Consider the following 115,343-nt stretch of genomic DNA (forward strand, 5'->3'; position numbering starts at 1 on the left):
CTCGTCATGACGAGCCGACTCGGCGGCATTTCTGGTCACGATGGGCCGACTCGGCTGGTTGGATAGGGGACGTGACGGCTGCATCGACTGCCTCGAGCCCCGCTTCGGCGGTGGAGCACGCGATGCGTACCTATCTCGACCACCTCACGGTCGAACGCGGGCTCGCGGCCAACACGCTCTCCTCCTACCGGCGCGACCTGAGGAGGTACGCCGAGTTCCTGGCGCAGCACGACGTGGAGACACTCTCCGGCGTCTCGGAGGCGACGGTGTCGGGGTTCCTGGCACACCTGCGCGAAGGCAGCGAGGAGCATCCGGCGCTCAGCGCGACCTCGGCGGCGCGGACAGTCGTGGCGGTCCGCGGGTTCCACAAGTTCGCGGTCGCCGACGGCCTGGTCGAGGCCAACCCGGCCGGCCACGTGAAGCCTCCACGCGCGGAGAAGCGGCTCCCGAAGGCGCTCCCGCTGGCCGACGTGGAGGCGATCCTGGAGGCGGCCGGCGCGCCCGGCACCCCGCTCGCGTTGCGCGACCGGGCTCTCCTGGAGGTGCTCTACGGCACCGGCGCCCGCATCTCCGAGGCCGTCGGCCTCGACGTCGACGACCTCGACCGGGTCGACCATGTGGTCCTGCTGCGGGGCAAGGGCGGCAAAGAACGGATCGTGCCGGTCGGCTCCTACGCGATCGAGGCCGTCGAGGCCTACCTCACCCGCGCCCGTCCCGACCTGGCCTCGGCCCGATCGGGAGGCGCGCTCTTCCTCAACGCCCGCGGCGGCCGGCTCTCGCGCCAGTCGGCCTGGACGGTCCTGACCCGCGCCGCCGAGCGAGCCGGGATCGACAAGGACGTCTCGCCGCACACCCTGCGCCACTCCTTCGCCACCCACCTGCTGGACGGGGGTGCCGACGTACGTGTCGTGCAGGAGCTGCTGGGCCATGCGTCGGTGACCACGACGCAGATCTACACTCTTGTCACCGTGGACAATCTCCGAGAGGTCTTCGCGACCGCACACCCGAGGGCCCTGTGACCGACACCAGCTGGATCCCCAAGGTCGGAGCGAGCCCCGACGACGTCTACGAGGCGGTCGTGGCGTGGGCCGAGGGGAGTGGCCGCAGCCTCTACCCCCACCAGGACGAGGCGATCCTGTCCCTCCTGGCCGGAGACAACGTCATCCTGGCGACGCCGACGGGCTCGGGTAAGTCGCTGGTCGCCGCGGGCGCCCACGCAGCCGCCCTGGCCGAGGACAAGGTCTCCTTCTACACCGCGCCGATCAAGGCCCTGGTGAGCGAGAAGTTCTTCGACCTGGTCGAGACCTTCGGCGCCGAGAACGTCGGCATGCTCACCGGCGACGCGTCGGTCAACGCCGACGCCCCGATCATCTGCTGCACCGCCGAGGTGCTCGCCAACCTGGCACTGCGAGAAGGCAAGCATGCCGACGTCGGGCTCGTCATCATGGACGAGTTCCACTACTACGGCGAGCCCGACCGCGGCTGGGCCTGGCAGGTGCCGCTGCTCGAGCTCCCGCAGGCCCAGTTCCTGCTGCTGAGCGCGACCCTCGGCGACACCAGCGCCCTGGCCAAGGACCTGACCAGGCGAAACGGCCGCGACACCGTGCTCGTCGACCAGGCGGAACGACCCGTTCCGCTCACCTTCGACTGGCGCCTGACCCCGCTCCCGGAGACCCTCGAGGAGCTCGTCACCACCGGACAGGCGCCCGTCTACGTCGTCCACTTCACGCAGAAGGACGCCGTCACCCACGGCACCTCGCTGCTCAACGCCGGCTGGCTGAAGCTCGCAGGCGAGGAGAAGGAGCAGATCGCGAAGCGGCTCGAGCCGGTCCGGTTCGCCGCCGGCTTCGGCAAGACCCTGGCCAAGCTCCTCAGGAAGGGCATCGGCGTCCACCACGCCGGCATGCTGCCCCGATACCGACGGCTGGTGGAGCAGCTGGCACAGGCCGGACTGCTCAAGGTCATCGCCGGCACCGACACCCTCGGGGTCGGCATCAACGTCCCGATCCGTACGGTGCTCTTCACCGGTCTGGCCAAGTTCGACGGCCGCCGCCAGCGCATCCTGCGGACCCGGGAGTTCCTCCAGATCGCAGGAAGGGCCGGCCGGGCCGGCTTCGACACCCAGGGCTACGTCGTCGTCCAAGCCCCCGAGCACATCATCGAGAACGAGAAGGCCAAGGCGAAGTCCGAGGAGCGCCGCAAGGCCGGCAAGAAGAACTCCAAGGCCCAGCTCAAGAAGCCGCCCGAGGGCACCGTCGTGTGGACCGAGGCCACCTTCACCAAGCTCGTCGACGGCGCCCCCGAGCCGCTGCAGAGCCGGATGAAGGTCGACAACTCGATGATCCTCAACGTCGTCGCCCGCGACGAGGACGCCTTCGCGGTGATGCGCCGGATCACCATGGACAACCACGAGGACCGCCCCACCCAGCTCAAGCTCGCCCGCCGGGCCCTACGGCTGACCCGCTCGCTGGTGCACAGCGGCGTCCTCACCTGCCTGGAGACACCCGATGCGTACGGGCGCCGCTACGTCCTCACCGAGGCGCTCCCGGCCGACTTCGCGCTCAACCAGCCGCTGGCCCACTTCGCCCTCGCCGCGCTGGACACGCTCGACCCGGAGTCCCCGGAGCACACCCTGGAGATCGTCTCGGTGATCGAGTCCGTCCTCGAGCCACCGCGACAGATCCTCTTCGCCCAGCAGCACGAGGCCCGCGGCAAGGCGATCGAGAACATGAAGGCCGACGGCGTCGAGTACGACGAGCGGATGGCGCTCATCGAGGAGATCACCTGGCCCAAGCCGATGGCCGAGCGGCTCGAGGCGCTCTTCGAGGTCTACCGCGGCACCCACCCGTGGCTGCCCGAGGACGCCTTGGACCCGAAGTCGATCCTGCGCGAGATGTACGAGCAGGGGATGACCTTCACCGATGTCGTACGCCGCTACCAGCTCGCCCGCTCCGAGGGCCTGGTGCTGCGCTACCTGACCGACGCCTACCGCACCTTCCGGCACACGGTCCCCGAGACCTACAAGAGCCCCGAGGTGGAGGACCTGGTCGAGTGGCTGGGGGAGACGATCCGGCAGACCGACTCCAGTCTCCTCGACGAGTGGGAGGCGCTCTCCGACCCCGAGCACATCCCGTCGGCGGTGGCCCACCACGAGGCCCCGCCGCCCCCGCGGTCGCTGTCGCAGCAGCTTCGGGCCTTCGAGATCATGGTGCGCAACGCGATGTGGGCGCGGGTCGACGCGGTCTCGCGCGACGACCTCGACGGCCTGATGCGGCTCGAGCGCGCGGCCGCCGACCGCTTCGAGCCCGCGCGCGAGGTGGTGATGACGAGGCCGCGCTGGGACGACGCCCTGGAGGCCTACTTCGCCGAGCACGACGACGTCGGCATCTCCGCCGACTCGCGTTCTCCCAAGCTGCTGACCTGGACGGTCGAGACCGGCGCGCCGGCGGGGGTGGACGAGGACGACGCGACGTACGACGACACGCGGGTCTGGCGGATCACCCAGACCATCGACGACCCGGCCGGCGACCACGACTGGGTCATCGAGGCGGTGGCCGACCTGGACGCGAGCGACGAGGCTGGCGAGCTGGTCCTGGCGACGGTGGCGATGCGCCGACTGTGACGGGTTGCCGGCGTCCGCTAGCGTTGCGGTGTGCGCAAGCTTCTGAAGAACCCCGTCGTCGCCGCGGCCATCGCCAAGATCGCCAACGAGGCTCGCAAGCCCGAGAACCAGAAGAAGATCAAGGACGCTGCGACCAAGGCCTACGATCAGTTCCAGAAGCGCCGTAAGTCGCACTGATCACGGCCGATCGGGCGGAGATCCATCCACAGGTTTCTCCACATCGAAGGCCCTCCCTGTGGGGCTGGCGGGGCGCCAAGTGCACAGGTCATCAACAGATTCGGATCGCGTAGCAGAATCACCTGGATTTGCCTTGTGACACGCCCGGCGCGGCTCCTAGAGTCGCGCAGATCTGGGTCTTAGAGTCGCCGTGTCGACATATAGACCCGCACGCCGTGATCGTCCCAGGGCCGCGGCAATTGAACCGGGGGTGGAGGAATGGAAGACAGCTATTTCGGGGCAGGTGGCGCGACCGCGCCGCAGCTGCCTCCGCAGACCCCGGACGCGCCGGCCTATCCGCCCTCGGCCAGACTGCGCGCCAACGCCCCTGAGCCTGACGCGGGTTCCTTCGACTCCCCGGGCAAGAACAAGATGGGCCCGACCGGCCGCCCCTGGCCCAACCTCCCCGAGCCCGGCCCCGCCACCGGCGGCCCCGCGCGCACCGTGGCGATGGTCAACCAGAAGGGTGGCGTCGGCAAGACCACGACCACGATCAACCTGGGTGCGGCTCTGGCCGAGCACGGCCGCAAGGTCCTCCTCGTCGACTTCGACCCGCAGGGGTCGCTCTCGGTCGGTCTCGGGCTCCAGCCCAACGAGATCGAGCTGACCGTCTACAACCTGCTGATGGAGCGCGACATCACGCTCCAGGACGTGGTCGTGCCCTCCGGCATCGACGGCGTCGACCTGCTCCCGGCCAACATCGACCTCTCCGCCGCCGAGGTGCAGCTCGTCCAGGAGGTCGCCCGCGAGCAGACCCTGGCCCGCGCCCTGGCCCCGGCGGTCGCCGACTACGACGTGATCCTGATCGACTGCCAGCCGAGCCTCGGCCTGCTGACCGTCAACGCGCTGACCGCCTCCGACTCGGTGGTCGTCCCGCTGGAGTGCGAATACTTCGCGCTGCGCGGTGTCGCCCTGCTCAAGGACACCATCGACAAGGTTCAGGAGCGGCTCAACCCGCGTCTGAAGATCGACGGAATACTGGGCACGATGTACGACAGCCGCACCATGCACAGCCGCGAGGTCATGGAGACCCTGGTCAACGGCTGGGGCGACCGCGTCTTCCACAGCGTCATCCGGCGCACGGTGAAGTTCGCCGACTCCACGGTGGTCGGCGAGCCCATCACCGAGTACGCCTCCAGCTCCACCGGTGCTGACTCCTACCGGATGCTCGCCAAGGAGGTGCTGGCCCGATGGCAACGAGGCGAGTGAGGGTTCCCGCCGCTGACGACCTCTTCCGGCGTACGTCCGACGGTGCCGCCCCGGCGGCCACAGCCGAGGCGAAGGCCCGTCCCGTGCACGCCGTGCCCGAGCCCGACGCCGAGGCGCCGGCGGCGAAGAAGCGGTCCAGCGGCCGCGTACGGCACGACGAGAAGATGACCGTCTACATCACCTCCGAGGAGCTGCTCGAGCTGGAGCACGCCCGGCTCAGCCTGCGGGCCAAGCACAGCATCGCGGTCGACCGCGGCCGGCTGGTGCGCGAGGCGCTCGCGATCGTGCTGGCCGACCTGGAGGAGTACGGGGCAGACAGCGCCCTCGTGCACCGGCTCGCCGAGTGACGGCGACGGTCACCCAGATGCCAGACGCCCCAGTCGGGGCCGAGGAGCAGGAGTCGAGCGGCGCCGGGGGTTTCGAGGTGCGCCTCGAGAACTTCGAGGGTCCCTTCGACCTGCTGCTCAGCCTGATCGCCAAGCACAAGCTCGACATCACCGAGGTCTCGCTGGCCACGGTGACCGACGAGTTCATCGCCTACGTCAAGAAGGGCGCCGCCGAGAGCGGGAAGGGCGCCTGGGACCTCGACCAGACCTCCAACTTCCTGCTGGTGGCGAGCACTCTGCTCGACCTGAAGGCGGCCCGGCTGCTGCCCCAGGGTGACGTCGAGGACGAGGAGGACCTCGCGCTGCTCGAGGCGCGCGACCTGCTCTTCGCCCGGCTGCTGCAGTACAAGGCGTTCAAGCAGGTGGCGGCCGTCTTCGGCGAGCGGCTGGCGAAGGAGTCCAAGCGCCACCCGCGCTCGGTGCAGCTCGAGCCACGCTACGCGGGCCTGCTGCCCGAGGTGCTCATCGGCATCGGGCTGGAGCAGTTCGCCCAGCTCGCCGCGGCCGCGATGGCGCCCAAGCCCGGGCCGCCCGAGATCGGGCTGGCCCACATCCACGGCTCGAAGGTGTCGGTCAAGGAGCAGGCGGCACTGGTCATCGAGCGGCTGCGCGCCTCGGGCCAGATCACCTTCCGCGGCCTGTGCTCCGACTCGCCCGACACGCTGACCACGGTGGCCCGGTTCCTCTCGCTGCTGGAGCTGTTTCGCGAGGGCGCGGTCGCCTTCGACCAGGTCACCGCGCTGGGCGAGCTGACCGTACGCTGGACCGGCGACGGGGCGCTGGACGTCGACGAGCTGATCCAGGACGAGTTCGAAGGGCAGCCGCCTGCCGAGGGCGGGGCCGACGATGGGGAGAAGGACGATGACTGAGGCCTCGAAAGGCTCGACCGACGGGGACGAGACGCTCGCGATCGATTTCGCCGATCTACGCCCGGCGCTCGAGGCCGTGCTGATGGTCGCCGACGAGCCGCTCGAGGCGGCCGCGCTGGCCTCGGCCGTCGCTCATCCGACGGCCACGGTGGTCGAGGCCCTGGAGGGTCTCGCTGCCGAATACACCGAGCAGGGCCGCGGCTTCGACCTGCGCAACGTCGCCGGTGGCTGGCGGTTCTACACTCGCGAGGCGTATGCCGAGATCGTCGGAGGCTTCGTGCTCGAGGGTCAGCAGGCCCGGCTGACCCAGGCAGCGCTGGAGACGCTCGCCGTGGTGGCCTACAAGCAGCCCGTCTCGCGCGCCCGGGTCTCCGCGATCCGCGGCGTCAACGTCGACGGCGTGATGCGCACACTGCTCACCCGCGGTCTCGTCGAGGAGGCCGGCCAGGACCACGAGACCGGCGCCAACCTCTACCGCACCACCGGCTACTTCCTCGAGCGGATCGGTATCACCGACCTCGGCGAGCTGCCCGAGCTGGCTCCCTACCTGCCCGACCTCGCCGACATGGAGGAGGAGCTGACCGAGCAGGTCAGCCAGGAGGCGCTGGCCGCGCAGCCCGAGGAGACTGCGGCGAATGGGTCCGACTCCGAGGATGCGGGAGAATCGAAACCGTGAGTGAGCTTCCTGAGCGTGATGATCTGCCGCTGGACGACGAGGGCCTGATCCGGCTCCAGAAGCTGCTGGCCCTGGCCGGCATCGCGTCGCGCCGAGGCAGCGAGATCCTGATGCTCAACGGGGAGGTCGAGGTCAACGGCGAGGTCGTCACCCGCCTCGGCACCAAGGTCGACCCCGGCAAGGACGTCGTACGCGTCGGCGGCAAGCGGCTCCCGCCGATCTCCGGCAAGGTCTACCTGGTCCTCAACAAGCCGCGTGGCGTGGTCTCGACGATGAGCGACCCCGAGGGCCGCCGCAACCTGTCGGACCTGGTCGCCGATCGCCCGGAGCGGCTCTTCCACGTCGGCCGTCTCGACACCGACACCGAGGGCCTGATCATCCTCACCAACGACGGCGACTTCGCCCACCGGCTGGCGCACCCCAGCTACGAGGTCGACAAGACCTATGTCGCCGAGGTCAAGGGCGAGGTCTTCCCCAACGTACGCAAGCAGCTTCTCGCCGGTGTCACCCTCGAGGACGGCCCGGTCACCGTGACCAAGGCCCGGATCATGGAGACCCGCAAGGACAAGTCGATCGTCGAGCTGGTCATCCACGAGGGACGCAACCGCATCGTGCGCCGCCTCCTCGACCACCTCGGCCACCCGGTCACCCGCCTGACCCGCACCCGGATCGGCCCGGTCCGGCTGGGCACGATGAAACCTGGCGACATGCGCGACCTCTCCCGCGAGGAGCTCGGCGAGCTCCTGGACACGACCGAGCTCTGAGGGCCCGAAATCCTGGGTGCGTACGCGATGGCGAGCCGTTAAGGTGAATGCCATGCAGCAGCGCGCGATGAGCACGACGACGCCGGACCCACTCCGGCGCTGACCTGCTGTCCACACCTTTCGCAGACCGCCCCGGAGCAGTGCTCCGGGGCGGTTCTTCGTCTCTGTCGGCGGTGCTCCGGGCCTCACCCCAGGAGTTCGACCATGAACCTCGACCATCGAGACCTCAACCGCGACCTCGACATCTTCGCCACCGACCCGCTGGCCGGGTCCGGCCTGCCGTTGTGGCTGCCCGACGGAGCCGTCGTCTTCGCCGAGCTGGAGCGGCTGGCCGCCGACCTGGCAAGAGCCGACGGCTGCGTACCGGTCAAGACCCCGGTCCTCGGCAAGCGGGCGCTCTTCGAGCGCTCGGGCCACTGGGCGAAGTTCGCCGACGACATGTTCCCGCCGATGCGCCTGGGATCGGGACCCGACGGGGAGAGCGACGACGAGCTCGTGCTCCGACCCGCCAACTGCCCACATCACGCGCTGGTCTACAGAGCCCGACAGCACTCCTATCGCGAGCTCCCGATCCGGCTGCACGAGCTCGCCCCGATGTTCCGGGCCGAGCGCTCCGGGGTGCTGTCCGGGCTGAGCCGGGTCCGCGCGATCAACCTCGACGACACCCACGTCTTCTGCCGCCCCGACCAGGTCGCCGAAGAAGCGGGCAAGGCACTGCTCTCGGCGCTGAAGGCGCAGCAGATCCTCGGCCTCCGGGTCGACTACGTACGCCTGTCCCTCCGCGACGAATCACCGTCCTACCTCGGCTCCGCCGAGCAGTGGCACGGTGCCGAGGGTGCGTTGAGGAAGGCGGCCTCGGAGGCCGGTGTCGAGGTCGTCGAGGCGCCGGGCGAGGCCGCCTTCTACGGGCCCAAGCTCGACCTCCAGGTCATCCCGCGCGGGCAGAGCACGTCGTCTCGGGCTCCGCTTCGACAGGAAGAGACCATCGCGACCGTCCAGGTCGACTTCAACCAGCCCGAGCGCTTCGACCTGACCTACGACGCCGCCGACGGCTCCCGGCAGCGGGTCGTGATGGTTCATCGCGGCACCGTCGGCTCCATGGAACGCGTCACCGCCGCGGTGCTCGAGCGCTACCAGGGCCGCCTCCCGCTGTGGCTCGCGCCCGTCCAGCTCGCCGTGCTGCCCGTCTCCTCGGCCCAGGACGAGCCTGCCCGGGCGCTCATCGACGCTCTCATCGCCGAAGGCCTCCGCCCGCGTCTGGCCCCCGGCGGCTCGCTCGGCGCGCGGATCCGGGACTCCCGGCGCCGACGCGAACCGCTCATCGCGGTCATCGGGGCGGGCGAGGCCGAGGTCGGGGAGGTGCAGGTACGCGACGTCGCGGCGGGGCTCGAGCGCCGGCTCTCGGTCTCCGGGCTGGTGGCTGCGATGAAGGAGGCCTATGCCTCGCGGGCGGGAGAGGTCTCCTGGTGAGATCTGCCGGCGAGGCCGAGATCGCCGAGGCGTCACGCACGTCGGCCGAGGCGGCACTCGAGTGCCCACTCGGCCGACGCGGGTGACGTCCCGGCATGACTACTGCGCAGCTCTATCGCACACTTGGCTCGTCGTCGGCGATAGTGCATGGGCAACCCGCGCCGACCGTGTCACCATCGAGACATGGCCGTACCGGACGTGCTGCGTCCCTACGTCACGTCGCTGATCGCCTACGACGTGGACTTCGGGGCGCCGGGGCTGCATCGCGGGATGCCGTCGACCGAGATCACGTTCGTGCTGCCGGTCGAGGAACCGCTCGTCACCTCCTGGGGGAGCGGGAGCGCGCCGGTGACGGCGTGGTCGCTGGTCTCCGGGCTGCACACCCGGCCGGCGACGATCCATCACCATGGCCATCAGCGAGGTGTGCAGCTGGGGCTGACGACCGCCGGGGTGCGGGCGCTGTTCGGGATGCCGGCCGCGGCCTGGCGCGGCGAGCTCCTGGCCCTCGACGAGGTCGCGGCACCCGGCGGCGTACGTCATCTGCCGGAGCAGCTGGCCGAGGCCGATCCGCGGCAGTGGGAGCGGTTGGTCGTCGCCGGCCTGGTCGGGGCGCTGGCACGCCGCGGCGAACCGGGGCCACGGGCGGAGGTCGGACGGGCGCTGGCGCTGCTGACCGGGGGAGCGGGGGTGCAGGAGGTGGCCGACGACGTGGGCTACAGCCGCCGGCGGATCAGCGACCTGGTGCGCGCCGAGACCGGGGTCGCCCCGAAGCAGTTCCAGCGGCTGGCGCGCTTCGACCGCTCCCGTGGTCTCGTCGGCCGGCTACCCCTGGCGCAGGCGGCGAGCGTCTGCGGCTACGCCGACCAGGCGCACCTGACGCGGGAGTGGCAGGAGTTCGCGGGGTGTTCGCCGACGACGTGGCTGCGCGAGGAGTTCCCATTCGTTCAAGACCTCGCCGACCGCCAGCCGGTTGACTCGAGGCATGAGCACTGAACCCACCAGAGACGTAGCGAAGATCAAGTACTGGCAGTCGATGGCGTTCCAGGACGCCGAGGCGATGATGACGTGGCTGAGCGCGATCGGCTTCGTCGAGCACTCCACCTACCGCGAGGGCGGCATCGTGCACCACGCGGAATGGCTCTGGCCCGGCGGAGGAGGGCTGATGTTCGGACAGGTACGCGAGGACGGCGGCATCAAGAAGACCGGTGTGTCTTCCGCCTACCTGATCACCGACGACCCCGACGCCGTCTTCGACAAGGCGGTCGCCGCCGGCGCCACCGTGGACCGGCCGATGGTCGACCAGGACTACGGCGGCCGCGGCGGCACGGTCACCGATCCGGAGGGCAACTCCTGGTCGTTCGGCAGCTACCAGCCATCGTGATCGCGAGGCGATATCGCACACCCTGGTCGCCGGCCGCGATAGCGCACCAGCAGGCCTGAGACGAAGAGGGTCGAGCGGCACCCACCCCTTAGCCTTGGACTCATGACACGGACCGGGGAAGCAGGGGGACGGTTGTCGAGTCTGACCGGCCCGGTCGAGATCGTCGGCGTCGGCCTGCTGGGCACCTCTGTGGCGCTGGCGTGCGCCGCGGCCGGTCTCGACGTGCTCCTCAGCGACTCGGTCGCCAGTCACGTACGCACCGCGACCGGCCTCGGCGCCGGCCGCCGCCGCAAGCCCGGAGACACGCCGCAGCTGGTCGTCGTCGCGGTCCCTCCGGCGCACCTCGGTGAGGTGATCACCCGAGCCCTCGCAGACAGCCCCGATGCGGTCGTCACCGACGTCGGCAGCGTGAAGGCGTCACCGCTGGCCTACGTGCGTGAGCACAGTCCCGCCGACGTACGCCGCTATGTCGGTGGTCACCCGATGGCCGGAAGCGAGCGCTCCGGACCGCTGGCCGCGACCGCGACGCTGTTCGAGGGACGGCCGTGGGCGGTCACGCCGCACCCGGAGGCCGACCCGGTCGCGACCGAGCTCGTCGGCGAGCTCGCCCAGCTGTGCGGCGGCGTCCCGCTGACTCTGACCCCCGAGGACCACGACCAGGCGGTGGCCCGCACCTCCCACGTGCCGCACCTGATGGCGGCGCTGGTGGCGGGTCGGCTCGCGGTGGCGCCCGAAGGGCACCTCGGCCTCAGCGGCCAGGGCGTACGCGACGTGACCCGCGTGGCCGCCGGCGACCCCGGCCTCTACGGCCAGATCGTGGCCGGCAACGCCCGCGCGGTGACCGACCTGCTGACCGAGGTGCGCGCCCAGCTCGACGAGATGATCGCGGCCGTCGGTAACGGCGACGCCGCCGCCCTGGACGTACTCCTCAAGGAGGGGCAGGCCGGCACCCGGGCCATCCCCGGCAAGCACGGCGGGCCGCAGACCGCCCAGGCGATCGTCTACGTCACGGTGCCCGACGAGCCCGGCAACCTGGCCAGGCTCTTCGCGGACGCGGGCGAGAGCGGGGTCAACATCGAGGACGTACGCATCGACCACGACCCGGGTCGCCCGGTGGGTGTCATGGAGCTGATCGTGGCCGAGGACGCGGCCGACCGGATGCAGGCGGTTCTGGAGTCCCGGGGTTGGGTCGCTCACCGGTAGGCTCCCGCCCGTGAGCAGCAGCAATCCCACCACTGACCCCGCCCGCATCGTCATCGCCGTCGACGGCACCTCCGGCTCCGGGAAGTCGAGCACCTCGCGTGGGGTCGCCGACCGCCTCGGGATGCGCTACCTCGACACCGGCGCGATGTATCGGGCGATGACCTGGTGGATGCTCAGCAATGACATCGACGTGCACGACGCCGACGCCGTTGCGGCGGCAGCCGGCAAGCCCGTGATCACCTCCGGCACCGACCCGCTCGGCCCCACGATCGCCCTCGACGGCTCCGACGTCTCGGTCGAGATCCGCAGCGACCGGGTCAACGCCGCCGTCTCCCCGGTCGCCACGGTCCGCGAGGTCCGCGCCCGCCTGATCGCCCTCCAGCAGCAGGAGATCGAGCAGGCGCTGGCCGCCGGCTCCGGCATCGTGGTGGAGGGCCGCGACATCGGCACCGCGGTCTGGCCCGCCGCCGAGCTGAAGCTGTACGTCACCGCAGACCCGGCCGCCCGCGCGGCCCGCCGCGCCGCCGAGGAGGGTGGCAGCGACGCCGAGGCCGTCCGCGCCTCGCTGGAGAACCGCGACAAGATCGACTCCACCAAGGGCGGTGCGGCCGTTCCGGAGGGTGCCACCCACCTCGACACGACGCCCTACACGCTGGAGGAGGTCATCCAGCTGGTGGTCGAGCTCGTCGAGACCACCGTGCGTGACCCAGCCGGCAAGGCGGGGGAGTGAGCGCGAGTCCGCACGCGGGCACGCCCCGCGCCGACCTCCCTCGTACGGACGGGGTTCCGCATCCGAGCCGGTGGGCGCTCTACCACGTCAACGTCTATGCCCGGTGGCTGATCCGGCGCCGGTTCGACGTCCGGTTGCACGAGACCACCAACATCCCGGGGACCGGGCCGGTCGTCTTCGCCTCCAACCACATCGGGATCATCGACGGCCCGCTGCTGGCGATCTTCACTCCGCGTCCGGTGCACGCACTGACCAAGCTGGAGATGTTCGAGCACTGGTTCCTCGGTCCGTTCCTCCGTTGGGCCGGCCAGATCCCGCTCTACCGGTTCGGCAGCGACCCGGCCGCGGTGAAGATGGCGCTGAAGGTGCTGCGCGAGGGCAACGCGATGGGCATCTATCCCGAGGGCACCCGCGGTGCCGGTGACCTGGTCCGGTTCAAGCGCGGCGCCGCCTATCTCGCGCTCGCCTCGGGCGCTCCGGTGGTGCCGGTGACCATGCTCGGCAGCCGCGACCCGGGCGGCGGGGTCTCCTCGCTGCCGCACAAAGGTGCCCGCATCGACATCGTCTATGGCGAGCCTTTCCACGTCGAGCGCGTAGGCTGGCCGCGTACCAGGGAACAAGTCGGGCATGTCTCGGGTTTGCTCCAGAAGCACATGCAGGTCCAACAGGACCATGCCCTGGCGTTGACCGGTCGCGAACTGCCCGGTCCGCTACCTAGCGAGGAGAACAATGACTGACCCCGACGTTTCGTACGAAGACGTACGAGACCTGCACGAGACTGACGAGACCCCGGCCGGGCCACAGCCCGTCGTGGCCGTCGTCGGCCGCCCCAACGTCGGGAAGTCGACTCTGGTCAACCGGATCATCGGCCGCCGCGAGGCGGTCGTCCAGGACGTACCCGGCGTGACCCGCGACCGCGTCTCCTACGACGCCGACTGGAACGGCAAGGCCTTCACGCTGGTCGACACCGGCGGCTGGGACCCCGACGCCCAGGGTCTGGCCGAGCGGATCGCCGCCCAGGCCGAGATCGCGGTCTCCCTGGCCGACGCCGTCCTCTTCGTGGTCGACGCGACCGTCGGCATCACCGACGCCGACGAGGCGGTCGTACGCATCCTGCGCAAGTCCGGCAAGCCGGTCGTCCTGGTCGCCAACAAGGTCGACGACCTGCGCACCGAGGCGGAGGCGTCGGCACTGTGGAACCTCGGGCTGGGTGAGCCCTGGCCGGTCTCTGCGCTCCACGGCCGTGGCTCGGGCGACATGCTCGACGCGATTCTCGCGGTGCTCCCCGACCCGCCGCCGCTCCCCGAGGGCACCGAGATCGGTGGCCCGCGGCGGATCGCGCTGGTCGGCAAGCCCAACGTCGGCAAGTCCTCGCTGCTCAACAAGCTGGCCAAGGAGGAGCGGGCCGTCGTCGACAACGTCGCCGGCACCACCGTGGACCCGGTCGACGAGCTGATCGAGCTCGGCGGCCGCGAGTGGCGCTTCATCGACACCGCGGGCATCCGCAAGCGCGTCAAGGAGTCCAGCGGACACGAGTACTACGCGTCCCTGCGCACCACCACCGCGATCGACCGCGCCGAGGTGGCCGTGCTGGTCATCGACGGCGGCGAGAAGATCTCCGAGCAGGACATCCGGATCCTGCAGACGGTCCGCGAGGCCGGCCGCGCGCTCGTGATCGCCTTCAACAAGTGGGACCTCGTCGACGAGGACCGCCGTTGGCAGCTCGACCGCGAGATCGAGCGGGAGCTCGTCCAGGTGCAGTGGGCGCCGCGGATCAACATCACCGCGCGCACCGGCTGGCACGTCGACCGCCTGGTCCCGGCCCTCGACAAGGCCCTCGAGGGCTGGGAGACGCGCATCGGCACCGGTGCGCTCAACTCGTTCCTCGGCCGCCTCGTCGCCGAGCACCCGCACCCGGTCCGCTCGGGCAAGCAGCCGAAGATCCTGTTCGGCACCCAGCCCTCGACCGCGCCGCCGACCTTCATCCTGTTCACCAGCGGCAAGCTCGACGCCTCCTACGAGCGCTTCATCGAGCGCCGGCTGCGCGAGGAGTTCGGCTTCGTCGGCACCCCGATCGTGCTCCAGCAGCGGGTCCGCGAGAAGCGCAAGCGCTAGCAGCGCAACGGAACAGGCCCGCAGGTCACCGGTGGTGACCTGCGGGCCTGACGTACTTCGTGGGCTGCCGGGCTAGGCGGCGGAGCCATCCGCGGTGACCGAGGGAACCTTGACCTCGAGGCGCTCCAGCACGCCCTGGTAGAGCTTGGTCAGGGCGGCGACCTCCTCGGCGGTGAAGGCGTCGAACATGACCTGCCGGATCAGCCTCACGTGCTCCGGGGCGGCGGCCTCGATCGCCTCGAGCCCGGCCGGGGTGAGATCGACGTAGGCTCCGCGCCGGTCGTCGAGGCACTCGCGGCGCTCGACGAGCCCACGGGCGGCCATCCGCATCACCTGGCGCGAGAGCCGGCTCTTCTCCCACTGCAGCTTGTCGCCCAGCTCGTACATCCGAAGCGACCGGTCGGGGACGTCGGTCAGGTTGACCAGGACGTCGTAGTCGGCGAGGGAGAGGCCGTTCTTGGCCTGGAGGTCGCGGTTCATCCGCGCGGTGAGCTGTGCGTTGACGGCGAGCCAGGAACGCCACGCGACCTGTTCGTCGTTACTGAGCCACTTGACCTCGTCCATGAGGTACACCTTACCGATTCGAAACTGCTGGTTTCAGCAGCACCGCGCATCGGCCCGTGAGCGTTGGCTGCTTAGGCTAACGGTTGATGCAGAAACTAGACTGGTCTCCATGAGGAGAGCACGATGAGTATCGACATGGACTTCATCACGAAGGACCGTGAGCGGATCAAGAAGGAGTACCTCCGTGAGGAGGGCGCCCGCCCGGCCAGCACGGCCCGGGGGATCCACCACACCGCGCTGCTCTCCTCCGACGTACGCAGGTCGATCGACTTCTACCAGGGACTCCTGGAGTTCCCGCTGACCGAGATCTTCGAGAACCGCGACTACGCCGGCTCCGACCACTTCTTCTTCGACGTCGGAGCGGGCAACCTGCTGGCCTTCTTCACGCTTCCCGGACTCGACCTGGGCCCGTACGCCGAGGTTCTCGGCGGGCTGCACCACATCGCGATCTCGGTGACCCACGAGAAGTGGGACTACCTGCGCGCCAAGCTCGACGACGCCGGGATCGACTACATGGTCGAGTCCAAGTCGTCGATCTACTTCAAGGGACCCGACGGCGAGCGGCTCGAGCTCCTCGCCGACCCGCTGGGGGAGATGTACGGCACCAAGGTGCTCTGAGCCCGGACGCATCCGGGACGGGCCGACCGTCCCGGATGCGCTCAGGGACGGTCGAAGGGATCCTCGGGCACCTCGAGCTCGAGCTGCTCCTCGTAGACCTGCTCCTCGGCCCGCCGGTCGGCCAACCATGCCGTCAGCGCCACCACGACCAGCTGCGAGCGGGACTCGGCGGCCATCTCGTGGACCATGGCGTCGAGCACGTCGACGTTCGTCGCGAGCAGACGCAGGGGCATCGTGACGTACGGGTCCTCGAGGCGCTTCGGCTGCGGGACGGTACGCAGGAAGGTGCCGTCGGAGACGGGCCTGGTCTTCTCGCGCAGCGCCGCCTGGTGGGCCCGCAGGAGGACGGGAAGCCGGGGGCGGGTGGCCGCGACGGCATCGAGCATCACGTCGACGAGCGAGCGCGGTACCGACTGGCTGTAGGTCTTCCACTGCGCCGCCAGGGATGCCGGCACGGAGAGGCTGATCGCCTGCACCGGCATCCCCTGACGCCGCCCGGCGCCCTCTCGCTTCGACCTCGTGCGGTGGGCGGGAGTGCCCTTGCGGGAGATCGGGTCGAGCTTGCCGGAGGGCGCCGGGCTGCTGGTCTCTTCGGTGCTTGTCGGGGCTGTGTTGGATGGGGAAGGTGTATCCGACACGGTGAGCTCCTGTGGTGGGTGTGATCCATGTGTCAGGAGTGATTGTGTCGGACAGCACCGACAGTTTCGCCAGTGCCTGGGTCAGATCACCAGGCTCAGCGCCAGCACGAACACGAGACCGGACACGGAGAGCACCGTCTCCATCAGCGACCAGGACTTGATCGTCTGCACCACGTCGAGGCCGAAGTACTCCTTGACCAGCCAGAACCCGGCGTCGTTGACGTGCGAGAAGAACACCGAGCCGGCACCGACCGCCAGGACGACGAGGGAGACCTCGGCTGCGGGCATGTTGGCGACCAGGTCGACGACGAGCGACGACGCGGTGATGGTGGCCACGGTCGCGGAGCCGGTGGCGAGGCGGATGAGGACCGCGAGCACCCAGGCGAGGACGATGGCGGAGACACCCGAGCCCTGCGCCCACTCGGCGAGCTGGGTGCCGATGCCGGTGTCGATCAGCGACTGCTTGAAGCCACCGCCGGCGGCGACGATGAGCACGATCCCCGCGATCGGCGGGAGCGACTGCTCGACGGTCCTGGCGATCCGGCGCCGGTCCATCCCGGCGCCACGGCCGAGGGTGAACATGGCGACGACGACCGCGATGGTCAGCGCGACGAGCGGGTAGCCGATCACGTCGAAGACCTGCTGGACCTGGTTCTCCGGGTCGTTGATGACGATGTCGACGATCGCCTTGGCGAGCATCAGGACCAGCGGCAGCAGGACGCTGAACAGGGTGACGCCGAAGGTCGGGCGGCGGATGTCGGTCGCGGTGGCCGCTCCCGGGCCGCCCACCGGAGTGGCGTCGAAGGTGTGCGGCGCCTCGACCACGACCCAGCGGCCGGCGAGCCGGCCGAACAGCGGTCCGCTGACGATGATGACCGGGATGGAGACGAGTACGCCGAGCGCGAGCGTCGTGCCGAGGTCGGCCTGAAGCGCCCCGATCGCGGCCAGCGGACCGGGGTGGGGCGGCACCAGGCCGTGCATCGCCGAGAGACCGGCGAGGGTCGGGATGCCCACCGTGATGAGCGAGACCTGCGCCCTGCGGGCGACCAGGTAGATGACCGGCATCAGCAGGACCAGGCCGATCTCGAAGAACATCGGCAGGCCGATGATCGCGCCCACGAGCGCCATCGCCCAGGGCAGCGTACGCACCGAGGACCTGCCGACGATCGTGTCGACGATCTGGTCGGCGCCGCCGGAGTCGGAGAGGAGCTTGGCGAACATCGCGCCCAGCGCGATCAGTAGACCGACGCTCGTGGCGGTCGCGCCGAAGCCCTCGCCGAACGAGGTGATCACGTCCATCACGTTGCGGCCCGACAGGACGCCGACGGCGACCCCGCCGAGGAGCAGGGCGAGGAACGGATGCAGCTTGACGTAGGTGATCAGGACGACGATCAGCGCGATCGCGGCGAGCGCGGCGGCGAGGAGTACGCCTCCTGAGGCGACCGGTGCGACCGGTTCGGTCGCGGCGGCGAGGATGTTCATGCGGACTCCTTGGTGAGATTCGAGGTGGGGGTCACCGTGGTGAGATAGCGGTCGACGATCGCATCGATGTCCTGGTCGATGTCGATGGTCGTGCCCTGCTCGTCGGGAGCGAGGGGCTCGAGGGTCGCGAACTGCGAGCGCAGCAGCGACGGCGGCATGAAGTGCCCCGCGCGGGCGGCGAGGCGTGCCTCGACCACCTCCGGGGTGCCGCTGAGGTGGAGGAGCCGGAGGCCGCGGGCGCGACTGTGGAGCAGGTCGCGGTAGCTGCGCTTCAGCGCCGAGCAGCTCAGCACCGCGCCGGTCTGCTCGTGCTCGGCGAGCCAGCTGCCGAGCGTCTCCAGCCAGGGCTGCCGGTCACGATCGTCGAGCGGACGGCCTGAGGCCATCTTCGCGATGTTCTCCGGCGGGTGGAAGTCGTCGGCGTCGGCGAAGGGGACCCGAAGGCGCTGGGCGATGGCCGCACCGACGGTCGACTTGCCGGAGCCGGAGACTCCCATGACGACGAGGAGGGGGTTCTGTGTCACGCGTCACAGCGTGCATCAAAAGGCATCCGTTTGGCAAGGCGGGGCGATGTTAAGGATTCCGATTGCGCGCGGCCGGGGATGTGCGACGATGCCGCAGTGACGACTTCGAGCGGTGAGTCCGCGCACCGACTGCACCAGAGCGTCCGGGACGCCCTCGGCCGCCAGATCGTCTCCGGTGAGCTGCCGACGGGCGCCGTGCTCACGCTGGAAGGGATCCAGGCGACGTACGACGTCTCCCGGCCGGTCGCCCGCGAGGCCATCCGGGTGCTGCAGGCGATGGGCCTGGTCGCGACCCGGCGGCGCGTCGGCATCACCGTCCTCCCGCGTCAGGAGTGGAACGTCTTCGACCCGCTCGTCATCCGCTGGCGGCTCGACGGTGAGGGCCGGCGCGAGCAGCTGCTCTCCCTCTCCGAGCTGCGCCGCGGCTTCGAGCCGATCGCCGCCCGGCTCGCCGCCGAGCGAGCTGCCCCCGAGCACCATGGCGCTCTCGCCCGGTCGGTCGCGGACATGGTCGTCCACGCCGCCTCCGGCGACCTCGAGGCCTACCTGGAGGCCGACACCGCCTTCCACAGGGTGCTCCTCAACGCCTGCGGCAACGACATGCTCGCCGCCTTCGGTGACCTGGTCGCCGAGCTCCTCGCCGGACGTACGCACCACCACCTGATGCCCGCCACACCCAATCCCGCCGCGATCGAGCTGCACGAGAAGGTGGCGATCTCGATCCGCAACGGCGACCCGGCCGGAGCCGAGGAGGCCATGCGCGCCATCATCGACGAGGCCGCCGAGGCCCTCGCCGCCGCCGACGACCCGCCGTAGGGGTACCGATTGGAGGCCATGCGCTGCGGTGCGGTAATGTTCGGATCGCTTCGAGCGGAGAAATCCACTCGCAGTTTCGGGCTGTGGCGCAGCTTGGTAGCGCACTTGACTGGGGGTCAAGGGGCCGCAGGTTCAAATCCTGTCAGCCCGACCGAAACAAACTGGCTCTGACCTGCGTAAACAGGTCAGAGCCAGTTCTGTTTTTGGCTGTCTGCCACGGATTTGCCACCAAGTCGGATTCTTATCCGATCGCGTCTCGAATGTCGGACGGTTTGCCGCTCCTGCTGTGCCGCTTGGTGCGAGGCGCATCGGACGCACCTTGCTGGTGTCACGTCCCGACAGCGAGGAGCGCATCCGATGGCTCAATCGACGAACGAGATCTACTGGCTCACCGCCCGTCAGGTAGCCGAGCACTTCGGCGTCTCCATACGCACCGTGGACAGGTGGACAGAGAGCGGCGTCTTGAGGTCGTATCGAATCGGCTCTGTCCGTCGGTTCAAGGCGAACGATGTCGTCAAGCTGCCTCGACGCAGCGCGGCAGCGCGGTGATCAACGGGGCGTGGGATGTGCAGCTGGTCGAGCAGGTTTCTGCGGCGTGGCTTAGAGTTCCCAGACTTGGTCTGGGTCATCCAGCGCGGCTCGGATCTGACTGAGGTCTCCGAGGTCTGCGAGGGGGGACTCACGGGCGACGTCGACGATTCCGCGGACGACGGTGGACATTGTCTCGCCGTCGCCCCGCGCGACGGCGTCATCGAATCGCTCGAAGAGCTGATCAAATGTCTTGCGTCGCTCGGCGAATGCTTGGTCGAAGTAGTCCTTGAGGATCGCTTCGGCGGCATGGATCCGGCCGACCTCGATCTTCTCGTACGTCTCGAGCCGGGTGCGGTTCGTCTTCTCGGTCTCATGGACGTTGACGCATTCGCGGACCGCGTCAACGATCTCGTTCAGCGCGCCGAGGGCGCTGAGGCCTGGAACGCTTCTGGTGGGCGGGATGACCTTGGTGACGTTGGCCTTCACGGGGTCAGGCATGAGTGTCCTCTGCTGTAAACGGTCGGTAGGTCACGGTTACCTGCTCGCTCGCCTCGGTGAGGTTGCCGTCCTGATCGAGGATCGGGGTGGCAGCGACATCGCGCACAGCGATCGTCATTGCGAGCGCATGTTGAAACCGGGCTGCGTGAGCAGCAGGGTCGAATGGTTCGGCTTCCAAGGTGTCGAGTGCATCGGTGGCGAGGTCCACCAGCCGCTCGAGCAGAGAGGAGAGCTCGGCAACGCGAAGGTCGATCGCGCCGAGGCGGGCATCGGTCTCATCCAGCTTGGCGATCTGTGTGTTGATCGTCGCCTCGATCTCTTTCGCGTGGGTGAGCGCCTTTTGTCCTTCGCCCTTCACAACGAGTCCGGCGACGAGCAACCCGGGGCCGATGGTCACAACGTTGAGGGCTGCCGCACCGAGCGCCATGCCGCCTCCGCCGGCCGCGAGACTTCCGCCGCCGAGGGCAGCGAGCGTTGCGTTTGTCGCGGCCGCGCCTGACAGCGTGGAGATGGCTGTGCCGGTGCTGGCTGCCCCGAAGGTGGACACCGCGAGCGGTACCCCGGCGCTGACACCGGCTCCGGTGGCAACGCTCGTCACGATCCCGCCCATCCACGTTGTGGCTGAAGTACGCAGCATCTCGGGGTTGGGTACGGCACCGAAAGCGACTTCGAGGCCGTCGACGAGCAGCTTCTCGTTGTCGCGTACGTTCTTGGCGTTCCGCTTCAGGAAGTCGCTCATCCGGAGCACGACATCGGTGATCGCGCGCCTCTGCTGGTCCGCGAGCACCCCGACGGCATCGTTAGTCTCCGCGACCTTCTCCACCGACTGCGCACGCCGCTCGTCGTACTTCTCGCCAGCCTTCTTGATTCGGTCCTTGGCAGTCTTGATATCAAGTGCGCCCTTCCCGCCGAGTGCGACGCCGGTCCCGCCTGTGACGGCGCCCACGGCGATGATGGCAATAGGAATGAGCAAAGGCAGCGGCACGGCACATCCATCTCGAGGGTCAGTGTCTCGCCCGGTCCGCCACGAGCGCGGCAGTCAGGCGCATGGCCGAGTTTCGGGTACATGTGTCGATCTGTGCCGGCGAACCCCCGTCCCATACCCAGCGTGGGGTATCTGAATCTCCGATGGCGTGATCGCTGTCTCGCGAGCGGCCGAGACGGGATCGTGCGCGCTGGCATAGCCCCTACCGCGACTGCGCTGGACGTTCTTGCTGCGTCAGGGCATGTGGTTCAACAGCTGCCAAGCCAGAGCGCAGTTCGAGCGCCAGTGCGTGCAGCGGTTCGGCTGTCGCAACCCTCCGGCAAAGGGGTGCGTGTCCCGCTCTTGGCTGATACCAATGAGAGGGGTGGACCACGACGACTACGGGAGGCCGCGAGCGCAATGACGATCACTGCCTCTGCCAGCAATTCCCAGCCGCCCGGACCGCCTCGTTGGATCCGCCCGTCGTTGAACGTGAAGGAGGGTCGCGACCCGCTCGGTCTGCAAACCACAACCCAGGATCGCCTGATGCCGCGGCTGCTCCCCGGAATTCTCGAGCTATCGCGTCGGGCGAGGTACTTCTCCTTCCACGCATTCCTGCTCGACACCTACCGAGGCCACCAGATGCGTCCGGACGGCAACGCGCTCTCTACGTTCATCAAGGCTCGGGAGTGGGAGTTTGGGTTGGCGGTCTTGCTATGCCCTCACGCGTGCGGGTCGAGCCCGGTGGGTGCCTCGAGCTTGCGTCGCGTCGTCGCTCAGCATGCCGACATGTACGTGCGCGGCGAGTCGGTGGAAAGCGCCTTCGGCGGCTATGGGCTCTACTACCGATCTCCGCTAGCCGAGCTCGGCATCGTCGCGCGAGCCGGCACCCAGTTAGGCGACAGACCAACGCCGATTGACGTGCTCCGCGATACTGATCGCGCCAGACGACTGGCGGAGGCGTTCGGCGATGCTGTGGCGGAGACTGAGTACATAAGCACGTGGATGCTGACGACTGACCCGATTCCCGCCGACGTGCTGGTGGAGTACGCAAGGGTCGCGTGTCTGTGTCAACTGCGGGAACGCCCTGTCGAGCGAGACGCGGTGCACGACGCGCTGTTCGGTCAGGACGCCGCAGTCGAACCTCTTGTAACAGCACCCGATGCGTTCGCTCCGGCGGTCGATCTCGAGGCGGCAGCATCGGACGTTGCCACAGGGCGAGAGGGCATGACCGCCAACCCAGTCGAGATCGACCACGGTGCGGCAGTAGCCCAGCGTCGACGCAGCGTCGCGCACTTTCTGTCCCTCATCGAGGAGAATCCTCATGTCGTTGACGACGAGGGCGCCTACCGTGAGGGACTCTGGGCGGTACGCGCCTTCCGGTCCGATGACCACGAACGGGTCGGGGGTCAGTGGGCGGGACTGATCGCAAAGGACGTGTGGCAGGACGCTCTGTGCAGCATCTGGTCCGACTTCTGCCGAACAGGATTTCACGCGACGAGCGTCGATGGTATGGGATTGACTTGGGAGCAGGTGCGCTCAATCGCCGAGGACATGGCGGGTGGACCACCTGTTCTGGTCGGTGGTGCGGCGACGTCCAAGCTTCGGGACCGGATCGCATCCGGCGAGATGACGCTGCCTGGCCTCGAGGCGCCGGTTCGCGATGCGATGCTCGAAGACCTCCGGGCAGCAACTGATCGCATCGACTCGGCTGCCAGCGGATTGATCGTAATCCTGGAGCTGCATCGACGCGCCGCAGACCGCTCCGATGCAGGGTGGCTCGCGGCCACCGCCGTCCGCTCCTCGTGGCAGCCGTCACTGGCGGCCGTCTTGCGTGACCTCACCGCACATCTGGAATCAGGACCGACAGTTTCGGAAACGCTGTGGTGGATCGTGCAACGCTACGTCTTCATCGTCCACGAGCGGATCGCCTACTCGAAGCTGCCTGACCACACCTTCCGATTCCGCTGGGAGGAAGGTCACGTGCGGTTCTACGACAATGGTCTGGGCAGGTTCCCGCTAGCCGCGATACGCCGGGATCCGCTATCCCAGCTGACCTACGACCTCGCACTGTGGAGTCGCGAGGCGTCAGGGGCAGGCCTCGCGTTGCTCACGGATCGGGGTCGCTTGTTCCTCCAGGAATCGCTGCAATGAAGGAGCCGCGAGCGATCGCCCAGATGGCCCCGATCAGTGAATTGTTCCGCGGCGATCGGGTTGCGCTATGGGCGACGACCTACAACGTGGACCTCGATCTGTTCAGCGGCTACCTGCTCGGGCGGTTGGGCGAGCCGCCCCTGAACGTGGTGGTCCTCGCCGACCGTGACCGCCTGGACACGACCCTGGAAGCGCTGCCGTCGGAGCGGATTGTCACTCTGGGATCGGTAAATCGCCGCTGGTTGCTACGCGGCGTACGTCTGGGCGCCGGTGTGTTTCATCCCAAGTCCTACCTGGCCCTGGCAGGCAGGTCGGTCAAACTGCTGGTCGGCTCGGGGAACCTGTCGACCAACGGTCTTGACCAAGGCCGTGAGGTCTTCACCTCCTTCTCGAGTGGAGACCCCACGGGCGACGCTGCCATCCGGACCTGGGTCACCTGGATGCGGCGCATCGTGAACGAGTTGGGAGACACGCGCTTGGCCGAGCGGTTCACCGATTTGGAGACACGACTTCCGCGCAGCGACTCGATTACGGTGGTTGCCGATTCCCCGCTGTGGCATAACCTCGACCGGGCGCTTGCCGACCAGTTCTGCGAGCGTGTCCTTGAGGAATCCGGCAGGATCGACGAGCTGATCGTGACAGCACCGTTCTACGACGAGGCCGGAGACGCACTCGCGCGTCTGCTGCAGCGTCTCGGACCGACGAAGGTCACGATCCACATGTCGAGGTCGACGAAGGTTGACGGCAACAAGCTTGCCAGCCGCCTTGCGACGTTCGACGTTGCCGTAGCGACGCTCGCGTACCTTCCGGAGGCGTTCACACACGCCAAGCTCGTTGGCGCAATTGCGGGCGATCGCGGTTGGCTGTTGTCTGGTTCGGCGAACCTGTCGAACGCAGCTCTCACGTTTTCGGCTGGCCCGATGGGGACGGGCAACACCGAGCTCGCCGTGTTCACAACACTCACCGCCACCGACCTGCGGATGACGTTCCTGCCGCCCGAGGTCGAGGTGGAGGAACGAGACCACTCGGCACTCACCGCGCTGACCTTCGAATCCGGCTCGGAGCCAGTAGCCGCGCCGCCGGTGCGGATCACGTGCGCGACAGCTCTGTCCGACGGTCGTGTCGAGATCACCACCGACCCGGCGTTGAAGTCGACGGTGAATCTTGCCGACCACACCGCCGCACAGGCCCTGAACGTCAACGCAGATGGAGCCACCACGGTCGGTCCTTTGACAGGCCCGCTGGTTCACCTCGTCGATATGTCCGGCGAGGTCGTGTCGAACCGTGTCGTTGTCGACGACCCCGAGTCGCTACGGCGCGCGCTGCGGACCGGAGAGAGGAGTGCAGGCAGCGGTCGGCCCTCAGAACTGACAGCCGCCGATCTCGACACGCCTCTCGGACAGGCGCTTCTGTACCTGCATCGCAAAGTCGTGATGGACGTCAGCGAGGCCGCCGGTCCTGGCGGCGGTAGTGACGCGACTCGCGCCGAGGTCAGCGGTGACGACGATAACGACGACCTGTGGGACCGGCTGGAGCGTGAGAAGCTCGGCCGCGATCCCCGGGCCGGCGCGTACGGACGACTCGTCGGGTCGCATTCGACCGGTGACCTTGGGGACCCTCTGATCGAGCTGCTCGATGCGATGCGGGAGCGCACACCGGACGAGGCGCTGCACTCGCCCACGCTTCTGCGACTGATTAGCGGCCCACTCGCACCCGAGAACCCCGGCACGGGAGCACCCTGGTCGACCTCGGCCCGAGTAAGGGTTCGCGCCAGAAACGTCCTTCTTCGATGGGCCTCGGTGCAGACGGACCCACGACTGACGTGGGTCGACCCGCTTGCCCCCCTGGGGAATCTGAAGCTGATCGCAGCCACCTTTGGCCAGTTGTGGCGAATCAACGCTGAACCCAACATCGACGCGGGTCTGACCCCTGACGATCTCGACGACCTCTGGATGCAGTGGCTGCGACCCTTCGTGGGAACGGGCCAGCGCGACGGCTGGCTCGATCACTCGGCCCTGGAAGGGGACGCCGTCAGGAACCGCCTTGACAGGGAGTTTGCGCGGAACGTTACGGTTCTCTGCTGGCTTGCACTCCGTCCCCGGCAAGGTGCTCGAGCAAGGATCGTTGAGTGGCAGCCCGTGTTGCAAGCCGTCCTGAGCCATGGCCTGCTCGAAGTAGGCGAGGACACAGCGGAGTTTCTGGCCGCGACCGGACACTCGGTCAGCAGCGACGACGTCGAAACTGACCTGTTGGAGGCCTTGGAGTTCATCGACGACGACCTGTGGTGCACGCAGACGGCACTCGACATGGGCCTCGCGCGCCTGGAGCTCCAAGCCGTGAGCGTCGGAGCGAAGACCGCCGTCCGGCTGATGATCGGAGGCATATCGGATCCGCTCAATGACCCGCGGATTCCTGCGCTCGTGGCCGCGATCGGCCAGTATCGGCGCACCGAGACTGTGACAGCGTTCGGGACCGACGTCGACTGGCGCCTCGCAGTGCGTCCGGGCGATCCCATCTACTTCCTGCCGGGACTAAACGCGAGCGAGGTCGAGACAGAGCCACTGGCACCCGGCGCAATCGACGAGATCGCGGCCACGAACGGGATCCTCGCCGATCTCTTTCCCTCCGAGGTCCGGTCAGCCTCGTAGACAGCAGGCCCCTGCCAGGTCAGGAAACGTCGAGGAGATGTGCGTTTGGTGCGCGGGCTGCGTCAGACAGTTCCGCGAGCTGGATGACGGTCCTGCCGGCCGCCTCGAGCGTCGCAGCGCCGACGCAGTCGACGAAGGTCGACGGTTCGCGCCAGGCGTACACGATCCGTGGGATGCCTGCGTTCAGGATGTGCTGGGTGCAGGTGACCGGACGTGAGGCGCGGGTGCTGCACGGCTCGAGCGACGTATAGATCGTTGCGTTCGTGAGGTCGGTGCCCTCGGGAAGTGAGTCGAGCGCCGCTTCCTCGGCGTGCTGGTGCGGATCGTCCTTTCGCGACCATCCTTCGCCGAGAACGGTTCCGTCGGGGGTCGTGATGAGGGCACCGACCGAGAATGCAGTGGTCGACGGTGGGCAGCGCCCAGCCAGTTCGATCGCCCGCAGCAACAGGCGGTGGTCGAGGTCTGAGGCGGATCGATCGTTCATCGCGGAAGGTAGCGGAGCAGGACGCAGTCACCGATCTGCCGGGTCTCGGCGAGCTTCATGCGATGGCTCGGGTCTTGCGGAAAGTCGCCGGGGTTTACGAACCGCGGCGCATCGGGATCGCCGACGAAGAACGGTGCGAATACCAGGTGGAGCTCGTCGGCGAGGCCGGCGGTGAGGAACATGGTGTGGATCGTCCCGCCGCCTTCGACCATCAGACGTTGTACGCCGCGGGCGGCGAGGTCATCGAGGACCGCACCGGGTGTCACGGTTTCACCGAGCGCAACAACGGTGGCCGAATCAGCGAGGCGATCGGTGAGTTCGGGGGCTGCGGCGTCGGTCGTGTAAACGACCTTGTCGACCTCGCCGGTGGCGAAGAACTTCGCGTTCGGGTCGAGATCACCGGAGGTGGTGATGGTGACCTTGATCGGTGTCGCTGCGCGGCCGTCGGCCTCGCGCTTCTCGCGTCGTTCATCCGAACGGACCATCAGGCGCGGGTTGTCGGCCCGAATGGTGTTGGCCCCGACGAGGATCGCGTCGACTCCGGCCCGGACCTCATCGACCCGATCGAAGTCCTCGTCGTTGGACAACAGAAGCCGCTCCGAGGTGGCGTCGTCGATGTAGCCGTCCAGGGACGCAGCGACGGAGAGCAGGACGTAGGGGCGAGTCACAGCAGGGTTCCAATCTCGTTCATCGCGCGCTCGATGATCGCGGTGAACTGGGTAGGGGTTGCGCACTCCGCCAGATCGGCGACGAGCCCAGTGCTCGTCCCGTCTTCAGCGCGGAGTGCTTCCAACGTATGTGCAGCAGTGCCGCCGGTGGGACCGTAAGGCAGGACTGGGATTCCGAGTGCTTGGGCGATGCTGACCTCAGCCGCGGTGCCTGACGCCCCGCCGACGACGATCATCAGGTCAGCCCCATGAACGACGTTCTCCCGGCCGAAACGGGCGCTGCTCATCACGAATCCTGCGGGGCGGAACTGGTCAGCGACGTAGGTGACCACCTCGATCCCGATGCCGACCGGACCGTGGTTCACCGCGATGCCTGAGAATGCGACGAGTCGGGCGAGCGCGGCCACGGTTGCATCCAGCAACTGGTCGTCGCACCCCGGCGCGCGGCTGCCGCTGATGACCACGCGAGGCGGGCCCGAGACGGGCTCTGCACCCTCGGTGAGCAACCCCTCGAGCTCGGCCGGTGTGACGTTCAGAAGTTTGGCGAGGAGCGGCCGGAAGGTGGCCAGGGGAGTGGCCTCGCCGGCTTCCCATCGGGCGATCGTGGAGCGGTCGACCTCCATCGCGTACGCCAGGCGCTCCTGGGAGAAGCCCGCGAGTTTGCGTTGACGCACGAGGTCGTTACGCCGTGCCATGCACCCTCCCAAGCCGGATCGAACCTTCTGTACGCACGTGCGGTGCGGCATCGCTGCACAGATGCGGCAACAGTGCGACATCGGTGCCATGTCGACAGCGCCCGGCCTCGCGTTGACTGGATCTCAGTAATCGAACTGCCCTGATCACCAGCCAGAATCCGGAGGCGCGCGTCGACATGAACAACGCTAGCGCAAACCCATCGTCCTCGGCGCGGACTACGACCGCGGTCTACAAGACCGTGTACGGGAGTTTCTGGCACTACGAGGCTGTTGGCCGGCGGAGGAGCAGCTACGTGCTCACCGCATGCGGACGGCGTCTCGGCCGCTGGCACATCGAACCTGCGCAGTCAGCCGCAGCGATCCCGGCCGAGGACATCTGCGCCGGGTGCCTTCGAAAGCTGACCCACTAACAGCGCCACCAGTCCGCGGCTGGATCCAGCCCCAGCCAAGGAGATCCACCCGCGACGTCGACGGCGCCGTCGGGTCCGTCATGCCGCCACACCCATCACTCGCTGATCTCGAGGAGCACCACGATGAGCATCGACACTCTTCCACCCCCGACCACCGCAGTCCCCAGCCCCGGGGCCGCCGAGGAGCTCGAAGACCTCCTTCGCTCGCGTGGCCCGGACCGGGACCGCCGCTGGCGGATGTGGGCTCACCAACTCACCGGCGCTACGACAACCACAGCGGCTGACCTCGTCGACCTGTGGAAGACGGTCGTCAACTTCGATCCGGTGTTGCATGGACATCTCGCCGACCCGATCGACCTTGGCTCGGCCACCGTCCTGGTCGCCGGCAGCGGCAAAGAGACCCTGAAGACCTTCAACGTGTCCACAGCAGCCGCTGTCCTGGCCGCCTCAGCCGGTGCCCGCGTCGTGAAGGGGATCTCCGCCTCCGTGTCGGCCGTCAGCGGCTCCGCTGACGTTCTCGGAACCCTCGGGATCGAGCCGGTGAAGAGCGTCGGAGAGCTCAGGCGCGACGTCGACGAGGTGGGCATCGCGTTCGTGCCGTACGCAATGTTCTGTCCCCGGTATGCCGCCGAGTACGACGACGTCTTCACCCAGGTGAATCCGTTCAGCTTCATGATGCCGATCGCCGTGCTTGGTGTTCGTGTCGGGTCCTTCGTTTACGGCATCGCAGATCGTCGCGTCGGCCTGTCAGCGCATGTCATCAGCGCGTGCCGACCCGACCTGCCTCACGGAAGTGTGGTCATGGCCGAGCCCCGGCCGGGCGGGATCATCGACGAGAGCGTGCCGCACGGCCGGGCGCGCCACGCGCTTGCAGGCGGCGGATCGGTGAGCATCCAGGAGACGACGTACCCGGACGCGCCACCACACTGGGCTCGTGCCGTAGCGCACGGAACCGACCATGATGCCAACGCCGCCCGGCTGGCCGCGTCCCTCGCGCCTCGCAACTCGGGTCCGAGCTGCGAGCTCGTCGAGACGAACGCCGCTCTCATCTGGTGGGAGTCCATCGGCCGTCTCGGCAGCCTCACCGACGCGCAACGCCACGTTCACGAGGCACGGATCTCCGGACGCGCCCACAGCCTGCTGATCTCGCTCCAGGAAAGGGGCCTGTGATGACCGCTGCCACGTCACCTATCAACTCGACGGTCCAGCCGATCTCACGGCTGGTGCATGATCGTCTGGGACCGCTCGCCCGCCGGTTCTCTCACGAGGACGGCGCAGTGGGTGTCCTTCCCGCAGACCTCAGTGATCTGGAGGTCGTCACAGGGTTCGGGCCGACCAACGCTCCGACGGCCGGGACGTTGTCGGTCATGATCGGGATCATCGAGCTGCAGCAGCGACTCGGTGTTCCGATGACGGTGATCGTCTCCGAGCTCGGTGCCTGGAACTCCCGCAACGTCGCCTGGGAGGATCTGCTCCGAGTGCGCGACCAGATGCTCAGCTTCCTTCGGGCCATCGGGTTCGACGACAACCGCGGAGAGCTGCGTACGCATCTGCACGAAGGCAACCTCACCCGTGCCGGTCGGATTGCCCGCTATCTGACTCCCGCGGATCTGGCCGAGAACTGCGAGGACCTCAACGACCTCTACGACTCCCATGGGTTGCTCGGCGGCGAGGTCGGCCTGACGGTCGATTCGCTCTATACCGTCGCCGACATCCTCGGACCCGCCGAGAACGGTGCACGCAACATCTTGATGGTCTCCGGCATGGAAGAGGCCTACTTCACCCAGCTCGCGCGCATCGTCCTCGAGCGACAGCGCACCGCGGGGGACCTCAGTCTCGGCTGGGAGGCGGAGGTCGGAGCGGTCTACTTCCGGGTCATCGGAGGGCTCGGGGGTTACCCGAAGATGTCCAAGAGTATCCCCGCATCGGCCATCCACCTCGGTATGAACGCAGACGACCTCAGAGCCAGGATCCTCAGCGATGCCCCGGCGGACCAGCCGGCCCTGTTCTCGGCAATCGACCTGGCCAGCGGATGGGGCGACGCGCAGATTCGTGCAGCACGCTCTTCCTACGATGCTCGTGACGCCGATCCGATCACCTGGGCACAGGTGAAGTCCGACTACCTCGACACGTTCGTCGAGTACGCGGACCAGTGGAAGCGCTGCGCACGATGAGCGCCGCAGCCATGACGAGCGACCCGTTCGCGCACCCACGCCAACGCAACCGGACCCGACTCGTCAGCGACGATTCCGGTAGACCCAGCGTGCTGAAGGAGTACACGCACCTGTGCGGCGAGGACGTCCGAGCACTGTCCAAGATCGAGCATCGGCTCCGCTCTACCGGTGTGCCGATGCCCGAGATGCTCGACTGGTCGGCAGAGCCGCCGACGACGGTTCACGAATACCTCGACGGCGAGCACCGCACCGACCCCACCCCGGAGATGATCGATGCCGCAGCCGAGGTCTTCGCGAAGCAGCTCAAGGTGCTACGTCGTACGAGCGCACCCTGGGTTCCTCGTCGCCCGGTCGGGTTGCCGACGCGGAGCCGAGAAGCGGCACACGCCGCTCGTTCGAGCTCCCTGCGGGACGCCATCGTCGGGTCGTGGCACCGGATCAGCGAGCTCGCAGCCTCCCACCCCTGGACCACGACCCATGGCGACTGGCGAGCCGACAACCTCCTCTATGCCGACAACGCGGTCCTAGCCGTCCTGGACTGGGAGGTCCTCATCTCCGTGCCCGTCGCCGAGGCGGTCGGCTATGCGGCAGCATCGCTGACCCACAGTTGGCGCCCGGACCTGCGCGCTCCGGTCGATCCCAGCACCGTGGTCACGTTCATCCATAGCGCCGAGAGGCATCACGCATTGGCGCCCGGCGAGACCGGGCACGCGCGCCTTGCCGCGCTTCATGTGGCTGCCGTACGCCTGGCCGAGGATGAGGCCGACGGGCTCGACGCCCCCACGCTCTCCGAACTCACCCGACACCTGGGAGCCCGACGATGACGATGCCCAACGTGCTGCAGATCCCGTCACACATGACCTACGCCAAGGCGCTCGGCCCCGCCCACACGGCCCCGGAGGTGGCTAGCCCGACTCTTCGGATCGCCGACCTCCTCGCCCAACCGCAGTGGGACTTCGACATCGTTCACCTCCACTCGCTGGAGCTGGTGACACTCGATGAGCTGATCCGGCTGCGCCAGCGCACGGTCGCTGAAGGCGTACGTCTCGTGGCCACGATCCACGACCTCGTGCCCAACATCGAGGCTAACGTCGGTGACTTTTTGATCAAGGTCGCCTACATCGCGTCCGAGGCCGATCACGTGTTCACCCTCACGCCACAGGCGGCCGACCAGATCGCAGCGCTGGCACCTCGCGCCGGGCCCGCCGAAGCCGTACCCCATGGCGCCGCCATCGCGATCGATTCGATTCCGGCCGTTCCCGTCAGCGGCGACGGTGGGCTCGCCGTGTTTGGTGCGTTCCGCCCCTACCGCGAGCTCGAGATCTTGGTGCGGGCGTGGCAGCGCTTGGGGGAGGAGCGCCCGAAACTTCGAGTGCTGCTTCGATCGGTCACCTGGGCCGACCAAGAACGAGACGCCGCGCTGCTCGACCTGCTCGAAGAGACCGCGCGCACTGATCCACGACTCCACCTGACTGTCACGAACACCATGCTCGGCGACGACGACCTGGTGGACTGGCTCACCGGCGCGTCTGCACTCGTGCTGCCCTACTCCCACATCACCCACTCCGGGCAGCTCGAGCTCGCCCGAGACATCGGCCTCCCCGTCATCGCACCCGACATCGCGAGCCTCCACGGCCAGCTCACCACAGGCCCACGAAAGGACCTGCCCGCGGTCTGGTTTGCACCCGACACGCTCACCATCGACGACTTCCCGACATGCCTGCGCCACGCCAGCGAACTCACCCTCGACACCGCCCACCGCAGCAGCGCGACCGCAACGGAGGACCAGAACCAGGTGAGGGCGGTCCGTCTGGCCGAGCGCACCGAGATCACCGAGCGTCACGCCGACGTCTACGCGGACCTCCTGACCAAGACCGGAGAGCGAGTATGACCACAGAGTCGAACCTGACCGCCCCTAGACTCCACCCCATGTCGCAGACAGACGCCAAGGTCTCCCTGACCGGAATCAAGCCGACAGGCGAGCCACACCTCGGGAACTACATCGGCGCGATCCGACCTGCGCTCGAGCTGACCAAGCAGCACGAGTCGATCTACTTCATCGCCGACTATCACGCCCTGACAAGTATCAGGGACCCCGAGCTCCTGCGCCACTACACCCGCTCGGTCGCCGCCACCTGGCTCGCCGCCGGCCTCGACCCGACCGAGACCCTCATCTACCGCCAGTCCGACGTGCCCGAGATCTTCGAGATGCACTGGGTGATGTCCTGCATCACCGCCAAGGGCCTGATGAACCGCGCCCACGCCTACAAAGCCGCCCGCGACCAGAACGCCGCAGCCGGACGCGACGAGCTCGACGCCGGCATCAACATGGGCCTGTACAACTACCCGGTCCTCATGGCCGTCGACATCCTCATCATGGGCTCCGACATCGTCCCGGTCGGCAAGGACCAGATGCAGCACGTCGAGTACGCAGCCGACATCGCCGGCACGTTCAACCACCTATACGGCAAGGCCTACACCCTCAAAATCCCGGAAGCCTCCGTCCCTGCCGAGGACTCCGGGCGTACGCTGCCCGGACTCGACGGCCGCAAGATGAGCAAGTCCTACGGCAACACCATCCCGCTCTTCCTGCCCGAGGCGAAGCTCCGGAAGATGGTCCGCAAGATCCCCACCGACAGCACGCCGGTCGAGGAGCCCAAGGACCCCGAGACCTCCCACGTCTTCCAGATCCTCGCCCAGTTCGCCACCCCGGCAGAGACCGAAGAGACTCGACAGCGATTGACTGCCGGCGGATATGGGTGGGGACAGCTCAAGAACGACCTCGCCGACATCCTCGAACGCGAACTCGGCCCGATGAGAGAGCGCTACGACACTCTCATGGAGCCGGGCAGCGACCTCGACCGCATCCTGCACAACGGTGCCGAGGAAGCCAGGAAGCGCGCCCGCCCCGTCCTCGACGGCGTACGCACTGCCATCGGCATCTGAGGCAACGGAACCGGTCGATGTCAGCCACCACGGTGATCTTCGATCTGTTCGGGACGCTGGTAGCCGCACCGTCGCGCTCGGAGCGAACCGCCGCCGTGCGCGTGCTCAGCGCGGCGGCGGAAAGCAGCACCGCTGCTGTCGATGAATATCTCGATGAGTCGTGGATGGTCAGACACGACGGGTCGCTTCCAGATGTCGACTCGCTCGTCGGCGACCTGATGAAACACGTCGGCTCGCCTGCATTGCCGAGCCAGGTTGCCGCGACGTGGCGAAGCCTGGCTGCTTCCAGACTCGTGCCGGACCGGTCGGTCGTCGCTCTGTTCGCCAATCTCCGTGCGAATGGGATCCGCATTGGGCTCATCAGCGACGCGAGCGCCGAGATCGCTGAGGCATGGCCATCCGGTCGGCTCACGCAGGACGTCGACCATGCTGTCTTCTCCTGCACTTCGGGTGCCGTGAAGCCTTCCGCCGTGCTCTACCGAGAAGCTCTCGAGGGTCTGGACGCCCATCCGGACGAGGCTCTCTACGTCGGTGATGGCGGTGGCGACGAACTCAGAGGAGCACAGGAACTGGGCATGACTCCCGTTCGTGTCCTTCGACGGGGCGGTGCCAGCGCCCTGGCATATGGCGTCGGGCCAACGTGGGACGGATTGACCCTTTCGTCGGTCGAAGAGATCGGTGCTGGACGACTTGTCCGACGGGGTAGGCACACGTTGGCTGCTGTGGAGTCTAGGTCTGGCCCACCCGGCTCTCGATAGGTCGGCCATCGAGGATCCAGCTCCGGTAGGTGTCGAACCGGTGACGCCAAGACTGTTAGATCCGATGATGGTTCCGGTGAGTCACCGGAACCGTGCTCTCCGCCAAAGACAGGTCGGCGCCGACGGCGCCGCGGGCGGCACTCGAACTGGCTGATGGGCCCGGGGTAGCGCTCGAGCCTTGTTTCGGCGAAGCGGGGTCTGAAGGCCGGCGTTCGCATCCAACTCCCAGTTAACCGATGCTGGAACTTTCATGTGTTCGATGATCGATCGCGGTGGCTACCCGGATGCTTACCTTCGCAGCCGCGCCCCGAGGAGGATGATGGGGGAGCAAGCTGCATCCCTGCTGGTCAGGCGCATGCTCCCACGAAAAGTTGGGGCCGTACGTCAGCGATGGGTTGCGGTGGGCGCGGGGCTCTGTGCACTCCGAGCAAGAGTCGATGGACCTCTCCTCGCGGATGCATGGCGATCCCCAGTGTCGAGCGAATTCATCAACCAAAGCCGCCATGTCAATGGACCCGGTACCCACCCAGTGAGCCATCACCCGACGAGTGAATTCACCTCCCTGTCGAGGCACAGCAACTACCGCTCTTGGTTAGAGCGACTGCGCGAGCTTCGTGCGAATGAGGCCCCCTGACGCCACGATGACGGTGACGTTCTCCCGGCCTAGTCGCTCGGTCTCCTCTCGTCTGCGTCACACATTTGCAGATCGTGGGGTTCTGGCGACTGGCTTCAAGCGCCGATTGGCCGGTCTGATTCTGGGAGCTCACTCGATTCGTGTGGTGTCTTGAATGCGGTATCTGTCACGTCAGCCACGACGGCGATCAGGTCTAAGCCAAGTGCGGCGGGTTCTGTGGCTTCCAAGACAAGGCAGAAGTGCCCCCTTAGACCGTAGGTCTTAATGAGATCGCGGTAGGTTGTCGCGAGGTACCGGCAGGCTGCACGGTTGGTCGAGGCATCCTGGCCACAGATCAGGAAGACGGTATCCCCGTCGCTGCGAACGATCTTGGCAAGCGCTGCGTACTGTCGGCGTCCTCCGTCTGCGACGTATGACTGTTCGCCAGCGTGGAGCGTTAGGCGGTACCGGTACTCTTGGTCACTCGCGGGCTGGACTGGCTCGCTGGTCATCCGAATTCCTGGGAGAGCGGAACGAAGGTAGGCCGCGGTTCGACGGTTTGCGCTCGGTCCTCCCATGCAGAACTCGGTCGTCGGACGGTTCGCGACGACTTGGTCATGGAACACAACATCCGCCTGGGCTCGGCAGTAGCTGACGATCGGTGACAACTCGAGTAACGCAGCTACGTCGCCTCGGTTGGTGCTTGTTGGAAGCCCGGATGCATGTCTTGGAACCACCATCAGGCCCCTGCGCCGCTCGTCTAAGCTGAAGAACCGTTGGGCTTGGGCGAGTCTGCGTTTAGCGAGCAGATTACCTGTCAGCCAGACTGCAGTTCCAGCAATGGCGCTCGCGATCAAGTTCAGTGCAATGTTCCACGCGTCGCCGCTCATCCAGGCTCCAACGGTCTCGACTCGGTCAGCGCCCGAGATGGCTGGTCTTGCACAGTCCAGAAATCTAGCGAGGGTTCACGCGCGGACGCAGCAAAATTGGCCCGCTCGTTGTTCTTCTCGGACGCCACCGAGCGAAGGTAGGCACCGCGACAGTATCGAAGCTCATCGAGGTGGGCGTCGTCGCCCGACACCAAAGCCGCCGGTCAACCCGAGGTTGTCTGGCGGCGCTGTGACCTTCGTGGCGCACCTCCTCGTTGGAGGTGTGGTCGTGGTCGTCTCGATGCGGGTCATGTCGGCGGGCGCCGGCTATCAGTACTTGCTGCGTAGCGTCGTCGCAGGCGAGGGGGACAGGTCGCTCACCACACCGATCACGCGTTACTACGCCGAAGCCGGTACGCCGCCAGGGAGATGGCTTGGCTCCGGGCTCGCAGGGCTCGGCAACGGTGAGTTGACAATTGGAGACCAGGTGACCGAGGCGCAGCTCGCGCTGCTGATCGGCGTCGGGCGGGACCCAGTGACAGGGAAGCAGCTCGGCCGTGCGTACCCGGTCTACACGGCGACTGAGGATCGAATTGCCGCAAGGGCCAAGGATCTCGACCCAGGCCTGAGCGAGGGGGAGCGGGCCGCAGCGGAAGCGAGGATCGAAGCTGAGGAAGCCAGCATGACCCGTCGGCGCCCAGTCGCAGCCTATGACCTGACGTTCAGTGTCCCGAAGTCGGTCTCAACGCTGTGGGGTGTGGCCGATGCGAATCTCCAGGAGATGATTGTCGAGGCCCACCACGCGGCGGTGGCGGATGTGATCGACTACTTCGAGCGCGAGATCGCCGCGACCCGCACGGGCGTGGCGGCTGGGGACGGTGCGGTCGCCCAGGTGCCCGTACGCGGGATCATCGCTGCGGCCTTCGACCACTGGGACTCCCGAGCCGGTGACCCGCAGCTTCACACCCATGTGGTGATCTCGAACAAGGCCCGGGCAGTCCTCGACGGACGCTGGCGCAGCCTGGATGGTCGTCCGATCCATGCTGCGATCACGGCGCTGTCGCCGTACTACGACGCCCTGCTCGCCGACCGCCTCACCGGTGTGTTTGGCTTCGAGTGGGAGGAGGTCGTGCGCGCTAGGAACTTGCACGCGCACGCCGAGATCGCTGGGGTTCCCGATGACCTGGTCAACGAGTTCTCCGGCCGCACCCGTGACATCGACAAGGCCACCGATCGGCTCATCACCGAGTACGTCGCCACCCACGGCCACCGCCCGGGCAACGCTGTCAGGATCCGACTGAGGGCGAGGGCCACGATCGAGACCCGTCCTGAGAAGGAGATCCGTTCCCTCGCCGACCTGACCACCGGTTGGCGCGCCCGCGCCAGCCGGACCCTCAGCACGGACGCCGCGGCCTGGGCCGGGAACCTCGCCGCCAGTGGCACTCCGGCCCACATCGAGGCGACGGACATCTCGTCCGAACTCATCGCCGAAGTCGCCGCCGCCGTGGTGGTCGAGGTCGGCAAGAGGCGGTCAACGTGGCGCCACTGGAACCTCTGGGCCGAGGCATCCCGTCAAACCATGGTGTGGCGCTTCCCCGACGCCGAGTCCCGCGAGCAGGTGGTCGCCGAGGTCGTCGCAGCCGCCGAAGACCGCTCGATCTCCCTCACCCCACCCGAACTCGCACTGACCCCGGGCGATTTCAGACGCGAGGACGGCACCAGCGTCTTCCGCCCCCGCCACGCCACCGTCTACTCCTCAGCCGAGATCCTCGCCGCCGAGGACCACCTCCTCGCCCGCGCCGACGACCTGACCGCCCCACGCGTACGGAGCCAGATCGTCGAACGAGTGGCCAGCCACGCACACGACGGTCACCGCCTCAGCGCAGCCCAAGCAGAGGCCCTGAAAACGATCGCCACCTCTGGTCGCCAGCTCGACGTCCTCGTCGGCCCCGCCGGCGCAGGCAAGACCACCGCGATGAATGCCCTGCGCAAGGCCTGGCGCGACGAGCACGGCCCCCGCACCGTGATCGGCCTCGCACCCTCAGCAGCCGCCGCGGCCGTACTCGCCGCCGACCTCGGCACCCCGTGCGAGAACTCCGCGATGTGGCTCACTCAGCACGCCCTCGGCCGGACGGACTTCCGCCGTGGACAGCTCGTCATCATCGACGAGGCCGCCCTCGCCGACACGGCAAGCCTCGACGAGATCACCGCTATCGCCAGCGACGCCGGCGCGAAGGTCGTCCTAGTCGGCGACTGGGCACAGCTCCAATCGGTCGACGCGGGCGGCGCCTTCGGCATGCTCGCCCATGCCCGTCCCGACGTACCCGAGCTCACCGAGATCCACCGCTTCGCCCACGACTGGGAGAAGACCGCCTCTCTCGACCTCCGCGCCGGCCGCCCCGACGCCGTCGCCGTGTACGCCCGACACGACCGCCTCCGAGACGGCACCGCCGAGGAGATGCTCGAGGCCGGGTACGCGGCCTGGAAACATGACACCGAGAAGGGCCGCACGAGCATCCTTGTGGCCGAATCCACCGACCTCGTCCGCTCGCTCAACACCCGCGCCCGCGCCGACCGCATCCTGAGCGACGCTACCGACAGCACCCGCGAGACCTCCCTGTGCGATGGCACGTACGCCTCACCAGGCGACGTGATCATCACCCGCCGCAACGACCGCCGTAATCGCACGTCGAGCGGCCTATGGGTCCGCAACGGAGATCTCTGGCAGGTCAAGGCAGTACGCCGCAACGGCAGCCTCGCCGTACACGCCGCCGGCCACCGTCGCGCAACGGTCGTGCTGCCGCGCGAATATGTAGCCGAGCACGTCGAACTCGGCTACGCCATCACCGCCCACCGCGCCCAAGGCCTAACCGTGGACACCGCCCACGTCCTGGCTTCCTCCCGCACGACCAGGGAGAACCTGTACGTCGCCCTGACCCGCGGCCGCGACACCAACACCGCCTACGTCGCCCTCGACCAGCCCGACGAGTCCCACGCCGCCCCGCCGAACGACGAACTCAACGCCCGAACCGTCCTGCACGGCGTACTCCAGCACTCCAGTGCCGAGCTCTCCGCCCACGAGACGATCGCTGCTGAGCAGACCGCCGTCGGCTCCATCGCCCATCTCGCCGCCGAGTACGAGACCCTCGCCGCTGCGGCCCAGCGCGACCGCTGGGTGGCGCTGATCCGCTCCTCAGGCCTCATCCCAGATCAAGCAGACAAAGTTATCGACTCCGACGCGTTCGGTCCTCTCGCTGCCGCCTTCCGTCGGATCGAAGCCGACGGCCGAGACCCCGGCAGCGTGCTGAGGGCCGCCGTCGGACGGCGAGGTCTCGTCGATGCTGAAGACATCGCTGCCGTGCTCCACCACCGCATCCGCATGGCGACCAAGCGCGGAAACGTGGTCGGCCGGTACGTCGCTGGCCTGATCCCAGCAGCAACGGGTCCGCTGGCTGACAGCCTCGACACCGCCCTGGGGGAGCGAGCGGCCCTCATCGAATCGAGGGCACGGTCTCTCGCAACCGACGCGGCGCGAACCAACGCTCCGTGGCTGCGCGACCTCGGGCCCATGCCGATCGACCCGGCAGCCCGAGTTCGATGGCTGGACCCGGTGACCACCATCGCCGCCTACCGCGACCGCTACCAGATCGAGAGTGACCGCCCGCTCGGCGCCGGAGTCGGTTCGGTCGCCCAACGCGACGACGCCGACCGCGCAACCCTGGCTCTGCGCGACGCAAGGGACGTGGCGGCCGCTCACGCATTCTCGGCGAGCGCACGCGGAGCCCCTTCGATCTCCGGACCGTAGCGAGGTCTGCGGCGCCGTGTGAATCGCTGTCGGCACGGTGGTTACGATCTCGGGGTGACTCACGATGATGCGTTGTTCGGGTTCGACGAAGAAGAGCCGGAAGCTCCGGCGGCGGCCGCGCCGGCGCCCGTCCAGGCGTGGCAGATTGACCAGCTTCGCACCGCTCTCGACGCCAGTGGCACCTCTGGAATGGACGAGCGTCAGGCGCTTATCGAGAACCTCGTCGGGAGACCGGTCGCAGCCCTGCGCGAACTCCACTTCGCTGACGTTCGCGCTCTCCTCGAAGCGCTTCACGCCCGGAGGGTGACCGACGAGACCGAAACGGGCTCTGTCTGGGATCAGCGCGACGAAGACACGTGGATTGATCGGATCTGATGAGGCCAAACTCTATGAGTGCAGGAGTTGATCAGCCGAGCAGGCGCTTCTTGGCCTGGTGAAACTCGTCGTCGGTCAGCAGGCCTTGTTTCTTGAGTGCCGCGAGCCGTTCGAGTTGATCGACGAGCCGGTCTCCAGCATTGGCGTCCTCAGCCGCAGGCTGTGCCGGTGAAGGCGGCTCAGGGACTGGTTCGGGAGTCGGGGTTTCGACCTCGTCGGCTGGGATGGGCGTGTGCTTTCGGAAGGGAATGTCGACAGGCTCGGATGGCCTGCGCACGACGGTGCCGCGGCTCTTGGTCGCCTTGGCCGAGAACGGGGATGCGGCTGGCACCGCCGGTCGCGTCCCCGTCGCTGCTGTTGTCGTTGCCTCGCCGACAGTAGCTGGCCCGCTCCTGTCCAGCTGCGCGGGGTGAAGATCGGTCCAACGCGCCCGGTCGCCACGGCTGCAGTCGTACTGGACGAAGCGGTCCCGTTTGATCACGAGCACGTACCCGCGGGCGCGCAGGACGAACGCTCCAGGAGTCTTCCTGCTCGTCGCGTACGTGCCGCCTTCCAAAAGCGCCCGTAGGAGAACCTCTAGATCGAGCTTCGCGGTCTCGTCATTGACGATGGGGTGGATCCGTTTGTACTGGTCGATGACGTGCTGCGTCACCGACACCTTGTCGGGGTCGACGTCGAGGTGGAGGCGGTCGAGGTCGGGCTGCCCAGGCACTGGAGGCATGGGGGCTTGCTCCATGGTCTTGCGACGGTAGACGATCTTCGACGGGGCGAGGGCGCCGTCACGGACGGTGAGGGCCTGGACCTGGTCGGCATTTTCGACGATCAGGTCGAGGCAGCCCTCGGTGCCGTCGGTCTCGGTGAGGTCCTCCGCAGTGTTCATGGCATAGACGACGATGAACGTCGCTTTGCGTCCGTCGCGCTTGAGACGGAGCACCCTGCCCATGCGCTGGATCATCTGGCGCCGAGACTTGGACCCGCCCATGACGATGGCGAGATCGATGTCCGGGACGTCGATGCCCTCATCGAGCACGGTAGGAGCGACCAGGGCCTTTAGCCCGCCGGCCTTAAGACGGAGGAGTCGCTCCTTGCGTTCGGTACGCGTGAGGTTGCTGTGAACCGCCGTAGCCCTTACGTCTTGCTCTGCCAGAACCGACGCGAGGTCTTCGGCCATGTCGACGCGACGGGTAAAGACAATCGCGCCCTTCGAGTCGCGGACCGTCGGCGTAAGCACCTCCATCGCATTGAGCTTGTTCCACGCGCCGGTCATCACGTCGATCCGTTCTGAGAACGCCTTCAGATAGCGGCGTGCCGCCTCACAGACGGTCGGTTCATCGTCGTCGTTGGCAGCCTGCTGAACCGCGTGCAGGAACACGCCGAACGGCTCGGAGGGCAGCCCCGCGGACAGTAGCTTGAGACGGGCTTCTTTCAAGGCATCGTCGGCCTCGTCGTACTGGTGGCGTTCGGCCGGGGTCAGTTCCACGCCAAGGAGCTTGACGTCGTAGCGCGCGACGATGCCGTCATCGATCGCGCGGCCGAAGCCGATCTTGAAGATCGGTTGTCCGCCGAAGTACGTCAGCAAGGAGTCGAGTCCGTCATCGTTACGTTCAAAGGTCGCGGTCAGCCCGAGCCGGCGGCGGTACGACGGGTGCAACGCCTTACCCCACTGGCCAGCGCCGTAGCGGTGACACTCGTCGGCAATGAGTAGCACCTTGCCGTCCGGGCGGGTCGGTGGCGCCAGGTAGAGCGACTGAACCGTGCCGACGATCACCTGGTTGGTGCTCAGCGTCGCGGTTCGGCCGTCTCCGATCGCGCCGACATCGCGGATGCCATGCTCACGCATCGTCTTGACCCACTGGTCGACCAGGTCGATGGTCGGCACCACCACGACGACGCTGTAGTCGTCGCCGATCGCCTCCCGCGCCGCTTCGACCCCCACTCGTGACTTGCCTGTGCCTGTGACCGCCTCGACGACACCATGACGCCCGTGATCGCTCCAGGCATTGAGCGCCTCGCTCTGCCACTTCCGCAGCAGTGAGCTCGCCTCAGGCGCGCATGCTTGCCAGTCAGGAGAGGGTCGCAGGGCTTCAACGAGCCAGTCTGAGCCCTCAGCGGTCAGACGAACGAGGCCGTGACTGTCGACGTCGAGGAAATCTCCTCGAACCTCGCTCGCCTGGAATCCGTGTCCAATTGCACAGGTCGTTTGATCGATCTCCTGCTCAACCTGCGTCCAGAGGAGGGAAGGGTCCGACTCCACCCGAGTCAGTAACTGACGTAGTCGGCTTCGACATGTTCCGGAGAGAGAAGACGTGGGGGTGATGGTCAGTTCGTTACGTGAAGCGCCCGGGCCGCGCACAGCCGTGGTTCCTATCAAAATCGTTGCCGACAGTTCGCCGGTCGCGGACGCGCCGGATTCGACCGATGTGCAGATCGCAGCGGCGCCGCGACTGGGTCTTTACTCTCGGTGCCCGGCGCGACGCACGTGCATGGGACGGCTGAGCGATACCCAATTGTGAGGATGGCCCTCATGTTCTTGCCTGGTCGGGGCGTGCGCTCCCCGAAAGTTAAATTCCTGGCCTCTCGGGCCAGAGCCCGATCACCTTGGGCTGTACGTTCTCGATAGAAGCAGGGACCCGTTGGTGGAGTGGCGTGGCTTGTTCGGCCAGATGCTGGACGACGAGCATGCACCGGTTGCGGTGCTCGGGATCGATCTTGGGACGACGTACTCGACGGTGACGCGCATCGCGTGGAGTGGGTTGTCGAGTGACCTTCCGGAGCTTGACGTGGTGCCGATCAAACAGTTCGACGGAGCGTCGACAGCGGGCCGATTGACCGTGCCGTCCGCGGTTGCGGTGGTCGGCAGCAGCGAAGTACGGATCGGCGAGGAGGCGCGCGCCGCTCGACGTGACGCTCCGGAGCGCATGGTCCCTGGCTGGAGCTACTTCGAGAATTCGAAGAACGACATCGGTACGTCGAAACGCTATGCAGGAGAGAGTGCGGGCATCGGTGGCCCAGTGGATGTCGCGGCGAAGATTCTCAGGTTCATCGTCGAACGCGTGCAGGACGAGTTTCAGGACGACAGGTACGACCAGGTTGTCGTCACCGTGCCTGCTTCGTTCCAGTTGACCCAGAGGACTGAGACGATCGCGGCCGCAGCGCGTGCGGGGCTCGACACAACCGATCAGAACCTTTTGGATGAGCCCGTCGCGGCCCTACTGTCCTGGTTGGCCAGGTCGGGAACGGCATCCACGAAGCGGGAGCAAACCCTGGTCGTGGACTTCGGTGGCGGCACCTGCGACATCGCCTTGGTCGCGCACCGGCGCGCTGATGATTCCATGGATGTCGAAGTTGTCGGCACGTCTCGCTACACACGGCTCGGCGGATCTGACATCGATCGGGCCATTGCTGTGGAGCACCTCATGCCCAAGCTCGCGGCCCACAACGGCATTGACCCGACGACATGGACGTACGGGCAGAAGGCACTTGCGATCGTCCCGCGTCTGGCAGAGGCCGCTGAGGAACTCAAGCTGAAACTCAGCCGCAAGATGGCCGATCGAGAGCAGATCGGACGTGGGTACGACGATGTCGAGGTTCGCTCGTCGCGAGATGCGGTCGTGGTCCTCGACGGGCGAGAACTGGTGTTGCCTGCAGCCCAGATGACTCTTTCGGCGAAAGAGTTCGGCGCGATGCTGGCCCCGTTCCTCAATTCTGACCTGTTGACGCACTGTTTTGGCGAGTACTACGAGACCGCGTCGATCTTCGGCCCCATCCTGGACATTCTCGACCGCACCCGGCGGGAGCCGGGGGATGTCGATCGGCTGCTGCTCGTCGGCGGGAGCTCGTACCTCCCGCCGATCCGTGCGGCGTTGGAGAAGTTCTTCGACACGAAGGCGGCGTACGTCGTCGCTGCTGACGATCCCGAGCGGCAGACCGAGATCAGCCAGGGCGCTGCCTTGCACGCGTTCAGTCTCGCCGTTGCGGAACGCTCGCTTGCTCGTGTGAACGGTGGCGAAGCGTTGCAGATCAACCTGACCGGCGACGGTGGTGAAGCCTGGGGCGACCTGATTCCCGCGAATGTCGAGCTTCCGTGGCACGACGTTGAACCCGAGCGACGGCTGTTGCGAGTCACCGACGCACGTCGACCGATCCGATTCGAATTTCAGCGTGCAGGTCTCGGTGTTTCCACAACCGAGGTGCCGGTGCCCTCAGGCGTAAAAAGCGGTGACTGCTTCGACCTTGAGTTCGGCCTCGATGGCAGCGGCAGCCTCCACCTCCATCTCCGCTTCAGCACTGGGGACCGCGTGGGGTTCACCATTGAGCGCCCTGGATCGTTCATCTTGAACCCGGGAGTCGACCGTGAACGGATCTTGGAGATCGAGGAGCGGCGGGCGCAAGCAGACCTCAGCGAAACGGAGGTCTGGGGCTTACGTCGTGAGCTGGTTGGCCTGTATCAAAGGATTGGTCACCTCGACCTGGCGCTGGCGCACGCCGAATGGATTCTGAGTAGGTCGACAACTGCGGCCCAGCGTGAGACCGCCACGACCTGGGTGAGCTCGGCGCGAATGGCGCGTGGTGATGTAGAAGGCGGAGTCAACGCGTATCGGAGTGCAATCGACGGCGGCGCTCGCTATCTTCAGTTCAACCTCGCCAACAAGCTTAACCAGCTGGGACGAAACCTCGAGGCCCTTGAGGTCCTGGAGAAGTGGATGACAGAGTCGACGGTCAGCGCGAATTTCGCGTTGAGAGGACGATTGCTGAAGGCGCTCGGCCGACCCGAGGAGGCCAAGGCTGACTTTGATCGAGCCAGGGTGGAGTTCGGAAGCCCCGTCACCGCGACTCGATCCGACCGAACATGGATGCGGTATGTAGCCGACCAACTGGGTGACAGAACTTGGCTTGATGCCGTACGAGAAGCCGATCTTAGTGATCAGGAAAGCCCAACCCCAGGTGCGCTGCCGATGCGGGCCGAGTCTGAAGCATGAGGCCAGTCCCGTTCTCCGATCTGACCCCGGAGCAGCAAGCGTTCGTGGCCCTTCCGACGAGCCGCCACGCGGCGGCGGTGGGTGCGCCTGGATCGGGCAAGACGCTCGTCTTGGTCCATCGCGCGATGCGGCTGATCGAGTTCCACGGTGCCGACCCGTCAAGGATCCTGATCGTGACCTACACGAACGCGCTCGAGGCATATATCCGCGCGGGGCTGGTGGAGTGGGGCCTTCCAGAGTCGATGGTCATCTCGTACGACGCGCTCATGCGTCGCCTCCATCAGGAGTTGGAGGGCCGCTCCTATCCGCGCAAGGACAACGGCAACGATGACGAACACTTCAACGGCCAACGCGATGCCGTCAATCGGTTGCTGAAGGTTGAGCCAGAGATCAGCCTCCTGCCGGCCGGGCCGCGGTGGGATGCCGTGCTAGCCGATGAGGCACAGGATCTGGGCGCCCAGGACATTGAGACTCTAGCGATGATCGGCCGCCATGTGACGGTTGTGATGGACGGACGGCAGCAGCTCTACCGTCGGGGCTGTGGCGCCGCAGAACTGTTGGCCGCTCTCGGGCTCCGATGGGAGTCGGCGACGTTCTTGTCGACCTTCCGCTGCTCACGGAGTGTTCTCGAGGTTGCCTCGGCAGTTGCTCTGTCGGCCGAAGACCGTGTCAGCCTTCCGCGAACAGTCGGTCGGGTCGTCGAGGAGATTCCGAGTCTGAGGGTGCTCGCCACCGACCGTGATGCAGAGGACGTATACCTGCACCAGGCGCTCAAGGCACGTACCTCCGCAGGCCATTCCTGCGTGGTGCTCCTGCCAACGAGAAAGTACGCCTACGGTCTGGCGAAGGCATTGAACGAGGCTGGTTTCGACGTAGAGGGGCCGAACGTGAAGGGCGAGGCGAGCGTGTCAGCGATCAAGGTGATGACATATCACAGCGCGAAGGGTCTCTCCTTCGATTCGGTCTTCCTGCCACGCCTCTACGAATCACAGCTTCGGGAAGTGGCGCGCCACACCGTAAGAGGCAGCCTGCTGTTCGTTGCGCTCACCCGAGCGACGACCTACCTCTTCCTCAGTTCGGTCATCGGCAAGCAGGCCAAGGAGTGGGCCGAGTTCGACCGTGTCGATACGGACCACCTTCAGACGGTCCATCCTGGGACGAGTGGTGCGCTGGCGGGGCCTCCGGAACCACCTGCCGCATTCACGCCATCGCTCGACGACTTCATCTGAGGCGGCGTCCTGGCTGTGGCACGATGTGACCGTACGGATGAGCGGATCGATGACGATGGGGATGCAGGCCGACGATGAAGGCTGACTCGGGCCACTGGATTGTCATGGGACCCGCGGCGACGCCTGCGGAACAGAAGGCGCTCGACGACTTTCGTGAGCTGCTTCCCGAGGATGGAATCACCACTGCGTGGGTGAACCTGACATTCATCGACAACAACGGACGCTCCGCAGAGATCGACGTCCTCCTGCTGACCAAGTCGGGGCTGTATGTTGTCGAGCTGAAGGGGTGGCACGGCACGATCCGCGGCACCTCGCAGCGCTGGGATCACGGCCCCCGCAACGTCGAGAACCCATGGCTAGCGACCGACCGGAAGGCGAAACGACTCGCTGAGGTCCTTAAGGATGCAGCGCCGAACGCCGCCCGCAGCACGGTGCCCTTCCTGAACGCGAAGGTCGTGCTCCACGGCAGCAACAGCAACATCGAGCTCGACGAGCGAGGGCGTAGCAACGTGCTCGCGCTCGATGGCTACGGCGTCAAGGCGAAGCCGCCGCTGCCGAAGCTCAGCACGTTCCTTGCCGAGCAGCCGAGCTCGCACCACCGGATCGATCTCGTCCGGGCCAAGCAGATCCGAGCTCTGTGCGCTAAGGCCGATTTCCGGGCGGCTCCGAAGGTGCGGATGGTCGGTGACTACAAGGTGTCGGACTCGACGCCGATCGCCGAGGGACCGGACTGGCAAGACGTGCTGGTCGAACACCCCCACCTGAACCTGATGAAGCTCCGCGTCCGGCTCTATGACGTCGAGCCGAAGGCGCCGGCGAGTGAGCGCCAGCGAGTGGAACAGCTCGCTCAACGGGAGTTTCAGCTCACCTACGGCATCAAGCACGACGGCATCGCGGTGCCGAGCGAGTTCAAGAAGACTGATGATGGTCCCGCCCTCGTCTTCGAGTACGACGACTCCGAACTGCCGCTCGACGCCTACCTCGCGGCCCAAGGCGCCGAGCTCAGCTTCGAGCAGCGGTTCGCTCTGGTCGACCGACTCGGTGAGATCCTGCGGTTCGCGCACCAGCGCCACCTGATCCACCGCGCATTGAGCCCGCAGCGGGTATGGGTAAGACCGTCCAAGGACGGGCTGCCGAGCATCTCTATCCGGGACTGGTACTTCGGCCAGAAAGACCGCAGCAACCAGGCAACGACGCGCTGGACCTCGATCAGCGCAGGAGTCAGTGACATCCTGGGTGTTGCCAACCAGGAGGATTGGCTCTACATCGCCCCTGAAGCACGACAGTCGACCGAGGGACTGCCCGGCGTTCCACTTGACGTCTACGGTTTCGGCACTCTTGCTTACCTCGTCCTGACCGGCCGGCCGCCTGCCGAGAACATCGCTGAGCTCGAGCGAAAGCTTGTCGAGACGAAGGCACTCGACCCACGTGCCTCCGCACAGGGCATCCCCGACGGGATCGCTGACGTCGTCGCCCTGACGACGGCTGTCTCGGAGTCGGATCGGCCGGAGACGATCACTGAGGCGCTGGACCTCTTCCGGATCGGCTGGAAGGACGTACGCCAGCCCGACGAGGCCGAGCCGACGAAGGCGGAGGATCCTCTCGATGCGCAGGCGGGCGACATCGTGGCGGACAGGTTCATCGTGGTGTCCCGTCGTGGGGAGGGCTCTAGTGGCATCGCGCTGGCGGTGAACGACTGTGACTCCAGCGACGAGCGCGAGGTCATCCTCAAGATCGCTCGCAGTGCCGGCGCCGACCGCCGCCTGGCCACAGAAGCGGACGTCCTGCGGGCGCTCGACCACAAGAGGATCGTCAAGCTGATCGACGGTCCCATCGACGCCGACGGGCGCCAGGCGCTCCTGCTGACTGACGCAGGCAAAGAGACGCTTGCGACGCGACTCGCGAAGGAAGGCCGCTCGACGATCGGCCAGCTCCAGCAGTTCGGCAGCGACCTGTTGGAGGCGATGGTCTACCTGGAGGGCAAAGGCGTCTTCCACCGCGATATCAAGCCAGCGAACCTCGGGATCATCCCCGACCCCGGCTCGCGCAAGCCGACCTTGGTTCTCTTCGATCTCTCGCTCGCCAACGAGAGCATCGACAACGTCGAGTCCGGCACCACCGGATACCTCGACCCCTACCTCGGCCGCGGACGGCGGCAGCGCTATGACCGTGCGGCCGAGCTCTACGCCGTCTCGGCCACCCTCTTCGAGATGGCGACCGGTGTCCTCCCGTGGTGGTCCAACGGCGCGAGCCAGCCGCTGGACGGCAAGGCAGCGCCGGTCATCGAACGGGCTGCGTTCGAGCACTCGGTCGCCACCCAGCTCACCCAGCTCTTCAAGAAGGCTCTCCATCCTGATGTCGAGCGCAGGTTCCGCAGTGCCGACGAGCTCGCTCTGGCTTGGCACGAGGTCTTCGCGGCTCTCGACTCCAGCGAGGAGACGGCTGCGAGCAACGACGAGCTCGCGAAGAAGGCCACGGTCGAGACCCCGTTGGAGCGTTCTGGCCTCTCGGCGCGCGCAAGATCTGGACTGGCACGCCTCGATGTCGCGACGGTCGGCGACCTGCTCGGTGTGCATCCGATCAACATCAACACCATCCGCGGTCTGGGGGAGACCTACCGCAAGGAGATCCAGCGCCGGATCAAGGAGTGGCGGCTGCGGCTGAGCGCCGCCGAAGAGGCCAATGCGCCAGCCTCGGGGCAATACGGCACCGAGCGCCTCGTTGCGACCCTCCTCGACCGCCTCAACAGTGAAGACCAGGTCGTGCTCAAGGCCGTGCTGGGCCTGGCCGAGGAGACGGCCGAGGCGCAACCGACTTGGCCGACTATCGCCGAGGTGGCCAAGCACCTCGGTCTCACCCGTGATCAGGTCACGCGCAAGGTCGATGCGGCGGTCGTGGCCTGGCTCGAGGACCGCACTTCACCAGTGCAGGGTGTGCTGGACGACGCGACCCGCATTCTGACCCGCGAGGGCCGCGTGCTTACGATGGCGACGCTCGCCATGGGAGTGGTTGCCGAACGCGGATCACTCCTCGACGGTCCAGAGCGGGCACGCCAAGGGGCCGCGCTCCTGCGAGCAGCCTTCGAGCACGACATTCGTGACGACGAGCCCAAGCTCGAGCTTCGACGCAGCGGCAAGCGCGCGACCCTCATCGCCCTTCATGAGACCGCAGATCCCGACGGAACCGGCCGGGAGTATCCGACGGCGGACGTGCTCATCGAGACTGCCGCCGAGCTGGGTAGTGAAGCTGACGCCCTCGTCGCCGACGGCGTTGTCGCCCTCACCGTCGCGAGCCGACGACTGCGCGAGGTCGCTGACGAAATCGGTGGCGAAGTCCTGAGCCTTGATGACCGGGGCCTCCTGAGGCTCGCGGCCGAGGCCAGCACTAGCGCCGCCGTCTCGGGATTCGACGAGCTCTACCCGCGCGAGCTGGACGCCAAGTCGGCGCTGGAGCTCGCGCTGAGTGGGAAGCCCGGTCGGCAGATCAGCGAGATCTCCGTGCGCAAGAGCGTAAAGACTCGCTTCCCTATGGTGGAGCTTCCGACAGCGGCGCATGCTTTGGACGAGCTGGTCACGAGGGTGATGCCGGGCATGGTGCGCCGCGGTGACGTTTACGAGCCAGCCACAGCACGCGACAGCTCCATCACCGGCACGACCGGGACGATGCTGCCGCCCACAGCGATCCCTGAGGCAGCTGTCCGGTTGCAGGAATCGCTGCGTCGGCACGGTGCACTCGCCTTGTGCACCACCCCGAAGCGCTACCTCAAGGCATCGACGGACCTCACGACCTTCTTCAACGTCGAGGTTCTTGATGTCGCGGACCTGATCGTCGACGCAACGAAGGAGGCTGCGGCCGCCTACGAGATCGCGTGGCCATTCGTCCTCGGAGTCGATGCGGGCGAGAAGAGCAGCAGCGACTGGGCCAACCTCACCGGCCTCGTACGCGAGGCCGTCGAGCCCCGCTGGCACGAGCGCATCGCCACCGAGTCGCCGTTGCTGATCATCAATCCGGGCCCGCTGGTGCGCTACGGCATGAGCAGCCTGCTGGCTCACCTCCTCGACGTTGGGAACCCCAGACCAGCCGCCCGCTGGCTGCTGGTCGCGATGCAGGCCCACCAGGCCGTGCCGAGGCTCGAGGGGCAACCGGTGCCGCTCGGACCCAGCGGCTGGATCACACTTCCCTCCGACCTGTCGGCCCTGGCTCTGAGCGCCGCCGGATGAGTAGCTGTTCCGCCGCGCAAGACCCACAGCGTGTGACACGATGCTTTACGCACGCCGGGGCCGACAGACGAGCGTTGTCCGGAGCTGCCGCACAGAGCAGGCACCCCGCCCCGCTGCTGCCATATCTCGACGCCGACGGCGTCGTGCAAGAAGTAGAAGGAACCGTTTCTTGATTGACTCCGCCGCGCTCCTCAAGGACCTCAAGGTCCAGCTCAAGCTCCTGCAGGCCGACCTGCGCGAGCGCGCCGAGGACGCCGACAACACCTGGGGCAAACGACTGAAGGAGGAGTACGCCGAGGCTCGCCGCCGCGAGCGCACCGGCAACTCCTGGATTGTCTGGCGCGACAACGAGGTCGATCAGGCGGCCGTCGCCTGGATCATCGCCACCACGTTCCTCCGATTCTGCGAGGACAACGACCTCCTGGCGGGCGCCCAGCTCGACGGCCGCCCCGTGCCGGTCGGCTGGATCGCCGGCCCCGGCGACCGCACCGCCCGCGCCGAGGAGAACCTCACCGGCTACTTCCGCGAGAACGCAACCCACAACCGCCGCCACTGGCTGCAGCAGGGCCTCGCCGTCTTGGCTGCCCAGCCGGCCGGTAGGGCGTTGGTCGATCCTCAGCACAACCCGGTCTGGTCCGCGCTGATCAGCCCCGAGTCGGCCACCGGTCTGATCGAATTCTGGCGCCGCACGGACGCTTCCGGTGACCTGGTCCATGACTTCACCGACCCCGACTTCGGCACCCGCTTCCTGGGTGACCTCTACCAGGACCTCTCCGACCACGCGAAGAAGACCTACGCCCTGCTCCAGACCCCGGTCTTCGTCGAGGAGTTCATCCTCGACCAGACCCTGACGCAGGCGCTTAAGGAGTTCGGTGTCGATGGCCTCAAGCTGATCGACCCCACCTGTGGCTCGGGCCACTTCCTTCTTGGCGCCTTCGATCGACTGCTCCAGCAGTGGCAGGAGGATGCCCCGGCGCTGGATGCGAAGGAGCGCGTACGCCGCGCGATGGACTCCATCCATGGCGTCGACCTCAACCCCTTCGCCGTCGCCATCGCCCGCTTCCGGCTCACCGTCGCTGGGCTCAAGGCGATGGGGGAACGCTCCCTGGTCGCGCTGCCGGAGATGGCCTACCACCTCGCGATCGGCGACTCGCTGCTCGGCGAGCGCGGTATGACGCAGACGGAGATCAACATCGAGGGCGGCGAGGGCGAGTCCGAGTTCCTCTACGACACCGAAGACCTTACCGACTACCACGGCATCCTCGAGCATGGGCAGTATCACGTCGTCGTCGGCAACCCGCCCTACATCACCGTCAAAGACAAGGCGCTTAACGTCCGCTACCGCGAGCACTACAAGACCGCGGTACGGAAGTACGCCCTCTCCGCCCCGTTCGCTGAGCTGTTCTTCCGACTCGCTATCCGGGGTGAGCAAGGGAAGTCGGCCGGGTACGTTGGCCAGATCACAGCCAACTCCTTCATGAAGCGCGAGTTCGGCAAGAAGCTCATCGAGGACCTCTTCGCCGGCCACCACCTCGCTAATCCCGTCGACCTGACCGCTGTCATCGACACCTCCGGCGCCTACATCCCCGGCCACGGCACCCCCACCGTCATCCTGATTGGGCGTCGTCGCCGACCGATCGGACACGCCGTACGCGCCGTGCTCGGCGTCCGCGGCGAGCCCGGTCAGCCCGCGGACCCCTCGAAGGGCCTGGTCTGGACCGAGATCGTTGAGCACCTCGAGGAGAGCAAGTACGACGGGAAGTATGTCTCCGTCACCGACCTCGATCGGTCAATTCTTATGGTGCATCCGTGGTCCCTGAGCGGGGGCGGCGCTGGCGACCTTAAGTCTGCTTTGGACGATTCTGCCGCCCGACCGCTTGGTGCCCTCACGGACTTGATCGGTGTGGTTGGAATTACCGCCGCCGATGATGTATTCGTCGCGCCACGCTCGACGTACACACGGCATGGGGTGGAGTCGGCTCTCGTGCGCGCGTTCGTGACTGGGGACTACATCCGCGATTACTCTGTCCAATCGCGTGAGAACGTCTTCTTTCCATACATTGATCATCGACTTGTTGACATCACTGAATTTCCGCACGCCCACCAGATGATGTGGCGCACGCGGACCGAGACGTGGCACCGAGCAACCTTCTCAAAACTGACTTACCGCACCGAGGGTCGTACTTGGTGGGAGTGGCACCAGGTCGCACACGACAGAGTAGATAGGAAGGTGCTTACCTTTCCGTTTGTTGCGACCCATCAGCACTTCGTGCTGTGCAATGGGGGTCCGATCTTCAATCGACATGCGCCGGTCGTTCTATTGCCGGAGGGGGCGAGTGAGGAGGAGCACCTGGAGTTGCTCGCGGTGCTCAACAGTTCCACCGCATGCTTCTGGCTCAAGCAGGTCAGCCACGACAAGGGGAACGGCGGTTACGGCGGCGGCATCGCGGACCAAGAATGGGAGCGGTTCTTCGAGTTCACCGGTACGAAGCTGGAGCAGTTCCCCCTGCCGGCGTCGCTGCCGCTGGAGCGCGGACGGATTCTGGACTCATTGGCTCAGGATCTGGCGGCTAGCACGCCGGCAACTGTTATCGGCACATGGCATACGCATCAGACGGGGCCGGGCGAACTGCGTGCCGTTCTCGATAACGCCGAGGACAGGTGGGCTGGTCTGCGGCAGCGGATGGTGTTCGAGCAGGACGAGCTGGACTGGGAGGTCTACGGGCACTATGGGCTGATCGATCAGAACGCTGATGTGTTGGTCTCGACACCGCTCGCTGCGCTCGCAGGCTCGGCCGACGGCGGTGCGGCAGGATCGACCGACGGGGGCGGCGGTTCGGGGTGGAGTGCTGAGGGCTCGATCGGGCGCTGGCTCGATCTGGGGGAGCGGGCGTTCGAGATCGCTCTGGCGCGTCGCGTACAGGCCGGTGAGGAGGAGACTGCTTGGTTCACTCGGCACTCCTCGACGCCGATCACGGAGATGCCGAAGCACTGGCCGGAGGAGTACCGGACGGTCGTGGAGCGGCGGCTGGAACTGATGGAATCCGACCCGAACATCCGGCTGCTGGAGAAGCCGGAGTTCAAGCGGCGGTGGAAACTTGCGCGCACCTGGGATGAACAGGTGTCTGATGCGCTGGAGACGGCGATCCTGGACCGCCTCGAGGCGCCTGAGCTGTGGCGTGACGAGCAGGGGCCTATGGCTCGGTCGGCTAACGAGCTGGCCGACCTGCTGCGGGCCGATGAGGTGCTGTTGGAACTGGTGAGCGTGCTGACGGGGGATGCCGAGCCGGATCTGGCCAAGGTGCTGGGGTCGCTGGTAGCAGAGGAGGCGGTGCCGTACCTCGCGGCGTACCGCTACAAGCCGTCGGGACTGGAGAAGTTCCGGACCTGGCAGCAGACCTGGGAGCTGCAGCGTCGCGAAGACGCGGGGGAGAAGGTCGACATCGCGGTGCCGCCGAAGTACGGGCAGGCGGACTTCCGCAAGCAGACGTACTGGAAGATGCGCGGAAAGCTGGACGTGCCGAAAGAGCGGTTCATCCTCTATCTCGGGCTGGGACGCGAGAGCGACGGCACACCGGTGCTGGGCTGGGCCGGCTGGGACCACAAGGACCAGGCCCTTGCGCTCGGGCGGGAGCTGCCGGTCCAGGAGTCGCTGGTGTCCTCCACCCCAGAGGCTGCGGCCGAAGCCCTGGTGCCGATGGTCGCTGGACTCGTCGAGCTGGAGCCATGGCTACGGCAGTGGCATGCCGAGGAGGACCCGGCATTCGGCGCCAGCCCGGCGGCGGTGATCGGACAGGTCGTGGACCAATATCTCGCGCAGCTGGAGAAGACTCGCGAACAAGTGACCGGGTGGACCCCGCCCGTGGCTGCACGGGGACGGAAGGCGAAGACCTCGTGACTGCAGGCATGACAGCATCGGACGAAGATGTCCGGACACAGACTCAGGAAGGGCTGGCCAAGCGATGACGTCGACCGCACTCTCGATGCCGTTGCGCGATGCGATCGACATCCCGGTCGTGGTGCATGACGACGACTTCGTCTTGCAGATCCACCGCGCCCAGGAGGCTGCCGACCAGACCCTCGACGACTACGTCGTCACAGACGCGATCGCCGCGGCGATCGACGATGCGCTCAAGATCGTTGAAGGTGCGGTCACGAGCGGGACATCCAAGGGTGCATTCGTACACGGCTCCTTCGGCGCGGGTAAGTCGCACTTCATGGCGGTGCTGCACCTGCTTCTGACCGGCAATGCCCACGCCCGCAGTATGGCCGGCCTTCAGGCTGTCGTCGCCGGCCGTTCGACGCTACTCGAGCGCAAGTTCCTCGCGGTCGACTACCACTTCGTCGGCGCGGACTCTGTCGAGTCGGCGCTATTCGGGGGTTACCTGCGCACCGTCAGGGCGAAGCACCCCGACGCGGTCGCGCCGGTCCTGCACCGGTCGGAGGCGCTCTTGGAGAACGCCGACCAGCTGCGCAAGCAGCTGGGCGACGAGGCGTTCTTCGCCAATCTCGACGGTGGTACCGGTGGTGGCGGCTGGGCGAAGTTCGGCGGCGGTGGGATCACCCCGGCGGGCTACGAGTCAGCACGGTCTGCGGACCCGAGCGACCCTGCCCGGCAGAACCTGGTCGCTCAGCTGGTCAAGAATTACTTCTCCGGGTTCGAGACAACCGGCACCTGGCTTGACATGTCGTCGGGGCTCGAGGCGATGGCGAACCACGCCAAGGGGCTCGGTTACGAGGGGATCGTGCTGTTCCTCGATGAGTTGGTTCTGTGGCTCTCGGCGCACCTGCGTGACAGCACGTTCATCTCGACTGAGACTTCAAAGGTTGCGAAGCTGGTCGAGACCGGCAACGCCCGGCTCGCGGTCCCGCTGGTCTCCTTCGTTGCACGGCAGCGCAACCTGAAGGACTTCGTCGGAGAGAGCCACGGGGCTGAGAAGGTCGCCCTCGACGACTCCTTCCAATGGTGGGAGGGGCGCTTCGAGAAGATCACCCTGCCCGCGGCGGACCTGCCCCAGATCGTCCAGAGACGTCTGCTCACGGCGAGCAGCGAGGCTGGCGAAGCGGCGATTGCTAAGGCGATCGCCAAGGTGCGCGCCAACCCTAAGTCGTACAACCACCTACTCACCGATGAGGCCCACTCCAGCTCGGCCGACTTCCAGATGGTTTACCCGTTCTCACCGGCCCTCGTGGACGCAATGATCGCTCTGTCGGCGATCATGCAGCGGGAGCGTACGGCTCTGAAGATCATGAGTGAGCTGCTCGCCAACGGGCGCGACGAGCTGACCGTCGGCGACGTCATTGGCGTAGGCGATCTCTTCGACGCGGTCGTGCTCGGCGACTCCGAGCCGCTCAGCGACGACATGAAGAGCGTGTTCAAGGCGGCGCGGGTCTTCTATACGCAGAAGATGCGCCCTTATCTACTGAGCCGGAACGGACTGAGTGAGTCCGAGGCACGTGGATTGGAACGTACGCACCAGTTCCGGCGCGACGATCGGATCGCGAAGACGCTGCTGATCGCGGCGATCGCCCCGGGGGCTACCTCGCTGAAGGACATGACCGCCTCGAAGCTGGCCGCGCTCAACTTCGGATCAGTGGTCTCGATGCTTCCGGGGCAGGAGGCTGCGCAGGTCGTGACCAAGGTCAAGGAGTGGTCTGGCGAGTTCGGCGAGATCACGGTTGGTCACCAGACCGGCGATCCAGTCATCTCGCTGCAGTTGTCCGGCATCGACCTGGACTCGGTGCTGGTCCACGTCCAGATGGAAGACAACGCACCCAACCGGCGGCGACTGATCCGTGAGCTTCTCGTCGAGCAGATCGGCGCGGTGCGGACCGGGGCGATCGGCAGTGAATACTCCCTCACCCACGTCTGGCGTGGTCAGAAGCGAGACGTCGACGTCATCTTCGGCAACATCCGTGACCGGCAGACCATGCCGGAGTCGGCGCTTCAGGCCATCGACGGGCGATGGCGGCTGATCATCGACTACCCGTTCGACGAGGCCGACCATCGGCCGACCGACGATGTCGAGAGGCTTCGGCAACTGCGTGAGGGTGGCCTGGACACCGACTCCGTCGCATGGCTGGCGAACTTCATCAGCGCCGCCAGGCTCGAGGACATCGGCAAGCTGGTGACACTGGACTATCTGCTGACCGGCAACCGGTTCGACCAGTACTCGGGCTCGCTCCCGGTCGCCGAGCGGGAGCCTGCCCGGCGGCAGCTCACCAATCAGAGGGACTCGCTGCGGGAGCAGGTGCTCGCGTCACTGCGCCAGGCGTACGGCATCGATGCGGCCCCCGAGGACCAGATGGGTGCTTTGGTGCCGGACGGGCGGGTGTTCATCGCCCTGGCCCGTGACTATGACCCGTTGAAGCCGTCGGCGCCGAACTTCCAGGGTGCGGTCACCGGGGTCCTAGGCCGTGCGCTCGATGCCCGCTATCCCAAGCACCCGAAGATCGACCGTGACGGAGATGAGCTCCGGCGCGGTGAGATCACCGCCGTCCTCGACCTTGCCCGACGGGCGATGGCTGCCGGGAGCCGAATCGAAGGGTTGGACCGGCCTACCGCCAACAAGGTGCGCAGGGTGGTCGATGCTTTCGGTGTCGGCAAGCTGTCCGAGACGACCTATGTGCTGCAGCCGCAGTTCTTCCGGTGGCACGACGACTTCACCAAGGCCGCGGTCTCGGGCGACGTCACCGTTCGCGAGCTGCGGGCCTCCATCGCCGATTTCGGCTTCACGACGGACGTTGCAGATCTGCTCGTCCTCGCCTGGGCGGCGATGACCGACCGCGAGCTCAAGCGCTACGGTGGGCGACTTCCGGAGCCGGGGATCGGGACCTTGGTGCCCGAGGTGACGCTGCACGAGCCGATGCTGCCTACAGCTGAGGAATGGACCCAGGCGCGGGAAAGAGCGAAGGCGCTCTTCGGGGTCGGCGCGAGCGAGTTCCACCTCTCCAGTGCGTCTCTCGAGCGTCTCAGCGCGGCTATCGGCAATGAGACCAAGGACCGGGCGGCGGACGTCGACGCACTGGTGAGGCGGCTGGACGAGCACGCTGCACCGCTGGGGCTCTCCGACGTGAGTCCCCGGCTCGCATCGGCTCGACGGGCACGTGACCTCGTATCCTCGCTCAACCAGGCGAGCAGCGGCATCGATCGGATTCGGGTGCTGGCGGAGTTCGATCTTCCCAGCGAGCTTCCAGCCCTCGCGACTTGTATTGCTAGCGCGGGCGAGGTCCAGGCGGCAATCGCTGGCGCGAACTGGCAGCTGATCGACCAGCTCAGCAGTCTTGGCGGCGATCAGGCCGCTGAGGCTGTACGGCACCTTCAGAACGTTGCCGGTGCAGAAGAACTCCACTCCAAGCTGCGACCAGCGCTCTCGGAGGCCGCGACGACCGTGACGAGCATTCTTGTCGAGCGGAGTCCGCAGCCGAGTGGGCCGTCGCCCGAAGAACTGGAGGCGGCCCGACGCGCCGAAGAGGAGCGCCGTCGTGCCGAGGAGAAGCGGGCCCGTGAGCTTGCCGAGCAGCACCGACTCCTGGCCGAGGAACAAGAGCGGGTCCACCGTGAGCGGGAGGAACTCGACCGTCAGCGGCGCGACGCAGCGGAGCGGGCGCGGCTGACCAAGTCCGAGTACATCGAACAGGCGTCCGAGCTCGAGACCCTTCTTCGCGCCTTTGTCGAGGAGCTCTCGAACCCGGTGCCGGGCAAGAAGCTGCGGGTGTCGTGGCGATGGGAGGACTGAGCCAGAGCGTCCGGGCTGTCGTCGTATCCCCGGCGATGGTGCAGCAGCGGGCCTCAGACTTGGTGAAGTCGGGTGAGCGTGTTCTCGTACTCCGGGCGCGCCCGGAATGGAACGGGGGTGACGTCAAGGTCGGCGACCACTCCGTTCGAGTCATCCCGGCGGTCTCACAGCTCGCGATCTTGGATGCTTACACCTCCCTGGGACCCGACGACTACGCGGTGATCCTCACCGACAGGCCGGCAAAGGACCTCGGCGAGGCGGTGCTGGCACGGGCCTACAAGCAGCAGGTCGAGATGCCGGACGAATGGCAGGCCGTGCCCCGGCTCTTCCAGGGTGCTCGCGAGGTCAGCCGCGAGCTTCGACGGCTGGACTGGGCGGCGACGGCGTTGCTGGACCATCAGCCGGTCGGGGGCTGGCCGCGCTCGCCCGATGTCGCGGTGACGGACCGGCACGCGATCGGTTCGCTTCTAGGGCAGGTCACCGGGCTCGGTGCGACGGTCGAGCTCGACGGCGCAGTCCTTCTCGCTGCGCTCGGGCGACGAGACCTCCGCTCCACCTGGGCCGCAGTGGACGAGAGTCTGCGTCGGCACCTGACCGCCTGGGCCGGGAACGAGTACGGTGCGCCGGCCGCATTCGCGCTCAAGGTCGCACAGCGCCAGGAGCATGTGACGCCATTGGCGGTCGGGCTCGCACTTGACGTGCTCTGGCCTGAGGACGGGTCGACACCTGACGCTGAGCAGGTTGCTGCTCGGGTGCGGGTCGAACGGCTTGTCGACGGCCGGACCGTCTCTGTCGAAGAGGCCAAGGCGGTTGCACGGGTGGCGAAAGCGACCGTGCTGCGCGTCGGTGCCGAAGACTCACCCGAGGTTGCGATCGCGCTACAGCAGGCGGAAGCGCTGCTGGGTGACCTCGAATGGCCTGCTGGTGCAGAGCGTTCCACTGTTCTGAGGCCGGGTTACCGGGCTCGAGTTCGGAGGCTGGCTGAGGCACTCACCTCCGATGCGGGCGTCGAAGATGCATTGGTCGCAGTGCATGAGCACCGCCTCGGCCGGACGTCGCCTGCACCTGAGATGGCGGTTCGCCTTCACCGGTGGCTCACCGTGCCGGAAGCTGCGTTCGTCGGCTTAGCCGATGATCTGCAGACACAGATGGTCGACGGAGCCTGGGTCGATGCTGCGTTGGGTGCACTGTGGAGCGGGTCTGACGATCCAGTGGTGTCCGATGCGTACCGGACGCTGGCGGGCAAGGCCCGTAAGCGTCGGCATTCTCGTGACGAAGTTGCAGCCGGCCGGCTCTCGTCGGCCTTGACCGTCGGGCCACGGGCGCGGCTGTCGGAGGCACCGATCGGCGTCGAACGGATTCTGAGCGATGTGGTCGGCCCTTGGCGCAAGGGAGGCGCGCTGCTCGTTGTCCTCGACGGTTTGAGCAGCGCGATCGCGACGTCGCTGGCTGGCGAGGTCGCTCGGGCCGGTCTCGTCGAGCATGTTCCGGACGCCAGCGCGAAGCGGGTCGGCGCGGTCGCAGTCCTGCCCTCGCTGACGAGCATTTCGCGTGCATCCTTGTTCTGTGGCGAGGTGCGCGAGGGTGGGGCCGATGACGAGAAGAAGGGACTCGCGACTGCCTTCCCGGGATCGGTGGTCTTTCACAAGAACGATCTCCGGGCGAAGTCCGGCGAGGCGCTACCGGCGGTCGTCGCTGAAGCCGTCAACAACCCGAAGGTGCCTGTGGTTGGGGTGGTCATCAACGCCATCGACGATGCCGTGCACAAGAACGACACCTCCGCCCTGTCGTGGAGCGTTGACCAACTCACGCCGCTGCGAGCGCTCCTAGACACTGCGGTTGCGACGCGGCGGACTGTCATCATCACCTCCGACCATGGACACGTCGTCGAACGTGACACCGAGGCGCTCTCGATGCCTGGTGCCGATGCTCGGTGGCGGTCTGGGGGAGTCGCACCTCGCGCTGGCGAGGTCGAGGTCAGTGGGCCGCGCGTGGTCGCTCCAGACGGGAGCGCCATCTTGCTCTGGCGTGAAGACGCGCACTTCGGTCCTCGAAGGGCCGGCTACCATGGCGGTGCCAGTCTCGCCGAGATCACCGTTCCGGTGCTCGTCTTCCAGCCGGCAACTGCTCTGGCTGAGATCCCGTCAGGGTGGATGCAGGCGCCGCCGCAAGTGCCGACCTGGTGGAACGAACCACTCGTCTCACCGGCGGCCGCTCCGATTCTGGCGGGGGAGACGGTGAAGAAGAAACGCAAGCCTTCACGTCCTGTGATCAACGACGAGGATGCACTGTTCTCCGTCGATATACCTGCCGCGGCTCCGGCGGCGTCATCTCGATCCGACGTTGTCGACGCGCTGCTTGCCTCGAAGGCGTACGCCGACCAACGCGCGATGGCAGGAAGGCGTGCCCTTCCCGATGCTGACGTCGCGGCGTTTCTGCGTGTCCTCCTCGAGCGCGAGGGCCGCGCGCACAAGGACACCGTGGCCGCGGCTGCCCGAATTGCCGCTCCCGAGGTTGGCAAGGTCTTCGCTGCCGTCAAACGACTCATCAATGTCGAAGGGTTCGAGGTGCTCCGCCTCGACAGCGACGGTGTCACGTATCGCATCGACGAGGCGCTGCTGCGCGAACAGTTCGAGCTCGGCGGTCGATAATGGCCGACGTCTCGATCAGCCCACGGCGCCGGCGCGATGTCATCGACGCGCTCCGGCGGGGAACCGTTCCACAGCACGGGCTGGATGTGCTGGCGGTCGGTTTGGCACGCTTCGAGGCAGCCATCGACGACGAGCTCTCCTCGGTCTCAGGTGGCGGCGCCGGGTTCAAAGCCGTTCGGGGTGAGTATGGGTCCGGCAAGACGTTCTTCGCGCGTTGGCTGACCGAGAGAGCCAAGAAGCTCAACTTCGCCACGGCTGAGATCCAGATCAGCGAGACCGAGACGCCCCTGCACAAGCTAGAGACGGTCTATCGGCGGGTTGTCGAGAATCTCTCGACTCCGACTGCCTCCTCGGGGGCGTTACGGGATGTGGTGGACGGGTGGCTCTACGTCCTCGACCAGGACGCCAGCTCGGATGGGTCCTCGGCCGCGGATGAAGCGACGGACGAGCTCATGCAGAAGAGGCTGGCGACCGTTTCTCGAGAGGCGCCCGCGTTCGCGGCGGTGCTGCGGCAGTACCGGCTCGCGCAGGCCTCTGGTGACTCGGCACAGGCTGACGGGCTGTTGGCCTGGTTGGGCGGGCAGCCGCACGTGGCTGCCTCGGTGAAGCGCTCTGCGGGTGTGCGGGGCGATCTCGACCACTACGGCGCACTTGGATTTCTTCAGGGGCTGCTGACCGTCTTGCGTGACTCGGACTACGCCGGTCTCGTCATCGTGCTGGACGAGGTAGAGACTCTGCAACGGATGAGGTCGGACGTAAGGGAGAAGTCACTCAACGCGCTGCGTCAGCTCTTGGATGAGATCGACGGCGGCCGTTTCCCGGGGTTGTATGTGCTCATGACAGGCACGCCGGCGTTCTACGACGGTCAGCAAGGTCTTCAGCGGCTACCGCCGCTGGCGCAGCGGCTCCAGACCGACTTCCAGACCGATCCGCGGTGGGACAACCCGCGGGCCCCCCAGATCCGGCTGCCTGGGTTCACCCCGGAGTCGCTCGTCGAGCTCGGGAGCCGAGTCAGGGACATCTTCGCAACTGGGGCAGCGGATCCCGATCGGGTTCGAGGCGTCGTTGACGATGAGTATGTCTCTGACCTTGCGTCGGCGGTCGGCGGTGAACTCGGCGGCCGAACTGGCGTGGCTCCCAGGCTATTTCTGAAGAAGCTGGTCGCCGACGTGCTCGACCGCGTTGACCTGTACGGGGACTTCGACCCCCGCCGTGACTATCACCTCACCTTGTCGACCGCCGAGCTCACAGATGTGGAGCGGGAGGCGCAGGCCCGCGGGGATCGTCGGGCCGCGACATCTGTCGATGACATCGACCTGGACATCTGAGGATTCTCGTGGGCGGCGAGACGGGTCTCGACGAGAGCATCGACTACCACATCGTCAACAGTCTCGGTTGGCGCGCGTTGCGGCCGTTGCAGGCGGCAGCGGTGCGACCGGTGCGCAGTGGTTCCGACTGCGTGCTGGTGGCCCCGACTGCGGGAGGTAAGACAGAGGCCGCGATCTTCCCGCTGCTCTCGGAGATGGTTGCGGGCGGATGGTCGGGGACCACGGTCCTTTACGTCACGCCGCTACGGGCGTTGCTCAACAACCTGTATCCACGAGTAGAGGCGTACGGCGCCTGGCTCGGGCGGACGGTGTCACTCTGGCATGGCGACGTCGGTGCATCGGAACGGCGGGGGATCCTGGCGTCCCGGCCCGATGTCCTGCTGACCACACCGGAGTCGCTCGAGGCGATGCTGGTCTCGCGTCGTGTTGACCACGCATCGTTCTTCTCGTCGCTGCGAGCGGTGGTGATAGACGAGCTGCACTCGTTTGCGGGCTCTGATCGTGGCTGGCACCTGCTGGCCGTGCTGGAGCGGCTCGAACGTCTCGCAGGTCGACCGATCCAGAGGGTCGGTCTCTCAGCGACGGTCGGGAATCCCGAGGCGGTGGGCCGATGGATGCAAGGTTCGACCGTTGCCCGGCGTCCGGTCGAGGTCGTCCGTGAAGAGGGGGAGGGCACGACTGTCGAGCCTGAGGTCAGCCTCGACTACGTCGGAAGCATGGAGAACGCCGCAACGGTGATCTCACGGCTCCATCGAGGTGAGAAGCGACTGGTGTTCCTGGAGTCGCGCCGCAGCGCTGAAGAGCTCGCATTCCTGCTGCGAGAGCGCGGGGTCACGACGTACGTCTCCCACTCCTCGCTCTCGGCAGATGAACGCCGTCGCAGCGAACAGGCGTTCGCCGAGGCCAACGACACGGTCATCGTGGCCACCTCGACGCTCGAGCTCGGGGTCGACATCGGCGACCTCGACAGGGTCATCCAGATCAATGCGCCACGGGCGGTGTCGTCTTTCCTGCAGCGGCTCGGTCGGACGGGCCGTCGCCCAGGGACTTCTCGAAACACGCTCTTCCTTGCGACTGACCTTGCCGGGTTGTTGTCGGCCTCTGCGCTGCTTCTGTTGTGGGAGCGAGGTTTCGTCGAGGACGTCGTTCCGCCCGTGCATCCGCGTCACCTGGCTGCTCAGCAGCTGCTGGCTTTGGCGCTGCAGGAGGGCTCTTACGGCGCCTCAACTTGGCGCTCCTGGTGGCGTGATCTCCCACTGATGGATGACGGTGCTGAGGTGTTGGAGTTCCTACTCGGTGAAGGATTCCTCATCGAGGATTCTGGGATGCTCTCCATCGGGCCGCGGGCGGAGGAGGAGTTCGGCCGGCGAAACTTCATGGACCTGCTCGCGTCCTTCACCGCCGACCTCGAGCTGCGGGTCGTAGAGGGAACAAAGGAGATCGGTTTCGTCTCTCCTCTGGCGCTCCCGAGGCCTTCCGACCGGAAGCAGAAGCCGCTCGTGCTGGCTGGTCGCGGTTGGTTTGTCCGCAGCATCGACTGGGACCGCTTCACCGTCTGGGTCGAAGAGGTCCCGACCAAGGGAGATGTGAGATGGCCCTCCGACCAGATCGTCGAGTCTTTCGAAATATGTCAGGCCAAGCGCCAAGTGATCCTTGGCGCCACGCCTTCGGTGACGTTGTCGAAGCGTGTGCCGGTCGTCCTCGAGCGACTGCGTGAGCAGCGTGCTGGGCAGGTCGACGCGACCTCGATGGTGCTTCAGCGTAGATCTGTAGGAGGGGATGTTCTGTGGACTTGGGCGGGGCTAAAGGCCAACGCCACCGTACTGGCCGGGCTCGAGGTTGATGCCTCCGGCGTCGAGAACGAGCGGATCATCTTGCCGGACGGTGCCCACTTCAAGCAGCTGTCTCAGGACGGCGCGCGAGCCATCCCCGAGGTTGATGAGGCAGCTCGCGGACTCAAGTTCTCGGCGGCTCTGCCGCCTGGTCTGGCTGCTAGAACGTTGGGGGAGAGGCTGGCGGATCCACCGGGCGCCAAGGCGGTGCTCCAGACCGCAATCGCGCAGGTTTCGAGCGGGGCGAACTGAGCGCTGCATGCGGCGGGACGCGGAGTTGGCAACGTGCGGCCCCTCTCAGTGCCCTTGCCATATTGCTTCCAGTTCACCGTCCTGGAGGAGACGACGCGATCGGCAGCAAGTGTTGTCTATCCAGCGCTCGCGAAGATCTCCGGGACGGCCTGGGCGATGCGCTTGCGCACCATGACTGTGAACTCTGGTGCCCCGTTCCACAATTGGTGCAGATGCAGGACCGCTTCGCGAAGCATGTCTTGTAGATTTGGATCGGTAGGATGAGTGTTCGCGGCGAGGCATGCTTTCTGGTACATCGCAATGTGACCATCCACTCGTGTGATCCAGGAAACACGACTCTGAACTAGGAACCTTCGTTGGAGTCCAACTATGTCGATCGTCTTCTGCGCGCGGGGTTCATGTGGACCGGCGACCGGCTTAACGAGCCCGTGGTCGTCGAAGTCAAGCAAATTCTCAACGTCGTCCTGGCACGGGTCCAGGAGCATCGGAAGTTCGGCTGATTCGCTACCTGGGTTCGTTGCGCGCTTGGACTCGTCGACGAGTGGGAAGAACGAGGCCTTTCCTGAGACCGAGGCAATACCTTCGTCGTCTTTGTGTCGCCGTGCCCGATTGCAGTCGATGCACGAGATCAGGAGGTTCGTCCATTCAGCGCCGAGCCAGTAGTAGCCAGGCTTGGTTAGCCTCTCGGAAGTGTCTCGATAGCCGCCTTTGGGTCGGTAGTGCTCGATGTCGCCAGAGTGTGTGTTCGCGAAGCGCGACTCGCAGTAGCAGCATCGCCCCTCGAAGAGGGCGACAAGGAGGTCGCGTACAGTGTCCAGCCGGTAGGCCTTCCAGTCATCGAAGGCCTTATCGTGATTCTTCTTGTCTGCGTAGAAGGCGATCGCCGCGGTCGTCTCCAGTCCGCCTGGTGAGTTCGCGCCGTCTAACTCCGCAGGGCACTCGCCTCGGTCCACGTATCGCAAATCAGGACCCTCCGTGCTGCCAGATCTGCTCAAGCATTTGCCGGGTTTCGGGCCGGAGTTCGATATCAAGAGCGACTGGTGTGTACTGCTCCTCGGCCAGTAGTCGGTCGATCGTCTCAAGCATGATCCGCTCTCGTCGGGTTGTTCCAAGCTGCTGGTGCTCGGCCAGATACTGCTGGAGCTCGGACAAGCGATGCTCCTCGCCCGCTGAACGACGATCTTGGGCAAGCAGTTCGTAGTAGTTGTCGAACTGAACCTCGATCTCTGGGTCGATCGTCTGCCGAAGACCGAATGTTTCGCTCGTGAGCATCTGATCGATGCTCATCCCTGCCATCGCGGGGACTTCGGAGTCCACCCGGATCTCGTCATGCTCGTAGCCGCGTAACACGCGGATCTCATCCGTCGAGAGGCCGCGTAAGCATAACGGGCTGTGCGTCGTTACCACGAACTGGGCACGTGGGAAGGTCTCGCGAATCGTCTGTACAACCTGCATCTGCCACCGAGGGTGCAGGTGCGCCTCGATCTCGTCGATCAGGACGATTCCCTCGGCATAGCGCGGGTGTCCCCAGTGTTGAATGAAGACCCGCATCATGTCGAGTCCAAGAGCTGTGACGGCCTGATAACCCGAGCTCAGTTGCGAGATTTCGAATCGGCGACGGCCGTCGACGATCACGATCTGGCCGCCCCTGTCGCGAGAAACGTATTGATTGTCCTCGAGTTGAAGCAGGTCGCGCAATGCGCTGCCGACGTTGTTGAACGTCTCATCGTCGAGTTCTGGCACCCAGTGGCTCGTATTCGCTAGGGCTACGAACGGGTCGAAGAGGTTCTCGATGTTCGCGGCCCACGGGCGGGGGTCACGTGATCTCGTCTGGCCGGGCAGTCTCGTCGCCCCATACCCGGCCACGGGCATAGTGAAGGATCCCTCGAATTCGAATCCGGAGTTGTCGAAACGCACCGTCGTGAACCTACGGTCCGCAAACTCGATCATAATCGAGCCGGACCTAGATCCCTGGCGAAGGAGGTCTTGGGGAGAAATTCCGAGGGCTTGAATACGCTCAGGCCCAGCCAGTGCAATTGCGATCGCTTGGAGTGTGGATGTCTTCCCTGTGCCGTTGTCGCCCAGAAGCGCCGTCCAGCGGCCCTCCCCAGGCTCAGCACCAATCTCGAAGGTAGCGGCGCGAATACGCTTGAAGTTCTCAATATGAACGCTGTTGAGAGCGACGGAGACTGGTCCGCGACGGACTTCCTCAACGCTACGACGGATTGCATCGCTAACCGATGCCTTCCGGGGGCGCGCGGGAATCGACGGCGGTCCCACGAGGTGAGAATCGTCGCTGTCGATGGGAAGTGCAGATCCAAGATGCGCGACCCCGGGAGGCCTTCTCTCTCCTCGACGCTCAAAGTTCTTTAGGTCTGCGGACGTGATCCGAGGGAGGTCCAAGACTAGGCCTGCCATGTCGATGCCTACGGCTTCGAGTACGTCTCTGAACTGGCGTCGCCGACCCATCACCCGCTGGTGAACGTACTGGCGGTAGGCCGCGGCGAACGGTCTGGATTCCGAATACGCATCTTCGAGACCCGCTGCGCACTCCAGATAATCACCTCGCTCATATGCACGCAAGATGACCTCAAAGGAGGAGATGGCTTGCTCGATCACCCGTTGCCGAGTGGTGACGAGGTCCTCGCGATTGAGACTGAAGACCTCGATGGTCCTCCGGCCGCGATCGCGTCTGGCGGCCACCTCCCCGGACGGCAAGTAGACCAATTCCTGCTCGGGATCGTCAGCACACGGATCCAGCAGTTGACGCTCCTCGCGGGACGAGTTCGATTCGCCGCGGCCGAGGTCTAGACGTTTTCCTTCAACAGGGAACTGCTGGCCTTGCGACTGCACACAATTGGTACACGCGGCGTACAGGTTGGACCAGCGATACGCGAGCCAGTAGTAGTGCCGACGGTGAACCTTGGCATCGTCGCCGAGCGAATCCTGCGGCGGTCGGAACCTATGGACGACGAAGTCGGGGCCGACAGCGGTCGAGCAAAATGCGCATAGGCCCTGAAAGAGGCGCTCAAGGCTGCGCCGCACGTCGGGTCGCTCCAGGAGACGATCGTCGAACTCGAAGCGACTTTGGCGCGCTGCGGTTGTTCGTGAGCGGAAGAATACCTCCGCCGCGGCCTGGGCATCCCGGAGACGTCCTGAGTCGGTCAGGCTCGGCGGGACGGGGACGTCGGCCCGGTTACGACGAAGCACGCTCGGAACGGTAGTCGCGGCGTACGGGGTGTGTCCTCGGTCTCGGAGAAAGTGCACCAACTTGGGTATCAACACAAGTGGTTGCTCAGGTCTACCCGCAGGTATCCGGGGTAGTCCGTTTGTAGTCTCCACGATCGTTGTTGTCATGGGACGACGTGAACGCGGAGCGCACGTCCGCAGCGTCGGCGTCGGCAACTTGCTTGGCATCGTCAACGCCCAACCGGCGGGCGAAGCGGCCGGAGCCAGGCACCGGAGTTGAATCCATGTCGCGATTTGATGTCACATCTCAGGTTTGCATCGCGCGTACACGTTCGGGCCAGGCTGGTAGGCGTGCGCGGTCGAGCTATGTTGCTGTCGTGGGCGACCACTATGTTCGTCGCGGCGGCGAGCGATGAGGAGCCGACGTCGGTGTGCAGTACAGCGGTGATGGGCGGCGCCCAGCTTCTTCGAGTTCGGCTTCGACGGAGCTAGGTGTGGGCGGGATGGCGCGAACGGGTCGACGACTTCGTTGACTCGGCTGGAGCCGAAGGTCGGTGCTTCAGGGTGTCGGGTCTGCCTGGGCAGGGCGTTACCGCCTCTATGCCGCGAGGTCTGGCGGGCTCTCGGACGCGTCTTCCTTCGCCTTCTTGGCCTTCTTCTTCTTTACCTTGCGCGCAGCTTTCGACATACGGCGGGCGAGCTCTTCGTCACGCTCGTCGGTGGCATGCTGATAGATCATCGCCGCTTGCGGAGTGCTGTGCCCGATCCGGCGCATGAGTTCGGCGAGGGTCGCGCCGTGTTGGGCGGCGAGGGTCGCACCGGTGTGGCGGAGGTCGTGGACGCGCAGTTTCGGGCACCCGACCTTCACGCGGGCCGGCCTGAAGTACGAGCGATGGAAGGTCGCGTGGAGCAGGTGGCCACCGATGCAGCCGTCGTAGCCGCAATCGCAAGAACCCGTCGCGGGTCGGGCGGCGGTGAAGATGAGGCCGTCGGGCCCGGGCTGGGCGTGGGCGGCGATGTGTTTGCGGAGCGGCTTCTTGAGGAAGTCGGGGATGCGTACGCTTCGCTTGCCTGCCTCCGACTTTGGGTCGTCCACGATGTCGTTGCCGTCAACCCTGCTGTACGCCCGCTCGACACGCAGGAGCGGAAGGTCGCTGCTGAGATCGATGTCGCGGCGGCGCAGTTCGACGAGCTCGCCGTACCGGAGCCCGGACCATGCTGCCAGGAAGACGAGGAGCTTGAGGCGGTCGGGCATCTCGAGAGCGAGCGCCTCGATCTCTTCGATGGTCGCGATCTGCATCTTCTTCGACTTGCACTTCGGGATGTCGTCAGGGTCGACCTGGCACGGGTTCGACACGACGGCCGGATACCGCCGGTCGCGGACGGCGGCGCCCATCGCTTGCTTGAGGATCCCGTAGGCGTCCCGGTTGCGCTTGTTGCGAGCAGGATGCTTCTTGAGGAGCTTCCCCCACCAGCGATCGACGTCCTCGACGGCGATCTTCGTGATCGGGGTTCGGCCGAAGGTCGGGAAGACCTCGTTCCCAAGGAGGCGGAGGTTCTCGACCAAGGTCCGAGCCTTCAGAGGTTTGGTGACGGCACGCGCCGCTTGCCACGCCCTGGCGTACTCCTCGAACGTGGGCACGGCGGCGTCAGGGGGGCCGTGGTCGCCACCGCTGACTTCATCGTCGTCGGCGTCACTCTCCGTACGGAAGCAGCGATATGGCACGCCGGCGAGCTGAGCGCGCTCAATGTCGTCCCGCAAGCTCTCCAGCTTCTTCAGTGCACGGCCAGGGACACCTGCCGGGTAGTCGGGAGTCCTTTCCAGCCGGGCGGGATGCTCGAAGGTCAGTTCGCCAGGATGGGCTACCCGGCACGTTGGGCAGCGATACCTGATCTGCCAGCGGCCGGTAGGGGAGCCGGGGTTGTCTGTCCGTCGAGGCATCCTGCGGATACTGCCGAAGCGTCGCTCAGGCATGCTGTTACTCCTCTCGGACAGGATGGCGCAACTAGATCACTGCCGTTGGCTAGAGTTAGGTGGGTGTGATGGGCAACCTCGCGGCCGCCGTTGGCGGTGCCCCGGCCAAAGGGCCACGAGGATGATCCCGCTGTTCGACGGTAGGACGTCTGCCACGAAATTGCCACGAAAGATGTCTGCCTGTGGCGGTTTCTGTCAGTCCCTGTCAAAACTCGCTCAACCATGTATGTGCAGGTCAGATGCCATTTGGTGAGGTCAGGACTGAAATCGGGCGAAGGAGATTCCCCCGTTTCAAATCCTGTCAGCCCGACCGAAGAGATCGACCTCTGACCTGGAGATACAGGTCAGGGGTCGATTCGCTTTTGGCTGTTGCGCCGATCTCGAGCGGGTCGAGATGCCCTTGTGCTGCCGTTGAGGGCGAATCCGGGATCAACGTCCACCGGACGGTCTTCCATCGCCGTATAGTCCTCAGCCATGGCCGTGGGCGACAGCGAGGTGCAGGAACGCGCCGCCATCGTAGAGTGGGCGTTTGCGGAGCGACTTGACGACGCCATCGATAGGGCAATGGTGAATGCGGATGTCAGCCTGAGCGTCGAACGTGCTGGAGTTGATGACCAGTGGCTGCGAGAAAGAATCAGGTCGGCTCGGACTGAGCTTGCCGATGCCACCCGACGGGATCTTGACCGGTACGTCGACCAATTCGTTGCCTACGTGGCTCGCTACGGCGAAGATCCCCAGGCTCGGTGGAACGACGATGAAAGGCGTTCCGCACAGCAGCAGCAAGACAGGCAACTCGTCGATCAGCGACTCAATCTCTGGGTTCAAAGGCTTGCTTCGGCGGTGGAAGAGGAGATCGCTGAGGGAATCGGAGATTGGATTCGAGACCGACCAGGGAGCCTCGAACTGATGTTGGGCTCCACGCCCCGCTGGGGCGTCCAAGCGAGGCCCGCGGGGATCGCCTACACGTCCGATGCCAGAAGGTTTCGAAACGTCTGTGCCGACAACCCGACAGGAGCGATTGGCCTGGCCGGCCCGCGAGGATGCGGCAAGTCGACGCTCCTTTCGCACGATCTGGGCGCGTTTGAGTCGGAGCCGCTCAATCCCGCTGCGCGCAAGGTGCGAGTGATGGTGTCAGCGCCGGTCAAGTACGAGTCACAGGACTTTCTGCTTCACCTTTTCGCCGAGATCTGTCGCAGCGTCGTGAAGCAAAGACACCCTGCCTATTGGGAGAGATTCCCGCTCCTACGTCGGCGATTCCCAACACAGACAGTGAAACGATCAGCCGCGACGGCAGTCGTGGCGTATCTCGCCGCAGTTCTGGTCAGCCAGAATCGCCTGGGTGGCTGGGCTGCGGCCTTTGGGGACGCCGCTGCCTACTTCAATGCGGTTTGGGCCTGGATGAAGCTCCCCTTCGGCGAGGGCACATTCCCGTACGCCGACCCGGATGCCCTGACAACCCTGCTCCTGCTGATTTCGGCGGGCGCGACATGCGTTGCAGTACGCAGAACCCTGGTATGGATGTTGGTGGTTCGCCGAGGCAGGGACCTCCCGCCCATTGTCAGATCGGCCAGGCGTCATCTCGAGACGATCAGGACCCTGCAGATCGCTGCCACGACCGGGGTCAACAGTGAGTTCGGCATTGGCGGTGTCAAACTCTCCGCGAACCGCTCTGTCGAGCGTTCTGTCCGTGCCTGGAGCTATCCCGAGCTGATCAGCGAGATGAAAGAGTTCTTGGGTCAGGTGACGGGCGAGGTCGTCGGCCGACGTGGCCGCAATTCGATCGCAGACTACGATCCGTTCGGTGTCGTCGTGGTGATCGACGAGCTCGACAAGATCGACTCCGTCGAGGACGTCCAGCGGTTCATCAACGAGATCAAGGGGATCTTTGATGCGCCGGGCACCCAGGTGCTCGTCTCCATCTCCGAAGACGCCCTGGCCGCGTTCGAAATGCGTGGCCTCCCCGTGCGCGACGCGTTCGACAGCGCATTCGCTCAGGTTGTACGGATCGGGTATCTGTCGATCGCTGACACGCGCCGAATTCTCGAGCGCTTGCATTCGCCTGCTCTGAGTCGCCCATTCGTATGGTTGGTCTACTGCCTCTCGGGGGGCTTGCCCCGTGACGTGATACGGGTCAGCGGTGAACTGCAAGGAATGGCGAGAACCCGTCCAGGCGAACGCCTCAGCTCGGTATGCCGGGAGCTGGTCGGCCAGGACATCCGACGCCGACTCCCTGCCTTCGAGCAGGCTTGTGGGGACTTGCTACGCGCGACCGAAGCCGGATCCGAGGCTCCGATCCTGGAGCTGGTGCGCGAGATCCGGCGCGTGGCCGCGACAAGCGACCCGCCGCAGTCGGCAAACCTGACCGCCGTTGTGCCACGGCTTCTCGCTGCAGTCGGAGTAGGAGACCTCGGCAAGCAGACCGGTTGCTATCTCTACTTCTGCGCAACGGTCCTGGACATCCTGGTCATCAACGAACTCGACGTAGCGGACGAGGAGCGATACATACAACTTCTGCCTGTGCTTGTCGAAGGCCGACAGGCGATGGCTGTGCACCCCGACTTGGCCGCCGAGCTGATCGACGAGTTCCGTGGCAAATGGGGTCTGCCGGTACTTGCTCGTCGGGCAGTATAGAAGGCGTCTTTCACGGCGCGTCGACGGGCGCCATCTCCCTGGTCGTCCGCCTGCACGAACGCCGGTTAAAGAGTTGGCGGGCGATCTTGTCGGGAAGTCCCGCAACGGTCTCTATCTATGCCTCTGCCCGTTCGGAGGCGCGGCATCGAAACGGTCATCGAGTGCCGGGGCGAGTTCTACTCGGAGCAGAAGTGCGCGAAGCTGGCGAACGACGTGTTCGCCGCGCTGAAAGTCAAGAAGCGGTGACGTACCGTCCGCTTTGCTTCCTGACGGTGCCGGGGACACCGTCGACTGACCGTTCGGTCTGGATCTAATCGTCGCCGTGATCGAGCTTGCTCTCCACGATGGGACGCGTCCGATTCCCTTCAGCATCACAGGAGCAACCATGGGTAAGACCGTGCGACGGCTTGTACCGATCGGCGCAGCGATCGCGGCCGCGAACGCCATCGTCCCGGCGGCGTTCGCGGACCAGGGCGGCGGGTCCGGGTGGGAGCAGACCTTCACGCCGCCGTTCCACCTCGCGGCGGGGGAGAGCTGCGTGTTCGAGCTGCAGGCAGACGTCCTGTACGACCACGAGATCACTCGGGTGGTCGAGACGTTTCCCGACGGCTCGCCGCGGGTGGTCGACACCCAGGGATCGCTCGGGTTCCGGTTCACCAATGTCGACAGCGGTGAGTCGATCCGCCGCGACACGTCCGGCACGCTCCGCGCGACGATCGGTGAGGACGGCGGCGTTCACTTCCGCTTCCACGGCAACGGGCTGGCGGTGATCCGGGTGCCCAACGCACTGACCCCGCCGGGCGTCTACGTCGTCTCCGGGGATGTCGACTACGTCCGGCATGCCGACGGGCAGCGAGAGTTCGCGGAGATCGACGGCACCGTCGAGAACGTGTGCCAGACTCTCGACTGATGATCCAGCTGCGGCTCAGTTCCGCCGTGCTCTCCCGGACACGCTTCGCGTTCTCGCCGTTGGCCGAGGCCGTGAAGAGCTTGTACGTGGTCCATTCCGGCGCGATCCATCCGCTGCATCGCGGCTGGTACGACCGGGTGCGTGCCGACCTGCGGCGGGCCGACAACGAGCTGCTCAGGGGGATCGTGCCGCCTGGCGGACACATCGCCGAGTTCCTCTTCGTCGGTGCCACCAGCACCGAGACCACGATCGAGGAGCAGCTCCAGCTGGTGGCCGGCTGGCCACACGAGCACCTTCTGCTGGAGCTGGAGCGGGCCTGGCGCGGGGTCGGTGTCACACCGGCCGTACGCCGCGCCCTCGAGGATCCCGACGCTCCTCAACGGGTTGCCGTGGAGCTCGAGCGCTATTGGCACCAGGTGCTCGAGCCCCACTGGCCCAGACTGCGCGGAGTCCTCGACGCCGACGTCGCCTATCGCCTGGACCGGCTGGCCCGCGGTGGCATCGCCTCCCTGCTCTCGGACCTGCACCCGTCCCTGCAGTTCACAGATCAGGCGATCCGCATCAACAGCGCCACCGACGGTGACATCGACGGCGGCGGCCTCACCTTGGTCCCGAGCGTCTTCGTCTGGCCGCGGATGTGGGTCGAGCTCGGGCTGCTCGGCGAGCCGAGCCTGACGTACGGCGCGCGCGGCATCGGCACCCTGTGGGCGGACGGGCCCGTGCCGGTGGACCGGGAGGACGCGCTGGGCGAGCTGCTCGGCCGGAGTCGGAGCGAGATCTTGATGAGCCTGCAGGTCCCACGCTCGACGACCGATCTGGCCCGGGAGATCGGACTCGCAGCCGCCACGGTGAGCTCACACCTGTCGGTGCTGCGGCGCACCGGACTGGTCACCTGCTGGCGGAGCGGACGGCGGGTGCTCTACCAGCGCACCGCGCTCGCATCCGCGATGGTCGCCGCCGGTCGGGCCGACGAGCGGGACGAGGCACACGGCTGAGCGCCGGCCCAGCCCTCAGATCTCAGACCACGCCGTGCTCGAAGGCGAAGGCCGCGGCGGCGGTGCGGGAGCGGACGTCGAGCTTGGTGAAGATGTTGGAGAGGTGGCGGGCGACGGTCTTCTCGCTGAGGACGAGGTCGGCGGCGATCTGGGCGTTGCTGCGGCCGGAGGCGACGAGGCGGAGGACCTCGGCCTCCCGGGCTGTGAGACCGGCGGGCAGGGAGGCGGGGGCGAGGAGAGCTTCGGCCTCGTCGGCGGCAGGGCGGGCGCCGACCTGCCGGAACGCCGTACGCGCCGCCTCGAGCTCGCGGCGGGACGACTCGGTGTCTCCGGCCTCTGCCAGTGCGCGCCCGGTCAGCAGCCGGGCGCGGCCTCGCTCATAGGTGGCGTCGGCCCGGGCCCACAGCTGCTGGGCCTTGCGCAGGTAGGGAAGGGCGCCGGCGGCGTCGCCCGCGGCCAGCTCGACCGCGCCGTGTGCGTGCGCTGCGGCCGCCTCCAGCCAGACGCAGCCGAAGCGTCCGGCCAGCCCGTCCAGCTCGGCCGCGGCGTCGCGGGCCCGGCCGAACTCACCGGCATCGATCAGCACGTCGACCGCCGCAGGCAGGAGGCGGCATCGCTGCACGTCACCGCCTGTCTCGGCGAGCAGCCGCTCGATCGCGGCCAGTGCCGCCGCGCCCTCGCCGCGCGCCGCCCAGAGCAGGGCGAGGCCGGGCTGCGGGTCGAAGCCGCTGTCGGCAGCGCGCTCGTAGGCGGCATCGGCCTCGGCGTACTCGCCGCGCAGCCGGAGCACCTCGCCGGCCTCGTACGCCGCCAACCCGGCCGCGTCCGCCGCGTTCACCTCCTGGTAGCGACGGGTGGCGTGCTCGAACTCCTCGAGGGCCTGCTGCCACTCGCCGTGCAGCCGCAGCAGCTGGCCGCGATGGACGGCGCACTGGCCGGTGAACGCGAGCAGCCCGGGCTGGGCGGCGCACCAGCGCTCGAGAGCGGCCGTCCACTCCGCGACCCGGCCGAAGTCGCTGATCTCCTGGCAGCCCTCGATCGCGGTGCAGTAGACGTGTCCCGCCACGACGGGGGAGGCCTCGCCCGCGATCACCCGGACCATCGCCTCATCGAGGCGGGCCAGGCCTTCCGCCACCCGCCCGGAGTAGATCGCCATCCTGCCCTGCGCGCACAGCCCCAGGGCGGTGAGGTCGGGTTCGGCATGGCGTCGGCCGCGTTCGGCCACCTGGTCGGCGTAGCGTCCGGCCGTGGCGTAGTCACCGGCGTCCAGCGCGCGGAACAACCGCAGGAAGTCGACCCACCCGACCGCGGCACCGGCAGCGTCCTCGCCGGCCTCGGTGACCAGGCCCTCCGCTCGCGAGGTCCAGCCACGAGCGAGGGCGCCCTCGCCGTGGACGTAGGAGGTCATCGTGATCCGGAACGCACAACGGACCGAGCGACCGAGGTCGGCGGCCTCCTGACTCTTCCGGAAGGCACGCTGCAGAGCGGCGATGGTCTCGTCGTGGTGCCCGGTCAGCTCCGCGGCGACGGCGAAGTCCTCGAGCTCCTCGGCCGAGAGCAGGTCCGGGTCGGAGACCGACCAGGCTGCGTACGCCGCGGCCCAGTCGCCGCGGTCGTAGTCGACGCGGGCGCTCTCCAGCTGGACGTCGGCCACGGCAGGCACCTCCACTGGAGAGCGTACTCGGATCAGGCGCCGACGGAGACCCGTGCCGACTGCCGCATCCGCGACGTGATCCGGTCGGCGACCAGCGCCGCGTCACGGCCGGCGCCTGTCAGGAGCATCGAGCTGAAGGCGTACTGGAAGCTGAGGCCGCAGAAGAACAGCCCGTCGGCCTCGGGCACCACGCCACGCATCTCCCGCGGCCAGCCGTCCTCGTCCAGCACCGGCAGGTGGATCCAGTCGAAGGCCTGCCGGAAACCGGTGGCCCACACGACGTTGGCGACCTCGCGCGGGGTGCCGTCGACCACGGGCAGCCCGTCGCGGACCTCCTCGACCCTGGAGGTGACCCGCTCGACGCCGCGGTCGGCCAGGTCGGAGCGCTTCACGCGCAGCATCGGCCCGCCGTGGCGGCGGACCTCGGGCATCTCCTTGCGCCCCATCGGGGTACGCCGCGTGATGACGTGGCGCCACATGAACAGCAGCACCGGGAAGAGCACGTGCATCACCGGCGAGTCCAGGCGCGGCGGGATCTGGCCGCAGTCGCGGCCGGCCAGGATCGTCGGCCGAGACTCGGCGACCTCGAAGGCGATGTCGCAGCCGGAGTGGCTGGCACCGACGACGAGAACCGGGCCTTCGCGCAGCTGCCCGGGGCGGCGGTACTCGCTGGAGTGGAGCTGCAGGATCGACGCGTCGAGCTGCGCCGAGATGGCGGGAACGTTGGGCGTACGCCCGAAGGTGCCGGTCGCCACCACAACGTTGTCGCAGGTCCAGGTGCCCCGGTCCGTCGTCACCCGGAACCCGTCGCCGTCCGCCTCCAGCCCGGTGACTCGGGTCTCGAGTCGCACGGGCAGCTCGAAGGTGCGGGCGTACGTCTCGAGGTAGTCGCCGACGTCGTCCTTTCCGGGGAAGGACCATCTCTTCGCCGGGAACGCCAGCCCCGGGAGGCCGTCGTACTTGGCCGGTGAGTAGAGCCGGAGCGTGTCCCACTGGCGTCGCCAGTTGTCGCCGATCCGCGCGTTGGCGTCGAGGATGACGAACGGGCGGCCGCGTCGTCGCAGGTGGTAGCCGGTCGCCAGGCCGGCCTGACCGGCGCCGATGATGATCGTCTCGATGTGTGTGGTGTCCATGCTCGTGACGCTAGGTCCGCGCCACACCGCTCCGCGTCGGTCGTCCGGCGCATTCGGGTTGCACATGGCGATGGGTCGAATTACCCATCGCCATGCCGGCCGATCGGGGTCGATACTCGACTCATGACGAAGCAGCCCCCGGAGGACTTCAGCAAGCTCCCGCCCTCGGTGCCACTGGAGGACACCCTCGCCTACCAGCTCGAGACGGAGATCCCGCGCGGCCCCGAGGGAGGCGGCGACGCGATCGACGGCGGGGACGGTGACTGAACGGACGCGCTCACTAGGGTGAGCCGCGTGGACGAGGCCGAGAAGTCATTGAAGGATCGCCTCCGCGAGGCGATGATCGCGTGCCGGCAGAGCGTTTTCCCGGCGTACGCGAGTCCGGCCGAGGTGTTCGACGGGCTGGCTGAGGCGTGCCGGGAACTCGGGATCGAGGAGTGGGACGTCTACGCCGAGAGGGGACCGGTGGCACGCCTGGAGGCGGAGGTCTCCGAGCTGCTCGGCAAGCCGGCTGCGTACTTCCCCTCGGGGGTGATGGCGCAGCAGGTGGCGCTGCGGATCCACGCCGACAACGCCAGCAACCGGCGGGTCGTGATGCCCGACCTGTCCCATCTGCTCGTCCACGAGGACGACGGTCCGAGGATCCTTCAGGACCTGCAGATCGAACACCTCACCACGGGTCGCGAGACGCCCACGAGGGCACACCTCGACGCGATCCCGGGACCGCTCGCGGCGTGCCTGGTCGAGCTGCCCCTGCGCGATGCCGGCTGCGTCCTGCCGACCTTCGACGAGCTCGCCGAGCTGGCGCAGGGGTGCCGTGAACGTGGGATCGCGTTCCACGTCGACGGTGCCCGGATCTGGGAGTCGCAGGAGTGGTTCGGAAAGCCCCTGGCCGAGATCGCCGGCCTCGCCGACACCGTCTACACCAGCTTCTACAAGGGCCTCGGTGGCCTCGCCGGAGCGGCGCTGCTGGGCGATGAAGACTTCGTCGCCCAGGCTCGGCTGTGGCGCCATCGGATGGGCGGCACCCTCTACCGCTCCACCGCCGAGGCGGTCGCCGCCCTGGTCGGCCTGCGGGACCGGCTCCCGCACATCGGCGAGTGCGTGACGTGGGCGAGGACCCTGGCCGCCGCACTTCCTGCGGAGATCACCGTCCAGCCGGTGGTGCCGCACACCAACACCTTCCTCCTGTACGCAGCGGGCGACCCCGACAACATCAACATCCGTCTCCTCGCCGCCCTGGAGGAGCACTCGCTCGGGTTCAGCAGACCCTGGACGGCGAGCGAGGAGCCGGGCCGCGTGGTGACCGAGGTGACGGTCGGCCAGGGCGCGCTCGAGCTGGATCCCGAGACTGTCGCGGGGCATCTCGCTGCGCTGGTCGTCTGAGCGTACGGCCGGAGCTCCCCCGGAAGGGGTGATGACGGCGGCCTGAGCGAGCGGCGAGATTCGGAGAATGTGGGAACTCGCCGGGCAGCTGCTGCCGGAGATGGTCGGGCTGATGGTCACGCCCGCCGCGATCGTGGCCTGTCTGCTCCTCCTCGGGTCCTCTCGCCCGTTCCGCAACGTCGCCATGCTGGCGGCACCGTTCCTGGTGATCTACGGGGCGATCTCGGTCGCCGCGCTCGCGGTGGGGCAGACCGTCGACCTCGGCGGCGACGACCCGTCGATGAGGCGGGGATGGCTGAGCCTCGTGGTCGGCCTCGTCTTTCTGGCCGTGGGCTTGTGGTCGTGGCTGCGGCCGCCGCGTCCTCGGGGCGCGCACTCTTCCACGGCACGCGCCACGCCCGACGCCGATGCGGAACCCGGCTGGGTCTCGCGGCTGCGCGACCCGTCGCTGCGTCTGGTCCTCGGCGCCGGGGTCGTCCTGGCGGTCGTGAACCCGAACGTGGCCATCCTGGCCTCGGGACTGGGCATCGTGGTCACCTCCGATGCAACCCTCGGGGTGCAGGCCGGCGGTGTCGTGCTGTTGCTGGCGGCGAGCCTGGTCGACTTCGTCGTTCCCACGCTCGTGTTCGTCCTGGCCGGTGAGCCCGGCCGCCGATGGCTACGGTCGGCGACCCGATGGCTCCTCGGCCACAACCGCGCCATCGGAGTCGGGGTGCTTCTCGTCTTCGGGCTGCTGTTCGTCGGCCGCGGCCTCGCACAGATCGCCGGCTGACAGCCGTCTCCGGCGATCGGCGGGGCGTCGCCCTCCTGCGGACCGGGGACGGAGCAAACCACCCCCAAGGCGATCGGTTCGGTGATATTTTCGAGCGGCCAGCGAAGTCCTACTGAAGGGCAGTCTGATGTCGGTTCAGTTCGAAGTGCGCATCGATGGAATGACCTGCAACCGCTGTGTCGAGAGCGTGACGAACGCTCTCGGAAACCTGGACGGCGTCCACGGCGTCGAGGTCGATCTGAACCCGGGAGCAATCTCGAACGCCCGCGTCACCGCCGACGAACCGGTCGAGCCCAGGGTCCTCAGATCAACGCTCGCCAAGGCCGGCTTCTCGATCGCCCGCGAAACCTGACCGGGAGCGGAGTCGTCCGTGCTCGGCTCCCGTCGGCACTTTCCGGCCCTCACCGCCGAACCTGATCTCGTCTACCTCGACGCCGCCTCCGGCACTCCCTGTCCCGAACCGGTCATCGCACAGCTCACCGCCGAGCTGCGCGGACCCGCCGGCAACCCCGGCCGGGGCGGACACCCGTGGGCGCGCGACGCCCTGCGCCGCTTCGAGGAGGCCCGGGCCGCCGTCGCCGCGTTCCTCGGCGCAACCTTCCCCGACGAAATCGCCTTCACCCGCGGCGCGACCGGCGCGATGGCGTTCCTGACCGACCGATGGGGAGCCGCCACCCTCGCGGACGGCGGTGACATCCTCTACTGCCCCGGCGACCACCTCTCGACGGTGCGACCCTGGCTCAGGCTCGCGGAACGGATGCGCCCCCAAGGCGTCCGGGCGGTGGCGTACCGCCGCGATCGCCTGGGACGCATCGACCTCGACGACTTCGCCCGAGCCGCGAGCGACCGGACCAAGATCGTCGTCGCCACCGACGTCCACAACCTCCACGGCACCCGGACCGACCTCGAGGCGCTCCCGATCCCACCGTCCGCGACGCTCTGCCTGGACTGCTCCCAGAGCGCCGGACGGATGCCCCTGCGCCTGGCCGAGTCCCGCGCCGAGGTCGCCGTCGTATCGGGCCACAAGATGTTCGGCCCTCCCGGCACCGGCACGGTCTACGTTCGCCGCGGTCAGCACCACCGGATCGTCGTCGACCGGGCGGCCGGGCGGAGCGGGCCCGCTCGGCACGTCTCGCCGCTCACCGACGCCGCCGAGGAAGGCAGCCTCGACGGCGCCGGCGCGGCGGCGCTGGCGAGCGCCACCACGTTCATCGACGGCATCGGCCTCGACGCCGTCGGAGGCCACCTCGCCGGTCTCGCCGCGCGGTTCACGGACGGCGCCGCCCGGATCGGAGGCGTCAGCCTGCTCGGACCTCCGGTCGATGCGCACCGCCCGCACAGCGGCATCGTCGCGTTCGCCCTCGACGGTCAGGCCGGCGCCGACATCGCCTTCGCGCTCGAACGCCGCGGGATCTACGTACGCGCGGGCGACCACTGTCTCGACGGCCCGCGGGACGACGCCGTCCGGGCGAGCTTCCACCTCTACAACGACGAGAACGACGTCGACCGACTCCTGCAGGGCCTCGCGGCCGCTGCCGAAAGGACCTGACACGTGCAGAGCGAAGGCATCCGATACGACCGCGCCACCGCCGCCCGCATCCTGGCCGAGGTCGCCGGTGCCGACTTCCTGACTGGGCCCGCGCCGGCGACCCCGGCGGTCTCGGTGGAGTACCGCGTCGAGGAGCTCCGCCCCGAACCCGGGGGAGTGCTCACCACAGGACAGCGGCGCTACCTGGAGTCGTTCATGCGCCCGTGCCGGCCCGACGAGGTCGTCACCGCGACCCACCGCATCACCTGGCGCGACTCCCGCGGGATCGCCAACAGCGGCCACATCGGCCCGGGACCTCTGGGACCGCTCCTGCCGATCGCGACCCGGGAGGCGGTGATCGCCGTGGGTGACGCGATCGCCTCGACCGACGCCGTCACCGCGCGCTCGGACGCCCTCGGCGACGACGAGCTCGACGTCCTCGCCGACACCACGACGGACCAGGAACCCGGCGAGATCTTCCGCGTCGGCGCCGAGGCGGCGGGCCGCGCCCTCGTCCAGCACGGCATGCTCGCCGGCCAGGTCGACATCGACGACCCCGTCGAGTTCGCCGAGGAGATGCACTCCTCGGGCCTGTACGGCACGGTGGCCTCGACCTGGTTCTGGGAGCTGCAGGCCTCCACCTACCGCCGCGGCATGATCCCGGCGCGGCTGGAGCGCTCCGGCGGCCGCCTTCGCTACACCCCGGACACCGTCGCCCTGCTCGCCGAGATGAAGCGCCGCACGATCGCCGACGCGCACGAGGTGATGGACCGGGCCCGCGAGGAGGGCCTGGGGCTGCGTGCCGCGATTCAGCGCTACCACATCGAGCTCGACCAGATCTCGCGCCAGTACGCCCTGCTGCCGGTCGAGGAACGCCCGGTCTGCCTCGGGCAGCGAGCCCATCAGGTCGGTGGGACGCGCGTCCAGCCGCTCGCCGCGGTCGCCGAGGCGCTGACCGGCGCCTTCCGATCCGCGATCGGATCGGTACGCATCGCCGAGGCTCCCGCGGGCGCCGACGGGGATGCCCGGTTCGCCGCAGGGGAGCATGAGTTCGGGGTCCCGGACATGACCTGCCGGCACTGCCGGGTGACGATCACCGCGGTCTTCGACGCCCAGGCGGCCGAGCTGATCGAGGTGGACCTGCACGGCAAGCGGGTGCGCGCCAGGTTCACCGACGCCGACCAGCGCGACCGGGTCTTCGCCGACCTGCGCGACTGCGGCTACACGGTGGCCGACGGGTGAGTGCTCGCTACCCGCTCCCGGCCGCGCGGCATCCGATCGCGGCCCGGTTCCTCACCGACAGCGCCGCCGTGGACGAGGCGATCGAACGGTTCGGCTCCCCGCTGCATGTCGTCTTCCCTCAGGTGATGGCTGAGAACGCGGCGGCGCTGACGGACGTCCTGCGGCGCCACGCGGTCCCGCACGAGATCTTCTACGCCCACAAGGTGAACGCCTCGACCGCGTTGGTCGCCGAGGCGGCCGTGGCCGGCCTCGGGGTCGACGTGGCCTCCTCGGCGGAGCTCGACCGAGCCCTGGCGGCGGGGTTCGCGCTGCACCGGATCGAGGCCACCGGACCGAAGTCGCCGGCGTTCGTCGAGCGGATCGCTTCGCTCGGCGTCACCGCGAACGCCGATGACCTCTGGGAGCTCGACCGGCTCGCCGCCACGGCGCCTTCGGGCCGCCCCTCGGGCAGCAACCTCCCGGTCCTGCTGCGGCTCTCCGGCTTCGCCTCGCCGATGGTGCCGCAGTCTCGGTTCGGCATCGACCTCGCCGACGCCGACGTCGCCCTCGAGACCGTACGCCGCGCGCCCGGGCTCGAGCTGCGCGGTGTGGCGTTCCACCTCGACAACGCCGACCCGGCCGCCCGGGTGGACGCGCTGACCGAGTCGATGGCCGTCGTGGCCGCTGCGTACCGCAAGGGCCTGAGGCCGTCGGTGGTCGACATCGGCGGCGGGCTCCGCCAGCGGTTCGTCGAGGATCCGGAGCCCTTCCAGCGATACGCGCACGCGCTTGCCGCGGGGCCGGGGGAGCTGGTGTGGCCGGGTCATGACGTGGTGGCGCCGGCCGCGCACAAGTACGGCAACCACCGCCCTGCCACCGAGGTGCTGGAGAGGTTCCTGACCGCCGAGATCGAACGGCGACCCGTCGCCGAGGTGCTGCGCGAGTGCATGCTCACCCTGTGGATCGAGCCGGGCAAGGCCCTGGTCGACCACGCCGGGATCACCCTGGCCTCGGTGCTCTACCGCAAACGCGCGGCGGGGCGGGACCTGGTCGTGCTCGACCTGTCCCGTAACCAGGTCACCCCGGCCGACCAGGAGGTCCTGGTCGACCCGGTCCTGGTCGACGGGCGTGGCGATCCGCCGGAGGAGGGAGTGTTCCTGGCCGGACGGCTCTGTCTGGAGTCGGACCTGATCAGCCGGCGAAAGGTGTTCCTCGACTCCGAGCCGGACAGCGGCGACGTACTCGCATTCGTGAACACCGCCGCCTATCAGATGGACCTGTCGGCGTCCTTCGCCGCCGGGCATCCGCCGCCGCGCAAGGTCGCGGCGGTGCTGGACGGGGACCGGTTCACCTTCACCGCGGAGACGCCCGACGACCACCACGGGAGCTGACCATGCGTTACGACAGCGTGCTCGACATGATCGGCGACACCCCGTTGCTGCGGCTCGATCCGGCCGCCCACGAGGTGCCCGGAGCCGAGATCTTCCTGAAGCTGGAGTCGGCCAACCCGTTCGGGTCCGTGAAGGACCGGGTCGCGTGGGGGCTGCTGCGCGATCACATCGGCGCGATCGCCGAAGGGGACCGGGTCGTCGTGGAAGCCTCCAGCGGCAACACCGCGAAGGCGCTCCAGATCATCACCTCGATGCACGGGGTCCGGTTCCGCGCCTTCACCAACCGGGTCCGGGTGCGCGAGGTCCGCGAGATGCTCTCGCTGCTCGGCGCCGAGGTGACCGAGATGCCCGGCCTCTCGGAGTGCCCGGACCCGACCGCCCCCAACGATGTCTTCAGCGTGATCGGCGACCTCATGGAGGGCGAGCCCGGGCGCTACCACCACACCTCGCAGTACACCAACGAGGACAACCTGCGTGCCCACTACGAGCAGACCGGGCGCGAGATCTTCCGCGACGCCGGACCGGTCGACCTGCTCGTGGGCGGCCTCGGCACCACCGGGTCGACCCGAGGAGCGGCGACCTACCTGCGCGAGCAGAACCCGCAGACCGCGGTCGTCGGTGTCGTGGCCGCCGAGGGCGACTTCATCCCCGGCATCCGCTCAGCCGCGGAGATGTGGGAGGTCGGGCTCTTCGAACCCGACTTCTACGACGCGATCGCCGCCGTCGACTCGGCCGACGCGATCTCGGCGAGCCTCGAGCTCGCCACACGGCACGGGGTGCTCGCCGGCCCCACCACCGGGGCCGCCTATGCCGCGGCACGGGAACGGCTGCTGTCCGGGCCCGGCGGCCCGGTCACGGCGGTCGTGATCGCGTGCGACCGGATGGAGCCGTACCTCTCCTACTACCGCCACCGCCGTCCCGACCTCTTCGGCGCGCCCCGATCCGCCACCGAGGAGGCCGCGCCGTCGGTCACTCCCGAGGAGATGGAGGCGTGGGGCGCGGCAGGTGAGCACGTGGTCGTCGTGGACGTACGCACCGCCCTGGCGTTCCAGGCGGGTCATCTCCCCGGCGCGATCAACCTCCGCGACGACCTGCTCGAGCAGGTCATGGAGGCCGGGACGCCGTTCTCCGAGGCCTCCCGGGTGGTGTTCGTGTGCCCGACCGGGGACCGGTCGGCGCGGTTCGCGGCGCGGGCCGCCGCGACCGGGTGCCGGGCGTACAACCTCGAGGGTGGCGTCCTCGCCTGGCGAGACAGTGGGCGCCCGCTCGCCGGGGTGTGAGGCCTCACGCGGGCATGAGGAGGAGCATCGTGCCCATCCCGGTCGCCATCAGCCCGTGACCGAGGGCCGGCAGACGGTGCTCGCGTACCGCTGCCGCGCGCAGCAGCCACCAGATCACCCCGGCCGCGCACGCCGCGACGAACAGCGAGTTGACCAGGATCGCCCAGCCCGGTGGGGCGGCGGCTGTAGCCGGCGGCAGCACCGCCGTGGCGCCGCTGTGGCCGGCGTGCCCTGAGGTGTGGGTGCCTGCGCCATGGGCGTCGCTCATGAGCAGCGGCATCGCGGCGAGCATCCAGATCATCGCCGCGTTGAGCGCAAGATGTCCGACGATGTCCGCGCGCCGCGCCCGCCCGCTCGTACGGCGCAGGGCGGGCAGCAGCACCACCGTCAGGATCCCGAACAGCGTGACCTGAGCCCAGACGGCCGCGTCCCAGAGGATCACCCAGATCATCAGGATCATCGCGGCGCTCATCACGGTGTGGTTGACGTGCAGGACGGTCTGCCCACCGGACCCGGGACAGACCACGAGGGTCCAGATTCCCGAGGTGCCGGTGAGCACGAAGGCCACGGTCAGCAGTAGGTCCCAAGGCGGATCGACCACCCGACCAACGTACCGTCGCCACATCGTGTGTGCGGCCGGTTGCCGTGATCGGTGCCGCAGGCCGGCAAACCCCCGGCCGAGGCGTCAGATACGTCGGCCGAGTGGGCGTGTATCTGCCCACTCGACCGACCTGGTTGACGCCTCGGCCGCCCGGGGTGACGCCTCGCTCAGGCGTCGAGATCCTGCGCGACGAGCGCCGCGATGGTGTCGACGGCGGTCTGGTCGGGGCCGGTGACCTCGACCTTGTCGCCGTTGGCGGCGCCGAGGGTCATGATCAGCAAGGAGGAGGCGGCGTCGACCGGCTCGCCGCCGGGGACGGCCAGGGTGACCTCGGCACCGAGCTCCTCGACCTTCTCGGAGATGATCGCGGCGGGGCGGGCGTGGAGGCCGACGGCCGAGCCGACGGTGACGGTCTGGGTGGGCATGATGCTCCTTCGGTTGGTGGGATGTGCTGCGTCAGCTGGCGGCGGCGGCGGCCGGGACCGGGGCGCGGCCGACGGACTTGAGGGCGATCACGGTGGCGGCGCCGACGACCACACCGGCGGCCAGCGCGATCAGGTAGCCGAGCACGTTGGTGACCGCGAAGAGGACGAAGATGCCGCCGTGCGGGGCGCGGACGCCGACCTCGAAGAGCTGGGAGAGGCCACCGGTCACGGCGCTGCCGACCATGATCGCCGGGATGACGCGCATCGGGTCGCCCGCGGCGAACGGGATGGCGCCCTCGGTGATGAACGAGGCGCCGAGCAGCCAGCCGGCCTTCCCGTTCTCGTGCTCCGCGGTGGTGAACAGCTGAGGACGTACGACGGTGGCGAGCGCCAGCGCGATCGGCGGCACCATGCCGCTGAGCATGACCGCGGCCATGATCCGCAGCTCGGGGGCGTTCGCGGCCAGCGAGGCGGCACCGACGCCGGTGGCGGCGAAGCTGTAGGCGACCTTGTTGAGCGGCCCGCCCATGTCGAAGGCCATCATCAGGCCGAGCACCGCGCCGAGGGCGACGGCGCTGGTGCCGTCCAGGGCCGCGAGACCGTCGGTGAGCCGCTCCATCAGCCAGTTGATCGGCTTGCCGAGCACCACGATCATCACCAGACCGGCCAGGATCGAGGTCACCAGCGGGATCACCAGCACCGGCATCAGCCCGCGGGCCCAGCTCGGCACCCGCCAGCCGCTGACCCAGTGGGCGATCACGCCGGCGAGCACACCGCCGGCGATCGCGCCGAGGAAGCCGGTCGCCGGCGCTGCCACGCCGTCGGCGTTGACGACACCGAACAGGTTGGCCGCGAGCGCGCCCATGATGAAGCCGGGGGCGATACCGGGGCGGTCGGCGATGGCGTACGCGATGTAGCCGGCGAGCGCCGGGATGAACAGCATGAACGCGGTCTTGCCGATGACGAAGAAGAGCGCGCCGAGGTAGACGGCGAGACCGCTGTCGAAGAGGGCGTGCTCGAGACCAAGGGCCTGTACGTCGGGGAGGTTCGTGAGCGTGTTGTCGACCATGACCGCGCCGTAGACGTCGGTGATGTCGTAGCCGCCGAGCAGGAAGCTCAGCGCGATCAGCAGGCCGCCGGCGGCGACGAACGGGATCATGTAGGAGACACCCGTCATCAGGATCCGGCGGGTCCTGCCGCCCCAGCTCTCGGAGGCGGTCGTGCTCGACTCGGAGGAGTCGCCCCTGCCGGATTCGACGCGGGCGGCGTTCGGGTTCTCGGCGGCGGCGAGCGCCTCGGCGATCATCGCGTCGGCGTCGTCGATCGGACGCTTCACGCCGGAGGAGACCAGCGGCTTGCCGGCGAACCGGGCGCGGTCGCGGACGCCGACGTCGACGGCGAAGATGGCTGCGTCGGCGTTGGTGATCGTCTCGGCGGGCAGCGGGGTCGCCCCCGCGGAGCCCTGGGTCTCGACCGCGATCTCGACCCCTGCCCGCGCGGCGGCGGCCTGGAGCGCCTCGGCCGCCATGTAGGTGTGCGCGATGCCGGTCGGGCAGGCGGTCACCGCGACGAGCGAACGCTTCTTCGACGGCGCCGCGTCCTCAGTCGGGGCCGGACTCTTGGCGGCGGCAGGTTCGTCGCTGACCGCGTCGAGGATGGTCCGGGCAGCTTCCTCGGCGGAGTCGGTCTCGCGCAGCTTCCGGCCGAACTCGGGACGGGCCAGGGCCCGGGCGAGCTTGGTGAGGATGGTCAGGTGGGTGGCGTCGCCGCCCGCGGGCGCTCCGATGAGGAAGGCGAGGCCGGCCGGGCCGTCCTTCGCGCCGAAGTCGACCGGAGGCGAGAGCCGGGCGAAGGCCACCACGGGCTCGTCGACCCCGGACGTACGGCAGTGGGGGATCGCCAGGCCACCGGGCAGGCCGGTGGCGGAGACCTCCTCGCGGGCCAGCGCGTCGGCGACCAGCGCCTCGAGGTCGGTGGCCCGGCCGGAGTCGGCCACGCGCTGGGCCAGGGCACGGATGACATCGTGCTTGTCGGTGCCGAGATCGGCGTCGAGGGCGACGAGCTCGGGGGCGATGAGTGCGGACATCAGAGTCCTCCGGTGATGGGGTCGAGGTCGCGTACCGAGACGAGGTCGGCGCGGACCTGGGGTGGGGTGGGGAGGGTGGTGCCGGGGAGACCGGCGGCTGCACTGCCGTACGCGACGGCGAGCCCGAGACGTTCAGGCGCGGGGAGTCCGCGCAGGTCGGCGAGGAGGTAGCCGAACAGGGAGCTGTCACCGGCACCGACCGTGCTGACGACGTCGGTGGGTGGCGGGGTGGCGTGCCACGTACCCTCCTGGGTAACGAGGACGGCACCGTTTCCGCCGAGGGTCGCGAGCACGGCGCTGACACCGCGCTCGACCAGGGTCCGGGCTGCTGCCGCGGCAGCGGCAGGGTCGTCGAGGGCGGCCGGGTCGGAGCCGGTGATCGAGGCCAGCTCCTCGGCGTTGGGCTTGAGCAGGTCGGGGGCACTGGCCGGGAGCCCGGCGGCGAGCGCCTCGAGCGGTGCCTCGCTGGTGTCGACCGCGATACGGGCGCTGGTTGAGTGCAGCGCGCTCACAACCTCCGCGTACCAGCCGGCCGGTGCCTCGGGCGGCAGCGATCCGGCGAGGACGACCCAGCCGGCGACCTCGGCCTCCTGGACGAGCCGGGTGGCGAGTGCGTCGAGCAGCGCGGGGGTTGCGGTGGTGCCGGGGCCGTTGAGCTTGGTGGTGGTGCCGTCCGGCTCGGTCACGGTGGTGTTGATCCGCGGCCGTCCGGCCGGTCCGACGGTGACCACGTCGAGGCCGGTGGCCCGCAGCTCGGTGATCATCGGGTCGAGGTCGGGGCACGGAACGACCGCGCGGGTCGGCACCCCCGCGGCGTACGCTGCGCCGGAGATGTTGACGCCCTTGCCGCCGGGCTGGGAGCTGGTCGCCGCGGCGCGCAGCACCTCCCCGCGGCGCAGCGGGCTGGTGAGCATCACGGTGTGGTCGATGCTCGGGTTGGCGGTCAGGGTCACGATCATGCGATCACGACCTCCAGGCCGCTCTCGCGCAGCTCGTCGGCGACGTCGTCGTCGATGTCGCTGTCGGTGACGAGCACGTCGATGTTGCCCAGCGCTGCGAAGCGAAGCGTGGTCTCGACGCCGATCTTGCTGGAGTCGGTCAGGCACACGACCCGGCGGGCGGCGTTGACCAGCGCGCGCTTGGTCGAGGCCTCCTCGTGGTCGGGGGTGGAGAGGCCGTGGGCCAGCGTGAGCCCGTTGGTCGCCACGAAGCAGACGTCGACCCGCAGCCGGCTCAGCGCGTCCACGGTCTCGGCGCCGACCGCGGCCTGGGTGGCCGGACGGACCCGTCCGGGCAGCAGGTGGAGCTCGATCTGGGCGCTGCCGGCGAGCATCGCCGCGACCGGGACGGCATGGGTCACGACCGTGAGCTGGTGGTCACGGGGGAGGGCGCGGGCGAACCTGCTGGTGGTCGTCCCGGCGTCGATGGCGATGGTCCCGCCGGCGGTGGGAAGGAGGTCGAGGGATGCCTGGGCGATGCGGTCCTTCTGTGCGGTGAAGGTCTGCTCCCGCTCGCCGAGCGCTGACTCGAGCACCGCCATGGTCTCCACCGGCACCGCGCCGCCGTGCACACGGCGGACCAGGCCGCGGCGCTCCAGGGTGGAGAGGTCTCGGCGGACGGTCTCGGTGGTGACGTCGAACCGCTCGGCGATGTCGGCCACGGATATCCGCCCGCACTCGGCGACGAGACGGGCCGTCGCGATCTGTCGCTCCTCGGCGTACATCGCGGCCTCCTTCAGAATCGGTGTGGTTTCGAGTGGATTTCGGGCTTGTGAATGCCCACATATGTTGTTTTATGCCCGAATGTGTTGACTAGTCAAGGGGTCAGGGCAGATATTTGTGGCCATGGTCACGTCTCACTCATCTGTCCTCTCCGGCACTCCGGTGGTCCCGGGGATCGTGCTGGCGCCTATCCACGTGGTGCGGACCGAGGTCGACCCACGTGCGTTGGCCGCCTTCGAACGGCGCGGCTTCGAGCATCCGGAGGACGCCCTCGCGGCCTACGAGAGCGCCGCCACCGCCGTCGCCGACGGCTACGCTCGCCGCGCCGAGGCCGCTTCGGGAGCCGCCGCCTCGGTGCTGAGCGCAAGCGCCGGCCTGGCCCGCGACAAGGGCCTGCGCGTCGCCGTGGAGAAGCACGTGCGTGCGGGGGAGGGCCTGGTCGCCTCCGTCGGGGCGGCGGTCGAGCAGTTCGCGACGCTGTTCAGCGGGATGGGCGGTCTGATGGCCGAGCGGGTCACCGACCTGCGTGACATCGAGCGCCGGGTCCTGGCCCACCTCGCCGGTGAGCCCGAGCCCGGTGTGGACGTGCCCGAGGGCACGAGCGTGCTGGTGGCCGCCGACCTGGCGCCCTCCGACACCGCCGCTCTCGACCCGGCCCGGGTGGTCGCCCTGGTCACCGAGCGAGGCGGCCCCACCAGCCACACCGCGATCATCGCCCGCCAGCTCGGCATCCCGTGCCTGGTCGGCGTGGCCGGCGCCACCGGCATCGCCCCGGGGACACTCGTTCTCGTCGACGGCCAGGCCGGCGTCGTCGACCTCGAGCCAGGACCAGACGCGGCCGCCCGCGCCGAGGCCGACCTCGCCCGCCGGCAGGCGGTCGCGGCCTGGACCGGGCCCGGACGCACCGCCGACGGTCACCCGGTGGCGCTCCTCGCCAACGTCGCCGACGGCTCCTCGGCGCAAGACGCGGCGGCCGGTCAGGTCGAAGGCGTGGGACTCTTCCGCACCGAGCTCTGCTTCCTCGACCGACGCGAGGAGCCCACCGTCGACGAGCAGGCCGACGTCTACACCGAGGTGCTCGCGCCCTTCGCCGGCCGCGGCCATGTGGTGGTTCGAACGCTCGACGCCGGCTCCGACAAGCCGATCGCCTTCGCGACCCACGAAGGTGAGGAGAACCCCGCCCTGGGCGTACGCGGCCTGCGGCTCGCCGCCGACAACCCCGGACTCCTGGAACGCCAGCTCGACGCCGTCGCGGTCGCCGCCGAGCGCACCGGCGCCGACACCTGGGTGATGGCGCCGATGGTCGCCACCGTCCAGGAGGCCGCCGACTTCGCCGGACTGGTCCGCGCCCGCGGCCTCAAGCCCGGAGTCATGGTCGAGGTGCCGGCTGCCGCGCTGATGGCCCACCGGATGCTGGAGGTCGTCGACTTCCTCTCCATCGGCACCAACGACCTGACCCAGTACGCCATGGCCGCCGACCGGCTGGCCACCGACCTGGCCCACCTGACCGATCCCTGGCAGTCGGCGGTGCTGCAGCTCATCGCGATCACCGCCGAGGCGGGACGTACAGCCGGGAAGCCTGTCGGGATCTGCGGCGAGGCCGCCGCCGATCCGCTGCTCGCGCCCGTGCTCGTGGGCCTTGGCATCACCTCGCTGTCGATGGCTCCCGCCGCCGTCGCCGCGGTCGGCGCCCGGCTCGGGTCGGTCAGCGCCGGGCTGTGCGAGGACGCCGCCGAGGCCGCGCTCGGCGCGCTGTCGCCGGTGCTGGGCCGCGAGGCGGTCGCGACCCTCCTGGGGTGATCGGGTCCCGTGCACACTGGGCCCATGCCCGCGCGCTACGTGTTCACCGAGACCTGGGAGCTCCCGTCGTCACCTGAGACGGTGCGCGACGTACTGCTCGACGTCGAGCACTACCCGCGATGGTGGCCGCAGGTGCGGGCGGTCGCGAGGCTCGGCGAGGACGACGCGCTGCTGGTGTGCCGCTCGGCGCTGCCCTACGACCTGGAGATCGTGCTGCACGCGGTGAGCCGCGACCTGCCCGCGCTGGAGGTCGGTCTCGGCGGCGACCTCGACGGGTTCGCCCGGTGGACGCTGGCGCAGGCGCCGGGCGGGAGTCGGATGGTGTTCGAGCAGGAGGTCGTCGTACGCGGCCTGCTCGGAATGGCCTCGGTCGCGCTGCGGCCGGTGCTGACCTGGAACCACCGGCAGATGATGCTCGGCTGCCGGCAGGGTCTGGCCGCCGCCGTCGCCCCTGCCTAGAGCGCGGAGCCCTTCTGGTACTCGGCCCAGGAGAGGTTCCAGTCGCCGAAGCCGTTGTCCCACTCCATCTTCCGGTCGGTGCCGGTGGTCTCGACGACGTCGCCGATGCGGGCCAGGCCGTAGAGCCAGGCGGCGTTGGCGGTGGAGAGACCCGTGCAGCCGTGGGACACGTTGGCATAGCCCTGGGAGCCGGTCGACCACGGCGCGGCGTGGATGAACTCGCCGGAGTTGCTGATCCGCATGGCGTACTCGACGTCGTCGAGGGAGTAGTAGTCGCTCGAGCTCTGGTCGGAGATGCCGATGGTCTCCGAGCGCATCTCCTTGACGCGGTGCTTCTCGGAGATGACCTTGATCCCGGAGCGTGTGGTGAAACCGGGCTTGCCGGTGGTGATCGGGATCGTACGCAGCAGCTTTCCGTTGCTGAAGACCTTCATCCGGTAGGTGCGGGCGTTGACCCTGAAGACGTGCGCGTCGCCGACCTTGTAGGTGGCGGTTCGGCTGTGCTGACCGTAGACGCCGGCGCCCGCGGAGGCGCCGTTGATGTCGAGGTCGACCTTGATGGTGGTGCCCGGCTTCCAGTAGTGCTGCGGGCGGTAGCGGGCCTCGGTGTCGGAGACCCAGTACCAGGAGCCGGTCTGCGCCGGGGTGGCGGTGACGTGCATGCGCTTCTCGAAGGAGGCGTGGTCCTTGACCGGGACGTCGAAGTAGACCGCGACCGGCATTCCGACGCCGACCTCGGACTTGTCGACGGGGACGATCGTGGCGAAGGTCTGCTGGGCCAGCGAGAGCGAGCGGGTGGTGAAGCTGCTGGTGACCTTCCCGGTCTCACCGGTGGCGGTGACCGTGTAGCGCAGCGCGGGGTCGAGGAGGTCGTTGGCGGTCCACGTCTTCTTGTCCTCCGACAGCGAGCCCGGGACCGTGCGTCCGTCGGGCCTGGCGACCTTCACACTGGTGAACTCGCCCGAGGTCGCGGTCACGGTGACCTGCTTGTCGACCGCGACGTCCTTGGCTCCGTCGGCGGGGAAGATCTTGGCGGTGAGTGGCTTCGCCGACGGGGACGCGCTCGGCTTGCCCTTCGCAGCCGATTCCGGGGTCTCAGGGACCTCCGCGCAACCGGAGAGCACCATCAGGGCCACCGAGGCCATCACGACAGGGAAGGAACGAACCCGCATGGGATAACTATGCGGTAGGCGGCAACCGAATTCCGGGCATGTCGGCGCGTGTGATGAAGGTTGTGGCCTTGTCGGTGGTGCCGCGTACGGTATCTGCCGATGAGTGACACTCGCGTGGAGGCGGCGTACGCCGGGGCTCTGGCCGCCTTCAGGAACCCGATGCTCGACCTCCTGCACGGCCGGTTCGCCCCGTTCGTGGTGGCGGTGCTCTCGGTGACCTTCACCTCCGAGCGGGCCGCGGTCCCGGTGGTGGACGCGCACGCCGAGATCGGCGACATGCTGGACCGGCTCCGGTCCACCGGCCACGCCGAGGGCGAGGGCGGAGAGGCGATGCTCCCCGTCGGCACCGCGCGAGACCTGTGCCGCCAGTGGGTGCGCGCCGGGTGGCTGCTGCGCCAGATCGAGGGCGAGGACGAGGTCTACCGGCTCTCCGCCCATGCGGTGGGTGCGTTGGAGATCGCCGGCCGGGCGAGCGGGTCACGGGCGCGGGTCTCCGAGTCGCGGGTTCGGACGCTGCTGGAGGCGGTCGAGCGGCTCGCCCAGGACGCGGACCCCGACGTGCTCACCCGGGTGGCCCGGCTGACCGAGGAGATCGCCGAGCGCCGCGCCGAGATCGCCCGTCTGGACCGCACCGGCGTGGTCGACACCGTCGACGACGACACCCTGCTGGAGCAGGCCGAGAACATCCTCCACCTGACCCGCGAGCTCCCGGCCGACTTCGCCCGCGTGGTCGAGTCGATCCGGGCGATGCAGCGCGACGTGGTGACCGATCTGCGCCAGGACGTACGCCCGGCCGGGGAGGTCCTGCGGGAGTACCTGCAGCGCGGCAAGGACGTGATGGCCTCGACGCCGGAGGGCAAGGCGTTCGCCGGTGCGCTGCGGATGATCGGCGACCCGCGCCGTCTCGACGACCTGGCCAGCAACCTGCGTACGGTCCTGCGGCACCGGTTCACGAAGGCGATGGGCCCGCCCGAGCGGGCCGAGCTCGCCGCGGTCGGGCGCCGGATCGAGGCCGGGGTCGCCGAGGTGCTGGCCGCCCAGCAGACCGCCTCCCACGTGATCACCACCCAGGTGCGTACGCACGACCCGGCCCGCGACCGGCAGGTCGACGACCTGCTGCGCGATGTGATGGTCGGCTTCCAGGCGTGGATGCCGACCTCGCGGCCGGCCGAGGCCATCGAGCCGCTGCGCCGGCTGCCCCTCGCCGACCTGGGCCACCTGCGCCAGTCGGTCAGCGAGCTGCGTCCGCCCGAGCCGCCTGCGCCGCTGGCCGACTGGCGCGACGTAGAGAGCGCGGTCGAGGACACCAAGGCCTGGGGCGGACCGGGCTACCGGGCGATCGAGGCCCACCTGGACGCCTATGTGGCGGCAGCCGAGGGGCCGGTCGACCTGGCCGAGGTGTTCGCGGCCGCCCCGGAGGAGATCAGGCGACCGGTCGACCTGCTCGGGCTGCTGGAGATCGCGCACCGTCGCGGGATCGCCGAGACGGGGGAGATCTCCACGATCGAGGCGGTCCGGGCCGACGGGGTCCGACGCAGGTTCGCGTTCGGCGGGGTGCGGCTCGGCACGATGATGGCGACTGAAGACGGCGACGGGGCCGCAGAAGGGGACGGGCGTTGAGCGAGACGGTGACACCGACCGAGGCTGACCCTCAGGTTGAGGTTGAGAGTCAGGAGGTGGCGTACGGCAGCGAGCCGGAGGGCTTCATCGAGCCCGTCTCGATGGAGGACGACCCGACCGAGCTCTTCGTCGGCGACCGCGGTGTGCTGGACGCCGACGTACGCCGGGTGCTGGTCCAGCTGCTGCGCCGCCGGTTCATCACCGCGGAGCGGAGCCCGCGCCAGTGGCGCACGCTGCTCGACCACCAGGCGGTGATCGAGTCGCGGCTCCACGACCTGTTCGTGCGGCTCGTGGTCGACCACGACCGCGGGATCGCCTACAAGCGGCAGGTGCGCTCGGAGGAGCTGGACGTCCCGGTGCTCCTCAAGGACGACGCCTACTCCCGCGCCGAGACGCTGGTGCTGGTCCATCTGCGCACCGTCTTCCAGCGTGAGCGTGGCGCGGGCCAGAGCTCCGCGCGGGTCGATGCCGACGAGCTGGAGCAGACCGTGCTCACCTACTTCGACGTCGCCAGCGGCGACGCCGCCCCGCGCCGCGAGATCCGTCGGGCCGTCGAGCGGCTCGCCCGGGAAGGGCTCCTCGAGGAGGAGTCGGAGGACCGCTACCGGATCACGCCGCTGGTCGAGATCGTGCTGAGCGTCGAGAAGCTCGCCGAGCTCAAGGAGTGGCTGAGGGAATCCGGTGGTCGAGCCGTGAGCGCGGACGAGGAGACCGAGCAGTGAACATGATCGACAGCCTCTTCGGCCTCATCCCGGAGCGCTCGACCGGGCGGCAGTGGGTCGCGAGCGAGCTGCAGCTGGTCAACTGGGGCGGCTACGACGGCGCCCACCGGGTGCGCTTCTCGCCGAGCGCGACGCTGCTGACCGGAGGCTCCGGGTCGGGCAAGTCGACGCTGATGGACGCCTACATCGCCCTGATCATGCCGCACACGACGCCCTTCAACGGCGCGTCCAACGGCGGTGTCGTGGGGCGACCCAGGGGTCAGGACCAGCGCAACATCCTCTCCTACGCACGCGGCAAGATCGACGAGGCGAAGACCGCCGAGGGCACCAAGATCCGGGTGCTGCGCGGCGACGGCCGCGACACCTGGTCGGCGATCGCGATGACGTGGGCGGACCAGACCGGTGCCCGCTTCACCGCGGTCCGGGCCTGGTACGTCCCCGCCTCCGCCAAGAACCTCGACGACGTGACCAAGCTCCGTGCCGTGGCAGAGGCGGGTTTCGACGTACGCGACCTGGAGCCGGTCGCCGCCCACCGGTTCACGCGCGCCGCGGTCGCCGAGGTCGGGCTGACCCCGATCGACACCGACCGTGACTTCACCGCCCGGATCCACTCGGCCCTCGGCATCGGTGCGGCCGGCGACGGCGAGAAGGCGGTCAACCTGCTCGGCCGGATCCAGGCGGGCCAGCAGATCACCACGGTCGACGACCTCTACAAGAAGATGGTGCTCGAGGAGCCCGAGAGCATCGCCACCGCGGACGGCGTCGTCGCCCACTTCGACGAGCTATCCGCCACCAGGGAGCGGATGGTCACCGCGCAGCAGCAGGTGCGCGCATTGACGCCGATCCGCGAGCTCCGCGTCGCCATCGAGGACGCCGCCTCCCGGCTGGAGGTCATCGACGGGATCGGTGCCTTCGGCGACGAGGCGACGCCCGCCGGGCTGTGGCGAGCGGGCAAGCGGGTCGACCTGCTCAGCGAGCTCGAGGCCGACCTGAGCTCGCGCCGGAGCGCCGCGGAGAAGACGGTGGCTGAGAAGCAGGCGCTGATCGACGCCGCCGAGTCCGAGCGTGACGGCCTCGCGGTCACGGTCGCCGCCTCCGGCGGTCGCCGTCTCGAGGAGGCCACTCGCGAGATCAGGTCGGCCGAGAGTCGGGCCGATCAGGTGCGCCGAGCCCGGGAGGCACTCGAGGGCGAGCTCGCCGTCCTCGGCGCTGCGGTGACGACCGCGGCCGAGTTCGAGGCGCTCCAGTCGACCGCGCAGCAGGCCTTGGTCGACGACGACGCCCGCACCACCGCGCTCAACGACTATGCCGCCGCACGGGCCGCCGAGGCCGAGGCGATCAAGGTGGTCGGCCGGCTCGAGACCGAGCTCGCCGATGCCGAGAAGACCAAGAACAACATCCCCGAGCCGCTGCGCGCGGCCCGTGCGGTGCTGGCCGAGGCGGCCGGGCTGAGCCCGGCGGAGATGCCGTTCGTGGGCGAGCTGGTCGAGGTCCGCACCGAGCACGAGGCCTGGCGCGAGGCGTTCAACCTGGCGCTGGGCGGTTTCGCGACCACCATGCTCGTCGACGCGGCCCATGTCGGCGCGTTCCGGGCGGCGATCGACTCGGTGCGGCAGCGCACGCGGATCCGCTACGAGGCGGTGCCCACCGGGACGAAGGACACCACGATCCTGGACGAGGGCACCCTTCCGGGTCGCCTCGACTACCGCCGCGGTGTGTTCACCGGCTGGCTCAAGAAGCGACTGGCCGAACGACACGGCTACGTCTGCGTGCAGACCCCCGCGCTGCTCGGCCAGCACCGGATGGCGCTGACCGTGACCGGGCAGGTCTCCCAGGGTTCGCGCGGCGCCCATGGCGGGCAGGGGGCCGGCAACGTGCTCGGCTTCACCAACACCCGTCGCGTCGCCGAGCTCACCGAGCTCCTCGAGACCGCCCGCCAGGACGCCGAGAAGGCGAGGACGGCGGTCGCGGAGGCCGAGCGGGCCATCAAGCAGCTCGACCTGCGGCGTACGTCCTTCAAGGCGGTCTCCGCCCTGACCTGGGACCAGATCGACGTCGCCGGAGCCACCGCCGAGCGGGACCGGTGGGCCGCGGTGATCGAGGAGGTCACCGCCGACAACCCGGAGATCGCCACGCTCCAGAAGCGGCTGAAGGAGGCACGGACCAAGGTCGACTCGCTGCGTGAGGGGATCGGCGCCGCCAAGAGCGCCTTCAAGGACCTCGACACACGCTGGAGCGACGTGGTCGAGCAGGTCGACCGAGCCAAGGACGCGCTGGAGGAGGCGGCGGCCTCCGGCACCGAGATCGCACCGGCCCAGGCCGACTATCTCGAGCAGCTCTTCAAGGTGTCCGGCGGTGAGGCGGCCGGCCGGCGTGAGGACGCGCTCGCCGAGCTCGACGCGGTCTTCGCCCGGGCAGGGGAGAGCCTCGACGCCGACCGCACCGGTGCCCAGGAGACGATCGGTGCGGCCCGCGCCCAGCTCCGCCAGACCTTCGAGGCCTTCCTCGAGCGCTGGCCCAACCCCAACCTCCACACCGACCCCGACGCCTCCTACGCCGACTTCGACCGGCTCCTCGACGAGCTGCAGACCAGCGGTCTGCACGAGCTCGAGGTCGAGTGGCGCGACTCCCTGCTCAACCTGTCGGGCAACGACCTGACCAACCTCGACTCGACCCTGGCTCGGGCGGTGCGCGAGATCCGCGACCGGATCGACCCGATCAACCAGATCCTCGCCGAGCTGCCGTTCAACGACGACGACCACCGGCTCCGGATCGACACCCAGGAGGGCCAGTCGGCGGTGCGCGGCCGCTTCCGCAAGGAGCTCCGCGCGGTGCGCGACCTCATCGGGAGGGCCTCGACCAACGAGATCCGCGAGCAGGCCTACACCCGGATGTCTCGCCTGATCGACCGTATGCGCCGCACCGCACCCGACTTCACCGACCTGATCGACGTCCGCAACCACGTCCGTGTCAGCGCCGAGAAGGTCACCGCCGACACCGGTGAGCACGTCGCCCTCTACGACCACATCGGCGAGAAGTCGGGCGGGGAGTCGCAGGAACTGGTGGCGTTCATCGTCGGTGCCGCCCTGCGCTACCAGCTCGGTGACGCCGGCGCGGAGCGTCCGCGCTACGCCCCCGTCTTCCTCGACGAGGCGCTGATCAAGGCCGACGCCCGCTTCACCGGCCGGGCCATCGGGGCCTGGCGGGGTCTCGGGTTCCAGCTCATCATCGGTGCGCCGAACGACAAGCACAGCGCCATCGAGCCGCACGTCGACGTGCAATACACGGTGCTCAAGGACGCCGAGGGCCACTCGTTCCCGAAGCTGGAGGTCGGCCTCGAGGAGGTTCCGGCCTCGTGATCGCTCGGCTGTTGAGTCCTGGCGAGGCGGGGGCGAAGCTCGCAGCTCAGGCGACCGGCGGCATCTCGGACTGACGGGAGTCCAGGCCGGGACGCTTGTCGGCCCACCTGCCGCGCGTGAAGTCCGGTACGCTGACCGGTCGCCCGCCGTTGTCGAGCGACTGGACGCTCAGCGGCACCGGCGAGCACCACACGGCGCCGTCGTAGACGTCGATGTCGGGCACCAGCCCTGCGCGCATCTGCTGGATCACCCGCCACTGCAGGATGTAGTCCATGCCGCCGTGGCCACCGGGGTTCGGCTGACTGCCGACGGTCTTCCACAGCCAGTGGTCGAACTCGTCGCGGTAGGAGGTGAAGTCGCGCCAGGAATGCCCGCTGTGGTCCGGCTCGAGGTAGACCCTTGCGCCCGCGGCGCCCACCGGCACGTAGTCCTCCATGATGCCCCGGCTGCCGGCCAGGCTGTTGATCCGGCTGTAGGGACGCGGTGAGGAGACGTCGTGCTCGGCACGGATCACCCGACCCTGCTGGGTGCTGATCATGCAGGTGATCAGGTCGCCGTTGATGTACTCCTCCTGCCAGGACGGGTGGTCGCGGGGCACGTGGCGCTCGCGGTAGTCGGCCAGCCCTCGCGGAGCGGTGGCCGTCGCCTGAAGGGTGAGCATCCGGTCGCCGCGGTTGATATCCATCGCCGCCGCGATCGGAGCCAGCCCGTGCATCGGATAGAAGCTGGCGATGCTCCGGGTGTGCCACTTCCGACGCCAGGCGTCGGTGTAGTAGGTGTCGCTGAAGAGCAGTTCGCGCAGGTCGTGCAGGTAGCCGCCGTGGCCGTTGGTGACGTCGCCGAAGACACCCTCGTGGGCCATCTTCAGCATCGCCAGCTCGTTGCGGCCGTAGCTGCAGTTCTCCATCAGCCAGAGGTGCCTGCGGGTCTGCTCGGAGGTGTCGACCAGGTCCCAGAGCTCGTCGAGCTCGGTCGCGATCGGCAGCTCCACGCCGACGTGCGCGCCGGCCAGGAGCGCGGCCTTGCCTTGTGCGTAGTGGAACTCCCACGGAGTGGCGATGTAGACCAGGTCCAGGTTCTCGCGGCTGAGCATCTCCTGGTACGACGACGAGCTGCCGCCGTACTCGGCCGGCCGCGGCTTGCCCGCTGCCGCTATCCGGTCAGCAGCGGTCTTGGCCCGCGGGGCGCGGATGTCGCAGACGGCGGCAACGGTGCAGCCCGGTACCGCGGCCCAGCCGCCGAGCATGCCCATGCCGCGGTTGCCGAGACCGATCACGCCGACCCGGACGGTGTCGACTGCTTCAAAGGGGACGCCGACCATCGACTTCTGGCCTGGTCTGCGGGCCGGCGCTGCGCTCGCGGGGCTGAGCACAGCGCCGCCGGCTACGACGGCGGTGGCGGCGATCGCGCCACCGAGGACGGTGCGGCGGCTGGGGTAGGACATGTCAAGCATTCGAGACCACTCCCTCAGATCGACCTGCGGACAGCTGGCAGCCCGCGGGGTTGCCGACCAATGTCCCGAGTGGGACGTCCTCTTGTCAAGGATGATCGAAATGTGGCCTAATCGATCATAAACGAGCACTAGGCTTAGTCGGTGATCTCTTAGGGCTGGATCGACAGGAACAGGAAGGACGCCATCAGGACCAGATGGACGAACCCTTGCAGCGCATAGACGCGGCCCTGGACGACGGTCAGGCCGGTGACGAAGACGGTGATGACCAGCAGCACGATCTGGGTCGGCTCGAGGCCGAGCACGAGCGGGCCGCTGAGCCAGATCATCGCGACGGCGATCGTGGGGATGGTGAGGCCGATCGAGGCCATCGCGGAGCCGTAGGCGAGGTTGAGGCTGGTCTGGACCCGGTCGCGGGAGGCGTTGCGGACCGCCGCGATCGACTCCGGGGCCAGGACGAGGAGGGCGATCACCACGCCGACGACGGCGTAGGGAAAGCCGAGGGTCTTCACGGTGTTCTCGATCGTGGGGGAGAGCACCTTCGCCAGGCCGACCACCGAGACGAGCGAGACCAGCAGGAGAGCCAGGCTGAGCCCCGCCTCGCCCGCCGAGGGCGGGTCGGCGTGGCCGTCCTCGTCGAGGTCGACGAGCCCGGTCATCCGGCCGTGCTCGTCGCTGGTGACGGGCAGGAAGAAGTCGCGGTGGCGAACGGTCTGGGTGAAGAGGAAAGCGACGTAGAGCGCCAGCGAGGCGATGGCGGCGAACGCCAGCTGTGAGGGGGAGTACTGCGGGCCCTGCGCGGACGTCGTGAACCTGGGCAGCACGAGGGTGAGCCCGGCCAGGGCGATGACGGTGGCGACCGCCGAGCCGGTGCCGGCAGCGTTGAAGCTGACCAGGCCGTGCTTGAGGGCACCCACCATGAGCGAGAGCCCGACGATGCCGTTGAGGGTGATCATCACCGCGGCGAAGACGGTGTCACGCGCGTAGGTGCTGGTGTTGTCGCCGCCGCTGGTCATCAGCATCACGATCAGGCCGACCTCGATCACGGTCACCGCGATCGCCAGGATCAGCGACCCGAACGGCTCGCCGACCCGGTGCGCGACGACCTCGGCGTGGTGGACCGAGCTCAGCACCGCGCCGATCAGCACCGCCGCCACCACGGCGAGGATCGACCAGTGGTCGTGTCGCAGCCATGCGAACACCAGTACGACCACGGCGAGGATCGGCACGACCACTGACCATTGCAGGCGGCCCCGGACCGCTGGCGCACTCATGGGGTGACCGTAGCCTGAGGGCGTGCACTCGACCTACACCCCACCAGCCGTGTTCAAGTCCCGTCCCGACCTGCTGGGGAGGTTCGGCATGGTCGGCTCGACGCACTGGCTGGCCAGCGGTGCGGCGCAGGCGGTGCTCGAGCGCGGTGGCAACGCCTTCGACGCGGTGGTGGCAGGCGGGTTCGTGCTGCACGTGGTCGAACCCCACCTCAACGGCCCGGGCGGCGACCTGGTCGGGATCTTCGCGCCGGCCGGCGGTGAGGCGACGGTGCTGATGGGCCAGGGGCCCGCACCGGCCGGTGCTTCCGCGGAGCACATGCGCGCCGAGGGCCTCGAGCTGGTACCGGGCTCGGGTGCGCTGGCCGCCGCCGTGCCTGGGGCCGTCGAGGCCTGGCTGATGCTGTTGCGCGACCATGGCACCTGGGAGCTGGGCGAGGTCCTCGCCTACGCCATCGACTACGCCCGCAACGGCCACCCGATCCTGGGGCGCGCGGTTGCCACGATCGCCACCGTGGCCGACCTTTTCCGCGACCACTGGCCCACCTCGGCCGCCCACTGGCTCGTCGACGGTCAGCCCCCGAAGCCGGACACGATGGTCCGCAACGAGGCCTACGCCGCCCTGCTCGACCGCCTCGTCGCCGCAGGCGAGGGCGCCGCGACCCGCGAGGAGCGTATCGACGCGGCTCGCGCTGCCTGGGGGAGCGGGTTCGTCGCGGAGGCGATCGAACGGTTCGTACGCACCCCGCACCGCCACTCCTCCGGAACCGATCATTCCGGGGTGATCACGGCCGCTGACATGGCGGGGTTCTCGGCTGCGTACGAGAAGCCGGTGACGACCGAGTTCCGCAGTCACACGATCGCGAAGGCGGGGCCGTGGACGCAGGGACCGGTGCTCCTGCAGACGCTCAACCTGCTCGAGCCGCTCGACGACGCGCTGCTCGACCCGAGCAACCCGGCCGGCGCGCACACCATCCTGGAGGCGACCAAGCTCGCCTTCGCCGACCGGGACGCCCACTACGGCGACGGCGCCGACCCGGAGGTGATCGCGACGCTCCTCTCCAAGGAGTACGCAGCCGCCCGCCGTCCCCTGATCACCGATGTCGCCTCGGCCGAGGTCAGGCCCGGGCTGGGCGCGACGGCCTTCCCGCCGCTGCGCGAGACCTACGATCCCGCCGCCGCCGCGTCCGGGGTGGGGGAGCCGACGGTCTCGCGGGCGGGAGAGACCCGTGGCGACACGTGCCACATCGATGTCGCCGACCGCTGGGGCAACATGATCGCCGTGACCCCCTCGGGCGGGTGGCTGCAGTCCTCGCCCACGATCCCCGAGCTCGGTTTCTGTCTCGGCACCCGGCTGCAGATGACCTGGCTCGAGCCGGGGCTGCCCTCGACGCTGACCCCCGGTCGCCGACCGCGCACCACGCTCACCCCGACCCTCGTCCTCCGGGAGGGGCGGGCTGTCGCCGCCGTCGGTTCGCCGGGTGGTGACCAGCAGGACCAGTGGCAGCTGCTCTATCTGCTGCGCACTCTCGTCGGGGGCTACTCGCCTCAGCAGGCCATCGACGCGCCCGCGCTCCACTCGACCTCTTTCCCGGGGTCCTTCTGGCCGCGCACGTGGGTTCCCGCTGGCGCGGTGCTCGAGGATCGGCTCGGTGTCGAGGTCATCGAGGGCTTGCGATCTCGGGGCCACAAGGTTGAGCTCAGCGGCGACTGGTCTCTCGGGCGGCTCTCCGCGGTCACTCGTGATCCTGGCACCGGCACGCTTTCTGCTGCTGCTAACCCTCGGGGCGCGCAGGGGTACGCGGTCGGGCGGTAGGTTGCTTCCTGCTGGTCGAGCTTGTCGAGACCACCCGTGAGGAAACCTCGCTTAGGTACTGTTTCTTTCGTTTCAGGGTTCGCCGCCGACCCTTGCTTTGAGTGTTTCTCGATCGCGCGCCGCGTCAAGGACGCCCTGCGGGCGCCGGCTTCGCCGGTGGCCTTCGGCCATCCTTGACCCGGCACCCGATCGAGAAAGATTTCGCCTATATCGGGGCGGCGGCGAGGGTGTGGCGCAGCACTCACGTGACTTGTTCGCTGACTGCTTAACTGGCTTCTGAACAGCAAAAACAGGTAGCGTGATGGTGTTCGAACGCATATAATAATCACTATGTACGAGGCCATCGACCGTCTTCTCGACGGGCCACCTCCAGGTGCGTCCGAGGGTGAGCTGGTCGACTGGATAGCTCGCCTCGAAACGGTCAAGTGCCGCGCCGGAGCGGTGCAAGCGGAGGCTTCGGTACGTCTCGAGGAAGCCGCCCGGGCACGGCAATCAGCCGCGGGGGTTCCTGCCCGCAAGCTGGGCGAAGGGGTCGCCTCCCAGGTCGCGCTGGCTCGGCGGGTCGCCCCGGCCAAGGGTGCGAAGCTGCTGGGACTGGCGAAGGTCCTGATCGCGGAAATGCCGCACACCTTCGCGTTGATGAAAGCCGGCCTGTTCTCCCAATGGCAGGCCACCATCCTGGCCCGCGAAACCGCCTGCTTGTCCCTGGAAGACCGTCGGGTCATCGACCACGAGCTCTGCGCCACCGGGTCGGACGGGCAGTCGGTGAAGGCGGTGTCGATGGGACTGCGGCAGCTCGAGAACGCCGCCAAGAAGCTTGCGATCGCCCTCGACCAAGCCTCGGTCGTCGAGCGCGCCGCCAACGCCGCCAAAGACCGGCGCGTCAGCTTCCGGCCGGCGCCCGACACGATGATCTGGCTCGGCGCCCTGCTCCCGGTCAAGGACGGCGTTGCGGTCTTCGCTGCCTTGGATCAGGCCGCCAATGCCGCCCGCGCCGCCGGGGATGAGCGGAGCCGGGGTCAGGTCATGGCCGACACCCTCGTCGACCGCGTCACCGGCCGCGAGACCGGGGCTAAGCCGCGTATCGAGGTCAAGATCGTCATGACCGCCGACGCGCTCGCACATGACGCCGACCAGCCTGCGCTGGTCGAGGGCTACGGACCCGTCCCCGCCACCTGGGCCCGCGAGGCCATGGCCGACGCCGAGGTGTTCGTCCGCCGCCTCTTCACCGACCCCGCCGGCCACCTCGTCGCGATGGAATCACGCTCCCGCAAGGCCCCCGACGGACTGGCCGAGTTCATCGTGACTCGCGACGGTGGGATCTGCAGGACCAACGGGTGTGATGCCCCGATCCGCAACATCGACCACATCCAACGCCACACCGACGGCGGCCAAACCAACGCCGAGAACCTCCAAGGGCTCTGCGAGCGCTGCAATCAAGCGAAAGAAGCCCTCGGCTGGCAGGCCAGACCAGGACCCGACGGCAGCATCACCACCATCACACCCACGGGCCACACCTACACGAGCCCGCCACCCGACACCTGGGGCCAAGACCCACCACCCCTGTCCCGGGCAGAGTTCACGCTGCGCAACGTACTGCTCGAACACACCCTCGCCGCCTGACACTCCAGGCAGGCTCGAGGCCCTCGAGAACTTTCTTCGGATCAGTGCTTGACCCTGACGCTACGTCAGGCCTGCACGCTTCTTCCACGGCCCCAAACCGAGGCCACAGAACAGGCACCGAAACGAAGGAGCACCACCATGAACAACATCCTCACCCGCCTCATCGGCGACAAGAAGGACTGGAAGCGCATGGAAGCCCGCGCCGCAGAGCTCCCCGCCGACTACCGCACCGTGTATGCCGAGATGAAGAACTACATGTGGCGCTTCACCACCGGCGACGGCATGGACATCGTCGAGATCCTGCGCGACATCCTCGACCTCTTCGAGACCGAAGCCGCCGCCGGCCGCAGCGTCGTCGAGGTCACCGGGCCCGACCTGGCCGCGTTCTGCGACGCCAGGCTGCCCGAGCAGCAGGACGACTACCGCGCCAAGCTGCGCGCGAACCTCAACAAGGTCGCCGACAAGCTCGCCTGATGTCCGAAAACGTAAGAGCCCCGCTGGCGTCTCGGGTCACCAGCGGGGCAAGAACAATGTTGCCGCATCACCAAAGAGGTTGTCACCCCTTTTCGAGAAATTCTGCAGAATTTTGCATTGCAGAGTTCTGCGGCTCGTCAGGAGCTGCTCAGATGACCGCCCCGACGTCCTTGGCGACGATGTTGTCCATGGCGCGCTCGGCGACGGCGGCGATGGTCATGGATGGGTTGCAGGCGCCGGTGGTGCCGGGGATGAGCGCTCCGTCCAGGACGTAGAGGCCGTCCTGGCCCTGGACGCGGCCGTCGAGGTCGCACACGGTGCCCATGTTGGCGCCGCCGAGGGGGTGCCAGGTGCTGTTGACGATGGCGTTGGTGTCGATGAGGGCCCCGAGCCCGCCGCTGATGCGGGACACGCGCTCGTGGATGGCGCGATAGCTCGCCGCGTCGCCGCCGACGGGGAAGCGCAGGGTCACCGAGTCGGTCAGCGAGCTGTAGCGGAAGCTGCCACGGTCGGCGCTGACCCCGAAGCCGACCAGCATCGTGGCGCCCAAGTCGAGGCCGAGGGGGAGTGGGGGCACCGATGCCTGGATGACGGTGTTGGCCGTCTTCGGGTCGGTCCAGTCCTGGCTCTGGTAGACGACGGGCCCGCCCTGAGTGCCGGTGAGGTTCTCGTCGAAGGGGCGCCACATGTAGATCCGGTCGCCGTTGGTGCCCCAGCCCTGACCGAGCTGCTCGGGGAGGTCGGGGATGGCGTCGGTGGCCGCGGCGCGGACCAGGAGCTTGCTGGTGTTGAGCGAGCCGGCCGCCATCACCAGCGCCCGGGTGGTCAGGATCTTCTGTTCGACCACGTCTCCGGCGTCGTCGGTGCGGTCGACGTGGACCTCCCAGCGACCGTCAGCGGCTCGGGCGACCGACGTCACGTTGTGCCGGGTTGCCACCTGCACGAGTCCGGTGGCCTCGGCCTGCCGGATGTAGGTGACGTCGACGGAGTGCTTGCCGCCGTTGTTGACTCCGAGCGCGCAGTCGCCGTTGGTGTAGGACGGCGCCATCTCGCCACGCAGCTCCGCGAGCGCGTAGGACCAGTCGATGGGCATCGGGATCTTCTGCAGGTCGTAGCCCGCGGCCCGGACGCGCGCGCCGAACGTACGCGAGACCCGGTAGTTGTCCGAGGCGATCAGCTCGTCGGGCGCGGTCGCGGCGCCGAGCATCCGGGCCACGCGCGGATAGTGGACCCGGTCCATGAGCTCGTAGTCGAGCTCGTTCGGGAACCAGGTGTCGAAGACCTCCGCGGAGGGCTGCAGCGTCATGCCCTGGTAGACCAGCGATCCGCCACCGACGCCGGCCGCACACATGGCGAGCATGTTCTGGCCGAGGACGGGCTCGAGCAGGCCGACGTACGGTCCGAAGTTCAGCGGCGTGCCGAGCAGCTTCTGCAGGGGCTTGAGCGCCTCGGGCGTGGTGGTGTGGAACAGGACCCGCTTGTCGAGCGAGCGCACCGTCGGGAAGGTCTGCGCGTCCGGTCCGGTCGGCCAGCGGCGACCGCGCTCGAGCACGGTGACCGGTACGCCCGCCTCGGCCAGCCGCAGGGCGGCCACGCCGCCGCCGAAACCGGACCCGATGACGACCGCGCGGTGCTCCTCCCGGGCCAGCCGTACGCGGCGGGGCGAGGAGGCGGCGGCCGGACCGGCGAGCAGTCCGCTCGCAGCGGCGCCGGCCGCACCGGCGGCCCCGGCGAGGAACGTACGTCTGGTGGCAGACGTGGGCAACGAGGACTTGGTCAAGGGGACTCCCTCGGCTCGTGAATCTTCGGTTGTTGCCGCGTAAGAGTTGACGAACGGGCGAAGTGTGTCAAGGCTCACGGCGCCGTTCTGGACAACTGTGTCCGTTACGCGACACCTCGCCGGGCGGGCGGCGCAGCAACGCAGGCTGCGCAACCACAGCCATGTAGGCTGACGGCACTTCCAACAGCTAAGGACGATCTGAACCCCGATGGACGGACCGCAACCCGGCCAATATCCATGCCCGCCGTCTGATTCGAGGCTGTACCGAGCGAGGTGGGCTCGATGACCGAGGTCCTCTTCATCCTCTTGGCGCTGCTGCTGGTCGCCGCCTGCGGCGTGTTCGTCGCGGCCGAGTTCTCCTTGGTCACCGTCGACCACTCCCAGGTGGAGATGGCCGCCGAGCAGGGTGACAAGCGCGCCCAAGGCGTGCTGCGCGCGATGAAGGAGCTCTCCAGCAACCTCTCCGGCGCGCAGGTCGGCATCACCGTGACCAACCTCGGCATCGGCTGGATGTCGGAGCCGGCGATCGCCGAGCTGATCGACGCGCCGCTGCTCGCCACCGGACTTCCGGAGGGTGCGGTGACGCCGATCGCGCTGACCGTCGCGCTGATCCTCTCCACCATCGTGACGATGCTCTTCGGCGAGCTGGTCCCCAAGAACCTCGCGCTGGCCCTGCCGCTGCAGACCGCCCGCGCCACCCAGGGGCCGATGCGGGCCTTCACCCGGATCATGCGCGGCCCGATCAAGGTGCTCAACGGCACCGCCAACGCCATCGTCCGCCGCCTGGGGATGGAGCCGCAGGAGGAGCTGCGCTCCGCGCGCAGCTCGGCCGAGCTCTCCTCGCTGATCCAGCGCAGCGCCCACGAGGGCACCCTCGATGCCGACACGGCCGAGCTGATGGAGCGCTCGGTCGAGTTCGGCACCCGCACCGCGGGCGAGATCATGACCCCGCGCGTACGTGTGCACAGCCTCGACCACAACGACCGCGCCGAGACGCTGATCGAGCTGACCCGGCGTACGGGCAACTCCCGCTTCCCGGTGCTCGACGACAACGAGGCCGTGGTCGGCACCGTGCACGTCAAGGCCGCGGTGGCGCTGCCGGTGCACGAGCGGCCAACGGCCAAGGTCAAGCACCTGATGGTGCCGCCGGTCGTCGTGCCCGACTCGCTGCGGCTGGATCCGCTGATGGCGCTGCTGCGCGCGGAGGGGTTCCAGCTGGCGGTGGTGCTCGACGAGTACGGAGACCAGGCCGGCATCGTCACCCTCGAGGACGTGATCGAGGAGATCGTGGGCGATATCGCAGACGAGCACGACCCGCTCAGCGCCCGGGCCAGGCTGCGCCGTGACGGCGGCTGGTCGCTGTCGGGCCTGCTGCGCCCCGACGAGGTCGAGGACATCACGGGTGTCGCCCTGCCCGAGGGGGAGGACTACGACACCGTCGCCGGCCTGATGCTGAGCCTGCTGGGCCGCATCCCCGAGCGGGGTGCGACCGCCGAGCTGACCGTGCCCGGCAGCCCGCCGCCCGACTCCGATGACGACGACGTCTACGCGCGGTACGTGAAGCTGACCGTGGAGGTCATGGACGGGCGTAGGATCGACCGGATCTCGATGCAGGTGATCGGCTGATGTCGACGACGATGGGACTGCTGCTCGGCCTGGTGCTGCTGCTCGCCAACGGCTTCTTCGTGGGCTCGGAGTTCGCCCTGGTCTCGGCCCGGCGCAGCCAGATCGAGCCGGCCGCGCAGGCGGGGTCGCAGATGGCCCGGATCACCCTGCGGGCGATGGAGAACATCAGCCTGATGATGGCCGGCGCCCAGCTGGGCATCACCGTCTGCTCGGTGCTCCTGCTGGCGATCACCGAGCCGGCGCTCGCGCACCTGCTCGAGCCCGGCTTCGACCTGATCGGCCTGCCCGAGGCGTTCCACCACCCGGTCGCGTTCGTGATCGCGATGCTCGTGGTCACCTACCTGCACGTGGTGGTCGGCGAGATGGTGCCGAAGAACATCGCTCTGGCCGGCCCGGACAGGGCCGCCCTGGTGCTCGGCCCGGCCATCTACGCGGTCGTCTACGTGCTGCGGCCGATCATCGTGGCGTTCAACTACGTCGCCAACCTCTGCGTCCGGGCGCTCGGCATCGAGCCCAAGGACGAGGTGAGCTCCGCGTTCACCCGCGCGGAGGTGGCCGCCATGGTCGAGGAGTCGCGCGGCGAGGGCCTCCTCGAGGAGGACGAATACGGCCGCCTGACCGGTGCGCTCGGCTTCACCGAGAAGACGGTCGCCAAGGTCACCATCCCGATCGACGACTGGACGATCGTGCCGCGGGGCGCCTCCGGCGCCGACATCGAGGGAGTCTGTGCCTCGACCGGCTACAGCCGCTTCCCGGTTGCCGACGGGGGCGGCGACCTGGTCGGCTACCTGCACATCAAGGACGTGCTGGAGCCCGACGAGCAACGCCGCCGGCAGCCGGTCCAGAACAAGTGGATCCGCCCGTTCGCGACGGTCACACCCGACGACGCGCTCCACGAGACGCTCGAGACGCTGCAGCGCCGCGGCGCCCACATGGCCCGGGTCGTACGCGAGGACGGCAGCACGATCGGACTGGCGACGTTGGAGGATGTCATCGAGGAGCTCGTCGGCGAGATCCGCGATGCCGCCCATGCCGATGACTCCACCCCCACCGAGTAAGCACTAGGGTTTGTCCGTGCCGCGTCTGGTGACAGAGGAGAGCCCGCAGATGCCCAACCGTCGATCCGGTGATCCCCGCCTGCAACATGGCCGGGGCTCGCGGCGACCGCTGGGCCCGGCCGACCGCAACCAGCCCGTGCTCGGCAAGCTGCTCAGCATCCTGCGGCTGATCTACGCCCCGGTGGTGCTGTGGGCTGTGATGATCGCCGAGGACGACACGATCGCGCTGGCCGCCTTCTGCCTCGCTGTGGTCACCGATCTGCTCGACAGCTGGCTGAACCGCAAGCAGCTCGGTGGCCGCCGCGCGGGCGAGCTCCTCGACGTGGTCGCCAGCACCGTCTTCGTCCTGGCCGCGACGCTCGCGCTGTGGCAGATCGACGTGATCCCGTGGCCGATCGCGCTGCTGGTGCCGCTGCGGCTCGTGGGCCTGCTCGCGATGATCCCGGCGCTGCGCAGCCGCGGGGTGCGTACGCTGCCGGTCCATCTCCTCGGCAAGGTGGCCGCCTTCTGCCTGCTGGCCTCCTTCCCGCTGCTCTACCTGAGCCATGACATCCCCGAGAAGCTCGATCTCGGCCTGGAGCCGAGCCTGCCGATCCAGGTCGCGCAGGCGTTCGGCTGGGCGTTCGCACTGTGGGGGATCCTGCTGCTGTGGTGGAGCCTGGTCCTCTACGCCCAGGAGCTGCGCCGCCTGATGGCCACCACGCCGCCGCTGGAGAAGGGCGGGTCGACCCGTGCCTGACCAGATCCCCGGCTCCGAGGACCTGCGCGCCTACGTCACCAAGCCGCTGCTGGACCGCATCACCGACCAGTCGATCGACTCCGACTACATGGCCGCTGCGGCCCGGCGCGAGCCCTCCGAGGAGGCGCCGACCCGGCGACGCCGACCGGGCGTGTGGGCGATGGTGGTCGTCGGGCTGTTCGCGCTGCTCGCCACCACCGCGGCGGTGCAGACCTCCCGCAACGAGGACGTCCGCCAGACCAGCAGGCAGGTCCTGGTCGACCGCATCGAGCAGCGCCAGGACCGGATCGCCGACCTGCACCGCCAGATCTCCGCGCTCCGCGAGGACAACCAGCGAAGCGACGGGTCGCTGAACTCGCTCGGCCTGCGGGCCAAGTCCGCCTCCTCGACCGCTGCCAAGACCGCGGAGGCGACCGGGTTCGCGCCGGTGACCGGTTCGGGGATCAGGATCACGATCGACAACGCCGCCGACGGCAACGAGGGCGGCACCGTCCGCGACTACGATCTCGCCGTGATCGTCAACGGGCTGTGGGAGGCCGGCGCCAGCGCCGTATCCGTCGACGGCCAGCGGGTCACCGCGCGCAGCGGCGTGATCACTTCCGGTGCGACGCTCCGGATGAACGACGTCTCCCTCTCGCCGCCCTATGAGGTGTCGGCGATCGGCGATACGCGTACGCTGGCCGCACGCTTTGCCGAGACGGTCTCCGGCGCGATGATCCACACCACGACGCAGGACTACGGGATGCCCTACGAGGTCGAGAACATCGACCGGCTGACCCTCCCCGCGGCGCCGGCCGATCTGCTGGAGCTGACCCATCTCGGGGCGGAGTCCAAGGGGTCCAAGGACTCGAAGCCCACCGACAACACCGACGAAGACACTGAACAGAACAGCGAAGGGGACCGCGAAGAATGATCGCCGTCATCGGCCTAGTGATCGGCATCGTGCTGGGACTGTTCTTCCAGCCCGAGGTGCCCGTCGGTCTGGCGCCCTATCTCCCGATCGCCGTCGTCGCCGCGCTGGACGCCGTCTTCGGTGCGCTGCGCGCGTTCATGGACGGCATCTTCGACGACAAGGTCTTCGTCGTCTCGTTCATCAGCAACGTCGTCATCGCCGCGGGCATCGTCTACCTCGGTGACCGCCTGGGCGTCGGCGGCCAGCTGTCCACGGGCGTCATCGTCGTCCTGGGTATCCGCATCTTCACCAACGTCGCAGCCATCCGGAGGCACATCTTCCATGCCTGACCGGAAGAGGAGGCCGACGGTGAAGCGGACCGCGGCCAAGCGGACCCCCGCGAAGAAGGCACCGGCGAAGAAGCCCGCCACCCCGGCGGAGGAGACCGTCACCGAGGACGTCACCACGCCCGAGGCCTCAGACGTTGGTACGCAGTCTGCTGAGCAGGAGCCCACGGAGTCTGTCGAGACGACCGACGCCTCGGACGTCGAGGAGCCGTCGGAGACGGAAGTGACTGAGGAGAAGGCCGAGGAGGGTCGGGAGACCGGGGCCGACGAGGCCGGCGACGAGCCTGAGCAGCCGGTCGCCGAGGAGGGTTCCGAGAAGGAGCCCGAGGAGTCGGACGACGTCGAGCCTGTCGAGCCCGTCGACTTCGTGGAGCCTGACGAGCCTGTCTCGTCGACGGTTGCGGAGGATCCGGCGGCCGAGGACGTCGAGGATGCCGACGACGCCGACGAGGTGGACGCGGCCGACGCCGCGGAGCCCGACGAGGTCGAGGGCGCGACGGGCGAGGAGCAGGCCGAGGAGAACGCCGAGGTCGCCGAGGCCGAGGAGCTGCCGACGACCCAGAAGGCCGATGAGCCTGATGAGTCCGACGAGCCGGAGGAGGAGCCTGAGGAGGAGCCGGCGCCGCTGGTCGGCCGGGCACGCCTCTTCGACGCGCTGACCCACTTCCGGCGCGGCCAGGTGGCCGTGGCGGTCCTGCTCTGCGTACTCGGCTATGCCGCCGTGGTGCAGGTTCAGACGAACACCGAGGACTCGACCTACGCCGGTCTGCGCGAGCAGGAGCTGATCGACATCCTCTCCGGTCTGGCCGGCACGACGCAGAAGGCGCAGGAGCAGATCGAGGAGCTCGAGGCGACCCGCGACGAGCTCGAGGACCAGACCCTCCAGCAGCAGACCGCGCTGCAGCGGGCCGAGGAGCAGGTCGACACGCTTCGGGTCATCGCCGGGACGGTGCCGGTCAGCGGGCCCGGGATCACGATCGAGATCGACCCCGGCGCCGACCCGCTGCGGCTGACCGCCCTCCTCGACCTGATCGAGGAGCTGCGCACCAGCGGTGCCGAGGCGATGGAGATCGAGGGCGCCGACGGAGAGGCCGTACGCCTGGTCGCCTCGTCCTCGATCGAGGTCAGCCAGCCCGGTGCCGGCCTCAACGTCAGCGGCGAGCTGATCAGCCCTCCCTACCGCCTCAAGGTGATCGGTCCGCCCGACACGCTGGCCGGTGCGATCGACTTCTACCAGGGCCCGCAGGACCAGCTCGAGGAGCAGGGCGCGGAGGTAGAGGTCGAGTCGGAGGAGAAGATCGACATCGAGTCGATTCACACCGTGTCCCGCTGACCGTTTCGACGGTGGGGCGCAGTAGGGTTTCGTCAACCGGCTCGCGGGACGATCTTCCGTAGCCAGACCAGTACGCCTGATGAGGAGATGCCCGTGTATCCCGAGGACCTGAAGTACACCAGCGAGCACGAGTGGCTGCGCAACCCTGGCGAGACCGAGGGCTCCGTACGGATCGGGATCACCAACTACGCCCAGGACGCTCTCGGCGACATCGTCTACGTCTCGATGCCTGCGGTCGGTGACACGATCAAGGCCGGCGAGAGCTGCGGCGAGCTGGAGTCGACCAAGTCGGTCAGCGACATCTACGCGCCCATCTCGGGCGAGGTCGTCGCGGTCAACGGGTCGCTCGACGCGACCCCCGAGCTGGTCAACGACGACCCCTACGGCGGCGGCTGGCTCTTCGAGGTCACCCCGGCCGATCCTGCCGAGCTGGAGAGCCTCCTCGACGCCGCGGCGTACGAGGCGTCACTCGACGCGTAACCATCCGAATACCTGGGCCGACCTGATAGGTTGCGGATACATCCCTCAATGTGAACTTGAGGGTGTGTGCCCGGCCCTCGATGAACCTGGAGCTACAAAATGTCCGTGTGCCCCGCTTGCGGCAGCCAGAACCCTGACGAAGCGCGGTTCTGCTCGCAGTGTGGCGTAAGCCTGACCGGGACCGACCAGACCTCGACGATTCAGCTCGGGGCTGACGCCGACACGTCCGACCGGGTGCTCAGCCCGATCGAGGCGGCCACCGTCGAGGCGCTGCCGCGGGGCAACGGAATGCTCGTCGTGCAGCGCGGTCCCGGTGCCGGAAGCCGTTTCCTGCTCGACCAGGACACCGTCGTCGCGGGTCGTCACCCGGACAGCGACATCTTCCTCGACGACGTCACCGTGTCGCGTCGCCACGCAGAGTTCAAGCGCACCGGCGACACCTTCGAGGTCTCCGATGTCGGTAGCCTCAACGGCACCTACGTCAACCGCGACCGCATCGAGAACCTCGTCCTCAAGGACGGCGACGAGGTCCAGGTCGGGAAGTTCCGGCTCGTCTTCTACGCCGGGCACGAAGGGGCGTAGCCGATGGCCGCCGCCGCGATGCCTGACCCTCAACGGCCGGCTAGCGACTCGGGGGAGCGGCTCAACATCGGGCAGGTCCTGGACCAGCTGCGTCCAGACTTTCCCACGGTCACGATCCCGAAGATCCGGTTTCTCGAGGACAAGGGACTGATCAAGCCGGAGCGCACTCCCGCGGGTTACCGCAAGTTCTCCCGCCGCGACGTCGAGCGGCTGCGCTACATCCTGCGGATGCAGCGCGACCACTACCTGCCGCTCAAGGTCATCGGTGAGCACCTCGACGCGATCGACCGCGGCCTCGAGCCGCCGGCGATCGAGCCGACCGTGCCCACCGTCCCGACGGTCGCCCTCGCGCCCGACGGCGCGCCCGGGGCGGAGTCGTTCCGGCGCACCGACCACATGCGGATCTCGCGACGCGAGCTCCTCAAGATCGCCGAGGTCGACGACCCGCTGCTGACCGAGCTGGAGAAGATGGCGCTGGTGGTGCCGCTGCGAAGCGGTCACTACGACACCGACGCCCTGGCGATCGCGCGCACGGCCAAGGAACTGGCCGAGTTCGGCATCGAGCCCCGTCACCTGCGTGGCATGAAGGCTGCGGCCGACCGCGAGGTCGGTCTGATCGAGCAGATCGTCGCTCCGCTCCGTCGCCCCGGCCGTGCCGAGGCCGAGGGCAAGGCTCAGGAGATCGGTAGCGAGATCGCCTCCCTGGCCGTCCGGCTGCACGCCACCTTGGTGAAGTCGGGGCTGAACAGGGGCTGAGAGCCCCGAACCCTGCGCGACGCGGAGCGTCGCCATGAACGCGGTAGGGTTGTTGTATGCGTGAGGTCGATGTGCTCGGAGTCCGAGTCGAGATGCCCTCCAACCAGCCGATCGTGCTGCTGCGCGAGGTGGCCGGTGAGCGATATCTGCCCATCTGGATCGGCGCGGTGGAGGCGACCGCGATCGCCTTCGCCCAGCAGGGCGTGGTGCCGCCGCGGCCGCTGACCCACGATCTGCTCAAGGACATCGTGGAGGCGACCGGCAACGAGCTGACCGAGGTGCAGATCACCTCGGTCACCGACCGTGTCTTCTACGCCAACCTGGTCTTCGCCTCGGGCGTCGAGGTGAGCGCGCGGCCCTCCGACTCGATCGCGCTGGCGCTGCGTACCGGCACGAAGATCGTCGTCTCCGACGAGGTCCTCGACGAGGCCGGGCTCGCCGTCCCGGCCGAGCAGGAGGACGAGATCGAGAAGTTCCGCGAGTTCCTCGACGAGATCACTCCCGAGGACTTCGAGTCCCACTGAGGTCGCTGCCGGGATCCTCACCCTGCCCGGGATGTGGGCGTGCCTCCTGGTCGGAGCCGTCGTGCTGGTGCTGAACGCTCTGGTCGCGACAGGCAGTGATCTAAAGCCTCATTCTCCACATGAGGGTTAGGTCGGACGACACGCCGGAGGGGGTTCTTTGACCAGGGACCTTGCGGCGCTTACCTTGTAGTTGTCTCTGTTGTAACTCCAACGGTGTGGTCCCCCCGCCGCAGCCGTTCATTCCCCGAGTGGAGTTACGCACAACGGAGTAGACGATGGAGGACATCGTGTTCGACCACGAGCAGAAGCCCGGCCACGGCGCCGACGACGCGCAACGCGCGGCGGAGCAGGCCGACGAGCAGGGCCTTCTCTTCACCGACGATGTCTCGCCACTGCCGAGCGACACCGGCTACCGCGGCCCGACGGCCTGCAACGCAGCCGGGATCAGCTACCGCCA

General features: G+C 68.0%; 92 protein-coding genes and 1 tRNA gene (1 of these 93 running past the window's edge). 68 read left to right on the forward strand and 25 right to left on the reverse strand.

Features of this window, described 5'->3' with window-relative positions; genetic code table 11:
- The first annotated feature begins 122 nt into the window (after window positions 1-122).
- The 15 genes from xerD (at window position 123) to der (ending at window position 14,641) form a co-directional block, all read left to right on the forward strand.
- On the forward strand, window positions 123-1,019 hold the full coding sequence (gene xerD, locus ACFVDI_RS05555) for a site-specific tyrosine recombinase XerD (RefSeq protein ID WP_378901411.1): 897 nt from the start codon (window positions 123-125) through the stop codon (window positions 1,017-1,019).
- Window positions 1,016-3,622 carry a DEAD/DEAH box helicase gene (locus ACFVDI_RS05560; protein WP_378901414.1) on the forward strand — a complete coding sequence of 869 codons (2,607 nt, stop codon included), beginning with the start codon at window positions 1,016-1,018 and terminating at the stop codon, window positions 3,620-3,622. The genes xerD and ACFVDI_RS05560 overlap by 4 nt, the downstream gene beginning before the upstream one ends.
- Window positions 3,623-3,652: 30 nt before the next feature.
- A complete protein-coding gene (locus tag ACFVDI_RS05565) occupies window positions 3,653-3,799 on the forward strand; it encodes a hypothetical protein (protein ID WP_378901417.1) in 147 nt (48 codons plus the stop codon).
- A 411-nt stretch (window positions 3,800-4,210) separates the two neighbouring features.
- Entirely contained in the window at window positions 4,211-5,047 is an 837-nt protein-coding gene (locus tag ACFVDI_RS05570; protein ID WP_328532332.1) for an AAA family ATPase, read from the forward strand.
- Window positions 5,029-5,394, forward strand: a complete 366-nt coding sequence (locus ACFVDI_RS05575; protein WP_378901420.1) for a hypothetical protein — start codon at window positions 5,029-5,031, stop codon at window positions 5,392-5,394. The genes ACFVDI_RS05570 and ACFVDI_RS05575 overlap by 19 nt, the downstream gene beginning before the upstream one ends.
- A gap of 17 nt (window positions 5,395-5,411) precedes the next feature.
- Window positions 5,412-6,302, forward strand: coding sequence for a segregation and condensation protein A (locus ACFVDI_RS05580; RefSeq protein ID WP_378901422.1), 891 nt, complete (start codon window positions 5,412-5,414; stop codon window positions 6,300-6,302).
- Window positions 6,295-6,978 carry an SMC-Scp complex subunit ScpB gene (gene scpB, locus ACFVDI_RS05585; protein WP_378901425.1) on the forward strand — a complete coding sequence of 228 codons (684 nt, stop codon included), beginning with the start codon at window positions 6,295-6,297 and terminating at the stop codon, window positions 6,976-6,978. The genes ACFVDI_RS05580 and scpB overlap by 8 nt, the downstream gene beginning before the upstream one ends.
- Window positions 6,975-7,742 carry a pseudouridine synthase gene (locus ACFVDI_RS05590; RefSeq protein ID WP_378901428.1) on the forward strand — a complete coding sequence of 256 codons (768 nt, stop codon included), beginning with the start codon at window positions 6,975-6,977 and terminating at the stop codon, window positions 7,740-7,742. The genes scpB and ACFVDI_RS05590 overlap by 4 nt, the downstream gene beginning before the upstream one ends.
- Window positions 7,743-7,946: 204 nt before the next feature.
- Window positions 7,947-9,212, forward strand: a complete 1,266-nt coding sequence (thrS, locus tag ACFVDI_RS05595) for a threonine--tRNA ligase (RefSeq protein ID WP_378901431.1) — start codon at window positions 7,947-7,949, stop codon at window positions 9,210-9,212.
- 183 nt (window positions 9,213-9,395) lie between these two features.
- Window positions 9,396-10,205, forward strand: a complete 810-nt coding sequence (locus ACFVDI_RS05600; RefSeq protein ID WP_378901434.1) for a helix-turn-helix domain-containing protein — start codon at window positions 9,396-9,398, stop codon at window positions 10,203-10,205.
- The gene (locus ACFVDI_RS05605) at window positions 10,195-10,593 is read left to right on the forward strand and encodes a VOC family protein (RefSeq protein ID WP_378901437.1); all 399 of its coding nucleotides are present in this window, start codon (window positions 10,195-10,197) and stop codon (window positions 10,591-10,593) included. Before ACFVDI_RS05600 ends, ACFVDI_RS05605 begins: the two co-directional genes overlap by 11 nt.
- 102 nt (window positions 10,594-10,695) lie before the next feature.
- Window positions 10,696-11,796 carry a prephenate dehydrogenase gene (locus ACFVDI_RS05610; protein ID WP_378901440.1) on the forward strand — a complete coding sequence of 367 codons (1,101 nt, stop codon included), beginning with the start codon at window positions 10,696-10,698 and terminating at the stop codon, window positions 11,794-11,796.
- Between the two features lie 10 nt (window positions 11,797-11,806).
- Window positions 11,807-12,526, forward strand: a complete 720-nt coding sequence (gene cmk, locus ACFVDI_RS05615; protein WP_378901443.1) for a (d)CMP kinase — start codon at window positions 11,807-11,809, stop codon at window positions 12,524-12,526.
- Window positions 12,523-13,263, forward strand: coding sequence for a lysophospholipid acyltransferase family protein (locus tag ACFVDI_RS05620; RefSeq protein WP_378901446.1), 741 nt, complete (start codon window positions 12,523-12,525; stop codon window positions 13,261-13,263). The genes cmk and ACFVDI_RS05620 overlap by 4 nt, the downstream gene beginning before the upstream one ends.
- The gene (gene der / locus ACFVDI_RS05625; RefSeq protein WP_378901449.1) at window positions 13,256-14,641 is read left to right on the forward strand and encodes a ribosome biogenesis GTPase Der; all 1,386 of its coding nucleotides are present in this window, start codon (window positions 13,256-13,258) and stop codon (window positions 14,639-14,641) included. Before ACFVDI_RS05620 ends, der begins: the two co-directional genes overlap by 8 nt.
- A 72-nt stretch (window positions 14,642-14,713) precedes the next feature.
- On the opposite strand, the gene ACFVDI_RS05630 is transcribed toward der, so the two are convergent.
- Window positions 14,714-15,205 carry a MarR family winged helix-turn-helix transcriptional regulator gene (locus ACFVDI_RS05630; RefSeq protein WP_378901452.1) on the reverse strand — a complete coding sequence of 164 codons (492 nt, stop codon included), beginning with the start codon at window positions 15,203-15,205 and terminating at the stop codon, window positions 14,714-14,716.
- Between the two features lie 123 nt (window positions 15,206-15,328).
- Between ACFVDI_RS05630 and ACFVDI_RS05635 the strand changes: the two genes are divergently transcribed.
- Complete coding sequence (locus ACFVDI_RS05635) at window positions 15,329-15,823, forward strand: VOC family protein (protein WP_378901455.1); 495 nt, start codon at window positions 15,329-15,331, stop codon at window positions 15,821-15,823.
- A gap of 41 nt (window positions 15,824-15,864) precedes the next feature.
- Here the strand turns inward: ACFVDI_RS05635 and ACFVDI_RS05640 are convergent, their stop codons facing one another.
- The 3 genes from ACFVDI_RS05640 to ACFVDI_RS05650 form a co-directional block, all read right to left on the reverse strand.
- Complete coding sequence (locus ACFVDI_RS05640; RefSeq protein WP_328530886.1) at window positions 15,865-16,461, reverse strand: hypothetical protein; 597 nt, start codon at window positions 16,459-16,461, stop codon at window positions 15,865-15,867.
- 81 nt (window positions 16,462-16,542) lie between these two features.
- Window positions 16,543-17,943, reverse strand: coding sequence for a gluconate:H+ symporter (locus ACFVDI_RS05645; protein ID WP_378901458.1), 1,401 nt, complete (start codon window positions 17,941-17,943; stop codon window positions 16,543-16,545).
- A complete protein-coding gene (locus tag ACFVDI_RS05650; protein ID WP_378901665.1) occupies window positions 17,940-18,440 on the reverse strand; it encodes a gluconokinase in 501 nt (166 codons plus the stop codon). The genes ACFVDI_RS05645 and ACFVDI_RS05650 overlap by 4 nt, the downstream gene beginning before the upstream one ends.
- Before the next feature lie 123 nt (window positions 18,441-18,563).
- Between ACFVDI_RS05650 and ACFVDI_RS05655 the strand changes: the two genes are divergently transcribed.
- From ACFVDI_RS05655 to ACFVDI_RS05665, 3 genes are all read left to right on the forward strand, one after another.
- Window positions 18,564-19,283, forward strand: coding sequence for a FadR/GntR family transcriptional regulator (locus ACFVDI_RS05655; RefSeq protein WP_378901461.1), 720 nt, complete (start codon window positions 18,564-18,566; stop codon window positions 19,281-19,283).
- Between the two features lie 77 nt (window positions 19,284-19,360).
- Window positions 19,361-19,434: transfer RNA gene (locus tag ACFVDI_RS05660), tRNA-Pro, on the forward strand.
- Between the two features lie 206 nt (window positions 19,435-19,640).
- A complete protein-coding gene (locus ACFVDI_RS05665; protein ID WP_378901464.1) occupies window positions 19,641-19,832 on the forward strand; it encodes a helix-turn-helix domain-containing protein in 192 nt (63 codons plus the stop codon).
- Between the two features lie 51 nt (window positions 19,833-19,883).
- On the opposite strand, the gene ACFVDI_RS05670 is transcribed toward ACFVDI_RS05665, so the two are convergent.
- Together ACFVDI_RS05670 and ACFVDI_RS05675 are read right to left on the reverse strand one after the other, a co-directional pair.
- Complete coding sequence (locus tag ACFVDI_RS05670; protein ID WP_378901467.1) at window positions 19,884-20,300, reverse strand: hypothetical protein; 417 nt, start codon at window positions 20,298-20,300, stop codon at window positions 19,884-19,886.
- Window positions 20,301-20,304: 4 nt separating this feature from the next.
- The gene (locus ACFVDI_RS05675; RefSeq protein ID WP_378901470.1) at window positions 20,305-21,297 is read right to left on the reverse strand and encodes a hypothetical protein; all 993 of its coding nucleotides are present in this window, start codon (window positions 21,295-21,297) and stop codon (window positions 20,305-20,307) included.
- A gap of 399 nt (window positions 21,298-21,696) precedes the next feature.
- Here ACFVDI_RS05675 and ACFVDI_RS05680 point away from each other — a divergent pair, with 399 nt between their 5' ends.
- Entirely contained in the window at window positions 21,697-23,430 is a 1,734-nt protein-coding gene (locus tag ACFVDI_RS05680) for a hypothetical protein (protein WP_378901473.1), read from the forward strand.
- Complete coding sequence (locus ACFVDI_RS05685) at window positions 23,427-26,078, forward strand: hypothetical protein (RefSeq protein ID WP_378901476.1); 2,652 nt, start codon at window positions 23,427-23,429, stop codon at window positions 26,076-26,078. Before ACFVDI_RS05680 ends, ACFVDI_RS05685 begins: the two co-directional genes overlap by 4 nt.
- Before the next feature lie 19 nt (window positions 26,079-26,097).
- Here the strand turns inward: ACFVDI_RS05685 and ACFVDI_RS05690 are convergent, their stop codons facing one another.
- Genes ACFVDI_RS05690 through ACFVDI_RS05700 form a run of 3 tightly spaced genes read right to left on the reverse strand, consistent with a single transcriptional unit; the run spans window position 26,098 to window position 28,015 of the window.
- Window positions 26,098-26,523 (reverse strand): deaminase, encoded by a 426-nt coding sequence (locus ACFVDI_RS05690; protein ID WP_378901479.1) that lies wholly within the window; start codon window positions 26,521-26,523, stop codon window positions 26,098-26,100.
- Between the two features lie 35 nt (window positions 26,524-26,558).
- On the reverse strand, window positions 26,559-27,230 hold the full coding sequence (locus tag ACFVDI_RS05695; RefSeq protein ID WP_378901482.1) for a RibD family protein: 672 nt from the start codon (window positions 27,228-27,230) through the stop codon (window positions 26,559-26,561).
- A complete protein-coding gene (locus ACFVDI_RS05700; protein WP_378901485.1) occupies window positions 27,227-28,015 on the reverse strand; it encodes a multiprotein-bridging factor 1 family protein in 789 nt (262 codons plus the stop codon). Before ACFVDI_RS05700 ends, ACFVDI_RS05695 begins: the two co-directional genes overlap by 4 nt.
- A gap of 443 nt (window positions 28,016-28,458) precedes the next feature.
- Here ACFVDI_RS05700 and ACFVDI_RS05705 point away from each other — a divergent pair, with 443 nt between their 5' ends.
- From ACFVDI_RS05705 to ACFVDI_RS05730, 6 genes are read left to right on the forward strand one after another with little or no spacing between them, the layout of a single operon-like run.
- Complete coding sequence (locus ACFVDI_RS05705; RefSeq protein WP_378901488.1) at window positions 28,459-29,505, forward strand: hypothetical protein; 1,047 nt, start codon at window positions 28,459-28,461, stop codon at window positions 29,503-29,505.
- Window positions 29,505-30,509 (forward strand): hypothetical protein, encoded by a 1,005-nt coding sequence (locus ACFVDI_RS05710; RefSeq protein WP_378901491.1) that lies wholly within the window; start codon window positions 29,505-29,507, stop codon window positions 30,507-30,509. Before ACFVDI_RS05705 ends, ACFVDI_RS05710 begins: the two co-directional genes overlap by 1 nt.
- Window positions 30,506-31,333, forward strand: a complete 828-nt coding sequence (locus tag ACFVDI_RS05715; protein ID WP_378901494.1) for a phosphotransferase — start codon at window positions 30,506-30,508, stop codon at window positions 31,331-31,333. Before ACFVDI_RS05710 ends, ACFVDI_RS05715 begins: the two co-directional genes overlap by 4 nt.
- Entirely contained in the window at window positions 31,330-32,400 is a 1,071-nt protein-coding gene (locus tag ACFVDI_RS05720) for a hypothetical protein (RefSeq protein WP_378901497.1), read from the forward strand. Before ACFVDI_RS05715 ends, ACFVDI_RS05720 begins: the two co-directional genes overlap by 4 nt.
- 38 nt (window positions 32,401-32,438) lie before the next feature.
- Window positions 32,439-33,455, forward strand: coding sequence for a tryptophan--tRNA ligase (locus ACFVDI_RS05725; protein WP_378901500.1), 1,017 nt, complete (start codon window positions 32,439-32,441; stop codon window positions 33,453-33,455).
- 17 nt (window positions 33,456-33,472) lie between these two features.
- A complete protein-coding gene (locus ACFVDI_RS05730; protein ID WP_378901503.1) occupies window positions 33,473-34,213 on the forward strand; it encodes an HAD family hydrolase in 741 nt (246 codons plus the stop codon).
- A 729-nt stretch (window positions 34,214-34,942) separates the two neighbouring features.
- On the opposite strand, the gene ACFVDI_RS05735 is transcribed toward ACFVDI_RS05730, so the two are convergent.
- Window positions 34,943-35,338 (reverse strand): hypothetical protein, encoded by a 396-nt coding sequence (locus tag ACFVDI_RS05735; RefSeq protein WP_378901506.1) that lies wholly within the window; start codon window positions 35,336-35,338, stop codon window positions 34,943-34,945.
- A gap of 658 nt (window positions 35,339-35,996) precedes the next feature.
- On the opposite strand from ACFVDI_RS05735, the gene mobF reads away from it, so the two are divergent.
- Both mobF and ACFVDI_RS05745 read left to right on the forward strand, forming a co-directional pair.
- A complete protein-coding gene (gene mobF, locus ACFVDI_RS05740; protein ID WP_378901668.1) occupies window positions 35,997-39,500 on the forward strand; it encodes a MobF family relaxase in 3,504 nt (1,167 codons plus the stop codon).
- 54 nt (window positions 39,501-39,554) lie between these two features.
- Window positions 39,555-39,875 (forward strand): hypothetical protein, encoded by a 321-nt coding sequence (locus ACFVDI_RS05745; RefSeq protein ID WP_378901508.1) that lies wholly within the window; start codon window positions 39,555-39,557, stop codon window positions 39,873-39,875.
- A 31-nt stretch (window positions 39,876-39,906) separates the two neighbouring features.
- On the opposite strand, the gene ACFVDI_RS05750 is transcribed toward ACFVDI_RS05745, so the two are convergent.
- Window positions 39,907-42,129, reverse strand: a complete 2,223-nt coding sequence (locus ACFVDI_RS05750; RefSeq protein WP_378901511.1) for a DEAD/DEAH box helicase family protein — start codon at window positions 42,127-42,129, stop codon at window positions 39,907-39,909.
- 397 nt (window positions 42,130-42,526) lie between these two features.
- Here ACFVDI_RS05750 and ACFVDI_RS05755 point away from each other — a divergent pair, with 397 nt between their 5' ends.
- The 8 genes from ACFVDI_RS05755 to ACFVDI_RS05790 all read left to right on the forward strand — a co-directional run bounded on the left by ACFVDI_RS05755 (window position 42,527) and on the right by ACFVDI_RS05790 (window position 64,105).
- On the forward strand, window positions 42,527-44,854 hold the full coding sequence (locus ACFVDI_RS05755; RefSeq protein ID WP_378901514.1) for an Hsp70 family protein: 2,328 nt from the start codon (window positions 42,527-42,529) through the stop codon (window positions 44,852-44,854).
- The gene (locus ACFVDI_RS05760; protein WP_378901517.1) at window positions 44,851-46,083 is read left to right on the forward strand and encodes a UvrD-helicase domain-containing protein; all 1,233 of its coding nucleotides are present in this window, start codon (window positions 44,851-44,853) and stop codon (window positions 46,081-46,083) included. The genes ACFVDI_RS05755 and ACFVDI_RS05760 overlap by 4 nt, the downstream gene beginning before the upstream one ends.
- A gap of 104 nt (window positions 46,084-46,187) precedes the next feature.
- A complete protein-coding gene (gene pglW, locus ACFVDI_RS05765; protein WP_378901671.1) occupies window positions 46,188-50,303 on the forward strand; it encodes a BREX system serine/threonine kinase PglW in 4,116 nt (1,371 codons plus the stop codon).
- A gap of 169 nt (window positions 50,304-50,472) precedes the next feature.
- Window positions 50,473-54,201 carry a BREX-2 system adenine-specific DNA-methyltransferase PglX gene (pglX, locus tag ACFVDI_RS05770; RefSeq protein WP_378901520.1) on the forward strand — a complete coding sequence of 1,243 codons (3,729 nt, stop codon included), beginning with the start codon at window positions 50,473-50,475 and terminating at the stop codon, window positions 54,199-54,201.
- Between the two features lie 64 nt (window positions 54,202-54,265).
- Window positions 54,266-58,042: a DUF6079 family protein gene (locus ACFVDI_RS05775; RefSeq protein ID WP_378901523.1), complete on the forward strand. Its 3,777-nt coding sequence runs from the start codon at window positions 54,266-54,268 to the stop codon at window positions 58,040-58,042.
- Entirely contained in the window at window positions 58,030-60,693 is a 2,664-nt protein-coding gene (gene pglZ, locus ACFVDI_RS05780; protein WP_378901674.1) for a BREX-2 system phosphatase PglZ, read from the forward strand. Before ACFVDI_RS05775 ends, pglZ begins: the two co-directional genes overlap by 13 nt.
- Window positions 60,693-62,021: a BREX system ATP-binding protein BrxD gene (gene brxD / locus ACFVDI_RS05785; protein ID WP_378901526.1), complete on the forward strand. Its 1,329-nt coding sequence runs from the start codon at window positions 60,693-60,695 to the stop codon at window positions 62,019-62,021. The genes pglZ and brxD overlap by 1 nt, the downstream gene beginning before the upstream one ends.
- Before the next feature lie 8 nt (window positions 62,022-62,029).
- Complete coding sequence (locus ACFVDI_RS05790; RefSeq protein ID WP_378901529.1) at window positions 62,030-64,105, forward strand: DEAD/DEAH box helicase; 2,076 nt, start codon at window positions 62,030-62,032, stop codon at window positions 64,103-64,105.
- Between the two features lie 116 nt (window positions 64,106-64,221).
- Here the strand turns inward: ACFVDI_RS05790 and ACFVDI_RS05795 are convergent, their stop codons facing one another.
- The 3 genes from ACFVDI_RS05795 to ACFVDI_RS05805 all read right to left on the reverse strand — a co-directional run bounded on the left by ACFVDI_RS05795 (window position 64,222) and on the right by ACFVDI_RS05805 (window position 69,269).
- Window positions 64,222-65,067, reverse strand: a complete 846-nt coding sequence (locus ACFVDI_RS05795) for a hypothetical protein (protein WP_378901532.1) — start codon at window positions 65,065-65,067, stop codon at window positions 64,222-64,224.
- A 1-nt stretch (window position 65,068) separates the two neighbouring features.
- Window positions 65,069-67,315: an AAA family ATPase gene (locus ACFVDI_RS05800; protein WP_378901535.1), complete on the reverse strand. Its 2,247-nt coding sequence runs from the start codon at window positions 67,313-67,315 to the stop codon at window positions 65,069-65,071.
- A gap of 577 nt (window positions 67,316-67,892) precedes the next feature.
- Window positions 67,893-69,269, reverse strand: coding sequence for a tyrosine-type recombinase/integrase (locus ACFVDI_RS05805; protein ID WP_378901538.1), 1,377 nt, complete (start codon window positions 69,267-69,269; stop codon window positions 67,893-67,895).
- Between the two features lie 474 nt (window positions 69,270-69,743).
- Here ACFVDI_RS05805 and ACFVDI_RS05810 point away from each other — a divergent pair, with 474 nt between their 5' ends.
- From ACFVDI_RS05810 to ACFVDI_RS05825, 4 genes are all read left to right on the forward strand, one after another.
- Window positions 69,744-71,900 (forward strand): hypothetical protein, encoded by a 2,157-nt coding sequence (locus ACFVDI_RS05810; RefSeq protein WP_378901541.1) that lies wholly within the window; start codon window positions 69,744-69,746, stop codon window positions 71,898-71,900.
- Window positions 71,901-72,017: 117 nt separating this feature from the next.
- Window positions 72,018-72,146: a hypothetical protein gene (locus ACFVDI_RS05815; RefSeq protein WP_378901544.1), complete on the forward strand. Its 129-nt coding sequence runs from the start codon at window positions 72,018-72,020 to the stop codon at window positions 72,144-72,146.
- A 139-nt stretch (window positions 72,147-72,285) separates the two neighbouring features.
- The gene (locus ACFVDI_RS05820; RefSeq protein WP_378901547.1) at window positions 72,286-72,810 is read left to right on the forward strand and encodes a hypothetical protein; all 525 of its coding nucleotides are present in this window, start codon (window positions 72,286-72,288) and stop codon (window positions 72,808-72,810) included.
- Window positions 72,810-73,805, forward strand: coding sequence for a DUF5937 family protein (locus tag ACFVDI_RS05825; RefSeq protein WP_378901550.1), 996 nt, complete (start codon window positions 72,810-72,812; stop codon window positions 73,803-73,805). The genes ACFVDI_RS05820 and ACFVDI_RS05825 overlap by 1 nt, the downstream gene beginning before the upstream one ends.
- Before the next feature lie 22 nt (window positions 73,806-73,827).
- Here ACFVDI_RS05825 and ACFVDI_RS05830 read toward each other — a convergent pair whose 3' ends face one another.
- Both ACFVDI_RS05830 and ACFVDI_RS05835 read right to left on the reverse strand, forming a co-directional pair.
- Window positions 73,828-75,459 carry a LuxR C-terminal-related transcriptional regulator gene (locus ACFVDI_RS05830; RefSeq protein ID WP_378901553.1) on the reverse strand — a complete coding sequence of 544 codons (1,632 nt, stop codon included), beginning with the start codon at window positions 75,457-75,459 and terminating at the stop codon, window positions 73,828-73,830.
- Between the two features lie 32 nt (window positions 75,460-75,491).
- Window positions 75,492-76,592, reverse strand: a complete 1,101-nt coding sequence (locus tag ACFVDI_RS05835) for a flavin-containing monooxygenase (protein ID WP_378901556.1) — start codon at window positions 76,590-76,592, stop codon at window positions 75,492-75,494.
- Window positions 76,593-76,715: 123 nt separating this feature from the next.
- Here ACFVDI_RS05835 and ACFVDI_RS05840 point away from each other — a divergent pair, with 123 nt between their 5' ends.
- The 8 genes from ACFVDI_RS05840 to ACFVDI_RS05875 all read left to right on the forward strand — a co-directional run bounded on the left by ACFVDI_RS05840 (window position 76,716) and on the right by ACFVDI_RS05875 (window position 84,170).
- On the forward strand, window positions 76,716-76,859 hold the full coding sequence (locus ACFVDI_RS05840) for a hypothetical protein (RefSeq protein ID WP_378901559.1): 144 nt from the start codon (window positions 76,716-76,718) through the stop codon (window positions 76,857-76,859).
- A 27-nt stretch (window positions 76,860-76,886) separates the two neighbouring features.
- Window positions 76,887-77,978 carry a threonine aldolase family protein gene (locus ACFVDI_RS05845; protein ID WP_378901562.1) on the forward strand — a complete coding sequence of 364 codons (1,092 nt, stop codon included), beginning with the start codon at window positions 76,887-76,889 and terminating at the stop codon, window positions 77,976-77,978.
- A 67-nt stretch (window positions 77,979-78,045) separates the two neighbouring features.
- Window positions 78,046-78,750, forward strand: a complete 705-nt coding sequence (locus tag ACFVDI_RS05850; protein WP_378901565.1) for a GAP family protein — start codon at window positions 78,046-78,048, stop codon at window positions 78,748-78,750.
- A 127-nt stretch (window positions 78,751-78,877) separates the two neighbouring features.
- The gene (locus ACFVDI_RS05855) at window positions 78,878-79,102 is read left to right on the forward strand and encodes a heavy-metal-associated domain-containing protein (RefSeq protein WP_378901568.1); all 225 of its coding nucleotides are present in this window, start codon (window positions 78,878-78,880) and stop codon (window positions 79,100-79,102) included.
- 18 nt (window positions 79,103-79,120) lie between these two features.
- Complete coding sequence (locus ACFVDI_RS05860; protein WP_378901571.1) at window positions 79,121-80,299, forward strand: aminotransferase class V-fold PLP-dependent enzyme; 1,179 nt, start codon at window positions 79,121-79,123, stop codon at window positions 80,297-80,299.
- A 3-nt stretch (window positions 80,300-80,302) separates the two neighbouring features.
- Window positions 80,303-81,520 carry a copper chaperone gene (locus ACFVDI_RS05865; protein WP_378901574.1) on the forward strand — a complete coding sequence of 406 codons (1,218 nt, stop codon included), beginning with the start codon at window positions 80,303-80,305 and terminating at the stop codon, window positions 81,518-81,520.
- Window positions 81,517-82,890, forward strand: coding sequence for an alanine racemase (locus ACFVDI_RS05870; RefSeq protein WP_378901577.1), 1,374 nt, complete (start codon window positions 81,517-81,519; stop codon window positions 82,888-82,890). The genes ACFVDI_RS05865 and ACFVDI_RS05870 overlap by 4 nt, the downstream gene beginning before the upstream one ends.
- 2 nt (window positions 82,891-82,892) lie before the next feature.
- Window positions 82,893-84,170 (forward strand): pyridoxal-phosphate dependent enzyme, encoded by a 1,278-nt coding sequence (locus ACFVDI_RS05875; RefSeq protein WP_378901580.1) that lies wholly within the window; start codon window positions 82,893-82,895, stop codon window positions 84,168-84,170.
- A gap of 4 nt (window positions 84,171-84,174) precedes the next feature.
- On the opposite strand, the gene ACFVDI_RS05880 is transcribed toward ACFVDI_RS05875, so the two are convergent.
- The 5 genes from ACFVDI_RS05880 to ACFVDI_RS05900 form a co-directional block, all read right to left on the reverse strand.
- The gene (locus tag ACFVDI_RS05880; protein ID WP_378901583.1) at window positions 84,175-84,771 is read right to left on the reverse strand and encodes a DUF5134 domain-containing protein; all 597 of its coding nucleotides are present in this window, start codon (window positions 84,769-84,771) and stop codon (window positions 84,175-84,177) included.
- 167 nt (window positions 84,772-84,938) lie between these two features.
- Complete coding sequence (locus tag ACFVDI_RS05885; protein WP_378901586.1) at window positions 84,939-85,196, reverse strand: HPr family phosphocarrier protein; 258 nt, start codon at window positions 85,194-85,196, stop codon at window positions 84,939-84,941.
- Between the two features lie 31 nt (window positions 85,197-85,227).
- Entirely contained in the window at window positions 85,228-87,285 is a 2,058-nt protein-coding gene (locus ACFVDI_RS05890; RefSeq protein ID WP_378901677.1) for a fructose-specific PTS transporter subunit EIIC, read from the reverse strand.
- On the reverse strand, window positions 87,282-88,241 hold the full coding sequence (locus ACFVDI_RS05895) for a 1-phosphofructokinase family hexose kinase (RefSeq protein ID WP_378901589.1): 960 nt from the start codon (window positions 88,239-88,241) through the stop codon (window positions 87,282-87,284). The genes ACFVDI_RS05890 and ACFVDI_RS05895 overlap by 4 nt, the downstream gene beginning before the upstream one ends.
- Window positions 88,238-89,005, reverse strand: a complete 768-nt coding sequence (locus ACFVDI_RS05900) for a DeoR/GlpR family DNA-binding transcription regulator (protein ID WP_378901591.1) — start codon at window positions 89,003-89,005, stop codon at window positions 88,238-88,240. The genes ACFVDI_RS05895 and ACFVDI_RS05900 overlap by 4 nt, the downstream gene beginning before the upstream one ends.
- A gap of 121 nt (window positions 89,006-89,126) precedes the next feature.
- Between ACFVDI_RS05900 and ACFVDI_RS05905 the strand changes: the two genes are divergently transcribed.
- Both ACFVDI_RS05905 and ACFVDI_RS05910 read left to right on the forward strand, forming a co-directional pair.
- The gene (locus ACFVDI_RS05905) at window positions 89,127-90,803 is read left to right on the forward strand and encodes a putative PEP-binding protein (RefSeq protein ID WP_378901594.1); all 1,677 of its coding nucleotides are present in this window, start codon (window positions 89,127-89,129) and stop codon (window positions 90,801-90,803) included.
- Between the two features lie 24 nt (window positions 90,804-90,827).
- Window positions 90,828-91,262 (forward strand): SRPBCC family protein, encoded by a 435-nt coding sequence (locus tag ACFVDI_RS05910; protein ID WP_378901596.1) that lies wholly within the window; start codon window positions 90,828-90,830, stop codon window positions 91,260-91,262.
- On the opposite strand, the gene ACFVDI_RS05915 is transcribed toward ACFVDI_RS05910, so the two are convergent.
- A complete protein-coding gene (locus ACFVDI_RS05915; RefSeq protein WP_378901598.1) occupies window positions 91,259-92,434 on the reverse strand; it encodes an Ig-like domain-containing protein in 1,176 nt (391 codons plus the stop codon). The genes ACFVDI_RS05910 and ACFVDI_RS05915 overlap by 4 nt on opposite strands.
- A 99-nt stretch (window positions 92,435-92,533) precedes the next feature.
- Between ACFVDI_RS05915 and ACFVDI_RS05920 the strand changes: the two genes are divergently transcribed.
- From ACFVDI_RS05920 to ACFVDI_RS05930, 3 genes are read left to right on the forward strand one after another with little or no spacing between them, the layout of a single operon-like run.
- Complete coding sequence (locus ACFVDI_RS05920) at window positions 92,534-94,054, forward strand: DUF3375 domain-containing protein (protein ID WP_378901599.1); 1,521 nt, start codon at window positions 92,534-92,536, stop codon at window positions 94,052-94,054.
- A gap of 56 nt (window positions 94,055-94,110) precedes the next feature.
- Complete coding sequence (locus tag ACFVDI_RS05925) at window positions 94,111-94,776, forward strand: DUF4194 domain-containing protein (RefSeq protein WP_378901600.1); 666 nt, start codon at window positions 94,111-94,113, stop codon at window positions 94,774-94,776.
- Window positions 94,777-94,778: 2 nt separating this feature from the next.
- A complete protein-coding gene (locus ACFVDI_RS05930; protein WP_378901680.1) occupies window positions 94,779-98,135 on the forward strand; it encodes an ATP-binding protein in 3,357 nt (1,118 codons plus the stop codon).
- Window positions 98,136-98,181: 46 nt separating this feature from the next.
- Here the strand turns inward: ACFVDI_RS05930 and ACFVDI_RS05935 are convergent, their stop codons facing one another.
- Complete coding sequence (locus ACFVDI_RS05935; RefSeq protein WP_378901602.1) at window positions 98,182-99,579, reverse strand: Gfo/Idh/MocA family protein; 1,398 nt, start codon at window positions 99,577-99,579, stop codon at window positions 98,182-98,184.
- Between the two features lie 158 nt (window positions 99,580-99,737).
- Window positions 99,738-100,859 carry a calcium:proton antiporter gene (locus ACFVDI_RS05940; protein WP_378901604.1) on the reverse strand — a complete coding sequence of 374 codons (1,122 nt, stop codon included), beginning with the start codon at window positions 100,857-100,859 and terminating at the stop codon, window positions 99,738-99,740.
- 88 nt (window positions 100,860-100,947) lie between these two features.
- Between ACFVDI_RS05940 and ACFVDI_RS05945 the strand changes: the two genes are divergently transcribed.
- The 3 genes from ACFVDI_RS05945 to ACFVDI_RS05955 all read left to right on the forward strand — a co-directional run bounded on the left by ACFVDI_RS05945 (window position 100,948) and on the right by ACFVDI_RS05955 (window position 104,769).
- The gene (locus tag ACFVDI_RS05945; RefSeq protein ID WP_378901683.1) at window positions 100,948-102,672 is read left to right on the forward strand and encodes a gamma-glutamyltransferase family protein; all 1,725 of its coding nucleotides are present in this window, start codon (window positions 100,948-100,950) and stop codon (window positions 102,670-102,672) included.
- A gap of 330 nt (window positions 102,673-103,002) precedes the next feature.
- A complete protein-coding gene (locus tag ACFVDI_RS05950) occupies window positions 103,003-104,295 on the forward strand; it encodes a DUF222 domain-containing protein (protein ID WP_378901607.1) in 1,293 nt (430 codons plus the stop codon).
- A gap of 138 nt (window positions 104,296-104,433) precedes the next feature.
- Window positions 104,434-104,769, forward strand: coding sequence for a DUF1048 domain-containing protein (locus tag ACFVDI_RS05955; RefSeq protein WP_378901610.1), 336 nt, complete (start codon window positions 104,434-104,436; stop codon window positions 104,767-104,769).
- A gap of 148 nt (window positions 104,770-104,917) precedes the next feature.
- Here ACFVDI_RS05955 and ACFVDI_RS05960 read toward each other — a convergent pair whose 3' ends face one another.
- Complete coding sequence (locus ACFVDI_RS05960; RefSeq protein WP_378901613.1) at window positions 104,918-106,549, reverse strand: GMC oxidoreductase; 1,632 nt, start codon at window positions 106,547-106,549, stop codon at window positions 104,918-104,920.
- A 282-nt stretch (window positions 106,550-106,831) separates the two neighbouring features.
- On the opposite strand from ACFVDI_RS05960, the gene ACFVDI_RS05965 reads away from it, so the two are divergent.
- The 11 genes from ACFVDI_RS05965 to ACFVDI_RS06015 form a co-directional block, all read left to right on the forward strand.
- Window positions 106,832-108,175, forward strand: a complete 1,344-nt coding sequence (locus ACFVDI_RS05965; RefSeq protein WP_378901616.1) for a hemolysin family protein — start codon at window positions 106,832-106,834, stop codon at window positions 108,173-108,175.
- Window positions 108,175-109,233 (forward strand): hemolysin family protein, encoded by a 1,059-nt coding sequence (locus ACFVDI_RS05970; protein ID WP_378901619.1) that lies wholly within the window; start codon window positions 108,175-108,177, stop codon window positions 109,231-109,233. The genes ACFVDI_RS05965 and ACFVDI_RS05970 overlap by 1 nt, the downstream gene beginning before the upstream one ends.
- A gap of 49 nt (window positions 109,234-109,282) precedes the next feature.
- Window positions 109,283-109,972 (forward strand): CDP-alcohol phosphatidyltransferase family protein, encoded by a 690-nt coding sequence (locus ACFVDI_RS05975; protein WP_378901622.1) that lies wholly within the window; start codon window positions 109,283-109,285, stop codon window positions 109,970-109,972.
- Window positions 109,965-110,885, forward strand: a complete 921-nt coding sequence (locus ACFVDI_RS05980) for a DUF881 domain-containing protein (RefSeq protein ID WP_378901625.1) — start codon at window positions 109,965-109,967, stop codon at window positions 110,883-110,885. The genes ACFVDI_RS05975 and ACFVDI_RS05980 overlap by 8 nt, the downstream gene beginning before the upstream one ends.
- Window positions 110,882-111,214: a small basic family protein gene (locus tag ACFVDI_RS05985; RefSeq protein WP_008359542.1), complete on the forward strand. Its 333-nt coding sequence runs from the start codon at window positions 110,882-110,884 to the stop codon at window positions 111,212-111,214. Before ACFVDI_RS05980 ends, ACFVDI_RS05985 begins: the two co-directional genes overlap by 4 nt.
- A gap of 19 nt (window positions 111,215-111,233) precedes the next feature.
- Window positions 111,234-112,544, forward strand: a complete 1,311-nt coding sequence (locus tag ACFVDI_RS05990; protein ID WP_378901628.1) for a DUF881 domain-containing protein — start codon at window positions 111,234-111,236, stop codon at window positions 112,542-112,544.
- 93 nt (window positions 112,545-112,637) lie between these two features.
- The gene (gcvH, locus tag ACFVDI_RS05995; RefSeq protein ID WP_378901631.1) at window positions 112,638-113,024 is read left to right on the forward strand and encodes a glycine cleavage system protein GcvH; all 387 of its coding nucleotides are present in this window, start codon (window positions 112,638-112,640) and stop codon (window positions 113,022-113,024) included.
- Window positions 113,025-113,123: 99 nt separating this feature from the next.
- Window positions 113,124-113,606: an FHA domain-containing protein gene (locus tag ACFVDI_RS06000; protein ID WP_378901634.1), complete on the forward strand. Its 483-nt coding sequence runs from the start codon at window positions 113,124-113,126 to the stop codon at window positions 113,604-113,606.
- A gap of 3 nt (window positions 113,607-113,609) precedes the next feature.
- Entirely contained in the window at window positions 113,610-114,362 is a 753-nt protein-coding gene (locus ACFVDI_RS06005) for a MerR family transcriptional regulator (protein WP_378901637.1), read from the forward strand.
- Window positions 114,363-114,418: 56 nt separating this feature from the next.
- On the forward strand, window positions 114,419-114,886 hold the full coding sequence (locus tag ACFVDI_RS06010) for a bifunctional nuclease family protein (protein ID WP_378901640.1): 468 nt from the start codon (window positions 114,419-114,421) through the stop codon (window positions 114,884-114,886).
- Window positions 114,887-115,161: 275 nt separating this feature from the next.
- Window positions 115,162-115,343 carry the 5' end (the start) of a MerR family transcriptional regulator gene (locus ACFVDI_RS06015; protein ID WP_378901643.1) on the forward strand. The gene runs 436 nt beyond the window's last position, so 182 of the gene's 618 nt are visible here — the first part of the coding sequence; its start codon is at window positions 115,162-115,164; its stop codon lies off the right edge, out of view.

Origin of the sequence: Nocardioides sp. NPDC057767 (assembly GCF_042798275.1) — a bacterium.
Taxonomy (GTDB): Bacteria; Actinomycetota; Actinomycetes; order Propionibacteriales; family Nocardioidaceae; genus Nocardioides.

Excerpts from the sequence above, each read along its gene's own strand:
- ACFVDI_RS05600 (WP_378901434.1), top strand. The coding sequence starts at position 9,396 with ATGGCCGTACCGGACGTGCTGCGTCCCTACGTCACGTCGCTGATCGCC.
- ACFVDI_RS05665 (WP_378901464.1), top strand. The coding sequence starts at position 19,641 with ATGGCTCAATCGACGAACGAGATCTACTGGCTCACCGCCCGTCAGGTA.
- ACFVDI_RS05725 (WP_378901500.1), top strand. The coding sequence starts at position 32,439 with ATGTCGCAGACAGACGCCAAGGTCTCCCTGACCGGAATCAAGCCGACA.
- ACFVDI_RS05905 (WP_378901594.1), top strand. The coding sequence starts at position 89,127 with ATGGTCACGTCTCACTCATCTGTCCTCTCCGGCACTCCGGTGGTCCCG.
- ACFVDI_RS05805 (WP_378901538.1), bottom strand. The coding sequence starts at position 69,269 with ATGCCTGAGCGACGCTTCGGCAGTATCCGCAGGATGCCTCGACGGACA.
- ACFVDI_RS05720 (WP_378901497.1), top strand. The coding sequence starts at position 31,330 with ATGACGATGCCCAACGTGCTGCAGATCCCGTCACACATGACCTACGCC.
- ACFVDI_RS05650 (WP_378901665.1), bottom strand. The coding sequence starts at position 18,440 with ATGGGAGTCTCCGGCTCCGGCAAGTCGACCGTCGGTGCGGCCATCGCC.
- der (WP_378901449.1), top strand. The coding sequence starts at position 13,256 with ATGACTGACCCCGACGTTTCGTACGAAGACGTACGAGACCTGCACGAG.
- ACFVDI_RS05855 (WP_378901568.1), top strand. The coding sequence starts at position 78,878 with ATGTCGGTTCAGTTCGAAGTGCGCATCGATGGAATGACCTGCAACCGC.
- ACFVDI_RS05950 (WP_378901607.1), top strand. The coding sequence starts at position 103,003 with ATGTACGAGGCCATCGACCGTCTTCTCGACGGGCCACCTCCAGGTGCG.
- ACFVDI_RS05875 (WP_378901580.1), top strand. The coding sequence starts at position 82,893 with ATGCGTTACGACAGCGTGCTCGACATGATCGGCGACACCCCGTTGCTG.
- ACFVDI_RS05820 (WP_378901547.1), top strand. The coding sequence starts at position 72,286 with ATGGGTAAGACCGTGCGACGGCTTGTACCGATCGGCGCAGCGATCGCG.
- ACFVDI_RS05685 (WP_378901476.1), top strand. The coding sequence starts at position 23,427 with ATGAAGGAGCCGCGAGCGATCGCCCAGATGGCCCCGATCAGTGAATTG.
- ACFVDI_RS05945 (WP_378901683.1), top strand. The coding sequence starts at position 100,948 with ATGGTCGGCTCGACGCACTGGCTGGCCAGCGGTGCGGCGCAGGCGGTG.
- ACFVDI_RS06010 (WP_378901640.1), top strand. The coding sequence starts at position 114,419 with ATGCGTGAGGTCGATGTGCTCGGAGTCCGAGTCGAGATGCCCTCCAAC.
- ACFVDI_RS05825 (WP_378901550.1), top strand. The coding sequence starts at position 72,810 with ATGATCCAGCTGCGGCTCAGTTCCGCCGTGCTCTCCCGGACACGCTTC.
- ACFVDI_RS05580 (WP_378901422.1), top strand. The coding sequence starts at position 5,412 with ATGCCAGACGCCCCAGTCGGGGCCGAGGAGCAGGAGTCGAGCGGCGCC.
- pglZ (WP_378901674.1), top strand. The coding sequence starts at position 58,030 with ATGGGAGGACTGAGCCAGAGCGTCCGGGCTGTCGTCGTATCCCCGGCG.
- ACFVDI_RS05930 (WP_378901680.1), top strand. The coding sequence starts at position 94,779 with ATGATCGACAGCCTCTTCGGCCTCATCCCGGAGCGCTCGACCGGGCGG.
- ACFVDI_RS05935 (WP_378901602.1), bottom strand. The coding sequence starts at position 99,579 with ATGTCCTACCCCAGCCGCCGCACCGTCCTCGGTGGCGCGATCGCCGCC.
- ACFVDI_RS05810 (WP_378901541.1), top strand. The coding sequence starts at position 69,744 with ATGGCCGTGGGCGACAGCGAGGTGCAGGAACGCGCCGCCATCGTAGAG.
- ACFVDI_RS05975 (WP_378901622.1), top strand. The coding sequence starts at position 109,283 with ATGCCCAACCGTCGATCCGGTGATCCCCGCCTGCAACATGGCCGGGGC.
- ACFVDI_RS05985 (WP_008359542.1), top strand. The coding sequence starts at position 110,882 with ATGATCGCCGTCATCGGCCTAGTGATCGGCATCGTGCTGGGACTGTTC.
- ACFVDI_RS05645 (WP_378901458.1), bottom strand. The coding sequence starts at position 17,943 with ATGAACATCCTCGCCGCCGCGACCGAACCGGTCGCACCGGTCGCCTCA.
- ACFVDI_RS05970 (WP_378901619.1), top strand. The coding sequence starts at position 108,175 with ATGTCGACGACGATGGGACTGCTGCTCGGCCTGGTGCTGCTGCTCGCC.
- xerD (WP_378901411.1), top strand. The coding sequence starts at position 123 with ATGCGTACCTATCTCGACCACCTCACGGTCGAACGCGGGCTCGCGGCC.
- ACFVDI_RS05955 (WP_378901610.1), top strand. The coding sequence starts at position 104,434 with ATGAACAACATCCTCACCCGCCTCATCGGCGACAAGAAGGACTGGAAG.
- ACFVDI_RS05815 (WP_378901544.1), top strand. The coding sequence starts at position 72,018 with ATGCCTCTGCCCGTTCGGAGGCGCGGCATCGAAACGGTCATCGAGTGC.
- mobF (WP_378901668.1), top strand. The coding sequence starts at position 35,997 with ATGCGGGTCATGTCGGCGGGCGCCGGCTATCAGTACTTGCTGCGTAGC.
- ACFVDI_RS05630 (WP_378901452.1), bottom strand. The coding sequence starts at position 15,205 with ATGGACGAGGTCAAGTGGCTCAGTAACGACGAACAGGTCGCGTGGCGT.
- scpB (WP_378901425.1), top strand. The coding sequence starts at position 6,295 with ATGACTGAGGCCTCGAAAGGCTCGACCGACGGGGACGAGACGCTCGCG.
- ACFVDI_RS05700 (WP_378901485.1), bottom strand. The coding sequence starts at position 28,015 with ATGGCACCGATGTCGCACTGTTGCCGCATCTGTGCAGCGATGCCGCAC.
- ACFVDI_RS05610 (WP_378901440.1), top strand. The coding sequence starts at position 10,696 with ATGACACGGACCGGGGAAGCAGGGGGACGGTTGTCGAGTCTGACCGGC.
- ACFVDI_RS05920 (WP_378901599.1), top strand. The coding sequence starts at position 92,534 with ATGAGTGACACTCGCGTGGAGGCGGCGTACGCCGGGGCTCTGGCCGCC.
- ACFVDI_RS05850 (WP_378901565.1), top strand. The coding sequence starts at position 78,046 with ATGTGGGAACTCGCCGGGCAGCTGCTGCCGGAGATGGTCGGGCTGATG.
- ACFVDI_RS06000 (WP_378901634.1), top strand. The coding sequence starts at position 113,124 with ATGTCCGTGTGCCCCGCTTGCGGCAGCCAGAACCCTGACGAAGCGCGG.
- ACFVDI_RS05895 (WP_378901589.1), bottom strand. The coding sequence starts at position 88,241 with ATGATCGTGACCCTGACCGCCAACCCGAGCATCGACCACACCGTGATG.
- ACFVDI_RS05965 (WP_378901616.1), top strand. The coding sequence starts at position 106,832 with ATGACCGAGGTCCTCTTCATCCTCTTGGCGCTGCTGCTGGTCGCCGCC.
- thrS (WP_378901431.1), top strand. The coding sequence starts at position 7,947 with ATGAACCTCGACCATCGAGACCTCAACCGCGACCTCGACATCTTCGCC.
- ACFVDI_RS05775 (WP_378901523.1), top strand. The coding sequence starts at position 54,266 with ATGACGTCGACCGCACTCTCGATGCCGTTGCGCGATGCGATCGACATC.
- ACFVDI_RS05715 (WP_378901494.1), top strand. The coding sequence starts at position 30,506 with ATGAGCGCCGCAGCCATGACGAGCGACCCGTTCGCGCACCCACGCCAA.
- ACFVDI_RS05575 (WP_378901420.1), top strand. The coding sequence starts at position 5,029 with ATGGCAACGAGGCGAGTGAGGGTTCCCGCCGCTGACGACCTCTTCCGG.
- ACFVDI_RS05835 (WP_378901556.1), bottom strand. The coding sequence starts at position 76,592 with ATGGACACCACACACATCGAGACGATCATCATCGGCGCCGGTCAGGCC.
- ACFVDI_RS05915 (WP_378901598.1), bottom strand. The coding sequence starts at position 92,434 with ATGCGGGTTCGTTCCTTCCCTGTCGTGATGGCCTCGGTGGCCCTGATG.
- ACFVDI_RS05840 (WP_378901559.1), top strand. The coding sequence starts at position 76,716 with ATGACGAAGCAGCCCCCGGAGGACTTCAGCAAGCTCCCGCCCTCGGTG.
- ACFVDI_RS05885 (WP_378901586.1), bottom strand. The coding sequence starts at position 85,196 with ATGCCCACCCAGACCGTCACCGTCGGCTCGGCCGTCGGCCTCCACGCC.
- ACFVDI_RS06005 (WP_378901637.1), top strand. The coding sequence starts at position 113,610 with ATGGCCGCCGCCGCGATGCCTGACCCTCAACGGCCGGCTAGCGACTCG.
- ACFVDI_RS05710 (WP_378901491.1), top strand. The coding sequence starts at position 29,505 with ATGACCGCTGCCACGTCACCTATCAACTCGACGGTCCAGCCGATCTCA.
- ACFVDI_RS05900 (WP_378901591.1), bottom strand. The coding sequence starts at position 89,005 with ATGTACGCCGAGGAGCGACAGATCGCGACGGCCCGTCTCGTCGCCGAG.
- ACFVDI_RS05570 (WP_328532332.1), top strand. The coding sequence starts at position 4,211 with ATGGGCCCGACCGGCCGCCCCTGGCCCAACCTCCCCGAGCCCGGCCCC.
- brxD (WP_378901526.1), top strand. The coding sequence starts at position 60,693 with ATGGCCGACGTCTCGATCAGCCCACGGCGCCGGCGCGATGTCATCGAC.
- ACFVDI_RS05680 (WP_378901473.1), top strand. The coding sequence starts at position 21,697 with ATGACGATCACTGCCTCTGCCAGCAATTCCCAGCCGCCCGGACCGCCT.
- ACFVDI_RS05730 (WP_378901503.1), top strand. The coding sequence starts at position 33,473 with ATGTCAGCCACCACGGTGATCTTCGATCTGTTCGGGACGCTGGTAGCC.
- pglW (WP_378901671.1), top strand. The coding sequence starts at position 46,188 with ATGGGACCCGCGGCGACGCCTGCGGAACAGAAGGCGCTCGACGACTTT.
- ACFVDI_RS05735 (WP_378901506.1), bottom strand. The coding sequence starts at position 35,338 with ATGACCAGCGAGCCAGTCCAGCCCGCGAGTGACCAAGAGTACCGGTAC.
- ACFVDI_RS05760 (WP_378901517.1), top strand. The coding sequence starts at position 44,851 with ATGAGGCCAGTCCCGTTCTCCGATCTGACCCCGGAGCAGCAAGCGTTC.
- ACFVDI_RS05940 (WP_378901604.1), bottom strand. The coding sequence starts at position 100,859 with ATGAGTGCGCCAGCGGTCCGGGGCCGCCTGCAATGGTCAGTGGTCGTG.
- ACFVDI_RS05635 (WP_378901455.1), top strand. The coding sequence starts at position 15,329 with ATGAGTATCGACATGGACTTCATCACGAAGGACCGTGAGCGGATCAAG.
- ACFVDI_RS05705 (WP_378901488.1), top strand. The coding sequence starts at position 28,459 with ATGAGCATCGACACTCTTCCACCCCCGACCACCGCAGTCCCCAGCCCC.
- ACFVDI_RS05605 (WP_378901437.1), top strand. The coding sequence starts at position 10,195 with ATGAGCACTGAACCCACCAGAGACGTAGCGAAGATCAAGTACTGGCAG.
- ACFVDI_RS05910 (WP_378901596.1), top strand. The coding sequence starts at position 90,828 with ATGCCCGCGCGCTACGTGTTCACCGAGACCTGGGAGCTCCCGTCGTCA.